Origin of the sequence: Variovorax sp. 160MFSha2.1, assembly GCF_048305075.1 — a bacterium.
Taxonomy (GTDB): domain Bacteria; phylum Pseudomonadota; class Gammaproteobacteria; order Burkholderiales; family Burkholderiaceae_C; genus Variovorax; species Variovorax guangxiensis.
On sequence record NZ_CP157624.1, the window covers coordinates 3,223,664 to 3,334,054 of the forward strand.

The 110,391-nt window shown below is 67.6% G+C and carries 107 protein-coding genes and 1 tRNA gene (2 of these 108 only partly in view); 61 read left to right on the top strand and 47 right to left on the bottom strand.

What is annotated here, in order from left to right:
• Positions 1-3,374, top strand: the 3' portion of a protein-coding gene (gene hrpA / locus ABL838_RS14575; RefSeq protein WP_418125733.1) for an ATP-dependent RNA helicase HrpA. Its footprint begins 484 nt before the window's first position; only the last 3,374 of its 3,858 coding nucleotides appear in the window; its start codon lies off the left edge, out of view; the stop codon is at positions 3,372-3,374.
• A gap of 74 nt (positions 3,375-3,448) precedes the next feature.
• Here hrpA and ABL838_RS14580 read toward each other — a convergent pair whose 3' ends face one another.
• The 7 genes from ABL838_RS14580 to lptF all read right to left on the bottom strand — a co-directional run bounded on the left by ABL838_RS14580 (position 3,449) and on the right by lptF (position 9,143).
• A complete protein-coding gene (locus tag ABL838_RS14580) occupies positions 3,449-3,607 on the bottom strand; it encodes a DUF3309 family protein (protein ID WP_126019481.1) in 159 nt (52 codons plus the stop codon).
• Between the two features lie 99 nt (positions 3,608-3,706).
• Complete coding sequence (locus ABL838_RS14585; RefSeq protein ID WP_418125734.1) at positions 3,707-4,162, bottom strand: DUF3592 domain-containing protein; 456 nt, start codon at positions 4,160-4,162, stop codon at positions 3,707-3,709.
• Between the two features lie 32 nt (positions 4,163-4,194).
• On the bottom strand, positions 4,195-5,361 hold the full coding sequence (locus ABL838_RS14590; protein WP_418125735.1) for a pyridoxal phosphate-dependent aminotransferase: 1,167 nt from the start codon (positions 5,359-5,361) through the stop codon (positions 4,195-4,197).
• A gap of 160 nt (positions 5,362-5,521) precedes the next feature.
• Positions 5,522-6,463 (bottom strand): CysB family HTH-type transcriptional regulator, encoded by a 942-nt coding sequence (locus tag ABL838_RS14595; protein ID WP_125950822.1) that lies wholly within the window; start codon positions 6,461-6,463, stop codon positions 5,522-5,524.
• Between the two features lie 63 nt (positions 6,464-6,526).
• Positions 6,527-6,907, bottom strand: a complete 381-nt coding sequence (locus tag ABL838_RS14600) for a sirohydrochlorin chelatase (RefSeq protein WP_418125736.1) — start codon at positions 6,905-6,907, stop codon at positions 6,527-6,529.
• Positions 6,904-8,016 (bottom strand): LPS export ABC transporter permease LptG, encoded by a 1,113-nt coding sequence (gene lptG / locus ABL838_RS14605; RefSeq protein WP_126019490.1) that lies wholly within the window; start codon positions 8,014-8,016, stop codon positions 6,904-6,906. The genes ABL838_RS14600 and lptG overlap by 4 nt, the downstream gene beginning before the upstream one ends.
• The gene (gene lptF / locus ABL838_RS14610; RefSeq protein WP_369658223.1) at positions 8,013-9,143 is read right to left on the bottom strand and encodes an LPS export ABC transporter permease LptF; all 1,131 of its coding nucleotides are present in this window, start codon (positions 9,141-9,143) and stop codon (positions 8,013-8,015) included. Before lptF ends, lptG begins: the two co-directional genes overlap by 4 nt.
• A gap of 21 nt (positions 9,144-9,164) precedes the next feature.
• Here lptF and ABL838_RS14615 point away from each other — a divergent pair, with 21 nt between their 5' ends.
• The 4 genes from ABL838_RS14615 to ABL838_RS14630 all read left to right on the top strand — a co-directional run bounded on the left by ABL838_RS14615 (position 9,165) and on the right by ABL838_RS14630 (position 12,895).
• A complete protein-coding gene (locus ABL838_RS14615; RefSeq protein WP_418125737.1) occupies positions 9,165-10,706 on the top strand; it encodes a leucyl aminopeptidase in 1,542 nt (513 codons plus the stop codon).
• Complete coding sequence (locus tag ABL838_RS14620; protein WP_184638130.1) at positions 10,703-11,143, top strand: DNA polymerase III subunit chi; 441 nt, start codon at positions 10,703-10,705, stop codon at positions 11,141-11,143. Before ABL838_RS14615 ends, ABL838_RS14620 begins: the two co-directional genes overlap by 4 nt.
• Position 11,144: 1 nt before the next feature.
• Entirely contained in the window at positions 11,145-11,540 is a 396-nt protein-coding gene (locus ABL838_RS14625; RefSeq protein ID WP_369658220.1) for a hypothetical protein, read from the top strand.
• A 137-nt stretch (positions 11,541-11,677) separates the two neighbouring features.
• Positions 11,678-12,895 carry a branched-chain amino acid ABC transporter substrate-binding protein gene (locus ABL838_RS14630; protein WP_126019500.1) on the top strand — a complete coding sequence of 406 codons (1,218 nt, stop codon included), beginning with the start codon at positions 11,678-11,680 and terminating at the stop codon, positions 12,893-12,895.
• 84 nt (positions 12,896-12,979) lie between these two features.
• Here ABL838_RS14630 and ABL838_RS14635 read toward each other — a convergent pair whose 3' ends face one another.
• The 5 genes from ABL838_RS14635 to ABL838_RS14655 form a co-directional block, all read right to left on the bottom strand.
• Entirely contained in the window at positions 12,980-13,369 is a 390-nt protein-coding gene (locus ABL838_RS14635; protein ID WP_126019503.1) for a response regulator, read from the bottom strand.
• A 90-nt stretch (positions 13,370-13,459) separates the two neighbouring features.
• On the bottom strand, positions 13,460-13,816 hold the full coding sequence (locus ABL838_RS14640) for a hypothetical protein (RefSeq protein WP_126019505.1): 357 nt from the start codon (positions 13,814-13,816) through the stop codon (positions 13,460-13,462).
• Between the two features lie 181 nt (positions 13,817-13,997).
• Positions 13,998-14,088, bottom strand: a tRNA-Ser gene (locus tag ABL838_RS14645).
• 25 nt (positions 14,089-14,113) lie between these two features.
• Entirely contained in the window at positions 14,114-15,058 is a 945-nt protein-coding gene (locus ABL838_RS14650; protein ID WP_126019508.1) for an SPFH domain-containing protein, read from the bottom strand.
• 48 nt (positions 15,059-15,106) lie between these two features.
• The gene (locus tag ABL838_RS14655) at positions 15,107-15,532 is read right to left on the bottom strand and encodes an NfeD family protein (RefSeq protein ID WP_126019510.1); all 426 of its coding nucleotides are present in this window, start codon (positions 15,530-15,532) and stop codon (positions 15,107-15,109) included.
• A 229-nt stretch (positions 15,533-15,761) separates the two neighbouring features.
• Between ABL838_RS14655 and ABL838_RS14660 the strand changes: the two genes are divergently transcribed.
• Positions 15,762-18,068 (top strand): arginine/lysine/ornithine decarboxylase, encoded by a 2,307-nt coding sequence (locus ABL838_RS14660; protein WP_126019512.1) that lies wholly within the window; start codon positions 15,762-15,764, stop codon positions 18,066-18,068.
• 50 nt (positions 18,069-18,118) lie between these two features.
• On the opposite strand, the gene ABL838_RS14665 is transcribed toward ABL838_RS14660, so the two are convergent.
• Positions 18,119-18,961: a DNA ligase gene (locus tag ABL838_RS14665; RefSeq protein ID WP_418125738.1), complete on the bottom strand. Its 843-nt coding sequence runs from the start codon at positions 18,959-18,961 to the stop codon at positions 18,119-18,121.
• A gap of 70 nt (positions 18,962-19,031) precedes the next feature.
• Entirely contained in the window at positions 19,032-19,814 is a 783-nt protein-coding gene (gene fabI, locus ABL838_RS14670) for an enoyl-ACP reductase FabI (protein WP_418125739.1), read from the bottom strand.
• Positions 19,815-19,875: 61 nt separating this feature from the next.
• Here fabI and ABL838_RS14675 point away from each other — a divergent pair, with 61 nt between their 5' ends.
• The 12 genes from ABL838_RS14675 to ABL838_RS14730 all read left to right on the top strand — a co-directional run bounded on the left by ABL838_RS14675 (position 19,876) and on the right by ABL838_RS14730 (position 36,274).
• The gene (locus tag ABL838_RS14675) at positions 19,876-21,684 is read left to right on the top strand and encodes an extracellular solute-binding protein (RefSeq protein WP_418125741.1); all 1,809 of its coding nucleotides are present in this window, start codon (positions 19,876-19,878) and stop codon (positions 21,682-21,684) included.
• Between the two features lie 57 nt (positions 21,685-21,741).
• Positions 21,742-22,755 carry a microcin C ABC transporter permease YejB gene (locus tag ABL838_RS14680; RefSeq protein WP_126019520.1) on the top strand — a complete coding sequence of 338 codons (1,014 nt, stop codon included), beginning with the start codon at positions 21,742-21,744 and terminating at the stop codon, positions 22,753-22,755.
• The gene (locus tag ABL838_RS14685; RefSeq protein ID WP_240650478.1) at positions 22,748-23,806 is read left to right on the top strand and encodes an ABC transporter permease; all 1,059 of its coding nucleotides are present in this window, start codon (positions 22,748-22,750) and stop codon (positions 23,804-23,806) included. The genes ABL838_RS14680 and ABL838_RS14685 overlap by 8 nt, the downstream gene beginning before the upstream one ends.
• The gene (locus ABL838_RS14690) at positions 23,806-25,467 is read left to right on the top strand and encodes an ABC transporter ATP-binding protein (RefSeq protein WP_418125742.1); all 1,662 of its coding nucleotides are present in this window, start codon (positions 23,806-23,808) and stop codon (positions 25,465-25,467) included. Before ABL838_RS14685 ends, ABL838_RS14690 begins: the two co-directional genes overlap by 1 nt.
• Positions 25,468-25,486: 19 nt before the next feature.
• Positions 25,487-26,695: a YbfB/YjiJ family MFS transporter gene (locus tag ABL838_RS14695; RefSeq protein ID WP_126019524.1), complete on the top strand. Its 1,209-nt coding sequence runs from the start codon at positions 25,487-25,489 to the stop codon at positions 26,693-26,695.
• Positions 26,696-26,884: 189 nt separating this feature from the next.
• Positions 26,885-27,529 (top strand): ribosome maturation factor RimP, encoded by a 645-nt coding sequence (gene rimP / locus ABL838_RS14700; RefSeq protein ID WP_418120472.1) that lies wholly within the window; start codon positions 26,885-26,887, stop codon positions 27,527-27,529.
• Positions 27,530-27,545: 16 nt separating this feature from the next.
• Entirely contained in the window at positions 27,546-29,039 is a 1,494-nt protein-coding gene (nusA, locus tag ABL838_RS14705) for a transcription termination factor NusA (RefSeq protein WP_184638110.1), read from the top strand.
• A gap of 24 nt (positions 29,040-29,063) precedes the next feature.
• Positions 29,064-32,027: a translation initiation factor IF-2 gene (gene infB / locus ABL838_RS14710; protein ID WP_184638108.1), complete on the top strand. Its 2,964-nt coding sequence runs from the start codon at positions 29,064-29,066 to the stop codon at positions 32,025-32,027.
• A 117-nt stretch (positions 32,028-32,144) separates the two neighbouring features.
• Entirely contained in the window at positions 32,145-32,516 is a 372-nt protein-coding gene (gene rbfA, locus ABL838_RS14715; protein WP_019652808.1) for a 30S ribosome-binding factor RbfA, read from the top strand.
• A 2-nt stretch (positions 32,517-32,518) separates the two neighbouring features.
• Complete coding sequence (truB, locus tag ABL838_RS14720; RefSeq protein WP_418125743.1) at positions 32,519-33,475, top strand: tRNA pseudouridine(55) synthase TruB; 957 nt, start codon at positions 32,519-32,521, stop codon at positions 33,473-33,475.
• Positions 33,472-35,310 carry a translational GTPase TypA gene (gene typA / locus ABL838_RS14725; protein WP_126019534.1) on the top strand — a complete coding sequence of 613 codons (1,839 nt, stop codon included), beginning with the start codon at positions 33,472-33,474 and terminating at the stop codon, positions 35,308-35,310. Before truB ends, typA begins: the two co-directional genes overlap by 4 nt.
• A gap of 46 nt (positions 35,311-35,356) precedes the next feature.
• Positions 35,357-36,274: a DMT family transporter gene (locus ABL838_RS14730; protein WP_418125744.1), complete on the top strand. Its 918-nt coding sequence runs from the start codon at positions 35,357-35,359 to the stop codon at positions 36,272-36,274.
• Positions 36,275-36,283: 9 nt separating this feature from the next.
• On the opposite strand, the gene ABL838_RS14735 is transcribed toward ABL838_RS14730, so the two are convergent.
• The 6 genes from ABL838_RS14735 to smpB all read right to left on the bottom strand — a co-directional run bounded on the left by ABL838_RS14735 (position 36,284) and on the right by smpB (position 40,615).
• Positions 36,284-37,708 carry a hypothetical protein gene (locus ABL838_RS14735; protein WP_418125745.1) on the bottom strand — a complete coding sequence of 475 codons (1,425 nt, stop codon included), beginning with the start codon at positions 37,706-37,708 and terminating at the stop codon, positions 36,284-36,286.
• A 99-nt stretch (positions 37,709-37,807) separates the two neighbouring features.
• Positions 37,808-38,203, bottom strand: coding sequence for an ATP-binding protein (locus ABL838_RS14740; RefSeq protein WP_126019540.1), 396 nt, complete (start codon positions 38,201-38,203; stop codon positions 37,808-37,810).
• A gap of 94 nt (positions 38,204-38,297) precedes the next feature.
• Positions 38,298-39,122 (bottom strand): anti-sigma factor family protein, encoded by an 825-nt coding sequence (locus ABL838_RS14745; protein ID WP_418125746.1) that lies wholly within the window; start codon positions 39,120-39,122, stop codon positions 38,298-38,300.
• Positions 39,123-39,144: 22 nt separating this feature from the next.
• A complete protein-coding gene (locus ABL838_RS14750; RefSeq protein ID WP_418125747.1) occupies positions 39,145-39,660 on the bottom strand; it encodes an RNA polymerase sigma factor in 516 nt (171 codons plus the stop codon).
• A gap of 15 nt (positions 39,661-39,675) precedes the next feature.
• Positions 39,676-40,044, bottom strand: coding sequence for a hypothetical protein (locus tag ABL838_RS14755; protein ID WP_418125748.1), 369 nt, complete (start codon positions 40,042-40,044; stop codon positions 39,676-39,678).
• A gap of 94 nt (positions 40,045-40,138) precedes the next feature.
• On the bottom strand, positions 40,139-40,615 hold the full coding sequence (smpB, locus tag ABL838_RS14760) for an SsrA-binding protein SmpB (protein ID WP_176663953.1): 477 nt from the start codon (positions 40,613-40,615) through the stop codon (positions 40,139-40,141).
• Positions 40,616-40,678: 63 nt separating this feature from the next.
• Between smpB and ABL838_RS14765 the strand changes: the two genes are divergently transcribed.
• Both ABL838_RS14765 and ABL838_RS14770 read left to right on the top strand, forming a co-directional pair.
• Positions 40,679-41,125 carry a type II toxin-antitoxin system RatA family toxin gene (locus tag ABL838_RS14765; protein ID WP_126019549.1) on the top strand — a complete coding sequence of 149 codons (447 nt, stop codon included), beginning with the start codon at positions 40,679-40,681 and terminating at the stop codon, positions 41,123-41,125.
• Positions 41,126-41,133: 8 nt separating this feature from the next.
• Positions 41,134-41,472: an RnfH family protein gene (locus ABL838_RS14770; RefSeq protein WP_126019551.1), complete on the top strand. Its 339-nt coding sequence runs from the start codon at positions 41,134-41,136 to the stop codon at positions 41,470-41,472.
• Between the two features lie 15 nt (positions 41,473-41,487).
• On the opposite strand, the gene ABL838_RS14775 is transcribed toward ABL838_RS14770, so the two are convergent.
• Positions 41,488-42,021: a DUF4124 domain-containing protein gene (locus tag ABL838_RS14775; RefSeq protein WP_126019553.1), complete on the bottom strand. Its 534-nt coding sequence runs from the start codon at positions 42,019-42,021 to the stop codon at positions 41,488-41,490.
• 128 nt (positions 42,022-42,149) lie between these two features.
• Here ABL838_RS14775 and guaB point away from each other — a divergent pair, with 128 nt between their 5' ends.
• The 4 genes from guaB (at position 42,150) to guaA (ending at position 46,007) form a co-directional block, all read left to right on the top strand.
• Positions 42,150-43,619, top strand: a complete 1,470-nt coding sequence (guaB, locus tag ABL838_RS14780) for an IMP dehydrogenase (RefSeq protein WP_126019555.1) — start codon at positions 42,150-42,152, stop codon at positions 43,617-43,619.
• A gap of 77 nt (positions 43,620-43,696) precedes the next feature.
• Complete coding sequence (locus ABL838_RS14785; RefSeq protein WP_093195299.1) at positions 43,697-43,945, top strand: type II toxin-antitoxin system Phd/YefM family antitoxin; 249 nt, start codon at positions 43,697-43,699, stop codon at positions 43,943-43,945.
• Positions 43,942-44,376 (top strand): type II toxin-antitoxin system VapC family toxin, encoded by a 435-nt coding sequence (locus tag ABL838_RS14790; protein ID WP_418125749.1) that lies wholly within the window; start codon positions 43,942-43,944, stop codon positions 44,374-44,376. The genes ABL838_RS14785 and ABL838_RS14790 overlap by 4 nt, the downstream gene beginning before the upstream one ends.
• Positions 44,377-44,387: 11 nt before the next feature.
• Positions 44,388-46,007, top strand: a complete 1,620-nt coding sequence (guaA, locus tag ABL838_RS14795; protein ID WP_418125750.1) for a glutamine-hydrolyzing GMP synthase — start codon at positions 44,388-44,390, stop codon at positions 46,005-46,007.
• Between the two features lie 65 nt (positions 46,008-46,072).
• Here the strand turns inward: guaA and ABL838_RS14800 are convergent, their stop codons facing one another.
• The gene (locus ABL838_RS14800; RefSeq protein ID WP_418125751.1) at positions 46,073-46,684 is read right to left on the bottom strand and encodes a porin family protein; all 612 of its coding nucleotides are present in this window, start codon (positions 46,682-46,684) and stop codon (positions 46,073-46,075) included.
• Between the two features lie 219 nt (positions 46,685-46,903).
• Here ABL838_RS14800 and ABL838_RS14805 point away from each other — a divergent pair, with 219 nt between their 5' ends.
• On the top strand, positions 46,904-47,479 hold the full coding sequence (locus tag ABL838_RS14805; RefSeq protein WP_418125752.1) for a 2'-5' RNA ligase family protein: 576 nt from the start codon (positions 46,904-46,906) through the stop codon (positions 47,477-47,479).
• Positions 47,480-47,584: 105 nt separating this feature from the next.
• The gene (locus ABL838_RS14810; RefSeq protein WP_418125753.1) at positions 47,585-48,079 is read left to right on the top strand and encodes a RidA family protein; all 495 of its coding nucleotides are present in this window, start codon (positions 47,585-47,587) and stop codon (positions 48,077-48,079) included.
• Here the strand turns inward: ABL838_RS14810 and ABL838_RS14815 are convergent.
• Positions 48,076-49,146 (bottom strand): DUF72 domain-containing protein, encoded by a 1,071-nt coding sequence (locus ABL838_RS14815; protein WP_418125754.1) that lies wholly within the window; start codon positions 49,144-49,146, stop codon positions 48,076-48,078. The genes ABL838_RS14810 and ABL838_RS14815 overlap by 4 nt on opposite strands.
• A 63-nt stretch (positions 49,147-49,209) precedes the next feature.
• Between ABL838_RS14815 and ABL838_RS14820 the strand changes: the two genes are divergently transcribed.
• The 8 genes from ABL838_RS14820 to ABL838_RS14855 all read left to right on the top strand — a co-directional run bounded on the left by ABL838_RS14820 (position 49,210) and on the right by ABL838_RS14855 (position 55,654).
• On the top strand, positions 49,210-50,697 hold the full coding sequence (locus ABL838_RS14820) for a sensor histidine kinase (protein WP_418125755.1): 1,488 nt from the start codon (positions 49,210-49,212) through the stop codon (positions 50,695-50,697).
• Entirely contained in the window at positions 50,694-51,338 is a 645-nt protein-coding gene (locus ABL838_RS14825; protein WP_301510812.1) for a response regulator transcription factor, read from the top strand. Before ABL838_RS14820 ends, ABL838_RS14825 begins: the two co-directional genes overlap by 4 nt.
• Positions 51,339-51,456: 118 nt before the next feature.
• Positions 51,457-51,969 (top strand): GlcG/HbpS family heme-binding protein, encoded by a 513-nt coding sequence (locus ABL838_RS14830; RefSeq protein ID WP_418125756.1) that lies wholly within the window; start codon positions 51,457-51,459, stop codon positions 51,967-51,969.
• Entirely contained in the window at positions 51,969-52,667 is a 699-nt protein-coding gene (locus ABL838_RS14835; RefSeq protein WP_418125757.1) for an ankyrin repeat domain-containing protein, read from the top strand. The genes ABL838_RS14830 and ABL838_RS14835 overlap by 1 nt, the downstream gene beginning before the upstream one ends.
• A gap of 52 nt (positions 52,668-52,719) precedes the next feature.
• Positions 52,720-53,364: an FMN-binding negative transcriptional regulator gene (locus ABL838_RS14840; RefSeq protein WP_418125758.1), complete on the top strand. Its 645-nt coding sequence runs from the start codon at positions 52,720-52,722 to the stop codon at positions 53,362-53,364.
• 1 nt (position 53,365) lies between these two features.
• Positions 53,366-53,590 carry a hypothetical protein gene (locus ABL838_RS14845; protein ID WP_126019577.1) on the top strand — a complete coding sequence of 75 codons (225 nt, stop codon included), beginning with the start codon at positions 53,366-53,368 and terminating at the stop codon, positions 53,588-53,590.
• A complete protein-coding gene (tadA, locus tag ABL838_RS14850) occupies positions 53,580-54,689 on the top strand; it encodes a tRNA adenosine(34) deaminase TadA (protein WP_369658203.1) in 1,110 nt (369 codons plus the stop codon). The genes ABL838_RS14845 and tadA overlap by 11 nt, the downstream gene beginning before the upstream one ends.
• A complete protein-coding gene (locus tag ABL838_RS14855) occupies positions 54,686-55,654 on the top strand; it encodes an LD-carboxypeptidase (RefSeq protein ID WP_184638069.1) in 969 nt (322 codons plus the stop codon). Before tadA ends, ABL838_RS14855 begins: the two co-directional genes overlap by 4 nt.
• A 61-nt stretch (positions 55,655-55,715) precedes the next feature.
• Here the strand turns inward: ABL838_RS14855 and ABL838_RS14860 are convergent, their stop codons facing one another.
• The gene (locus ABL838_RS14860; protein WP_126019584.1) at positions 55,716-56,051 is read right to left on the bottom strand and encodes a hypothetical protein; all 336 of its coding nucleotides are present in this window, start codon (positions 56,049-56,051) and stop codon (positions 55,716-55,718) included.
• Positions 56,052-56,402: 351 nt separating this feature from the next.
• Here ABL838_RS14860 and ABL838_RS14865 point away from each other — a divergent pair, with 351 nt between their 5' ends.
• From ABL838_RS14865 to ABL838_RS14885, 5 genes are all read left to right on the top strand, one after another.
• Positions 56,403-57,350 carry an adenylate/guanylate cyclase domain-containing protein gene (locus tag ABL838_RS14865; protein WP_126019586.1) on the top strand — a complete coding sequence of 316 codons (948 nt, stop codon included), beginning with the start codon at positions 56,403-56,405 and terminating at the stop codon, positions 57,348-57,350.
• Positions 57,351-57,478: 128 nt separating this feature from the next.
• Positions 57,479-57,832, top strand: coding sequence for a hypothetical protein (locus tag ABL838_RS14870; RefSeq protein ID WP_126019588.1), 354 nt, complete (start codon positions 57,479-57,481; stop codon positions 57,830-57,832).
• 204 nt (positions 57,833-58,036) lie between these two features.
• Positions 58,037-59,869 carry a DUF1800 domain-containing protein gene (locus ABL838_RS14875; RefSeq protein ID WP_418125759.1) on the top strand — a complete coding sequence of 611 codons (1,833 nt, stop codon included), beginning with the start codon at positions 58,037-58,039 and terminating at the stop codon, positions 59,867-59,869.
• Between the two features lie 28 nt (positions 59,870-59,897).
• Positions 59,898-61,355, top strand: a complete 1,458-nt coding sequence (locus ABL838_RS14880) for a DUF1501 domain-containing protein (RefSeq protein ID WP_418125760.1) — start codon at positions 59,898-59,900, stop codon at positions 61,353-61,355.
• Positions 61,356-61,363: 8 nt separating this feature from the next.
• Positions 61,364-61,759: a hypothetical protein gene (locus ABL838_RS14885; RefSeq protein ID WP_418120353.1), complete on the top strand. Its 396-nt coding sequence runs from the start codon at positions 61,364-61,366 to the stop codon at positions 61,757-61,759.
• On the opposite strand, the gene ABL838_RS14890 is transcribed toward ABL838_RS14885, so the two are convergent.
• The 5 genes from ABL838_RS14890 to ABL838_RS14910 all read right to left on the bottom strand — a co-directional run bounded on the left by ABL838_RS14890 (position 61,756) and on the right by ABL838_RS14910 (position 68,341).
• Entirely contained in the window at positions 61,756-62,115 is a 360-nt protein-coding gene (locus ABL838_RS14890) for a response regulator (RefSeq protein ID WP_126019594.1), read from the bottom strand. The genes ABL838_RS14885 and ABL838_RS14890 overlap by 4 nt on opposite strands.
• The gene (locus tag ABL838_RS14895; protein ID WP_418125761.1) at positions 62,112-63,359 is read right to left on the bottom strand and encodes a hybrid sensor histidine kinase/response regulator; all 1,248 of its coding nucleotides are present in this window, start codon (positions 63,357-63,359) and stop codon (positions 62,112-62,114) included. Before ABL838_RS14895 ends, ABL838_RS14890 begins: the two co-directional genes overlap by 4 nt.
• On the bottom strand, positions 63,349-63,966 hold the full coding sequence (locus tag ABL838_RS14900) for a chemotaxis protein CheB (RefSeq protein ID WP_418125762.1): 618 nt from the start codon (positions 63,964-63,966) through the stop codon (positions 63,349-63,351). The genes ABL838_RS14895 and ABL838_RS14900 overlap by 11 nt, the downstream gene beginning before the upstream one ends.
• Positions 63,963-64,748 (bottom strand): CheR family methyltransferase, encoded by a 786-nt coding sequence (locus ABL838_RS14905; protein ID WP_184638772.1) that lies wholly within the window; start codon positions 64,746-64,748, stop codon positions 63,963-63,965. The genes ABL838_RS14900 and ABL838_RS14905 overlap by 4 nt, the downstream gene beginning before the upstream one ends.
• An 86-nt stretch (positions 64,749-64,834) precedes the next feature.
• On the bottom strand, positions 64,835-68,341 hold the full coding sequence (locus tag ABL838_RS14910; protein WP_418125763.1) for a response regulator: 3,507 nt from the start codon (positions 68,339-68,341) through the stop codon (positions 64,835-64,837).
• A gap of 143 nt (positions 68,342-68,484) precedes the next feature.
• On the opposite strand from ABL838_RS14910, the gene ABL838_RS14915 reads away from it, so the two are divergent.
• The 3 genes from ABL838_RS14915 to ABL838_RS14925 all read left to right on the top strand — a co-directional run bounded on the left by ABL838_RS14915 (position 68,485) and on the right by ABL838_RS14925 (position 72,923).
• Positions 68,485-70,788, top strand: coding sequence for a helicase C-terminal domain-containing protein (locus ABL838_RS14915; RefSeq protein ID WP_418125765.1), 2,304 nt, complete (start codon positions 68,485-68,487; stop codon positions 70,786-70,788).
• A 181-nt stretch (positions 70,789-70,969) separates the two neighbouring features.
• Positions 70,970-72,229, top strand: a complete 1,260-nt coding sequence (locus ABL838_RS14920) for a family 16 glycosylhydrolase (protein ID WP_418125766.1) — start codon at positions 70,970-70,972, stop codon at positions 72,227-72,229.
• A gap of 1 nt (position 72,230) precedes the next feature.
• Positions 72,231-72,923, top strand: coding sequence for an alpha-ketoglutarate-dependent dioxygenase AlkB (locus tag ABL838_RS14925; RefSeq protein WP_240650481.1), 693 nt, complete (start codon positions 72,231-72,233; stop codon positions 72,921-72,923).
• Here ABL838_RS14925 and ABL838_RS14930 read toward each other — a convergent pair.
• Genes ABL838_RS14930 through ABL838_RS14940 form a run of 3 tightly spaced genes read right to left on the bottom strand, consistent with a single transcriptional unit; the run spans position 72,817 to position 74,074 of the window.
• On the bottom strand, positions 72,817-73,545 hold the full coding sequence (locus tag ABL838_RS14930; protein WP_418125767.1) for a UdgX family uracil-DNA binding protein: 729 nt from the start codon (positions 73,543-73,545) through the stop codon (positions 72,817-72,819). The genes ABL838_RS14925 and ABL838_RS14930 overlap by 107 nt on opposite strands.
• Positions 73,518-73,868, bottom strand: coding sequence for a four-helix bundle copper-binding protein (locus ABL838_RS14935; protein ID WP_418125768.1), 351 nt, complete (start codon positions 73,866-73,868; stop codon positions 73,518-73,520). Before ABL838_RS14935 ends, ABL838_RS14930 begins: the two co-directional genes overlap by 28 nt.
• On the bottom strand, positions 73,865-74,074 hold the full coding sequence (locus tag ABL838_RS14940; RefSeq protein ID WP_418125769.1) for a hypothetical protein: 210 nt from the start codon (positions 74,072-74,074) through the stop codon (positions 73,865-73,867). Before ABL838_RS14940 ends, ABL838_RS14935 begins: the two co-directional genes overlap by 4 nt.
• 257 nt (positions 74,075-74,331) lie before the next feature.
• Here ABL838_RS14940 and ABL838_RS14945 point away from each other — a divergent pair, with 257 nt between their 5' ends.
• From ABL838_RS14945 to bioD, 5 genes are all read left to right on the top strand, one after another.
• Positions 74,332-74,643 (top strand): plasmid stabilization protein, encoded by a 312-nt coding sequence (locus ABL838_RS14945; protein WP_126019609.1) that lies wholly within the window; start codon positions 74,332-74,334, stop codon positions 74,641-74,643.
• Positions 74,644-74,663: 20 nt separating this feature from the next.
• Positions 74,664-75,530: an NmrA family NAD(P)-binding protein gene (locus ABL838_RS14950; RefSeq protein ID WP_418125770.1), complete on the top strand. Its 867-nt coding sequence runs from the start codon at positions 74,664-74,666 to the stop codon at positions 75,528-75,530.
• A 262-nt stretch (positions 75,531-75,792) separates the two neighbouring features.
• Positions 75,793-77,226, top strand: coding sequence for an adenosylmethionine--8-amino-7-oxononanoate transaminase (bioA, locus tag ABL838_RS14955; protein ID WP_418125771.1), 1,434 nt, complete (start codon positions 75,793-75,795; stop codon positions 77,224-77,226).
• Positions 77,210-78,445: an 8-amino-7-oxononanoate synthase gene (locus tag ABL838_RS14960; RefSeq protein WP_418125773.1), complete on the top strand. Its 1,236-nt coding sequence runs from the start codon at positions 77,210-77,212 to the stop codon at positions 78,443-78,445. Before bioA ends, ABL838_RS14960 begins: the two co-directional genes overlap by 17 nt.
• Positions 78,442-79,188 carry a dethiobiotin synthase gene (gene bioD, locus ABL838_RS14965; protein WP_418125775.1) on the top strand — a complete coding sequence of 249 codons (747 nt, stop codon included), beginning with the start codon at positions 78,442-78,444 and terminating at the stop codon, positions 79,186-79,188. Before ABL838_RS14960 ends, bioD begins: the two co-directional genes overlap by 4 nt.
• Here bioD and ABL838_RS14970 read toward each other — a convergent pair.
• The gene (locus ABL838_RS14970) at positions 79,171-80,223 is read right to left on the bottom strand and encodes an aldo/keto reductase (RefSeq protein WP_418125776.1); all 1,053 of its coding nucleotides are present in this window, start codon (positions 80,221-80,223) and stop codon (positions 79,171-79,173) included. The genes bioD and ABL838_RS14970 overlap by 18 nt on opposite strands.
• Positions 80,224-80,467: 244 nt before the next feature.
• On the opposite strand from ABL838_RS14970, the gene ABL838_RS14975 reads away from it, so the two are divergent.
• The 7 genes from ABL838_RS14975 to ABL838_RS15005 all read left to right on the top strand — a co-directional run bounded on the left by ABL838_RS14975 (position 80,468) and on the right by ABL838_RS15005 (position 87,485).
• Entirely contained in the window at positions 80,468-81,460 is a 993-nt protein-coding gene (locus ABL838_RS14975; protein ID WP_184638033.1) for an AraC family transcriptional regulator, read from the top strand.
• A gap of 27 nt (positions 81,461-81,487) precedes the next feature.
• Entirely contained in the window at positions 81,488-82,417 is a 930-nt protein-coding gene (locus tag ABL838_RS14980; protein ID WP_418125778.1) for a cation diffusion facilitator family transporter, read from the top strand.
• 120 nt (positions 82,418-82,537) lie between these two features.
• Entirely contained in the window at positions 82,538-83,770 is a 1,233-nt protein-coding gene (locus ABL838_RS14985) for a class I SAM-dependent methyltransferase (RefSeq protein ID WP_418125779.1), read from the top strand.
• 84 nt (positions 83,771-83,854) lie between these two features.
• A complete protein-coding gene (locus ABL838_RS14990) occupies positions 83,855-85,348 on the top strand; it encodes an MFS transporter (protein ID WP_418125781.1) in 1,494 nt (497 codons plus the stop codon).
• A gap of 220 nt (positions 85,349-85,568) precedes the next feature.
• Positions 85,569-86,609 carry an L-glyceraldehyde 3-phosphate reductase gene (mgrA, locus tag ABL838_RS14995; RefSeq protein ID WP_126019635.1) on the top strand — a complete coding sequence of 347 codons (1,041 nt, stop codon included), beginning with the start codon at positions 85,569-85,571 and terminating at the stop codon, positions 86,607-86,609.
• Between the two features lie 131 nt (positions 86,610-86,740).
• Positions 86,741-86,938: a hypothetical protein gene (locus tag ABL838_RS15000; protein WP_184638025.1), complete on the top strand. Its 198-nt coding sequence runs from the start codon at positions 86,741-86,743 to the stop codon at positions 86,936-86,938.
• A 40-nt stretch (positions 86,939-86,978) separates the two neighbouring features.
• Complete coding sequence (locus ABL838_RS15005) at positions 86,979-87,485, top strand: AAA family ATPase (RefSeq protein ID WP_184638023.1); 507 nt, start codon at positions 86,979-86,981, stop codon at positions 87,483-87,485.
• A gap of 270 nt (positions 87,486-87,755) precedes the next feature.
• On the opposite strand, the gene ABL838_RS15010 is transcribed toward ABL838_RS15005, so the two are convergent.
• Positions 87,756-89,411: a hypothetical protein gene (locus tag ABL838_RS15010; RefSeq protein WP_418125782.1), complete on the bottom strand. Its 1,656-nt coding sequence runs from the start codon at positions 89,409-89,411 to the stop codon at positions 87,756-87,758.
• A gap of 259 nt (positions 89,412-89,670) precedes the next feature.
• Between ABL838_RS15010 and ABL838_RS15015 the strand changes: the two genes are divergently transcribed.
• Positions 89,671-90,480: a tetratricopeptide repeat protein gene (locus ABL838_RS15015; RefSeq protein ID WP_418125783.1), complete on the top strand. Its 810-nt coding sequence runs from the start codon at positions 89,671-89,673 to the stop codon at positions 90,478-90,480.
• A 19-nt stretch (positions 90,481-90,499) separates the two neighbouring features.
• On the opposite strand, the gene ABL838_RS15020 is transcribed toward ABL838_RS15015, so the two are convergent.
• The 3 genes from ABL838_RS15020 to ABL838_RS15030 are packed head-to-tail and all read right to left on the bottom strand — an operon-like array spanning position 90,500 to position 96,235.
• Positions 90,500-92,446, bottom strand: coding sequence for an esterase/lipase family protein (locus ABL838_RS15020; RefSeq protein WP_418125784.1), 1,947 nt, complete (start codon positions 92,444-92,446; stop codon positions 90,500-90,502).
• Positions 92,443-93,474 (bottom strand): DUF4105 domain-containing protein, encoded by a 1,032-nt coding sequence (locus tag ABL838_RS15025; protein ID WP_418120384.1) that lies wholly within the window; start codon positions 93,472-93,474, stop codon positions 92,443-92,445. Before ABL838_RS15025 ends, ABL838_RS15020 begins: the two co-directional genes overlap by 4 nt.
• A gap of 52 nt (positions 93,475-93,526) precedes the next feature.
• The gene (locus ABL838_RS15030) at positions 93,527-96,235 is read right to left on the bottom strand and encodes a GNAT family N-acetyltransferase (protein WP_418125785.1); all 2,709 of its coding nucleotides are present in this window, start codon (positions 96,233-96,235) and stop codon (positions 93,527-93,529) included.
• Positions 96,236-96,337: 102 nt separating this feature from the next.
• On the opposite strand from ABL838_RS15030, the gene ABL838_RS15035 reads away from it, so the two are divergent.
• Positions 96,338-96,832 carry a low molecular weight phosphatase family protein gene (locus tag ABL838_RS15035; RefSeq protein ID WP_418125786.1) on the top strand — a complete coding sequence of 165 codons (495 nt, stop codon included), beginning with the start codon at positions 96,338-96,340 and terminating at the stop codon, positions 96,830-96,832.
• A 24-nt stretch (positions 96,833-96,856) separates the two neighbouring features.
• Here the strand turns inward: ABL838_RS15035 and ABL838_RS15040 are convergent, their stop codons facing one another.
• The 5 genes from ABL838_RS15040 to ABL838_RS15060 all read right to left on the bottom strand — a co-directional run bounded on the left by ABL838_RS15040 (position 96,857) and on the right by ABL838_RS15060 (position 101,250).
• Positions 96,857-97,063: a dodecin gene (locus tag ABL838_RS15040; RefSeq protein WP_126019649.1), complete on the bottom strand. Its 207-nt coding sequence runs from the start codon at positions 97,061-97,063 to the stop codon at positions 96,857-96,859.
• 95 nt (positions 97,064-97,158) lie between these two features.
• A complete protein-coding gene (locus ABL838_RS15045) occupies positions 97,159-98,337 on the bottom strand; it encodes a c-type cytochrome (RefSeq protein ID WP_418125787.1) in 1,179 nt (392 codons plus the stop codon).
• Positions 98,338-98,346: 9 nt separating this feature from the next.
• Positions 98,347-99,162 (bottom strand): ABC transporter ATP-binding protein, encoded by an 816-nt coding sequence (locus tag ABL838_RS15050; protein WP_126019653.1) that lies wholly within the window; start codon positions 99,160-99,162, stop codon positions 98,347-98,349.
• Positions 99,156-100,226, bottom strand: coding sequence for an ABC transporter permease (locus ABL838_RS15055; RefSeq protein WP_418120389.1), 1,071 nt, complete (start codon positions 100,224-100,226; stop codon positions 99,156-99,158). Before ABL838_RS15055 ends, ABL838_RS15050 begins: the two co-directional genes overlap by 7 nt.
• A 94-nt stretch (positions 100,227-100,320) precedes the next feature.
• The gene (locus ABL838_RS15060; protein WP_418125788.1) at positions 100,321-101,250 is read right to left on the bottom strand and encodes a LysR family transcriptional regulator; all 930 of its coding nucleotides are present in this window, start codon (positions 101,248-101,250) and stop codon (positions 100,321-100,323) included.
• Positions 101,251-101,322: 72 nt separating this feature from the next.
• Between ABL838_RS15060 and ABL838_RS15065 the strand changes: the two genes are divergently transcribed.
• A complete protein-coding gene (locus ABL838_RS15065; RefSeq protein ID WP_184638002.1) occupies positions 101,323-101,970 on the top strand; it encodes an HAD family hydrolase in 648 nt (215 codons plus the stop codon).
• An 11-nt stretch (positions 101,971-101,981) separates the two neighbouring features.
• The gene (locus ABL838_RS15070) at positions 101,982-103,115 is read left to right on the top strand and encodes a DSD1 family PLP-dependent enzyme (protein WP_418125789.1); all 1,134 of its coding nucleotides are present in this window, start codon (positions 101,982-101,984) and stop codon (positions 103,113-103,115) included.
• Positions 103,116-103,143: 28 nt separating this feature from the next.
• Here the strand turns inward: ABL838_RS15070 and ABL838_RS15075 are convergent, their stop codons facing one another.
• Positions 103,144-103,497 (bottom strand): winged helix-turn-helix transcriptional regulator, encoded by a 354-nt coding sequence (locus ABL838_RS15075; RefSeq protein ID WP_240650529.1) that lies wholly within the window; start codon positions 103,495-103,497, stop codon positions 103,144-103,146.
• Between the two features lie 98 nt (positions 103,498-103,595).
• Between ABL838_RS15075 and ABL838_RS15080 the strand changes: the two genes are divergently transcribed.
• Both ABL838_RS15080 and ABL838_RS15085 read left to right on the top strand, forming a co-directional pair.
• On the top strand, positions 103,596-104,378 hold the full coding sequence (locus ABL838_RS15080) for an SDR family NAD(P)-dependent oxidoreductase (RefSeq protein WP_418125790.1): 783 nt from the start codon (positions 103,596-103,598) through the stop codon (positions 104,376-104,378).
• Complete coding sequence (locus ABL838_RS15085) at positions 104,375-105,043, top strand: DsbA family oxidoreductase (RefSeq protein ID WP_418125791.1); 669 nt, start codon at positions 104,375-104,377, stop codon at positions 105,041-105,043. The genes ABL838_RS15080 and ABL838_RS15085 overlap by 4 nt, the downstream gene beginning before the upstream one ends.
• An 8-nt stretch (positions 105,044-105,051) precedes the next feature.
• On the opposite strand, the gene ABL838_RS15090 is transcribed toward ABL838_RS15085, so the two are convergent.
• The gene (locus tag ABL838_RS15090; protein WP_418125792.1) at positions 105,052-106,386 is read right to left on the bottom strand and encodes a PLP-dependent aminotransferase family protein; all 1,335 of its coding nucleotides are present in this window, start codon (positions 106,384-106,386) and stop codon (positions 105,052-105,054) included.
• Between the two features lie 96 nt (positions 106,387-106,482).
• Here ABL838_RS15090 and ABL838_RS15095 point away from each other — a divergent pair, with 96 nt between their 5' ends.
• On the top strand, positions 106,483-107,085 hold the full coding sequence (locus ABL838_RS15095) for a DJ-1/PfpI family protein (protein ID WP_184637996.1): 603 nt from the start codon (positions 106,483-106,485) through the stop codon (positions 107,083-107,085).
• Here ABL838_RS15095 and ABL838_RS15100 read toward each other — a convergent pair.
• The 3 genes in view from ABL838_RS15100 to galE are tightly spaced (at most 59 nt apart) and all read right to left on the bottom strand, a layout consistent with a single transcriptional unit that may run on beyond the window.
• A complete protein-coding gene (locus ABL838_RS15100; protein WP_184637994.1) occupies positions 107,063-108,523 on the bottom strand; it encodes a mannose-1-phosphate guanylyltransferase/mannose-6-phosphate isomerase in 1,461 nt (486 codons plus the stop codon). The genes ABL838_RS15095 and ABL838_RS15100 overlap by 23 nt on opposite strands.
• A 59-nt stretch (positions 108,524-108,582) precedes the next feature.
• A complete protein-coding gene (locus ABL838_RS15105; protein ID WP_418125793.1) occupies positions 108,583-109,362 on the bottom strand; it encodes a LuxR C-terminal-related transcriptional regulator in 780 nt (259 codons plus the stop codon).
• A protein-coding gene (gene galE / locus ABL838_RS15110) for a UDP-glucose 4-epimerase GalE (RefSeq protein ID WP_418125794.1) crosses the window boundary here: on the bottom strand, positions 109,355-110,391 show its 3' portion. The gene runs 76 nt beyond the window's last position; only the last 1,037 of its 1,113 coding nucleotides appear in the window; its start codon lies beyond the right edge, outside the window — the gene reads right to left on this strand; the stop codon is at positions 109,355-109,357. The genes ABL838_RS15105 and galE overlap by 8 nt, the downstream gene beginning before the upstream one ends.

Consider the following 110,391-nt stretch of genomic DNA (forward strand, 5'->3'; position numbering starts at 1 on the left):
TGCCGCGCCGGCCCGACCTGAAGGTGATCGTCACCTCGGCCACCATCGATGCAGATCGCTTTGCCCAGCACTTCGCCTCGGCGAAGGGGCCGGCGCCCACCATCTTCGTCTCGGGCCGCACCTATCCGGTGGAGCAGCGCTACCGCCCCTTCGAGGAATCGCGCGAACACGACCTGAACGACGCCATCGCCGACGCGGTCGACGAACTCTGGCGCGATCCGCACAACGCGGGCGACATCCTCGTCTTCCTGCCCGGCGAGCGCGAGATCCGCGAGGCGGCCGACCACCTGCGCCGCCACCTGAGCCACCAGCCGCTGCTGCGCAGCGCCGAGGTGCTGCCGCTGTTCGCGCGGCTCTCGGGCCCCGAGCAGGACCGCATCTTCGACGGCCACACGGGCCGGCGCATCGTGCTGGCCACCAACGTGGCCGAGACTTCGCTCACCGTGCCGGGCATCCGCTACGTGATCGACACCGGCACCGCGCGCGTCAAGCGCTACAGCTTCCGCAGCAAGGTCGAGCAGTTGCTGGTCGAGCCGATCAGCCAGGCGGCGGCCAACCAGCGCGCGGGCCGCTGCGGCCGCGTGGCGAACGGCATCTGCATTCGCCTGTACGACGAGAAGGATTTCGAAGGCCGTCCGCGCTTCACCGACCCTGAAATCCTGCGCTCCTCGCTGGCAGGCGTGATCCTGAGGATGAAGTCGCTGCGCCTGGGCGACGTGGCGCGCTTTCCGTTCCTGGAGGCGCCGTCGCCGCGCGCCATTGCGGACGGCTACCAGCTGCTCAACGAGCTGGGCGCGGTCGACGACGCCAACGAACTCACGCACACCGGCGCCGAGCTGTCGAAGCTGCCGCTGGACCCGCGCGTGGGCCGCATGATCCTGGAGGCCCGCTCGCGTGGGGCGCTGGAAGAAGTGCTCGTCATCGCGTCGGCCCTGAGCGTGCAGGACGTGCGCGACCGCCCGATGGACGCGCAGCAGCAGGCCGACCAGGCACATGCGAAATTCGACGACGAGAAGAGCGAGTTCAGCGGCTACCTGCGGTTGTGGAAGTGGATCGCCGATGCTCGCGGGGGGCATGGAGACACCCACAAGCTCAGCAACCGGCAATACGAACAGCTGCTGCGCCAGAACTTCATCAACATCCGCCGCGTGCGCGAGTGGCGCGACATCCATTCGCAGCTGCTCACCGTGGTCACCGAGCACAAGTGGCGCATCAATGCGCAGCCGGCCGGCTACGAGGCGCTGCACATGTCGATGCTGTCGGGGCTGCTGGGCAACATCGGCTGGAAGCTGGAGGACGACGAGGCCTACCTCGGCGCGCGGGGCATCAAGTTCCACAAGCACCCCGGCGCTCACCTGAAGAAGAAGCCCGGGCGCTGGATCGTCGCGGCCGAACTGGTCGAGACCACGCGGCTCTTCGGCCGCGGCATCGCCAACATCGAGCCGCAGTGGCTCGAACAGGTGGCGGGGCACCTGCTGAAGAAGCAGCTGCTCGATCCGCACTGGGAGAAGAAGGGCGCGCAGGTGTCGGCGCTGGAGCGCGCGACGCTCTACGGCCTGGTGGTCTACAGCGGCCGGCGCGTCGACTTCACCCGGGTCGATCCGGTGGCGGCGCGCGAGATATTCATCCGCGAGGCGCTGGTGGGCGGCCAGTGGGAAACCAGGTTCCCGTTCCTGCAGGCCAACCGCAAGCTGGTGCGCGAGGTCGAGGGGCTGGAGCACAAGTCGCGCCGGCAGGACGTGCTGGTCGACGACGAGCTGATCTTCGCCTTCTACGACGCGCAGCTGCCCGCCGACGTGGCCGGTGGCACCAGCTTCGAGAACTGGTACCGCCAGGCTTCCAAGGACCAGCCGCGCCTGCTGTACCTGACGCGCGACGAGCTCATGCGCCACCAGGCGGCGGGTATCACCACGCAATCATTCCCGCCTACGCTGCGGCTGGGCGGCGTCGATTGCGCCGCGACTTATCTGCACGAGCCTGGCGACGCGAAGGACGGCCTCACCGTCAGCGTGCCGCTCTTCGTGCTCAACCAGGTGAGCGAGGAGCGTTGCGAGTGGCTGGTGACCGGCATGCTCAAGGACAAGATCCAGGCGCTGCTCAAGAGCCTGCCGCAGCGCCCGCGCTCGCGGCTGGTGCCGCTGCCCGAGTCGGCCTCGAAGCTGGCTGAAGAACTGTCGGCGCCCGAAGTGTTCGGCACCGGCTCGCTGACCGACGTGCTGCTCAAGCGCGTGCGCGACATGACCAGCATCGACGTCAAGCGCGCCGACTTCAAGCTCGACATGCTGGCGCCGCACCTGTTCATGAACCTGCGCGTGGTCGACGAGCACGGCCGGCAGCTGGGCATGGGGCGCAACCTCGGCGCGTTGAAGGCGGAGCTGGGCGCGCAGGCACGCGGTGCCTTCCAGGCGCTGGCGGGGTTGAACGTCAAGGCGTCGCCGCAGAAGAAGGCAGCCGCCGCCGCGCCGGACGACCGGTCGAAGACACCTCCCGCGAAGGCGGCCGAGGCGCCCGCCGCGCTGCCCGCCGGCCAGCGTTACACGGCCTGGACTTTCGGCGAGCTGCCTGAACTGATGGAAGTGCGCCGCGGCTCGCAGTCGCTGATCGGCTTCCCGGCGCTGCGCGACGAGGGCGACGCGGTGACCATCGAAGTGTTCGACGAACCGGCCGTGGCGGCCGCCAGGCATCGCGCCGGCCTGCGCCGCCTGTTCGCGCTGCAGCTCAAGGACGCGCTCAAGTACCTGGAAAAGAACATCCCCGACCTGCAGAAGATGTCGGTGGCCTACATGCCGCTGGGCACGTCGGAGGAACTGCGCGCGCAGATCATCGACGTGGCGATCGACCGCGCCTTCCTGCAGGAGCCGCTGCCGACCGACGAATTCGCGTTCAAGCGCCGGCTGGAGGAGGGCCGTGGCCGGCTCACGCTGATCGCCAACGAGGTCGCGCGGCTGGCCGGCACCGTCCTCGTCGAGTACGCGGCTGCCGTGCGCAAGATCAAGGACACGAAGATCCAGCCTGAAGCCGTGCAGGACGCCGCGCAGCAGCTGCAGCGCCTTGTCGGCAAGCGCTTCATCTCCGACGCGCCTTGGACGCAGCTGCAGCACTTCGCGCGCTACCTGAAGGCCATCGTGCTGCGGCTGGACAAGCTGCGCGCCGATCCCGCACGCGACGCGAGCAAGCTCGCCGAGCTGAAGCCGCAGGATCAGCGCTACTGGCGCCTGGTCGCAGAGCGCAAGGGGGTGGTGGACGAGCGCATGCTCGAATTCCGCTGGCTGCTGGAAGAGCTGCGCGTGAGCTTCTTCGCGCAGGAGCTGCGCACGCCGCAGCCGGTGAGCGTGAAGCGGCTGGACAAGGCCTGGGCGCAGCTGCAGGCCTGATGGCACGAAGAAAAGCCCGCTTGCGCGGGCTTTCCCTTGGTTCCCTCAGTAACGTGACGCGTTGGCCGCAAAGGCTATATGCGTCCCATGAGCACGAGGATCACCACGATCAGCACGACCAGGCCAAGGCCGCCGCTGGGTCCGTAGCCCCAGGAGCGGCTGTAGCCCCAGCTTGGCAGGGCGCCGATCAGCAGCAGGATCAGGATGATCAGCAGAATGAATGAGAGCGACATGTTTTCTCTCCAGGGCGTTGTTGCGATGAGTCTTCATGCTGGCCCCATCGAATCGCGCGGAGGGCCGGAGGGTAGCCCCTCCGGTGGTCAGGCAACGTCCTACCGGTGGCGTCGGCGCTTTGCCGGCGCGCTCGCAGGCATGAACAGAAGCCCAGCCGCCACCAGCAGGAAAACAAGGCCCAGGCCGCCCGTGATGGCCGCGCCGCCCCACAGCGAAAAGAAGCCGTCGAGCATGGCGTCCTGTGGGGCGTTCGGATCGAAGAAGACGTCGACCGTTTCGCCGACCTCGTAGGCCGGCGGGCTGCTGCTGCTCGACGGCGCGAACTCGATGATCTCGCCCGACGGCGCCTTGAAGCGCACCAGCGGCTTCCAGGTGCCCGACTCGTTGCGCTTCGAGCTTTCGACGTGGAGCAGCCGCATCACCTCGCCCTGCGTGCGGCCGGCCGAAGCGATGAAGGTTGCCGTGTTGTGGTGCAGCAGCCAGGCGACGGCGCACAGCACCAGGCCGACCGCACCGAAAACGAGCCTCAGGATCGCAACCGGGTTGTTCTTCATTCGGGCAGCGTCGGCCGGGCAACGTCGCCGCGTCAGAGGCGCGCGAGGCGCTCCAGCGCCGCGAGCAGCGTTTCGTCCTTCTTGGCGAAGCAGAAGCGCACCACGCGCTGGTCGAAGCCATTGCCGTAGAAGGCCGACAGCGGAATGGCGGCCACGCCGATCTCGCGCGTGAGCCACAGGCAGAACTCCGCCTCCGAGAGGTCGCTCACCGCCGAGATGTCCACGCACTGGAAGTAGCTGCCTTCGCTGCGCAGCAGCCTGAAGCGGGTCTTCTCGGCCAGGCCGGCGGCGAACAGGTCGCGCTTGCGCTGATAGAAGGCCGGCAGCTCCAGGTACGGCTTCGGCTCGGCCATGTACTGCGCGAGCGCGTGCTGCATCGGCGTGTTGACGGTGAACACGTTGAACTGGTGCACCTTGCGGAACTCGGCCATGAGCGGGGCGGGCGCGGCCACGTAGCCGACCTTCCAGCCCGTGACGTGATAGGTCTTGCCGAAGCTGCTGACGATGAAGCTGCGCGCGGCCAGCCCCGGAAAGCGCGCCACGCTCTCGTGGCGGGCACCGTCGAACACCATGTGCTCGTAGACCTCGTCGCTGATCACGAAAACGTCGGTGGGCGCGAGCAGCTCCTCGAGCTTGCGCATCTCGGCTTCGGTCCAGACCGTGGCGCTCGGGTTGTGCGGCGTGTTGATGATGATGGCCCGCGTGCGCGGCGTGAGCGCGGTGGCGATCCTGTCGAAGTCGGGGCGGAAGGTGCCTGGTACCAGCGGCACGCGCACCACGCTGCCGCCGGCGAGCTCGATGTTGGGCACGTAGCTGTCGTAGCAGGGCTCCAGCACGATCACCTCGTCGCCCGGGCGCACCACGGCGAGGATGGCCGTGATGATGGCCTGCGTGGCGCCAGCGGTGACGGTGATCTCGGTCGCCGCGCTGTAGCTGTGGCCGTACTGCGCCGCGATCTTGGCGGCGATGGCATCGCGCAGCGCCGGAATGCCTGGCATCGGAGGGTACTGGTTATGGCCCGCGGCCATGGCGGCCGTCACGTCTTCGAGCAGCTTCGGATCGCAGTGGAAGTCCGGGAAGCCCTGGCCCAGGTTGACCGCGTTCTTCTCCGCGGCCAGCGCCGACATCACGGTGAAGATGGTGGTGCCGACGGCCGGCAGCTTGGTGACGATGTCGGGCGTGCGTGGGGACGTGCTCATGATGTTCGTGATTTCTTCAACTGTTGTTCCACATGCCACTTGCTCGTCGCGACCCCTTCCAGGAACGCCGCGGAACCGGCTTTGCCGGGCCGCAGGTGTTGCCCCTGCAAGGGGGTTGGCGAAGCGACACGAAGTGCGCGAAGCCTGGGGGTGATCCTGTTTACAGTTCGTAGTCTTGTTGGTGGCCACTCAAGGCCTTCGCGATCAGGTTGCGGTCGAGCCGGTCGGAGAGCAGCTCGGCGAACTTGAACACGAAGTTGCGCAGGTAGGCGCTGCGCTTGAACGCGACCCGCGCGATATTCTGGCCGAACACATGGCCCATCGGGCGCACCACGAGGTCGGCGTTCGACTCGTCGCGCACCGCCATCTCGGCCACGATGCCCACGCCCAGCCCCAGGCGCACGTAGGTCTTGATCACGTCGGAGTCGATGGCCTCCAGTGCGATGCGCGGGGTGAGCTTCTTCTGCGCGAAGGCGTGGTCGATGCGCGTGCGGCCGGTGAACGAGGGGTGGTAGGTGATGATCGGCTCGCTCGCCAGGTCTTCGAGCGAGACGCGCTCCTTGGAGGCCAGCGGGTGGTCCTTGGGCAGCACCAGCACGTGCTGCCATTCGTAGCAGGGCAGGGTCACCAGCTCGGCGTAGCCGTCGAGCGACTCGGTGGCGATGCCGATCTCGGCGATTTCGTCGATCACCATGCGCGCCACCTGGTCGGGCGAGCCCTGGTGCAGGCTGACGTTGACCTTGGGGTAGGCCTCGCGCAGGTTGGCCACGGGCACCGGCAGCACGTAGCGCGCCTGGGTGTGGGTGGTGGCGATGGAAAGCGTGCCGCTGTCCTGTGCGCTGAACTGCTCGCCGATGCGCTTGAGGTTGCCCACCTCGCGCATGATCAGTTCGATGCTGGCGATGACGTGCTGGCCGGGTTCGGTGACGCGCTTCAGCCGCTTGCCGTGGCGCGCGAAGATCTCGACGCCCAGTTCTTCCTCGAGTTCGATGATGGCCTTGGAGACCCCGGGCTGCGAGGTGTGCAGTGCCTTGGCCGCCTCGGTGAGGTTCAGGTTGCGCCGCACGGCTTCCTGAACAAACTTGAACTGATGCAGATTCATATCAAATTCCGTCTTATTGCGGAATTCATTATGCCTTCGGAATCTATCGAAATTGCCGAATGTTCATGATTTGACCGCAATCCGGGCCAGGAGATCGACCAGTTCTGGCTCTTCGCCAACGATGCGAGCGAGCGAGAAGCCGATGGCGGGCCAGCGTTGGCGCAGCGCCTCGACCTGCAGCGGCAGGTCTTCGCGCGCGTGCTTGCCCATGCCGAGGAAGAGCGGAACCACCCGGATGGCGGTGGCGCCGCCGCCGATCAGCGTCTCGACTGCGGTGGGCAGGTCGGGCGTGGCCAGCTCCATGTAGGCGCAGGCCACGAGGGCGTCGGGATCGTCGGCGCGCACCCGCTGGGCGACGGCCTCGATGGGCTGGCGCCAGCGCTCGTCGCGCGAGCCATGCGCCAGCAGGACGATGCCCCGCCGGATGCCCTGGGCTGCGGTCATCGTCGCAGCACCAGCCAGCTGAAGGCCGTGAGCGACATCACCGAGTAGATCAGCCCCGGCGCCGCCGCAGTGAGCCATGGCGACCAGTTGCTGAGGTTGCCCAGGTAGCCGAACACGTTGTTCAGCAGGAAGAAGCTGATGCCGATCATCACGCCGCCGAACACGTAGGTCGTGATGCCCGACTGGCGGAAGTGCAGGTAGGCGAAGGGCAGGGCGAGCACCACCATCACCAGGCACGACAGCGGGTAGAACACCTTGCGCCAGAACTCGATCTCGTAGCGCTGCGCGGTCTGGCCGTTGGCGTCGAGATGGCGGATGTAGTCGAACAGGTCGATCGTGCTCATCCGGTCGGGCCGCAGCAGCGCCACCGACACCATCTCGCCGGTCAGCGAGGTCGGCCAGTTCAGCTGCGGGATCTTGGTGGTGACGATGTGCGCCTGCTCGGCCGAGCTGCGCGTGTCGTATTTCTGCTCTTCCACGCCGGTGAGCATCCAGTGGCCGTCGTTGCCGATGGCGGCCGAGGCCGCGGTGATCTGTGTCTTGATGTAGCCGTTCTCGTCGAACTCGAAGATGCGCGGGCTCTTCAGCGCGCCCTTGCGGTCGATGGCCAGCACGTTCACCGCGTAGGAGACGTTGTCGCGCTTCTCCTTGAGCCAGGCGCCGGTGTTGCCGGCCAGCGAGTAGGTGCCCTGGTACTTGGCCTTCAGCAGCTGGCCGGTGCGCTCGGACAGCGGCGCGACGTAGTCGCCGATGGCGAAAGTCAGCACCACGAAGCCGATGCCCATGAGCAGAAGCGTGCGCAGCGCGCGCCAGGGACCCAGTCCGCTGGTGCGCAGGATGGTGTATTCGGAGCTCTGCGCCAGCCGCGCCATCACGAAGATCGAGCCGATCAGCACCGTGATCGGCAGCAACTCGTAGAGATGGCTCGGGACCAGCAGGGCCACGTAGACGAGCGCCTGCGCGGGCCCGTAGTTCAGGCTGTCCGGCTTGCCGATGGACTGGAGTTCGTCGACGAAGTCGAAGAAGAAGAAGAGGCTCAGGAAGCCGAGCGTCACGAACGCGACGGCCTTCAGCACCTCGACGTAGATCAGGCGTCTTATCGTTTTCACGTGGGTTCGATCCTGGGAGCGGAAGGCGGCATGGCCGGGGTGGCGGACGGGCTCCTCCTGATCCGGCGTCCCCAGTTGTTCTGGCGGGCGCCGAGCCATGCCAGGTTGATCAGCAGCACGCCGCCGTGCAGCAGCAGCATGAAGCCGCCCATGCCGAACTTGCCCGAGCTGATCCAGCTCTGGCCCAGGTTGAGCATGTTGTAGTAGACGACGAAGGCGAAGAGGGCGAGCAGGAGGTTGCCGCTGCGGCCCACGCGTGGATTGCCGCTGGAGACGTTCAGCGCCAGCAGCACGAAGTTGATGGCCGCCAGCAGCATGCCGATGCGCCAGGCCAGCTCGCCGCGGCTCGCATCGCTCGCGTCGGTCAGCAGCGACAGCGTGGTGCGCGCGCGCGGAGGCGTCGCGTCGCCCGTGAGGCCGGAGCTTCCGCCGGCGCGCGTGCCGTATGTCTTGAATTCGCTGATCTTCAGGCCGGTGGCGGTCATCGGCTGCTCGAGCCGCTGGCCGTTGTTGAGCAGCAGGTAGCGCGAATCGCCGATGTTCTCGATGCTGCCGCTGCGCGCCGAGGTCGTGATCTGCATGTTGCGCTCGATCGACCAGATGAAGACGTTGGTGGCCCTGGAGTTGTCGGGCGTCTCCTTGTCGATGAAGAACACGCGCACCCGGCCGGCGGATTCGCGGAATTCACCTGGAGCCACGCGCTCGATGTCGCTGCGCTGCTCGTACTGCTTGCGCATGCCGATGGTCTGCGAATTGGCCCAGGGCCAGCCCACCAGCGCCATCACGGCGATCAGGATCAGCACCGGCCAGGCGAAGCGAAACAGCGGCTTGACGAAGTCGGCCATCCCCTGTCCGCTGGAGAGCCAGATGACCATTTCGCTGTCGCGGTACATGCGCGACAGGGTGCCGACGATGGCGATGAACAGGCTCAGGCTCAGGATGGTCGGCATGTAGCCGAGCACCGTGTAGGCCATCACCAGGAACACCTCCTGCGGATTCACACTGCCCTTGGACGCGAGCCCGAGGGTGCGGATGAGCATCATGGTCATCACGATGGTGACCAGTACCACGAGGGTCGCTCCGAAGCTGCGGGACAGCTCCTTGCGTAGGGAAGAATGGAATAACATCGTTCGAGGAAAAAAAGGATTATGGACTTTCAACTCAAGACCCTCACCGTCGCCCAGGCCGCAGCCGAGAAATCCGATGTCCTGATCGTGCTCGTCGGCAGCGCTCCCATCACTTCCAAAGACCCGCTTTCCGTGCTCGCCGCCAGCGCCCGCAAGGCCGGCGACCTGCCCGACAAGGCCGGCAAGCTGCTCGGCCTCTACCGTCCTGAAGACGTGGTCGCGGGCCGCGTGGTGCTCGCCGCCATCGGCGACGGCAAGCCCGCCTCGGTGCGCAGCGGGGTCGCAGCGGCGATCAGTGCCGCCAAGGCGCAGGCTCCCAAGCGCGTGACCCTGGCCTTCGCGCAGCCCGCCGATGGCGCGGCGGTGGCCGCTGCCGTCACCGCGGCGGCCGACGCCAGCTATGTCTACACCACCACCAAGTCGAAGGCCGAACCCCGCAGCATCCGCCAGCTGACCATCGGCGTGGCCGACGCCGGGGCGGTCTCCGCCGCCTTCGACGAAGCCCGCGCCACCGTCCGGGGCATCGAACTGGCCAAGGAATGGGGCAACCGCCCCGCCAACCACGCCACGCCCACGCTGCTGGGCGAGGCAGCAAAGGAGTTGGCGAAGCTGCCGAACATCAAGTGCGAGGTGCTGGGGCCGAAGGAAGTCGAGAAGCTCGGCATGGGCTCCTTCGCCGCCGTGGCGCAGGGCTCGGCGCAGCCGCTGCGCTTCATCGTGCTGCGCTACCACGGCGCTCCCAAGAGCCAGGCGCCCGTGGTACTGGTCGGCAAGGGCATCACCTTCGACACCGGCGGCGTCTCGCTCAAGCCGGCGGCCGAGATGGACGAGATGAAGTTCGACATGTGCGGCGCGGCCAGCGTGCTCGGCACCTTCCGCGCGCTGGGCGACATCCAGCCCGCCATCAACGTGGTCGGCCTCATTCCCTCGTGCGAGAACATGAACGACGGCCGTGCCGTGAAGCCGGGCGACGTGGTGACCAGCATGAGCGGCCAGACCATCGAAGTGCTCAACACCGACGCCGAGGGCCGGCTCATCCTGTGCGACGCGCTGACCTACGCCAAGCGCTTCGAGCCCGCCGCCGTGATCGACATTGCCACGCTGACGGGCGCCTGCGTGATCGCCCTGGGCGGCGTGCGCAGCGGCCTGTTCGCCAGCGACGACACGCTGGCAGCCGCGCTCGAAGCCGCCGGCGAAGCTTCGCAGGACCGCTGCTGGCGCATGCCGCTGGACGACGACTACGCCGAGGGCCTGAAGAGCAACTTCGCCGACGTGGCCAACATCGCCGGCCGTGCGGGCGGCGCCATCACCGCCGCAAAGTTCCTGCAGCGCTTCACGAGCGACTTCGCATGGGCGCACCTGGACATCGCCGGCACGGCCTGGAAGAGCGGGGCGGCCAAGGGCTCTACCGGCCGGCCCGTGGGGCTGCTGGTGTCCTACCTCATGGGCCGCGCGGGCAGCGCCGACACATCGGGCAAGGCCGACGGTGCCAAGGCGAAGACCGGCAAGAAGGCCAGCAAGGCCGCCGCGGCTCCCGCCGGAAAGACCCGGACTGAGAAGTGACCGAGATCGGCTTTCACTACAACGCGCGCGACAAGCTGAACTACGCCTGCCGGCTGGTTCGCAAGGCCGTGAACACGCGCGGCCTGCGCGTGGTGGTGGTGGGCGATGCGCGCTCGCTCGATGTGGTCGATGCGGCGCTCTGGCAGCTGTCGCCGGTGGACTTCGTCGCGCACTGCCGCGACGATGCGCCGGCCCACGTGGTCGCGCGCTCGGCCGTGGTGCTGTCGTCGCAAGGCGCCGACGCGGCCTCGCTGCCGCACCGCGAGATGCTGGTGAACCTGGGCCTCGAAGTGCCCGCGGGCTTCGAGCGCTACGAACGCATGATCGACATCGTGAGCGACGAGGCCAACGACCGGCAGGTCGGCCGGTCGCGCTGGCGCCACTATGCCGATCGTGGCTACACCATCCAGCCGCACGACTTCGCAAAGAGTTCCTGACATGGCCAGCACGCTGCGCACGCCGCCCCGGTTCGTTCCCACACTGACGACGGTACTCGACATTCCCGCGGAGCCCGCGAGTCCCGAGCCGCAGGCCGAGCCGGTGCCCCAGCCCGACCCCGCGAACTCGATGGCATTGCCGCCTGCGGCACAGCTATCGCAGGCGGAAATCGTCAGCCTCGAAGAGCAGTTGCTGCACCGCGTCCTGCAGCGCGTCGACCTGTCTCTGGAAGAGCGTTTGAGCGACACCGTGTCAGCTGCCGTTCAGCATCAACTCGATGCGATGGTGCCGCGTCTGCGCAATGAAATCGAGGCTGTTCTGCGTGCGCTCGTGATCGAGGCAATGGCCGCGGAACTCAGCGAAAACACCGGGTCTACGCCAGCTTCCGGGGCCTGAATACTGGGCTAAACTGCGCCGCAGGTCGGAAGGGCGTGAGGGTGCCGCTGGTCTGCGGCGCGAAACTTGCGAGGTCTGCGCGCCCGGATCACACGACCGGTGTTTTTATTCTTTTCATCCAAGTTCTGGAGGTTCCCATGCAATTGAAATGGACTGCGGTCGCACTGGCTGCAATCACGCTTGTGGCTTGCGGCAAGAAGGAAGAAGCCGCTGCCCCTGCGGCAGCGCCCGCGCCAACGGCCGCGGCCCCGGCTGCTGCGCCTGCACCCGCACCTGCCGGAGACACCCTGGTCGTCAAGATCGGTCACGTGGCACCTACCAGTGGTCCCATCGCCCACCTCGGCAAGGACAACGAGTTCGGCGCCAAGATGGCCATCGAAGACCTGAATGCAAAGGGCATCAAGATCGGCGACAAGGTCGCCAAGTTCGAACTGGTTCCCGAAGACGATGCTGGCGACCCGAAGCAGGGCACGGCCGTCGCCCAGAAGCTCGTGGACGAAAAGGTCAACGGCGTTGTCGGTCACCTGAACTCCGGCACCACCATCCCCGCCTCCAAGCTGTACAGCGACGCTGGCATTCCGCAGATCTCGCCTTCGGCAACCAACCCGAAGTACACCCGCCAGGGCTTCAAGACCACCTTCCGCGTCGTGGCTGACGACACGCAGCTCGGCGGCACGCTGGGCAAGTACGCCGTCGAAACGCTCAAGGGCAAGAACATCGCCGTGATCGACGACCGCACCGCCTACGGCCAGGGCGTCGCAGAAGAATTCGAGAAGTCGGCCAAGGCAGCTGGCGCCACCATCGTGGGCCACGAGTTCACCACCGACAAGTCGACCGACTTCAACGCCATCCTGACCAAGCTGAAGGCTGCCAAGCCCGACGTCCTGTTCTTCGGCGGCATGGACGCCGTGGGCGGCCCGATGCTCAAGCAGGTCAAGCAACTCGGCCTGAACGTCAAGTTCATGGGCGGCGACGGCCTGTGCACCGGCGAACTGCCGAAGCTGGCTGGCGATGCCATCGGCGAAGACATGGTGGTGTGCGCTGAAGCCGGCGGCGTCGACGGCGACTTCAAGCAGCCCCTGGAAGACTTCAAGGCCAAGTTCAAGACCAAGAACGGCGTGGACGTGCAGATCTATGCACCGTACGTGTACGACGCGGTCAACGTGCTGGCAGAAGCCATGGTGAAGGCCGGTTCGTCCGACCCCGCCAAGTACCTGCCCGAGGTCGGCAAGGTCCAGTACAAGGGCGTGACCGGCCCGATCGCCTTCGACGAGAAGGGCGACATCAAGAACGGCGCCCTGACGCTGTACACCTACAAGGGTGGTGCGCGTACCCAGATCGCCGTGGTGCGTTGATTCGCTCCAGCCGAAAAGAGAAAAGGGCCTTCGGGCCCTTTTTCATTCCCGCTCTGTTTGCGGGGGCTGTGGATCAGAGTGGTGTCAGAGCGGCGCCAGGCCAGACGGACGGTTGGCGTTGCAGTATTCGATGAAGGCGTCGAGGTCCCGCGACTTGTCGAACACCGCGTCGGCGCCCAAGGCGGTGCAGCGCGCCCGGATGTCGGCCGTCACGTAGTTGCTGAGGACCACGACCCGCTGGCTGGGCTTGCGCTCCTTGCAGCCGCCGAGTACGCCGAGGCCGGAGCCTTCCTTCAGGAACAGGTCGACGATGAGCAGTTGCCAGTCGTCGGGATGCGCAGCGAGCCAGGCGAGGGCGTCGCTCTCGGTCTCGGCGAAGCCGACCACACGGCCATTGACCAAATCCTCGAGTGCCGGGACCAGGTTGTCCCTGATGGTCTTGTTGTCCTCGACGAGGAACGTGATGAGGGCCATGCCGTGGTTTCGCTTTGAGAACGAATAGCGTAGCGTGCCTGACGCTGCCCACGCGTAGGAGAAAGGATATGGACGCGGTGCGCCGCCCCGTCAGTCCGAACCCTCGGCGCGGATCTTCGCCTTGAGCTTCTCGGCCAGCGCCTGGCTTTCGTCGCGCTCGGCCGTCACCTCGAGCCGTTTCTCGATTTCCTCGCTCAGGGCCGCATTCACCTCGGCGAGCTTCTCGGCGGACTGGGCCAGCTTTTCCTCCAGCTGGCTGGTGTGCTCGATGGCCTGCGCCACCTCGCCGACCTGCACTTCCTCGGGCAGCTCCTGCTCGAGCACCGTGTTCACCACGGCGAGGTTGTCCGATGCCCGCTGCACTTCGGCGGCCACCTGCTCGCTCTTCTCGAGGGTGTGGTCCAGCGTTGTGGTGCCGCGCGGCGGGTTTTTGGGTTTTCCGGCCATCGGAGTTCCTTAGGGGGGCTTGGAAGTAGAACCTTTGGATCGTACTGCCAGACGAGGGGCTCGGGAGGCCATGGCTGGTTGTTGCAAAGCAACGCATTGCCTTTCAAGCCGAGGGCGCGACCCGGATGGCAAAAACAAAAAAAGCCCAGGTGCTTTGGGCAACCTGGGCTTCTTGTTTCTCTGGCGGAGCAGGCGGGATTCGAACCCGCGGAGGGCTATTAACCCTCACACGCTTTCCAGGCGTGCGACTTAAACCGCTCATCCACCGCTCCGAAGCCCACGATTGTAGCAGTCAGATCAGCCCTGATTCGCCTGACCTTGCGCCGAAGACTTGCCGGCCTGCACCATCCGCATCGCCGAAGCGATGAGCGAGGCGGTCTCGGTCATGTTGCTCGGCACGATCAGCGTGGTCTTGGAGTCGGCCGCGACCTTGCCGTAGGCGTCGACAGCGCGCTCGGCCACCTTGAGCTGCACGGCCTGTTCGCCGCCCGGCTGGCGGATGGCGGCCGCCACCCGCTCGATGGCATCCGCCGTCGCCGTTGCCACCGCCGTGATGGCCGCTGCCTCACCCTGGGCGTTGTTGATCTGCGCCTGCTTCTCGCCCTCGGAACGGGCGATGAAGGCCTCGCGCTCGCCGGTGGCGATGTTGATCTGCTCCTGGCGGCGGCCTTCGGAAGCCGCGATCAGCGCGCGCTTCTCGCGCTCGGCGGTGATCTGGCGCTGCATCGCCTGCAGGATTTCCTTCGGTGGCGTCAGGTCCTTGATCTCGTAGCGCAGCACCTTCACACCCCAGTTCAGCGCCGCCTCGTCGATCGCCGCCACCACCTGGGCGTTGATGACGTCGCGTTCCTCGAAGGTCTTGTCGAGTTCCAGCTTGCCGATCACGCTGCGCAGCGAGGTCTGGGCGAGTTGGGTGACGGCCACGATGTAGTTCGACGAGCCGTAGCTGGCGCGCATCGGGTCGGTCACCTGGAAGTACAGGATGCCGTCGACCTGCAGCTGCGTGTTGTCGCGCGTGATGCAGATCTGGCTGGGCACGTCGAGCGGGATTTCCTTCAGGCTGTGCTTGTAGGCGACCCGGTCGATGAACGGGATCAGGAAGTTGGGGCCGGGCGTCATCGTGCCGTGGTACTTGCCCAGCCGCTCGCGGATCCAGGCGTTCTGCTGCGGCACGAACTTGACCGACTGGCTGATGAAGATGATCGCGATGACCAGGATGATGAGGGGTACCGAAAATTCCATGGTGCGCTTCCTTTTCTGAGTTCTACCTACGACAGACTGACTGACTAACTAAACCTTGTCGACCACCAGCCGGCTGCCGACCACTTCGACCACGCGATGCTCGCCGGTGGAGGGCGTGCGGCCGGCCCGCTGGACCACTGTCCACTGAGCGCCCCGGTAGCGCACGGTCGCCGTGCCGTCGGCGTTCCAGGCGTCGACCTGCACGCTCTCGCCGATGTCGAGGTTCACGTCGCGGTTGGCTTCGGTGGGAGGGGCAGGGGGACGCCTGCGCTGGATCGTGTACCAGACCAGCACAGCCCCCACGCCGATGACGGCCGCCACGATCAGCTGAGTGACGGTGCCGAAGCCCAGGTGCGCGGAGATCGCCGCAGCCGCGAAGCCCGCCGCCAGCAGCAGGAGATAGACGGTGCCCGAGAGCAGTTCGAGCACGATGGCCGCCCCCGCGATCAGCCACCAGACAGTGGAATTTGCCATGTCGACTCCTCGTTTTTGCTTGTTCGATGCGCGCCATTCTGAGGCATCCGATCCAAGCGCTTGTCCTACGTAGGGATACTGGGCAGGAAAGGGAAAAACCGGTCTTGTCCGACGGCACCGGATGTCTTGCGCGAAGCTGACCGGATCCGTCATCCGAATTCCGTACACTTCGCGCCTCGCTACATTGCCCTGTGTGTCCTTTCCAGCCTGACCGTCCGGAGCCCCGCTCATGAAATTCCGCTTTCCCATCGTCATCATCGACGAGGACTTCCGCTCCGAAAACACTTCGGGCCTCGGCATCCGCGCGCTTGCGCAGGCCATCGAGACGGAAGGTTTCGAGGTGCTGGGCGTCACCAGCTACGGCGACCTGAGCCAGTTCGCCCAGCAGCAAAGCCGCGCCAGCGCCTTCATCCTGTCGATCGACGACGAGGAGTTCACCATCGGCCCCGACCTCGACCCGGCCGTGCTGAACCTGCGCACCTTCATCGGCGAAGTGCGGCGCAAGAACGCCGACGTACCGATCTACATCTACGGCGAGACCAAGACTTCGCGGCACCTGCCCAACGACATCCTGCGCGAGCTGCATGGCTTCATCCACATGTTCGAGGACACCCCCGAGTTCGTGGCGCGTCACATCATCCGCGAGGCCAAGAGCTACCTCGAGAGCGTGCAGCCGCCGTTCTTCAAGGCGCTGATCGACTACGCGGAAGACGGCTCCTACTCGTGGCACTGCCCGGGCCACTCCGGCGGCGTGGCCTTCTTGAAAAGCCCCGTGGGCCAGATGTTCCACCAGTTCTTCGGCGAGAACATGCTGCGCGCCGACGTCTGCAACGCCGTGGAAGAGCTGGGCCAGCTGCTCGACCACACGGGCCCTGTGGCGGCCAGCGAGCGCAACGCGGCGCGCATCTTCAACGCCGACCACTGCTTCTTCGTGACCAACGGCACCAGCACCAGCAACAAGATGGTGTGGCACCACACGGTGGCGCCGGGCGATGTGGTGGTGGTCGACCGCAATTGCCACAAGTCGATCCTGCACGCGATCATCATGACTGGCGCGATTCCGGTGTTCATGAAGCCCACGCGCAACCACTTCGGCATCATCGGCCCCATTCCCAAGAGCGAGTTCGAGCAGAGCGCGATCAAGGCCAAGATCAAGGCCAACCCGCTCTTGGCCGACGTGGACGCCGACAAGGTCAAGCCGCGTGTGATGACGCTCACGCAGTCGACCTACGACGGCGTCATCTACAACACCGAGACCATCAAGAACATGCTCGACGGCTACGTCGACACGCTGCACTTCGACGAGGCATGGCTGCCGCACGCGGCCTTCCACCCGTTCTATGGCGCCTACCACGCGATGGGCAAGCGCCGGGTGCGTCCGAAGGAGTCGCTGGTGTTCGCCACGCAGTCCACCCACAAGCTGCTGGCCGGCATCAGCCAGGCCAGCCATGTGCTGGTGCAGGACTCGCAGAACCGCCAGCTCGACCGCGACCTCTTCAACGAGGCCTACCTGATGCACTCGTCGACCAGCCCGCAGTACGCGATCATCGCGAGCTGCGACGTGGCCGCCGCCATGATGGAGCCGCCCGGCGGTACCGCGCTGGTGGAAGAGAGCATCCTCGAGGCGCTGGACTTCCGCCGCGCCATGCGCAAGGTGGAAGAGGAGTTCGGCAAGGACGAGTGGTGGTTCAAGGTCTGGGGCCCCGAGAAGCTCGTCGAAGAGGGCATCGGCCGTGCCGAAGACTGGATCATGCATGGCGAGAAGAACGGCCAGCAGAAGACCGGCAAGGGCAAGAACTCGTCGCGCAACTGGCACGGCTTCGGCGAGCTGGCCGACGGCTTCAACATGCTCGACCCGATCAAGTCGACCATCGTCACGCCGGGCCTGGACCTCGAAGGCAACTTCGCCGAGACCGGCATCCCGGCCAGCGTAGTGACCAAGTTCCTTGCCGAGCACGGCGTGATCGTGGAGAAGACGGGCCTCTACAGCTTCTTCATCATGTTCACCATCGGCATCACCAAGGGCCGCTGGAACACGCTGCTGACTGCGCTGCAGCAGTTCAAGGACGACTATGCGCGCAACCAGCCGATGTGGCGCATCATGCCGGAGTTCTGCCAGCAGCACCCCGGCTACGAACGCCTGGGCCTGCGCGACCTGTGCCAGCACATCCACCAGCTGTACGCGCGCTACGACGTGGCCCGCCTCACGACCGAGATGTACCTGAGCGACCTGACGCCGGCCATGAAGCCCAGCGACGCCTTCGCCCACATCGCCCACCGCAAGACCGAGCGCGTGGAAATCGACGACCTCGAGGGCCGCATCACCACCAGCCTGATCACGCCGTACCCGCCGGGCATTCCGCTGCTGATCCCGGGCGAGGTGTTCAACAAGAAGATCGTCGACTACCTCAAGTTCTCGCGCGAGTTCAACACGCAGTGCCCGGGCTTCGAGACCGACATCCACGGCCTGGTGGCGCGCGTCGACGAGACGGGCAAGAAGCGCTACTACGCGGACTGCGTCAAGGAATCCAGGTAAGGGGCGAGAGGGCTGATCAGGGCTGATTGGCCAGCCCAGCAGCCGGCCAATCAGCCTTCGCGCACCCGCATGAAGCGTGCGAAGCGGGGCAGGCCCTTGGCGGTCAGGCCGTTGTAGCGGTAGGTCACCCAGGTGCCGATGGCGGGCGGATTCTCTCGCTCGGCATCGGTCAGGCCGGTGCCGAGCCTGAAGCGTTTGCCGTCGGGCGTCTCGACCACCAGCGCGCCCAGCCGGGTGCTGTGCCTGCCCTTGCCGGGCAGGTGCTCGATCACTCGGGCTTCGGCGTCGTCGTAGGGCTTGACCTTGAGCAGGTCGTTGCCACGTTCGCCCTTGTAGAGCGAAGCCCCGCGGTGGAGCATCAGGCCTTCGCCGCCCATCTTCACCGTCTTGTCGAGCAGCGCCTGCAGGGCTTCGTGCGTGGTGGCGCGCTCCTGTGGCACGGGCACGACCCACGGCGCGTCGGTGATGGGCAGCAGCCTGCGCAAGGCAGCCAGCCGCGTCGTGAAGTCGCCGGGCTGCGCAGGCAGGTCGAAGACCATGTAGCGCATCTCGTGCCAGGCGATGTCGTTGGGTGTCTGGTTGCGTGCGGTCGACACCGCGTGCGCGAACCGGCCCCGGCCGGCCCAGAGCTCGCCGTCGAGCGGCTGCTTCGGCAGCGGAGTGGTGAACCATGCCGGGGCGACGATGCGCTCGCCGCCGCGCGTCCAGAGCTGCCTGCCGTCCCAGAAAGCGCGCACGCCGTCGTACTTCTCGCTGACCCAGTAGTCCGCCAGCGACATGTCCCGGCGGTAGGTCTCGGCCAGCATCAGCGGCGGCGCGGGCTCGCGCGCGAGCGCGGCCGGCGCGATGGCCAGGCCGAAAGCGGCGAGCAGCAGGGAGCGGCGGTTCAACACGATGCTATGAAATAGAGAGCAAAAAAAGCAAGGCCGCTTGCGCGGCCCGTCTTGGTGGGCGTTGGGCGGGCTACTCGGCCATGCCTCCGACCACGTTGCTGAAGCCGCCGTCCACGTAGGTGATCTCGGCAGTCACGCCGCTGGCCAGGTCGCTCAGCAGGAAGGCGGCGACGTTGCCCACTTCCTCGATGGTCACGTTGCGCCGGATCGGCGATGCGTCGGCCACGGCCGCCAGCATCTTGCCGAAGCCCTTGATGCCGCTGGCCGCCAGCGTCTTGATCGGGCCCGCGCTGATGCCGTTGACGCGCATGCCCTTCGGGCCCAGCGAGGCGGCGGTGTAGCGCACCGAGGCTTCGAGCGAGGCCTTGGCCAGGCCCATGGTGTTGTAGTTGGGCAGCGCGCGCTCGGCGCCTAGGTAGGTCAGCGTGAGCAGGGCCGACTTGTCGTTGAGGTAGGGCAGGGCTGCCTTGGCCATGGCCGGGAAGCTGTATGCACTGATGTCGTGCGCGACCTTGAAGCCCTCGCGCGAGAGCCCGTCGAGGAAGTCCCCCGCGATGGATTCGCGCGGCGCGAAGCCGATGCTGTGCACGAAGCCGTCGAACTTGGGCCAGGCCAGGGAGAGGTCGGCGAAGAGCTTGTCGATCTGGGCATCGTCGCTCACGTCGCAGTCGAAAATGAGCTTCGAGCCGAAGTCTGCGGCATATTCGGTGATACGGTCCTTGAATCGCTCGCCGACGTAGCTGAAGGCGAGCTCCGCGCCCTGGTCGTGACAGGCCTTGGCAATGCCATAAGCAATGGAGCGATTGCTCAGTACACCGGTGATCAGCAGTTTCTTGCCCGAAAGAAAGCCCATGGGGTTGCCTTGTGAAAATCTTGGGCAGAATTCTCGCATGCGAGGTTGGCTGCTTCTGACGATGGCTCTCTTGGCGCCCACCTCGTGGGCGGCACACGGTCTGGGCATGGGCTACGAGCCCAAGTACCCGGCGTCCTTCAAGAATTTCGACTACGTGAACCCCGACGCCCCCAAGGGCGGCGACCTGGTCCTGTCGTCCAGCGGGAGCTTCGACAAGCTCAATCCGTTCACGCTCAGGGGTGTGCCGCCGGTGGGCATGGGCTACAGCTCCAACGGTTTCGTGTTTTCCGAGTACGGCCTGGTCTTCGACTCGCTGATGACGCCCAGCGAGGATGAACCCTTCTCCAACTACGGCCTGCTCGCCGAGGACGTTCAGCTGGCGCCGGACCGCCTGAGCGTCACCTTCCGCCTGAACCCGAAAGCGAAGTTCTCCGACGGTTCCCCTGTGCTCGCGAAGGACGTGAAGTACTCCTTCGACACCCTGATGAGCAAGCAGGCCGGCCCGACCTTCCGCTCCTACTGGGTGGACATCAAGGACGCCGTGGTGGTCGGGGAGCGCACGATCCGCTTCGATTTCAAGCGCCAGAACTCCGAGTTGCACATGATCATCGGCCAGTTGCCGGTGTTCTCCAGCGCCTGGGGCAAGGGCAAGCCCTTCGACCAGATCGTGAGCGAGCCGCCGATCGCCAGCGGGCCCTACGTGGTGGACAAGGTCGATTTCGGCAAGTACATCTCGTACCGCCGGCGGACGGACTACTGGGCCGCCGATCTGCCGGTGCGCAAGGGCATGTTCAATTTCGGCTCGGTGTCCTACCAGTACTTCAAGGACAAGCTCGGCGAGGAAGAGTCGCTCAAGGCCGGCTCGCTCGATGCGATGGAGGAGGGCTCGATCATCGCCTGGGTGCGTCGCTACAAGGGCCGCCGCTTCGACTCCGGCGAGCTGATCAAGGAAGAGATCTCGCACCGCCGCTTCACCGGCATGCAGGGCCTGGTGCCCAACCTGCGGCAGCCCCGCTTCCAGGACATGCGCGTGCGTCAGGCACTCGCGCTGGCCTTCGACTTCGACTGGCTCAACCAGCATCTGTTCTATGGGCGCCGGGCGCGCACCACGAGCTACTTCCAGAACAGCGACGACCTGATGGCGCAGCCCGAGGTCACTCCGGAAGAGCAGGCGCTCATGGATCACCTGAAAAACAGGCAGCGCTACATCGACAACACCAGGGGCGAGCTGCCGCGCCCGGCCGCAAGCGGAGACACGGCCGAGGGCCTGCGCCGCAACCTCGTGCGCGCGCAGGAACTGCTGCGGGAGGCGGGCTGGACCTACAGGAACGGCGCCCTGCGCGACAAGGACGGCACGCCCTTCGTCATCAACTTCGACATCGCGGATCGAAGCTCGGGCGTGGTGCTCGCGCCTTACGCGCGCAACCTCGCCAAGCTCGGGATCACGCTCGACTACCGCCTTCGCGATCCGAGCCTGCTGAAGAAGAAGCAGGACGACCTCGAGTTCGACATGGCCATCAACATCGCCGGTGGCTCGTCGAGCCCGGGCAACGAGCTTTTCGACGACTTCGGCTCCAAGTCGGCCAACGAGAAGGGCAGCCAAAACCTTGGCGGCATCAGCGATCCGGTGATCGATGAGATCCTGGAGGTGATCGTCAACTCCCCCGACCGCAAGTCGCTTGCCGCTGGCGCGCGCTTGCTGGACCGTTACTTGCTCCACCAGAACTACGTGATCCCGATGTACTACGGCAAGCAGTATTTCATTGCCCACAAGCGCAAGCTGCGCCGGCCGGAGGCCCCGCTGCCGCAGCGCCTGCTCGCCGGCTCGGCGATGCTGACGATGTGGTGGATCGACCCCGCCGCGAAGTAGCCGGGCGGACGGACCAGCAACCCATAAGCAAACCGAGACACGAGCAGACCAGACCGCATGGCCGCCTACCTCCTCAGACGCCTTCTGCTGATCATTCCCACGCTGTTCGGGGTGCTGCTGATCAATTTCATCATTGTCCAATTCGTTCCGGGCGGTCCCGCCGAGCAACTGCTGTCGCAGCTGACGAACAAGGAGAACCGCATCTCCGGCGGTCCCGCCGGGCGCGCCCTCGATGCCAGGCAGGTGGCGGAAATCAAGGCGCTCTATGGCTTCGACAAACCAGCGCCGGAGCGTTTCTGGCAGATGCTCAAGCAGTTCGCCAGCTTCGACCTGGGCAAGAGCTTCTTCCAGAGCAAGGACGTATGGCAGCTCATCAAGGAGAAGCTGCCAGTCTCCATCAGCCTCGGGCTCTGGACCTTCTTCATCAGCTACCTCATAGCGGTGCCGCTCGGCGTGGCAAAGGCGGTGCGCGCCGGTTCGCGCTTCGACTTCCTGACCACGCTTCTGGTGCTGGTCGGCTATGCCATTCCGGGCTTCGTGCTGGGCGTGGCGCTGCTGGTGATCTTCGGCGGCCAGCTCCAGTGGTTCCCGTTGCGCGGGCTGACCTCGCCGAACTGGGAGTCGCTGAGCTGGGGCGCGCGAATCGTCGATTACCTGTGGCATATCACCCTGCCGGTCACGGCGATGGTGCTCGGCAGCTTCGCGATCACCGCGATGCTCACCAAGAATTCCTTCCTGGAGGAAATCCGCAAGCAGTACGTGCTGACGGCGCGCGCAAAGGGGCTGGCCGAGCGCCAGGTCCTGTGGAAGCACGTGTTGCGCAATGCGCTGATTCCGATCATCACTGGCTTCCCGGCGGCGTTCATCGGCGCCTTCTTTGCGGGTGCGCTCCTGATCGAGACGCTGTTCTCGCTCGACGGCATGGGCCTTCTGAGCTACGAGAGCGTTCTGCGACGCGACTACCCGGTGTTCCTGGGCACGCTCTATCTGTTCACGCTGATCGGACTGGTGACCAAGCTCATCTCCGATCTCTGCTACGTCTGGGTCGATCCGAGGGTGAAGTTTGACTGACAAGAAGAACGAAGCACCCGCCGTGGTGTCGGTGAGCCCGGGGCGCCGCGCCTGGCGCCGCTTTCGCCGCAATCCGCTCGGGTTCTGGAGCCTGGTGATTTTCTCGGCGCTTGTGGTGCTGAGCCTTTTCGCCGACGTGCTGTCCACCGACAAGCCGCTCATCGTGCGCTACGAGGGTCAGACCTATTTCCCTGTACTGCGCGACTATTCCGAGAAAACCTTCGGCGGCGATTTCGAGACGCCGACCGACTACCTCGATCCATTCATCGAGCAGCGCATCACGCAGGGCGGCAACTGGGCGATCTACGCGCCCAACCGCTACGGTCCCAGCACGCTCAACTACTTCTCGAAACCGCCGAACCCCGCGGCGCCCTCGGGCGAAAACCTGCTCGGCACGGACGAGCGGGGGCGTGACCTGCTGGCGCAGCTGATCTACGGTTTCCGCGTGAGCGTGCTGTTCGCGCTGGCGCTCACGGTGATCGGCGTGGTGCTGGGCGTTGCGACCGGCGCGGTACAGGGCTTCTTCGGCGGCAAGACCGATTTGACCTTCCAGCGACTGATCGAGATATGGAGCGCGATGCCGGAGCTGTACCTGCTGATCATCTTCAGCGCCATCTTCACGCCCAGCGTGGCGCTGCTGCTGATTTTGCTGAGCCTGTTCGGCTGGATGGGGCTGTCCGACTACGTTCGTGCCGAGTTCCTGCGCAACCGGCAGATGGACTACGTGCGCGCGGCGAGGGCGCTCGGCGTGGGCAACCTGCAGATCATGTGGCGCCACATCCTTCCCAACAGCATGGTGCCGGTCGTTACTTTCCTGCCGTTTCGCATGAGCGCGGCGATCCTTGCGCTGACTTCGCTCGACTTCCTAGGGCTCGGCGTGCCGCCCGGTACGCCGTCGCTGGGCGAGTTGCTGAGCCAGGGCAAGGGCAACATCGATGCCTGGTGGATTTCGCTGTCGACCTTCGTTGTGCTGGTCGTCACGCTCATGCTGCTGACCTTCATGGGCGACGCCCTGCGCGACGCTCTCGATCCCCGGAAGGCCGACAAGTGATGAGCAGCGACGTACAACAAACCGCCGGCAATCGGCAGCCTCTTCTCGAAGTGGATGGCCTTCGCATCGCCTTCGGCGGCAAGGAGGTGGTGCACGGCATCGACTTCCGGATGGCCGCGGGCGAGAAGCTTGCGCTCGTCGGCGAATCGGGCTCGGGCAAGACCGTCACCGCACTGTCGCTGCTGCGGCTGGTGCAGAACGCCGAGCTTTCGGGCAGCGCCCGGCTCTTCGGCAACGGGCAGAAGGAGCAGAAACAGCAGGTGCCGCGCGACCTGTTGTCGATCCCTGAGCGTCAACTGCGCGGCATCCGCGGCAAGGAGATCGCCATGATCTTCCAGGAGCCGATGACCGCGCTGAACGCGCTCTACACCGTGGGCGACCAGATCGCCGAGGTGCTCGAGCTGCACGAGGGCCTCTCGAAACGGGAGGCGCAGGCGGCGGCGGTCCAGCTGCTGGCCGATACGGGCATTCCCGAGCCGGCGCGGCGGGCCAGGGCGTTCCCGCACCAGCTCTCGGGAGGCCAGCGCCAGCGCGCGATGATCGCCATGGCGCTCGCCTGCAAGCCGCGCCTGCTGCTGGCCGACGAGCCGACCACCGCACTCGACGTGACCGTGCGCGCGCAGATCCTCGACCTGCTCGCCGACCTCCAGCGCAAGCACGGCATGGCGGTGCTGCTCATCACGCACGACCTGAACCTGGTGCGCCGCTTCGCCGATCGCGTGGTGGTCATGGAAGGCGGTCAGATCGTCGAGCATGGCCGGGTGGCCTCGGTGTTCGAGGCGCCGCAGCATCCCTACACGCGCAAGCTGATCGACAGCCATCCCGAGCGTGACGTGGCAGCCGTGGCCGTGAACGCCGGCACGTCGCCGCTGATCGAGGCGAAGGCGCTGCGCGTGAGCTATCCGGTGCCGAAACCGGGTTTTGCCGGCTGGTTCGGCAAGGGCGAATTCGTGGCGGTGCAGGGCGCCGATTTCCGCATCGCGCCCGGCGAGACGCTGGGCGTGGTCGGCGAGTCGGGCTCGGGCAAATCGACACTGGCGCTGGCAGCGCTGGGATTGCTGAAGCACAAGGGCGCGCTCACGGTCGCCGGCAAGGGCTGGGCGGTGGACCGGGCCTCCGACCTGGCGCTGCGCCGGGTGATGCAGGTGGTGTTCCAGGATCCGTTCTCCTCGCTTTCTCCGCGCATGACGGTGGAGCAGATCGTGGGCGAAGGGCTGCGGGTGCATGCGCCGGAGCTGGGTGTCGAGGCGCGCCGCGCGCGTGCGCTGGCCGCGCTGGCCGACGTCGGCCTGACAGAGGCGCAGTTTCCGGCGCTGCTTGATCGCTATCCGCACGAGTTCTCGGGCGGGCAGCGGCAGCGGCTGGCGATCGCCCGGGCGCTGATCGTCGATCCGCAACTCCTGGTGCTCGACGAGCCCACGAGCGCGCTCGACGTCACGATCCAGAAGCAGGTGCTGGGCCTGCTGCAGCGGCTGCAGCGTGAGCGGGGGTTGAGCTACCTGCTGATCACGCACGACGTGGAGGTGATCCGTGCGATGGCGCACAACGTCATCGTGATGAAGGACGGCGCCATCCTCGAAACCGGGCGGGTCGAACAGGTGCTGGACGCGCCCGAGCACCCCTATACGAAGAAGCTGGTGGCCGCCGCGCTGCTGGAATAAGACGGAGACTGCAAGAAGAATGTCGGAAATCGGACGCGACCGGCGCGGTGCATGGCGCGCGGCGCTTGCCTGCATGGTCACCCTCGCGGTGGCGATGGGCCTGGGGCGCTTCGCCTTCACGCCCATGCTGCCCATCATGCTGCACGAAGGAAAGCTCGAGTTGGCTGCCGGCGGGGTGCTGGCGTCGCTCAACTACCTGGGCTACTTCCTCGGCGCCGTGAGCTGCGCGGCGATCGGCATCAAGGCATCGAGCATGGTGCGCGGCGGCCTGCTGGCCACGGCCGCGCTGCTGGTGGGCATGGGGCTGCTGCACAGCTTCGCGAGCTGGGGCGTGCTGCGCACGGCGGCGGGCGTGATGAGCGCCTGGGTCTTCGTCTTCGCCTCGGGCTGGGGGCTGCGCCGGCTGGCGGAGACGAATGCGCCGACGCTGGCCGGAGTGATCTATACGGGGCCGGGGATAGGCATCGCCATGACCGGGCTGCTGGGCGGTGCGCTGGGGCGGTGGGGCTCGGACGCGGGCTGGATAGGGCTGGGCATCCTCGCGGTGGTGCTGATCGCCCTGATCTGGCGGGTGTTCGACGACGGCGAAATTGCGCCGGCCGGCGGTGCGGCGGCTCCGGCGCCGGCTGCGGCGGCCCGCATTGCCGGGCCGGACGACCGCAGCGACGCGATCTGGCTGGTCGTGCTCTACGGACTGGCGGGCTTCGGCTACATCATCACGGCCACTTTCCTGCCGGTGATCGCCCGGCAAGCGCTGCCGGGGTCGTCCTGGCCGGATTTCTTCTGGCCGCTGTTCGGGGCGGCCATCATTCCGGGGGCGCTGATCGGTGCCCGTGCGCCGACGCACTGGGACAACCGGCTGCTGCTGGCCGTGGCCTATGCGCTGCAGGCGCTGGGCGTGGTGCTTTCGGTGGCGTGGCCCAGCATTCCCGGGTTCGCGCTGGGCAGCCTGCTGCTGGGCATGCCGTTCACCGCCATCACTCTTTTTGCGATGCGGGATGCGCGCCGGCTGCGCGGCAACGCGGCGGCGGGGCTGATCGGCTATGCGACGGCCTCGTACGGGGTGGGGCAGATCGTCGGGCCGCTGTTCGCCGCGCCGCTGGCGCAGCGGACCGGGTCGTTCCAATTGCCCTTGCTGGTTGCGGCGGCTGCGTTGGCGCTCGGGGCGGTGCTGTTCGCCTTCGTCTGGTTCAAATCGCGCCGCGCGGCCGTGGGGACCCCGCAATAGCGGGTCAGGGCGTTTGGGAGCCCTTCATTAATTGCGCAAATAGCATATAATTCGAGGCTCACGACCAAACGGGCGGGTACCAACCGCCCGTTTTTTTTGGTCCATCCATTCCAGGCTTTCATTCATGGCTATCTGGCATCCGTGGCGGGCGGATGGCAGGGCCGGGCATTTAAAGGCGCTTTCGAACACGTGGCATTGCAGCAAATAGTGGAACAAACCGTAGCCGGTCTCGGCTACGACCTGGTCGAGATCGAGCGTTCGGCCGGGGGATTGCTGCGCGTGACGATTGATTTGCCCTGGAAAGGCCCCAACTCCGAAGCTGCGGCCGCTGGCCTGCCGGAACCTTTCGTCACCGTCGAGGACTGCGAGAAGGTCACTCGCCAGCTGCAATTCGCGCTCGAGGTCGACGGCGTCGATTACAAGCGGCTCGAGGTGTCCTCGCCGGGTATTGACCGGCCGCTGCGCAATGAGCAGGATTTCGAGCGTTTCGTGGGCGAGGTGATCGACATCACGCTCAAGGCGCCGATGGGTGCCGCCGCGGCCGGCCAGGTGGCGGCCAACCGCAAGAAGTTTCGCGGCACGCTGGAGCGGGCCGCACAGGTAGAGGGCGCCGGCGCCCCGGGCTGGCAGATCGTCTGGAGCGATGCGCCCGAGCCCAAGCCGGGTCAAAAAGTGAGCAAGAAGCGCGCGCCCGCAACGCTGCAGGCGCTCGGCTTCGCGCTGGACGAACTGCGCGAGGCGCGGCTCGCGCCAATTGTGGATTTCAAGGGCCGCAAGGCCAGAACCCAGCCGGGTTTTTCGGATATTGACGACGGAACGCAGGTTCCGGACTGACCAGAGGAGTGGTGGCATGAATCGCGAAATGTTGATGTTGGTGGATGCGATCTCGCGCGAGAAGAACGTCGAGCGTGACGTCGTCTTCGGCGCGGTCGAGTCCGCGCTGGCGCAGGCCACCAAGAAGCTCCATCAGGGCGATGTGGACATCCGCGTCTCGGTCGATCGCGACAGCGGCGACTACGAAACCTTCCGCCGCTGGCACGTCGTGCCCGACGAGGCCGGCCTGCAGCTGCCCGACCAGGAAATCCTGCTGTTCGAAGCCAAAGAAGAAATGCCCGACATCGAGGTCGGCGAGTACATCGAGGAGGCCGTCGACTCGGTGCCCATCGGCCGCATCGGCGCCATGGCCGCCAAGCAGGTCATCCTGCAGAAGATCCGTGACGCCGAGCGCGAAATGCTGCTCAACGACTTCATGTCGCGCGGCGACAAGATCTTCGTCGGCACCGTCAAGCGCCTGGACAAGGGCGACATCATCGTCGAGGCCGGCCGCGTCGAAGGCCGTCTGCGCCGCAGCGAAATGATCGCCAAGGAGAACCTGCGCAACGGCGACCGCGTGCGCGCCATGATCATGGAGGTCGACCTGACGCTGCGCGGCGCGCCGATCATCCTGTCGCGCTCGGCGCCCGAGTTCATGATCGAGCTGTTCCGCCAGGAAGTGCCCGAGATCGAGCAGGGCCTGCTCGAAATCAAGAGCTGCGCCCGCGACCCGGGCTCGCGCGCCAAGATCGCCGTGCTCTCGCACGACAAGCGCGTCGACCCGATCGGCACCTGCGTCGGCGTGCGCGGCACCCGCGTCAACGCCGTGACCAACGAGCTCGCCGGCGAGCGCGTGGACATCGTCCTGTGGAGCGAAGACCCGGCCCAGTTCGTGATCGGTGCGCTGGCTCCGGCCAACGTGTCGTCGATCGTGGTCGACGAGGAAAAGCACGCCATGGACGTGGTGGTCGACGAGGAGAACCTCGCCATCGCCATCGGCCGCGGCGGCCAGAACGTGCGCCTGGCTTCCGACCTCACCGGCTGGAAGATCAACATCATGGACGCCAACGAGTCGGCCCAGAAGCAGGCGAGCGAAACCGACGCCAGCCGCAAGCTCTTCATGGAGAAGCTCGACGTCGACGAGGAGATCGCCGACATCCTCATCTCGGAAGGCTTCAACAGCCTCGAGGAAGTGGCCTATGTGCCGATCTCCGAGATGCTGGAGATCGAGGCCTTCGACGAAGACACCATCAACGAGCTGCGCGCGCGTGCCAAGGATGCGCTGCTGACCATGGAGATCGCCAAGGAAGAGGGCGTCGAGTCGCAGTCCGCGGTGTCGCAGGACCTGCGCGACCTCGAAGGCCTGAACCCCGAGCTGATTCCCAAGCTGCACGAAGCGGGCGTGAACACCCGTGACGACCTTGCCGACCTCGCGGTCGATGAACTCACCGAGATCACCGGCCAGAGCGCCGATGACGCCAAAGCCCTCATCTTGAAGGCCCGCGAACACTGGTTCGCCGGCCAAGAGTGACGGTCATGGAGGCACGAAACCAATATGTCCAGTACCACTGTCGCCGAGTTCGCGAACGAGCTCAAGAAGACTCCCGAAACCTTGCTTGACCAGCTCAAGAGCGCAGGCGTGCCCAAGGCTTCCGCCGCCGACGCCCTCACCGAGGCCGACAAGCAGCGCCTGCTCGGCCACCTGAAGGCCAGCCACGGCACTGTCGAGCCCGAGCGCAAGAAGATCACGCTGACCAAGAAGTCGACCAGCGAGATCAAGCAGGCCGACTCCACCGGCCGCGCCCGCACCATCCAGGTCGAGGTGCGCAAGAAGCGCACCTTCATCCAGCGCGACGACGGCCACCTGGCCGCCGCCTCCGAGACGACGCCTGCCGCCGTCGAGGCGCCCGCTGCGGCTCCCGCGGCCCCTCGCATCGACGAGGCCGAACTGGCCCGCCGCGAGGAAGAGGCACGCCGCCAGGCCGAACTGATCCGCCGCCAGGAAGAAGAGCTGGCCGAGAAGCGCCGCCAGCGCGAGGAGGCCGAGGCACGCGAACGCGAGCAGGCCGAGAAGGCTGAAAAAGCCGAGCAGGAAGCTGCGCGCGCCGCCGCCGAAGCAGCCGAGAAGAAGGCTGCCGCTGCGGCCGCGGCTGCTGCTGCCGCCGCCAAACCGGTCGCTGCCCCTGCGCCTGCGGCTGCCGCGGTCAATGCTGCCGCCGATGCTGCTGCTGCCGAAAAGGCAGCAGCCGAGCAGAAGGCCGCCCAGGCCAAGGAAGACGCGAAGGCCAAGGCCGCCGCCGAATCCAAGGCCCGCGCCGAGGAAGAAGCCGCGCGCGCCCGCGATCTGGACGAGCGCCGCCGCAAGGCCCTGGCTGAGGCCGAGGCCATCCGCGCCATGATGAACGCGCCCGCCCGCGTGCTGGTGCCGCACAAGGCGCCCGAGAAGCCGCAGGCCGAGAAGGCTGGTGGCGTCAAGGGCACGCTGCACAAGCCGACCGCTCCGGCAGCGCGCGCGGGTGCGCCCGCGGCTCCCGGCGCTGCAGCGGCTCCCGCCGCGCCCGGCAGCGGCAAGGAAGTCAAGTCCGCGAAGCTCTCGTCGAGCTGGGCTGGCGATCCGGCCAAGAAGAAGGAAATCAAGACCCGCGGCGACGCCAGCGGCGGCGTGGGCCGCAGCAACTGGCGCGGTGGCCCGCGCGGTCGCCGTGGCAACGACCGCGGAGGCCATGAAGAGCAGCACGTGCCGGCCGCACCGGTCGAGGCACGCGTGCTCGAAGTGCACGTGCCCGAAACCATCACCGTGGCCGAACTGGCGCACAAGATGGCCGTCAAGGCGCAGGAAGTCATCAAGCAGCTGATGAAGCTGGGCCAGATGGCGACCATCAACCAGTCGCTCGACCAGGACACCGCCATGATCCTGGTGGAGGAAATGGGCCACAACGCGGTGGTCGCCGCGCTGGACGACCCCGAAGCCTTCACCGACGAGGACGTGTCGGCGCAGATCGCCGAGCCGCTGCCGCGCGCTCCGGTCGTGACCGTCATGGGTCACGTCGACCACGGCAAGACCTCGCTGCTGGACTACATCCGCCGCGCCAAGGTCGCCGCGGGCGAAGCCGGCGGCATCACGCAGCACATCGGCGCCTACCACGTGGAAACCGAGCGTGGCATGGTGTCGTTCCTGGACACCCCGGGTCACGAGGCCTTCACGGCCATGCGTGCCCGCGGCGCGCAGGCCACCGACATCGTGATCCTGGTGGTGGCGGCCGACGACGGCGTCATGCCCCAGACCAAGGAAGCCATCAAGCACGCAAAGGCTGCTGGTGTGCCGATCGTGGTCGCGATCAACAAGATCGACAAGCCCGATGCCAACCTGGACCGCGTGAAGCAGGAACTGGTGGCCGAGGAAGTCGTGCCCGAGGAGTACGGCGGCGACGTTCCGTTCGTCGGCGTGTCGGCCAAGACCGGCCAGGGCATCGACGACCTGCTCGAGCAGGTCCTGCTGCAGGCCGAAGTGCTGGAACTCAAGGCGCCGGTGGATGCCGCCGCCAAGGGCCTGGTCATCGAAGCGCAGCTCGACAAGGGCCGCGGCCCGGTCGCCACCGTGCTGGTGCAGTCCGGCACGCTGAAGACCGGCGACGTGGTGCTGGCCGGCTCGACCTACGGCCGCGTGCGCGCCATGCTGGACGAGGATGGCAAGCCGACCAAGTCCGCGGGCCCGTCGATCCCGGTCGAGATCCAGGGCCTGACCGAAGTGCCGCAGGCCGGTGACGAGTTCATGGTGATGGGCGACGAGCGCCGTGCGCGCGAAATCGCCACCTACCGTGCCGGCAAGTTCCGCAACACCAAGCTGGCGAAGGCCCAGGCCGCGAACCTGCAGAACATGTTCACCGACCTGTCGGCGGGCGAAGTGCAGACGCTGCGCATCATCATCAAGGCCGACGTGCAGGGCTCGCAGGAAGCGCTGTCGCAGTCGCTGCTCAAGCTGGCGACGGACGAGGTCAAGGTGCAGGTCGTCTACGCCGGCGTTGGCGGCATCAGCGAAAGCGACATCAACCTCGCCATCGCCTCGAAGGCGGTCGTGATCGGCTTCAACGTGCGCGCCGACGCCGGTGCGCGCAAGCTGGCCGAGAGCAACGGCGTGCAGCTGAACTACTACAGCATCATTTACGACGCCGTGGACGAGATCAAGGTCGCGATGTCGGGCATGCTGGCGCCGGAGCGCCGCGAGGAAATCATCGGCTCGGCCGAAATCCGCACGGTGTTCGTTGCCTCGAAGATCGGTACGGTCGCGGGTTCGTACATCACCTCGGGTTCTGTCAACCGCAGTGCGCATTTCCGCCTGCTGCGCGACAACGTGGTGATCTACACCGGCGAGATCGACTCGCTCAAGCGCATGAAGGACGACGTGCGCGAAGTCCGCGAAGGCTTCGAGTGCGGTATCAAGCTCAAGAACTTCAACGACATCAAAGAGGGCGATCAGCTCGAATTCTTCGAGATCAAGGAGATCGCTCGCACGCTGTAAAGCGCGCCGCGATATCGGGCTCATTGCCGCGTTGCAGCCGTCTTGCCGTACTGAAGTACTGTCTGCGACGGCGCGCCTTGCACTGAGCCCGATCTCGCGACGCTAGTGATTTATCGAATGCCTAAGAAAAAAGCAGCCGCTCCCAACCGCGCCTTCAAGGTCGCCGATCAGATCCAGCGCGATCTGACGGAGTTGATCGCGCGCGAGTTGAAGGACCCGCGCGTGGGCATGGTCACGCTCCAGGCCGTCGAGGTCACGCCCGACTACGCGCACGCGAAGGTCTTCTTCAGCCTGCTCACGGGCGACGTGGCCGAAACGACCGAGGCACTGAACCAGGCCGCGGGCTTCCTGCGCAACGGCTTGTTCAAGCGCCTGCATATCCACACCGTGCCGACGCTGCACTTCGTGTTCGACCGCACCACCGAGCGTGCGGCCGACATGAACGCGCTCATCGCACAAGCCGTCGCTTCGCGCTCGAAAGACGACTAGCCATGAACGCGCCACGCACAAGGGTGCAGCGGCGCCCTGTGCATGGGGTGTTGCTGCTCGACAAGCCGCTGGGTTTCTCCAGCAACCAGGCCTTGCAGAAAGCCAAGTGGCTGCTGCGCGCCGAGAAGGCGGGCCACACGGGCACGCTCGACCCGCTGGCCACCGGCGTGCTGCCGCTGTGCTTCGGCGCCGCCACCAAGTTCAGCCAGCTGCACCTGGACGCCGACAAGACCTACGTGGCCACGGCCCGCCTTGGCGTGAAGACGTCCACCGGCGATGCCGAGGGCGAGGTTGTTTCCCGGCGTCCCGTCCATGTCACCCCTGAGGACCTGGCTCGCGTCGAGGCGCAGTTCACCGGTCCGATCCGCCAGGTGCCGCCGATGCACAGCGCGCTCAAGAAAGACGGCAAGGCGCTGTACGAGTACGCCCGCGAAGGGGTGGAGGTCGAGCGGGCGCCGCGCGACGTCGTCATCCACAAGCTCGAACTCCGGGCGATCGACGGCGACACCATCCGCATCCTCGCCTCCGTCAGCAAGGGCACCTACATCCGCACCCTCGGCGAAGACATCGGCGAGGCGCTCGGCTGCGGCGCGCACCTGAGCTCGCTGCGGCGCGTCGCGACCGGCGGCTTCGCCGAGGCCCAGTGCGTCACCATCGAGGTGCTGGAGGCCATGGACGAAGAGGAGCGTCTCGCGCAGCTCCTGCCGGCCGAATCGCTCGTGGGCGGCCACAGCCGCGTCACGCTGGGCACGGAAGATGCGGCACGCTTTCTTTCGGGCCTGCGCCGCCGCGGGGCCTGGGCCGATGCTGACGAGGTGGCCGTCTTCGGCGCCCAGCCGCCGGCTTTCCTCGGCACGGCCCACGTCAAGGCCGGCGAACTGATTCCGGGGCGCTTGCTGAACCCCATCGAAATCCAGCAAATTCTTTTGAACGCACAACAGACCGAAGCGACACCATGAGTACCAAGCAAATCCGCAATATCGCCATCATTGCCCACGTTGACCATGGCAAGACCACGATGGTCGACCAGTTGCTGCGCCAGTCGGGCACCTTCGCCGAGCACGAAAAAGTGGTCGACACCGTGATGGACAACAACGCGATCGAAAAGGAACGCGGCATCACCATCCTGGCCAAGAACTGCGCCGTGAGCTGGAAGGGCACCCACATCAACATCGTCGACACCCCCGGCCACGCGGACTTCGGCGGCGAGGTGGAGCGCGCTCTCTCGATGGTCGACGGCGTGCTGCTGCTCATCGACGCCCAGGAAGGCCCGATGCCGCAGACCCGCTTCGTGACCAAGAAGGCGCTGGCGCTGGGCCTGAAGCCCATCGTGGTGGTGAACAAGGTCGACAAGCCGGGCGCCAACCCCGACAAGGTGGTCAACGCCGCCTTCGATCTGTTCGACAAGCTCGGCGCGACCGACGAGCAGCTCGACTTCCCGGTGGTGTACGCCTCGGGCATCAACGGCTGGTCGTCGCTGGAAGAAGGCGCGCAGGGCGAGCAGTGGGGCCCCGACATGTCGGCCCTGTTCGACACCATCCTGAAGCACGTGCCCTCGCAGAAGGGCGACCCGGCCGCGCCGCTGCAGCTGCAGATTTCCGCGCTCGACTTCTCGACCTTCGTCGGCCGCATCGGCGTGGGCCGCATCAGCCAGGGCACGCTCAAGCCCATGATGGACGTGCTGGTCATGGAAGGCCCCGATGGCAAGACCATCAAGGGCCGCGTGAACCAGGTGCTGACCTTCCAGGGCCTGGACCGCGTGCAGGCCACCGAAGCCGGCCCGGGCGAGATCGTGCTGATCAACGGCATTGCCGACATCGGCATCGGCGTGACCGTCACCGACCCGGCCAACCCGGCTCCTCTGCCGATGCTGAAGGTCGACGAGCCGACGCTGACGATGAACTTCTGCGTCAACACCAGCCCGCTGGCCGGCCGCGAAGGCAAGTACGTCACCAGCCGCCAGATCTGGGACCGCCTGCAGAAGGAACTGCAGCACAACGTCGCTCTGCGCGTGAACGAGACCAGCGAAGAGGGCGTGTTCGAAGTGATGGGCCGCGGCGAACTGCACCTGACCATCCTGCTGGAGAACATGCGCCGCGAAGGCTACGAAATGGCCGTGTCCAAGCCGCGCGTGGTGTTCCGCGAAATCGACGGCGAGCGCCATGAGCCGATCGAGCTGGTGACGGCCGACATCGAGGAAGGCCACCAGGGCGGCGTGATGCAGGCACTGGGCGAGCGAAAGGGCGAACTGGTCAACATGGAACCGGACGGCCGCGGCCGCGTGCGCCTCGAATACCGCATTCCGGCGCGCGGCCTGATCGGCTTCACGAACGAGTTCCTGAACCTCACGCGCGGCTCGGGCCTCATCAGCAACATCTTCGACAGCTACGAGCCGCACAAGGGCGACATCGGCGGCCGCAAGAACGGCGTGCTGATCTCGATGGACGACGGTGAAATCTTCACCTACGCGCTGGGCAAGCTGGACGACCGCGGCCGCATGTTCGTGAAGGCGAACGACCCGGTGTACGAAGGCATGATCGTCGGCATCCACAGCCGCGACAACGACCTGGTGGTGAACGCCACGCGCACCAAGCAGCTGACGAACTTCCGCGTCTCGGGCAAGGAAGACGCGGTCAAGATCACGCCCCCGATCGAACTCACGCTCGAATACGGCGTGGAGTTCATCGAGGACGACGAGCTGGTCGAGATCACGCCCAAGAGCGTGCGCCTGCGCAAGCGCTTCCTGAAGGAGCACGAGCGCAAGCGCGCCAGCCGCGACCTGATGCAGGGCTGAGATCGAACGGCCGCTCGCAAGGCACCGTTCTTTTTCTTCTCTCTCCATGCGCCTGACGCACGGCGGCGCCGTCTGGCTGATGGTCGTCGTGACCCTGATGTGGGGCACGGCGGGCGTCGTCACGCGGCATCTGACGCAGGCGCACAGCTTCGAGATCACCTTCTGGCGCAGCCTCTTCACGACGCTGGCGCTGCTGGTGATCCTGCCGCTTTGGCGCGGACGCGCCGTGTTCTCCCAATTGCGCCGCGGCGGGCGCGAGATCTGGATCTCCGGCGTGTGCTGGGCCGTGATGTTCACGGCCTTCATGGTCGCGCTCACGCTGGCTTCGACGGCCAGCGTGCTGGTCACCATGTCGCTCGGGCCGCTGTTCACGGCGCTGGCGGCGCGATTCTTCATTGGGCACCGGCTGCCGGCGCGTACCTGGCTGGCCATCGTGGTCGCGGGGGCGGGCATCGGCTGGATGTATGGCACGCAGCTGATGGCAGGCGGTGGCGGGTCGCTGGCTGGCACGCTGCTCGCGCTGTGCGTACCGCTGGCGGGCGCGGCGAACTGGACCGTGGTTCAGCACGCTCAGGCCAAGGGCCACAAGATCGACCTGGTGCCGGCGGTGCTCACCGGCGCGGTGATCACGGCGCTCTTCACGCTCCCGTTGGCGTGGCCGTTCCGGGCCGGCGCGCATGATCTCGGGCTGCTGGCTTTCCTGGGCGTGTTCCAGCTCGCCATTCCGTGCGTGCTCTCGGTGCTGTGCGCCCAGGTGCTGAAGGCGCCCGAGGTCGCGCTGCTGGCCTTGCTGGAAGTGATCTTCGGCATCGCGCTGGCCTGGATCGGTGCAGGCGAACAACCCGCGCCAAGCGTGCTGGCCGGGGGCGCGCTGGTGATCGGCGCCCTTGTGTTCAACGAGCTGCTGGCGTTGCGCGGACGGCGCACCGCCGTTGCCGACACCGCGGTGCCGGGCGCGCACTGACTTTTTTCGCTACTGCGGCAGGCTTGGATTCGGCACGCCGATGCTGCCCATGCGCGCCTCGAGCACCTTGCGCATGAAGGTCTGGGCGAAATCGTCGCCCACGCGCCAGCCGCCGTTGTCGTCTTCCACGAAGGTGAATTCACCCTTGACCGGCAGCGAGCTGTCGCTGCCGGAAAGAGCGCTCATCAGGCTGTCGTTGTATTCGACGACCAGCGGGCAGGCGTGGCCCGTGCCGTCCCCCAGCTTTCGGCAGGGGCCGGTGGGCTCGATCTCGGCAATTGCCCGCGAACGGTTGGGGTCCTTGCGCACGAGGCCGGAGTCGGTGCGCGGGCGCATGCGCGCGGCCGAGGCCGTCCGCGCGGAGCCGAGCGGCGCCGCGCCTTCGCGGAAAGCCTTCTCCATCGCCTCGCGGCCGATGGGCTCGGCGTTGTAGAGCGGCCGGCCGTCGGCGTCGAGATTCCCGAAGCGGGCCTCGACGATGGCCACATCCGCGCCTCGCACCACCATGTCGTCGCCCTTCGGTTCGGTGGGGCCGATGGTGTAGGCCATCGGCTCCCTGCTGTCGCCCTGGGTCATGACCGCGGTGCAGCCGCGGATGCGCTCCGGCTTGCGGTAGCCGACTTCGCGCATGCCGCCGACGGTGGGCGTTTCGATCACGGCTCCCGCGTCGGGATCGAGGCGGCGCATGCGCGCGTCCATGCTCACGCGGCGCATGAGGCTGTCGAGCGTCTTCCGGGTGGACGCGGCATCGCAGGCGGGCACGCTGGCCGGAGCGAAGGCATACCAGCCGATCCCGCCGCCGATCACCGCCACCGCCACGGCGAACTTCAGCGCGCCGATGCGGCTGGTGCGTTTCTGGCGCGCCTGCCATGCCTTCACGGCCTGCTCGTCCGCCTCGATGAGTGCTTGCGCGCCGGCCACGATGCGCACGCGCTCGACGGCCGTGGCAAAGGCCGGCTCGGCTGCGACCTGGGCACGCAGGGCGTCGAAGCGCTCTCTTTCGAGCGGACCTTCCGTGGCCAGCCAGGCCAGCGTGGCGATGGGGGAGGCGGGCACGGCGCCCACGACGGGTGTTTCGATCAGCGCCATGTCGCGCGTCTCGGCGTCGATCAGGGAGTCCTTGCAGAGCGATTCGACGGCTTCGTGCGTGATTCCCTGTTCCGCTAGTTCGAAGAGGTCGTCGGCGTCGATGGCTGTGTCCGTGGCGTCGTCCCAGTGCGGGGCGTCCTCGTCGATACGGTCGACCGCGGCGTGCTGTTCTGCCTCGGTGACGAGGCCGCGCACGCGCATCCATGCCAGTGCATGGGCCGGGCTCGGCAGCGGAGGGAGTGCTGCGGTCTCGGGGTGGGCGAGCACGGCGCCGTGCTGCGCATCGCTGATCAGGCCCTGGTTCAGCAGGGCGCGGAACGCGTCCGGATTGGCGTCGGGAGTCATGCGGGGATTCTGCCGTGTGCGGCGCCGGCCCCGTACCGGGGGAACCGGCAAGAAAAACGCCGGCGGGAGCCGGCGTTTGCAAGTCGAGCCTGATGTCGATCAGGGACGGGCGATCTTCCAGGCGCCGTTCGCGAAGCCGTCGCCGGTCTTGTCGCCTGGCTTGGCGTCCTTGGCCCAGTAGTACAGCGGCCAGCCCTTGTAGGCCCACTGGCGCTTGCCGTCTTCGCGAATGATGATGGTGTAGCCACCGATGGGCTTTGCGGTGTCGGCCACGCCCAGCGGAGGCCAGTTGGCGGCGCATTGGCCGTTGCAGGCGGAGGTGCCGGCACCGGCGGTGTCCTTGGTGAAGGTGTACAGCGTCATTCCGTTCGGCCCGACCAGCACGCCGTCGGCGGTGCGGGTGGGCGTGTCGGGTGCGCTTGCGGTCTTGTTGGACATGCTGCCGCAGCCGGCAAGCAGGGCCGCCGCGAGGATCGAGGCGCTGAGCAATTTCATGCAGTTTCTCCTTCGGTTGAAAAATCGCGAAAACCAGGGCCGGTGGCGAAGCACCGGACGAGGGGGATGCGCGACCCGGCAGTTTATGCGGTCGTCAAGACAAATCGCGGTAGGCGAGGGTCGCAAGTTTGAGCAAAAGGTCGCGCGGCAGCTTGCCGGCGATGGCATAACCGAAGCCTTGGTCCACCCAGTAGAAGCTCGGCACGGGGCCTTCGGAGGCGAAGCGGAAGGCGGTCTCGTTCGTCGAAGGGGCTGTCGGCGAGGCACTGGCAGTGCGTGCGTCCAGGGTGCCGACGTAGAGCGTCACGCGTTCGCCAGTGGCATCCTCGAACATGAACTGGGCGCGCGCGCCGGTCTCGCCGGGCAGCAGGCGGCCGCCGACCAGCGTGTAGCCCTGGCTGGAGAGGTCGGGCACCTTCAGCGGGCGGTCGAGGCGTCTGGAGAGCCACTGGACCAGATGCTGCTGCTCGGATGCAGCGACCTCGACCGGGTGCCGTTTCTCGGGCGCGTAGACGGCATGGGCCACCGAGGCGTCGTGCACGAATTCGCGCAGGGCGGGTGCGCGGGCCAGCTGCGCGCCGGCGCGCGGTACAGACCACTGGGCCCATTGCGCATTCCCGATCCAGCCCGCGGCGAATGCGACCAGCAGGCCGGCAGCCAGCCCGCCCCAGCGCATCCAGGAGCCGCCTTGGCTGCGATCGAGCGCGCCCATCAGCGGCGCAGGGATCGGCGCATCGAGCAGTTCGCCGTGCAGCCGGCGCAGTGCATCGCGCTGCGAATGCCATGCCGCGACCTTGGCGGCCACAGCAGGATCGCGCGCGATCGCAGCCTCGACCGCATCGCGGCAGTCCGGGGCCAGCTGGCCGTCGACCCAGGCGTGCAGCTCGTCGTCGGTAGGGGGCGGGGCGGGGCGGTTCATGATCTTGCGGCGGCGGGTTGGTTCACTTGAGACGGCGCAGGCCGGGGCGTGCCGGAACCGACGCGCCGTCCATCAGCTCCTGCAGCCGGACGCGGGCGCGCGAGAGGCGCGACATCACCGTGCCGACCGGAACGCCGAGTACCTTGGCGACTTCGGCGTACGACAGGTCTTCGAGCGTCACCAGCAGCAGCACGGCGCGCTGCTCCTCGGGCAGCTGCATCAGGCAGCGTTGAAGGTCGAGGCCCGTGCCCTGATCGCGGCCCGGGTCGGCAAGGCCCTGCACCTCGTGCGCTACGTCGTCGAGCGGCACCACGGCGTGGGGCGGCGGCGTGCGGCGTACCTGGCTCGCGAAGATGTTGTGCATGACGGTGAAGAGCCAGGCGCGCAGGTCGCTGCCCACCACCCACAGTCGCCATTTGCCGCAGGCGCGCTCCAGCGTGTCCTGCACCAGGTCGTCGGCCGCCCAGGCATTGCCCGTGAGCGCCCGCGCGTAGCGGCGCAGGCTCGGGATGTGCTCGACGAGCAGGCGGGCGTCCATGGGGTGGCTGGCTGGTCAGGGCTTGGCGGTCTTCCAGGTGCCGTTGACGCCGTCGCCGGTCTTGTCGCCGGGCTTCGTGTCCTTGGCCCAGTAGTACAGCGGCCAGCCCTTGGCGGCCCACTGCTTCTTGCCGTCGTCGCGGGTGACGATGGTGAAGTCGCCGCTGGGCTTGTCGCCATCGGCGGCCATGAAGGGCGGCCAGTTGGTGGCGCAGCCGCCGTTGCACACCGACTTGCCGTTGCCGGCCGTGTCCTTGTCGAAGGTGTAGAGCGTCATGCCGTTCGGGCCGACGAGCGCACCGTCGGCGGGCTTGGGCTGGGCGAAGGCGGGGAGCGCGAGAACGGCGCTGAGCAGAACGGCGGAAGATGCACGGAAAGGCGACATGGAGAACTCCTTGTGTTGGCGACACCGGCGTTCCGGTGACAACCGCACAAACGCCCGCAGCCTGGCTTTTATTCCGTCGCCCCGCAAAAAAAGTTCAGCGGTTGCGGCTCTTCATCGCGCGCTCGACCTCGCGCTTGCCTTCGCGGTCCTTGATGGTGTCGCGCTTGTCGTGCTCGGCCTTGCCCTTGGCCAGCGCGATCTCGCACTTCACCTTGCCGGCCTTCCAGTGCAGGTTGAGCGGCACCAGCGTGTAGCCCTTTTGCTCGACCTTGCCGATCAGGCGGCGGATCTCGTCTTTTTTCAGCAGCAGCTTCTTGGTGCGCACCGAATCCGGGTTGACGTGGGTGGAGGCGCTCTTGAGCGGGTTGATCTGGCAGCCCAGCACGAAGAGTTCGCCGTTGCGGATCACGACGTAGCCGTCGGTGAGTTGCACCTTGCCTTCGCGCAGGGACTTGACTTCCCAGCCTTCCAGGACCATGCCGGCCTCGAAGCGCTCTTCGAAGAAATAGTTGTACGCGGCCTTCTTGTTGTCGGCGATGCGGGAGGAGGTATCTTGTTTTTTGGTGGCCATGACTCGGGAATATGGGGGCTGCATGGCTTCAATACAATCCGTCGCGCACGCTGTGCCGATTCTATGAAAACAGTCAACAAGTCCGTCCTCATCTGGTACAGCGCCGAAGAGATGTATGCGCTCGTCACCGATGTGGCCAAGTATCCGCAGTTTCTTCCGTGGTGCGACAAGTCGCGCGTCATCGAGGAAGACGAGGCCGGCATGACGGCCGAAGTCGGTCTCGCATTCGCCGGCCTGCACCAGAGCTTCACCACCCGCAACACCCATGTTCCGGGGCGTGAGGTGCAGCTGAAGCTGGTCGACGGCCCGTTCTCCAACCTCGACGGCAAATGGAAGTTCACGCCCGTGGGCGAGCAGGGCGAGCGGGCCTGCCGCGTCGAGCTGCATCTGAGCTACGGCTTCAGCAACTTCGCCCTGCAGGCGCTCGTGGGCCCCGTGTTCGACACCATCGCGTCCAGCCTGGTCGAGGCCTTCGTCAAGCGCGCCGAGCAGGTCTACGGCTCGTCCTGAGCGCGACAATGACCATCGAGGTCACACTGAGCTGCTCCCCCGCGCCCCGCGAGGTGTTCGAGCAGGTGCTGCATCTTCCTTCCGAGGCGACACTGGCCGATGCCGCGAAGGCCAGCGACCTCTCGCAGCGCTTTCCGGATCTCGATTGGCGCCACGCCATGACGCCCGGTATCTGGGGCAAGGCCGTGGACTGGGACCAGACGCTCAAGGACGGCGATCGCGTCGAGCTGTGCCGGCCGCTCACGGTCGATCCGAAAGTGGCGCGCCGGGAGCGCTTCCAGCGCCAGGGTGCGCGGGGCACCGGCCTGTTCGCGAATCGCCGCAAGGGCGGCAAGGCCGGTTATTGATCGTGTGACCGCGGCTTACTTGCAGTCGCTGTTGATCACGTCCTGGATGCGCTTCTGCTCGGCGGCGCGGGCGTTGTCATCCATGATCTCGCGCTCGCCCTTGGCGTTGACCCGCGCGAGGCGGATGCCGCTGTCGACCGTGGCCTTGCTCTGGCGGGCGAGGGCGCAGTTGTCGGCCTTGGCCTTGGCCACCTTGGCTTCTTCGGCGGCCTGCTTGGCCTTCTGCTCGGCTTCGGCTTTCTTGGTCTTTTCCTCGAGTTCCTTGTCCACGCCGGTGGGCTTCGGCGCTGCGGCGGCCTTCGGCGCGGCAGCGGGGGCCTCGGCGGTGCCTTCCGCGGCCGGTGGCGCGTCGACGTTCGGGTTGGCGGTGGAGCGCGCCGCGGGCGGCGGGCCCACGCGGCGCAGGATGTTTTTCTCGGGGACGTCGGGCGGCGGGGCCTGGTCGCTGAAGACCTTCTTGCCGTTCTTGTCGAGCCATTGCCATTGGGCGCTTGCCGACATCGGCAGCGCAACGACACATCCCAGTACCAGCCAGTGCACGAATTTCATCCCTGAAGTTTAGCCGGGCCTTACTTTTTGCAACATCCGGATAGGGTGGTTTTGCAACGTTCGTCAATCGCCCGCACCGGCAAACCCATTGGCGGCCTCGTTACAATCCTTCTTTTGGAGCCTCACCCATGCGCCTTCTCGGCAAAGCGCTGACCTTCGACGACGTGTTGTTGGTGCCAGCCTTCTCCCAGGTCCTGCCCAAGGACACCTCCCTCGCCACCAAGTTCTCCCGCAACATCACGTTGAACCTGCCGCTCGTTTCCGCGGCCATGGACACCGTGACCGAAGCCCGCCTCGCGATCGCCATCGCGCAGGAAGGCGGCATCGGGATCGTGCACAAGAACCTCACCGCGCAGCAGCAGGCCGCAGAAGTGGCCCGGGTGAAGCGCTACGAGTCGGGCGTGCTGCGCGATCCGGTCGTGATCACGCCGACGCACTCGGTGCGCCAGGTGATGGCGCTTTCGGACCAGCTCGGCATCTCGGGCTTCCCGGTGGTCGACGCCGGCAAGGTGGTCGGCATCGTCACTGGCCGCGACCTTCGCTTCGAGAGCCGTTACGACGTGCCCGTCAGCGAAATCATGACGCGCCGCGAGAAGCTCATCACCGTGCCCGACGGCACCACGCTGGCCGAGGCCAAGGCGCTGCTGAACAAGCACAAGCTCGAGCGCCTGCTCGTCATCAACGGCGACTGGGAGCTCAAGGGCCTCATCACCGTCAAGGACATCACCAAGCAGACCAGCTTCCCCAACGCCGCACGCGACGCCAACGGCCGCCTGCGCGTGGGCGCCGCGGTGGGCGTGGGTGACGGCACCGAGGAACGCGTCGAGGCACTGGTGAAGGCCGGCGTCGACGCCATCGTGGTCGACACCGCCCACGGCCACAGCGCCGGCGTGATCGAGCGCGTGCGCTGGGTCAAGAAGAACTATCCGCAGGTCGACGTGATCGGCGGCAACATCGCCACCGGCGACGCCGCCCGCGCGCTGGCCGATGCCGGCGCCGACGCGGTCAAGGTCGGCATCGGCCCCGGCTCCATCTGCACCACCCGCATCGTGGCCGGCGTGGGCGTGCCGCAGATCATGGCGGTCGACAGCGTCGCCACCGCGCTGCAGGGCACGGGCATTCCGCTGATCTCCGACGGCGGCGTGCGCTACTCGGGCGACATCGCCAAGGCCATCGCAGCCGGCGCCAGCACCGTCATGATGGGCAGCATGTTCGCCGGCACCGAAGAGGCTCCGGGCGAAATCGTGCTGTACCAGGGCCGCAGCTACAAGAGCTACCGCGGCATGGGCTCCATCGGTGCAATGCAGCAGGGCAGTGCCGACCGGTACTTCCAGGAATCGACCACCGGCAACCCCAACACCGACAAGCTGGTGCCCGAAGGCATCGAAGGCCGCGTGCCCTACAAGGGCTCGATCGTCTCGATCGTCTACCAGATGGCCGGCGGCGTGCGCGCCAGCATGGGCTACTGTGGCTGCGCGACCATCGAGGACATGCAGAACAAGGCCGAGTTCGTCGAAATTACCACGGCCGGCATTCGTGAGAGCCACGTTCACGACGTGCAGATCACGAAGGAAGCGCCGAACTACCGCGCTGATTGACCACAATCTGGCCAGACCTTGAAAGTCAGGCCAGACTGGGTTTAAAATTTGGGCCAGATTCAAATTTTCTGGCCCAAATGCAATCCATCGGCATCGCCGAAGCCAAGAACAACTTCTCCGCCCTGATCGACTCCGTCGAAAAGGGCGAGGAGGTTCGCATCACCCGCCACGGCAAGGAAGTCGTGCGCATGCTGCCGGTGCGCCGCAAGCCGGTCATCACCGACGAGCAGATCGAGCGCGAACTGGGCCAGATCGACGCGCTCCACGCCACCATCCAGCCCGGGCCGCAGCCGCGTGCCCTGCTCGACGAAGGGCGCCAGCAATGACGGCCTTCGTCATGGACGCCTCGGTCACCGCCGCCTGGCTGCTTCCCGACATGGCCAGCGAACATACCCGCAGGCTCTACGCCGCCATCCGCCGCGACGAGGTGGAGCCGCAGGCGCCCAACGTCTGGCAATGGGAGTGCGCCAACATCCTCGCCAACGGCGTGCGCAGCGGCCGCATTCCTTCGTACGCCGTCGAAGGGCTGTGGAGCGTGCTCGATGCCATCCGCCACCGCGTCGAGCTGCACGAACTCGCGCCGGCCCAGCACAAGGCCGTGCTCGCCGTGGCCATCGACGCCGGCATCTCTCTCTACGACGCGGGCTATCTCTGGCTCGCCAAGTCGCTCAATCTCCCGCTCGCCACTTTCGACGAGCAACTCATCAAGGCTGCACCCCGGGCGGGTGTGAAGCTGTTCGACATTTCAACGCTCTGAGTCCTTTCGCCATGCAACACGACAAGATCCTCATCCTCGACTTCGGCTCGCAGGTCACGCAGCTCATCGCACGTCGCGTGCGCGAAGCGCACGTGCTGAGCGAAGTGCATCCCTGCGACGTCACCGACGAATGGGTGCGTGCATACGCGGCCGACGGCCACCTCAAGGGCGTGATCCTCTCGGGCAGCCACGCCAGCGTTTACGAGGAAACCACCGACAAGGCCCCGCAGGCCGTGTTCGACCTCGGCGTGCCCGTGCTCGGCATCTGCTACGGCATGCAGACCATGGCGCACCAGCTCGGCGGCAAGGTCGAAGGCGGCCACAAGCGCGAGTTCGGCTTCGCGGCCGTGCGCGCCCACGGCCACACCGCGCTGCTGAAGGACATCGCCGACTTCACCACGCCTGAAGGCCACGGCATGCTCAACGTGTGGATGAGCCACGGCGACAAGGTCACCGAACTGCCGCCGGGCTTCAAGCTCATGGCCAGCACCGACAGCTGCCCCATCGCCGGCATGGCCGACGAGGCGCGCCGCTACTACGCGGTGCAGTTCCACCCCGAAGTCACGCACACCATGCAGGGCAAGGCGATCCTCGAGCGCTTCGTGCTCGGCATCTGCGGCGCGAAGCCCGACTGGGTCATGCGCGACCACATCGCCGAAGCCGTCGAGAAGATCCGCGAGCAGGTGGGTGACGAGGAAGTCATCCTCGGTCTCTCGGGTGGCGTCGATTCGAGCGTGGCAGCCGCGCTCATCCATCGCGCCATTGGCGACCAGCTGACCTGCGTGTTCGTCGACCACGGCCTGCTGCGCCTGAACGAGGGCGACATGGTCATGGAGATGTTCGAAGGCAAGCTGCACGCGAAGGTGATCCGCGTCGACGCCAGCGATCTCTTCCTCGGCAAGCTGGCCGGCGTGAGCGACCCCGAAGCCAAGCGCAAGATCATCGGCGGCGAGTTCGTCACCGTGTTCAAGCAGGAAGCCGCGAAGCTCAAGGCCGGCGACGGAGGCCACAAGGGCGCGACCTTCCTGGCGCAGGGCACCATCTACCCCGACGTCATCGAGTCGGGCGGCGCCAAGAGCAAGAAGGCCGTCACCATCAAGAGCCACCACAACGTGGGCGGCCTGCCCGAACAGCTGGGCCTCAAGCTGCTCGAGCCGCTGCGCGACCTGTTCAAGGACGAAGTGCGCGAACTCGGCGTAGCCCTCGGCCTGCCGCCCGAGATGGTGTATCGCCACCCGTTCCCCGGCCCCGGCCTGGGCGTGCGCATCCTCGGCGAAGTGAAGAAGGAATACGCCGACCTGCTGCGCCGCGCCGACGCGATCTTCATCGAGGAACTGCGCAACTTCACCGACGAGGCCACCGGCAAGACCTGGTACGACCTCACCAGCCAGGCCTTCACCGTGTTCCTGCCCGTGAAGAGCGTTGGCGTGATGGGCGATGGCCGCACCTACGACTACGTGGTCGCACTGCGCGCCGTGCAGACCAGCGACTTCATGACCGCCGACTGGGCCGAGCTGCCGTACGCGCTGCTGAAGAAGGTGTCGGGCCGCATCATCAACGAGGTGCGCGGCATCAATCGCGTGACCTACGACGTGTCGAGCAAGCCGCCGGCGACGATCGAGTGGGAGTGATGAACGGCGCGACGCGGCCCCGCTGATGCGAGGCCGCGTCGATCAAGTGCAGAAAGAGGCGGTGCTCAGAAGCTCGCCTTCAAACCCACCGTCACCATCCCGCCCTTCGCCTGCTTCGACAGCTTGCCGAAGTAGTCGTAGTCCGCGGTGACAGACAGGTTCTGCGTCATGCGGTACTCGGCGCCAAAGCCGGCCATCATGCCGGTCGAGCTGCCCGAGATGCGCTGACCGGGCAGCACCCAGTTGTTGTCGCCGGAGATGCGTCCGCGCGCGATGCCGAGGCGGCCGTTGAGCGCGAAGGATTCGCCCAGTGGCAGGCGGGCGGTAGCGGCCGCGTAGAAGACCTGGCCGGTGCCGGACTGCAGGCGGGAGTAGGCGCCGTTCGAGCTCCACTGGCTCACGCGGCCGAGGCGCGCATAGCCGGCTTCGACGCCGAAGGTTTCGGTGAAGCGATAGCCGCCATATAGCTTGTAGGCCGTGCCGCTCTTGCTGCTCTTCTCGCCGCCCCACGGCACGGGCACGCGGTTGGAAGACGAGAGGCTGTAGCTCGAACGGCCGATGGCGCCGCCCACATAGATTCCGCTGTCCTGGTTGGGGCCGGCGGCGCTCGCGGCCATCGAGGCGGTGCCGAGCAGAAGGGCTGTTGCGAGGACGGTGCAGGCTTGCGTTTTCGTCAAGATGAAGTTCCTGGTTGGATGGTTGATTGAGATCGATCGACAGGTGGCTTCCGTGCATTGACTGCTGCAGTGCCACCAGCGTGAGACGATTCTCGAAACGCAGCCTGAAGGAGTGCTTGGCGCTTGCTGAAGAGCTGATGAAGGGCGCATGCCATGGGCGATGATCGAGGCATGTCAGATCAGCTTCTTCTTCCCGGTATCGAGCCTCCGCCCAAACCCTTGCCACGCCCTCGGGGCAAGGCGCGCAGCAGCAAGGCTCCGGCGCCGGAGCACTCTCTCTTCTTCGCAATTCTTCCGGGCCCGCAGGATGCCGCTTCGATCGCCGCGCTGGGCGAACGCATGAACTCGCAGCACGCACTGAAAGGAACATTGGTCGCGGCGCATCGCCTGCACGTCACGCTCTTCGATCTGGGCGAGTACGCGGAGGTGCCGGCCGACAAGGTCGCATTGGTCATGAAGGCAGCCGCCTCGGTGCCGCCTCCCGCGTTCGACATCGTCTTCGAGAAGGCGATGAGCTTCGCCAAGGGCGCGCTCGCGCTGTGCTCCGATGACGAGGTGGGCATCTCCGCACTCAAGGCCTTCAGGCAGCGCCTGGGCGAGGCACTCGCCGATGCGGGCCTGAAGCCCGCGCGCTCCTTCACGCCGCACATGACGCTGGCCTACGCGCGGCGCAAGCTCGAAAGGCATGCGCTCGAAGCGCCGGTTCGGTGGTCGGCTGGCTCTTTGGTGCTGATCGACAGCCATGTGGGCGAGGGCGTGCACGAAGTGCTGGGCCGCTGGCCAGATGCGGCCTGAAAAGATGGCGCCCCCGTCTTCTGTTCTGCCTCGCATCGGCGGCTTCTGTATCTGTTTCATCGCTCAGGCGCTGACGACAATGGCATTCCCTTTCACGGAATCGACATGACAGCAGAAATGACCCGGGACCAGATCGCCGACCAGATTGCCGCCGAGCTGGGGCACAGCTTCGAGGGCGAGATCATTGCCGGCGGTCACTACGTGCCGCTGGTGCGCGACGGCCGCACGATCTATCTCAGCGGCCAGGTGCCGCGCGTGGGCACCACGGTGGTGGTCACGGGCCGTGTAGGCGATGCGGTGTCGCTGGACAAGGCGCGCGAGGGCGCGCAGATCTGCGCATTGCGCAGCCTCGCGCTGCTGCGGCGCGCGCTCGGTTCGCTCGATGCGGTGGAAAAGGTTTTGCGCGTCGGCGTGTTCGTGCAGTGCACGGCCGATTTCACGCAACAAAGCGAAGTGGCCGACGCCGCCTCCGACCTGCTGCACCGCGTGTTCGGCGAGGTCGGCGTGCACGTGCGCACGGCGGTCGGCGTCTACGCGCTGCCGAAGAACGCGACCGTCGAAGTCGAGATGACGGTCGCCGCGAAGCAGAACATCGGCTAGCGCGGCGCCAGGGCCAGGATGTCGCGCGCCAGCTGCGCGATCGTCAGCGGCGCGCAGCCTTCGGCGTTGTTGCTCACGGTGACGAAGGCGTTCTGGCCCGCGCGGGTGGTGCCCGCGATCACCTTGGCGAGCGCGGCGCGCGTCTCCGGATCGGGGTCGACGATCTTGTCGAAGGGGCCGTAGAGCTTTTCCGCGTCTTCGTACCCGAAACGGCCATGGCGCCGGTGCAGGTTCCAGCGGCACACCAGCGGGCCGGGCCACATGGCGCGCAGCATCGGCAACTGTTCTTCGATGGGCGGCATCTTGGCGTGCAGGCCCATGCAGAAGGTGGCGCCCACGCTGCGCAGCATTTCGGCAAAGGCGGGGTTCAGCAGCTGCGGATCGCGCACCTCGACGGCGATCGCCGCGTCGGGCGCGGTCGATGAGATGTCGGGCAGCGATTCGAGCATCGCCGCGATGCGCGCCAGCAGTGCGGGCTGGTCGGCCAGGATGTGCCCCGGAATAGGGCTCAGCTGGAACACCAGCACGCCGATGCGATGGCCCAGGCCCTCGAGCGCGGGCTGCACGAATTCCTGCCGCGCGATCTCGCTGCTGAGGAACACCGGGTTGGCCTGCATGCCGCGGCCGCTTTCGTCGCGCACTGTCGCATCGGTCACGAGGCTGGGCGCCTTCACCATGAAGCGGAAGTCGTCCGGCACCATGGCCGCGTAGCGTGCGTACTGGCTGGCGGTGAGGGCGCGATAGAAGTTGCGGTCCACGCTCACGGTGCGGAACAGCGGATGCTTGGCAAGCGCAGAGAGACCGTTCTTCGAGAGCACCGTCTCGGCGTATTCGCCATCCCAGACAAGATTGGCCCAGCCGGGGTAGCTCCATGACGAGGTTCCGAGCCGCAGAGCAGGCGGCAACGCGGCGGCCAGCTCGACGAGTTCGGGATCGGTGGGCGCGGGCTCGACCGTGGCGGCGCGCGGCTTCTTCTTCGCGGTCGGCTCGGCAGGCGGCGGCGCGGCCGAAGGAGCGCCTTCGGGGCGCGGAAGATCGGGAAAGAGGGAATCCTGTACGTCGGCCATGGCTGGTGCCGCATTTTCGGCCAAGAGCAAAGCCGCCTTGCCGCACCGGGCACAATCCGCGCCATGAAACAGTGGTTGCGCGCGCAAGGTGGTTGGTGGCTGGCATGGCTGGCCCTCACCGCCGTGGGCGCTGTATGGATCGCGCGCGCCGAGCTCGCGCAGATGCAGCAGTACTTCGAGACCGACGTGCGCATCGCGCACCGCCTCATGAGCCAGCAGATGGTGCAGTACGACGCCGTGCTGGCCACGCTCGCGCTGCTGGAGCCGAGCACCGGAGCGGACCATCCCGAGCAGCGCCTGCCTTCCGTGTACTCGTCGATCCTGCGCGTGCAGCGGCGCGACCGGGACCAGCCCTGGCCAGACAGCGCGCGCGCTGGCGCACTGGACGCGGCCGAGGCGCGCTCGCGCAGCCTTCAGCGCGCCGAGCTGGCCACGCTCGATCTGGCACATGGCCGCTACACGCTGGTCATCGGCGCCAACCCGTTCAGCTATGCGCTCGATATCGATCTTGCCGGCTCAGTGCCCTGGCGCGATTGGCCGATGAACCCGCAGCGCAGCCCGGTGCGGCTGAGCCTGCAGCGCGACGGCCAGCAGCTGGTGCTGCAGCCTGGTGTGCAATCCGCGAGCCCGGAGAGAGGATGGCGTTTCGGCCTGAGCAAGGCACTGGCCTCGCCGAGCCAGCCCTTCGATCTGGTGGCCGAGCGGCAGGTGGGCTGGGGCGAGCTGCCGTGGCGCGCGATCGCCGGTTGGGCCCTGGCGATGGCGATGTTGCTGGCAGGCCTGTGGGCCGCGCAGCGCCAGCGCGTCGAGCGGAGGCGCGCCGAAGAGTTGCTGCGCCTCGGACAGGTCGCGCGCCTCAACGCGCTGGGCGAACTGTCGGCCGGCCTTGCGCACGAGCTCAACCAGCCGCTGACGGCAGTGCTCGCCAATGCGCAGGCCGCGCGCCGCCTGCTCGACGACGAGCCGCCCGACCTGGCGACCGCGCGCGACGCGATGGGGCAGGCGGTCGAGCAGGCCCGCCGCGCGGCCGGCGTGGTGGGGCGGCTGCGACGCGTCATCGAACGGCCCGAAGCTGGCGGTGACACCAAGCCGCTGGTGCTGCAGGAGGTGGTGCGCAGCGCCATGCACCTGCTGGCGCCCGAGTTCGCGAAGCACGACGTCGCCGCGCAGTTCGATGCCAGCGCGCAAGCGCCGGTGCGCGTGCAAGCCGAGGCAGTGGCGCTGGAGCAGATCGTGCACAACCTGCTGATGAACGCCCTGCAGGCTCTGGAGCTGGTGCCGGCCGCAGAGCGGCGGCTCGTGGTGTCCGTCGGCCGCAACGGGCAGGAGGGCGTGCTGACCGTGACCGACAACGGACGCGGCATAGCCCGCGAAGCCCTGCCGCGCCTCTTCGAACCCTTCTTCAGCACACGCGAGGGCGGGCTGGGCCTCGGCCTGAGCCTCAGCGAGACGCTGGCCGGCGGCATGGGCGGCAGCCTGGGCGCGGGTAATGTCCAGCCGCGCGGCGCGCGCTTCACGCTGCTGCTGCCACTCGTCGCGCCATCGCCATGAATACCTCGAACACCCATCCGCCGCAGTCCCCGCTGGTCCACCTGATCGACGACGACCAGGCGGTGCGCGACGGCCTCTCGCTGCTGATCGGCACGGTCGGGCTGCGCGTGCAGGCCTGGGCCGATCCGCAGGCTTTCATCGACGGGTTCGACCGCGCGAGCGTCGGCGCCATCGTGCTGGACGTGCGCATGCCCGGCATCAGCGGGCTCACCGTGCTCGACCGGCTGGTGGCGCAGGGCGTGGACCAGCCGGTGATCATGCTGACCGGCCACGGCACGGTCGAGATGTGCCGCCGTGCCTTCAAGGCCGGCGCGGCCGAGTTCCTCGAGAAGCCGGTGGACGACGAGCAGCTGCTCGAGGCGCTGCAGCAGGCGGTGCGCCAGCATGTGCGCTCCCGCGAGCGTTCGCAGGCCGACAATGCCGCGCGCGAGCGGGTGGCGCAGCTGTCGGAGCGCGAGCGCGAGGTGCTGGCCTTCATCGTGCAGGGGCTCACCAACAAGGAGATCGCGCGCACGCTGGCGCTGTCGCCGCGCACGGTCGAGACGCATCGCGCGAACCTGTTCGCCAAGCTCGACTGCGATTCGCTCGCGCAGCTGATCCGGCGCTATGCGGTGCTGGTGGACGGGGAGGGCGCTCCGTAGAACTACGGAGCGCCGCGCGTAGCCGTACGAATGGCCCGCGCGGGCGGCGTTTTCTACAGTGGCGCAGCCGTCGGCAACAGCCGGCGCAACAACCCGAATCCACTGGAGATCACGAACAATGCAATCCATCATCCGCCTCGGCGGCGTCGCCGTCCTGCTCGCAGCTTCCGTCGCCCAGGCACAAGCTCAAGCCCAGGCGCCCGCGCCGGCCGTGCGCACCGAAAAGAACATCTCGCTGGCCCTGGCCAACCAGATCGCCGCCGAAGCCGTGGCCGCCTGCGCCGCCAATGGCTACAACGTGGCCGCCACCGTGGTCGACCGCGCCGGGACCGTGCGTGCCGTGCAGCGCGCCGACAACGCCGGCCCGCACACGCTGGCTTCGAGCGAGCGCAAGGCCTGGACCTCGGCTTCGGCCAAGAGTCCCACGCAGGCCATGATGGAAGGCGCGCAGAAGAACCCCGGCGCCGCCAACCTGGTGTACCTGCCGGGCTTCCTGCTGCTGGGCGGCGGCGTGCCGGTCAAGTCGGGCAATGAAGTGATCGGCGCGGTCGGCGTCGGCGGCGCGCCCGGCGGCCATCTCGACGACCAGTGCGCCAACGCGGCGCTCGAGAAGGTCAAGGGTTCCCTCTGATGATGGCGCGCGGTATCTGGCCGGGCCTGCTGGCGGTCGCGCTCGGGCTGGGCGTGCCGGCCGGTGCGTCCGCCCAGGTGCCGCCGCTGGCGGCCGAGGTGCTGGCCTTCGACGGGCTGCACCAGGCCGCCTGGCATGGCGATGCGCAGAAGCTGAAGGCGCTGATCGCCTCGGGGGCGAATCTCAATGCACGCGACACGCGCGGGCGCACGCCGCTGCACGTTGCCACCTTCGCCCGCCAGCGCGAGGCGATCAAGCTGCTGGCCAAGGCCGGCGCCGACCTCGACCTGCTCGAAGACGACCGCTACGACGCCGTCACCATCGCCGCGGTGGCCGACGATGCCGCGACGCTCTCGGTGCTGCTCTCGCTCGGTGCCAAGGCCGGGCAGACCACGAGCCGGTACGACGGCACGGCGCTCATCGCGGCCGCGCATCTCGGGCACGATGAGGTGGTGCGCAGGCTTATTGCAGCCGGCGCGCCGCTGGACCATGTCAACAACCTGCACTGGACGGCGGTGATCGAATCCATCGTGCTCGGCGACGGCGGCCCGCGCCACCAGCGGACGCTGGCTGCGCTGGTCGACGCCGGCGCCGACATCAGGCTGACGGACCGCCAGGGCAACACGCCGCTGCAGCTGGCGAAGGCGCGCGGCTACACCGCGATGGCGAAGCTGCTGGAGACACCGCGCGCAAAGTAGGCGGCTCGGGGAGAATGGGGCCTCGCCACGAGGCGCCACGAGGAAACCGCCCATGTACATGCCCCCGCAGTTCAATGCGAAGGACCCGGCCATCGCGCTGGAGCTGATGCGCTCGCATCCCTTCGCGAGCCTGATCTCGAACGACGACGACGGGCTGCCGTACGTCACGCACCTGCCGCTGGTCGCCGAGCAGCGCGCGGGCGACGAACTGGTGCTGTGGGGCCATTGCGCCAAGCCGAATCCGCACTGGCGCTACCTGCAGACCAGGCCCCGGGCGGTGGCCACCTTTCTCGGGCCGCATTCGTACCTCTCTCCCTCCGTCTACCCCGACCTGGCCCGCGTGCCGACCTGGAACTACCTGGCGGTGCATTGCACCGTCGAGGCACGGCTGATCGAGGAGCCCGCCGACAAGGACGCGCTGCTCAAGAAGCTCATTCACGACCACGAGCCCGCCTACGCGCAGCAGTGGCGCGACCTGGGCGAGGAGTTCCAGCTCAAGATGCTGGCCGGCATCGTGGGCTTCGAGCTGCGCGTGACTGCCCTGCAATGCAAGATCAAGCTCAACCAGCATCGCCGCGAATCGCATGCCGCGATGCACGCGGTCTACAGCGCTGGCACGCCGGACGAGCGGGCGCTCGCCGTGTGGATGGGCCGCCTGGGCATGGCCGCCGAGGCTCCCGTGGCGGAGGGCGGCTGAGATGCGCGGACTGGGTCTGATCGGCCTTGTGCTCGTGCTGGCGATCGTCGGGCTGGTCGCGAAGAAGCAGATGAGCAGCATGGCCTCTTCCGCACAACCGTCCGTGCCTGGCGTTGCAGCACCCGCCGCGGGCGATGCGCGAATGAATCCGCAGCAGGTGCAGCAGCAGGTCAAGGAAGCGCTGGACGCCGCGGTCAAGACACGCCAGATGCCCGATGACAACTGAGGCGACTCCATTGCCGGACGTGCACGACGACACGCACTGGATGGCGCTCGCGCTCGCCGAGGCGCGGCTTGCCGCCGAAGCGGGCGAGGTGCCGGTGGGCGCGGTGCTGGTGAAGGACGGCCGCCTGGTCGCGACGGGGCGCAACACGCCGGTCGCGCAGAACGATCCGAGTGCGCATGCCGAGATCAACGCGCTGCGTGCGGGAGCCCTCGCGCTCGGCAACTACCGGCTCGACGGCTGCGAGCTGTTCGTCACGCTCGAACCGTGCGCGATGTGTTCAGGGGCGATGCTGCATTCGCGCCTCGCTCGCGTGGTGTACGGCGCGGCCGATCCGAAGACTGGCGCGGCCGGCTCGGTGCTCGATCTCTTCGCGGAGCCACGGCTGAACCATCGCACGGTGGTGCAGGGCGGGGTGCTGGCGCAGGAGTGCAGCGCGGTCTTGCAGGCTTTTTTCCAGCAGCGCCGGAACGCTGCGCGCGCGACTGCCGAGCCCTTGCGCGACGACGCACTGCGCACGTCGCCCGAGCGCTTCGAGGCCTTGGCCGGCTATGACTTCGCGCCGCATTACGTGCAGGACCTGCCGAGCTTGCAGGGCTGGCGCATGCACTACGTCGATGAAGGTGCGGAGGATGCGGCCTGTTGCCTTTGCCTGCACGGTCCCGGCGAATGGGGCTACTTCTTCAGGCATCTCGTGGGCCTGCCGGGGCTGCGCACGCTGGTACCCGACCTGATCGGCTTCGGCAGGAGCGACAAGCCCAAGCGCGAGGCGGCGCATAGCCTGCAATGGCATCGCCACGTGCTGCTCGAATGGATGGCGCGGGTGGGAGTCGAGTCGGTGGCGCTCGTGCATAGCGAGGCCGCTTCCGAACTCGCCGTGCTGCTGCAGGCGGCAGCGCCCGGTCGGTTCGCGGCGGCACTGGTCGCGCCGGAGGGGCACGAGCACATCAAGGACGCATGGCGCGCGCCTTTTCCCGACCGGGGATACGAAGCAGCGCTGCGCGCACTGGGGCCTCTTGCCACTTCCTCGGGGCCGACGCCGGAGCAGGCCCGAACGGTCGTTCTGCAAGTGCGAAACGCAATGGGATACTCGAACGCGTGACCAAACACATCTATATCTACTCTCCCTCCAGCGCGGTCCGGGACAAGGCCGCTTTCCGGCGCGGCGTGAAGCGGCTCAGAGCGCTGGGTCATGAAGTCGAAGTCGACGACGCGGCGCTGTCGGTGCACCAGCGCTTCGCGGGCGACGATGCCACGCGGCTCGCCGCGATCTCGCGTGCCGCGGCCAGCGGCGCGGACGTGGCGCTCATAGCACGCGGCGGCTACGGGCTCACGCGCATCCTCGATGCCGTTCCGTACAAGGCGCTCACGAAGGCGATCGAGAAGGGCACGGAGTTCGTCGGCTGCAGCGACTTCACCGCGCTGCAGAACGCGCTGCTGGCCAAGACCGGCGCGGTGACCTGGTCGGGCCCCGCCGTCGGCGAGGACTTCGGTGCAGAGGCCGGTCCCGACGACATCATGGAAGCCTGCTTCGACGACCTGCTCACAGGGCAGGGCGAAGGCACGGGCTGGCGCATGCCGGCGCGCGATGTCGATCTGAAGTTCAAGCCCGTGCAGGACGCCACGTTGTGGGGCGGCAATCTGTGCGTGCTGACCAGCCTGCTCGGCACGCCGTACTTCCCGATGGTGGAGAAGGGCGTGCTCTTCATCGAAGACGTGAACGAGCACCCGTACCGCGTCGAACGCATGCTCGATCAGTTGAAGATGGCCGGTGTGCTGGCGCGCCAGCGTGCCATCGTGTTCGGGCAGTTCACCGGCATCCGGCTGGTGCCGGGCTACGACCGCGGATTCGGCCTCAACACCGTGATCGACCGGCTGCGCGCAACGCTCAAGGTGCCCGTGCTCGCGGGCCTGCCGTTCGGGCACGTGCAGACGAAGGTGTTATTGCCCGTGGGTGCGAAGGTGTCGATGGCTGCGGAAGGGCGTGATATTTTTCTCGTTTGGGGCCACAGGCATGCACATGGTCATGACGACCACCATGGACATGACCATCATCACGCCCATTGATCCGGACACAAAGAGAATAGAACGTTAAAAATCAGAACGGCCCCGAGGGGCCGTTGCAGTTTCAGTTGTTTTTGGTGAAGCGTTGATGCGCGCGCGGCCCCATCGAGCCGGGCAATCCGCCCTTGAACATGCTGTTGATGGCTTTCATCTGGCGGCGCGCGGCGGTTTCTCCGTCGATGGCGCTCAGCGCGATCATCACGTCCTGCCGCAGGTACCAGAGAGCTTCGACGTCGGCGGCAAAGCGCACGCGCTGGCTGACGCGCTGCACGGAATGACCGCCATGGCCCTGGAGCGCCGACAGCATCGCGGTACGGATGCGCCCCAACTGGTTCTCCGTCGCTTGACGGGATCCGGAGCCGGGTACGTTCAGCAGACGGAGAAGACGGCGAAAGAGCATGGGACGGGAAGTGTGTTGCCGGAACCGAGAACGGCCGCTACCTTAAGCCTGAGTTAACCATTCCACAAGATCTGAAACGTTGTTTCTTGTTTGCAAACAACACGCTTTACTTATCGTTTTCACTAGTCATTGAATTTTGTTTTCCAAAGTACTACAAGCCGATGAATGACTCTGTCTGCATTCGCCCTGTCGGCAGCGGCGTATACCCGGGAAGACAACAAAAGGGGCACGCAAGCTGCATATTCCGTGTGTGAGCGGGCGCGCGTACGCAGCGCCGGCCGCATGGACATGGAAGCGCGAAGGGCCCCGGGCAATTACAACCATCGGTAGAAATCGAGAAGAGCAAAAAGTATGGGTGTCAATTCCACAGTCGTATTCGCGGACTTGACGGGGAGCACGAGGGTCTTCGAGGCCATGGGAAATGCGCGGGCCACGGAGACAGTGACCCGTCTGACGCAATGGATCGGCGGCGTGTGCCAGGCGCACGGCGGCCGCGTGGTGAAGTCGCTCGGCGACGGCGTGTTCGCCATCTTCACCAGCGGTGCCGCGGCCACGCATGCGGTCATCGAGTTGCAGCGCTATCACCAGAAGCGGCTGCTCGCGTGGCCCGCGCCCCTGCGCATGGCGTTGCAGATCGGCGTGGCCAGCGGTGAGGTGGTGGAAGTCGAGGGCGACTGCTACGGCGATGCCGTCAACCTCGCCTCGCGTCTGAGCGACCTGGCCGGCCCGGGCCAGATCTGGGTGACTGCCGCGGTCATCTCCCAGTTGCGCGAAGGTTCGGTGCAGCACCGCGACCTCGGCCTCATCAACATCCGCGGGCGCAGCGAGATGTCGGTCGTCCACCGGATCGACTGGCAGGAGGACGTGACCTCGTTCCTCACCGTGCCCGCAGCGCTGGCCCCGCTGCGCATGCCCGATTCCTCGTTCGGCCAGATCGAACTCGCGTGGCTCGACGTGCGCTCGATGTTCCGCACAGAGGAGCTGCCGATCCACCTCGGCCGCGTCGACGACGCCCAGTTCGTCGTCAACGACCCGCGCGTCTCGCGCCTGCATGCGCGCATCGAGTTGCGCCAGGGCAGCTGCGTGCTGATCGACGTCAGCACCTACGGCACCTGGGTGCGTTTCCACGGCAACGACGGCCCCAGCACCGAGATCGCCTTGCGGCGCGAGGAGTGCGTCCTGCACGGCCGTGGAGAGATCGGCCTGGGCGCGCCGCTCAGCGATTTCAGTGCGCCGACCATCGCCTTCAATACGAGCAGCGGCGACGTGATGCTGTCGCGGCGCGAAATCGCGCGCTGATGCGGCCGCGCACCGCCCGAAGCGGTGACGTTTGGCTACCATGCCCGCATGCAATCGGGTGCACCGCGAGCACGCGTCGGGCGTTGCGTATCCACTCGGGCATTGTCCGCCCCAGGCCTGGAGCCACTGTGAACTTCAAATCTCGATCTTCTGTTTTCAAGCTGGCGGCCATCGGTGCCGTCATCGCCGGCGCGCTGCTGGCGGCGGGAGCCGCGAACGCGCGCGGAAGCTGGTCGGTGCAGATCGGCACCCCCGGCTACGTGGCCGGCGGCTACCCGGCGCCGTACTACGCGCCGCCACCGGTCTACAGCTATCCGGCACCCATCTACTACGCGCCGCCGCCGCCGGTCTACTACCGGCCGCCGCCCCCTCCGGTGTACTACCGCCCGGCACCCATCTACACGCCGCCGCCCGGCCGCATCTACTACGGGCCCGGCTATCCCTACCGCCCGCCGAACGACTGGGACGACGAGCGCGACTGACACTGTCACCTGAATGTTTTCTGAAGCATTGGCATGCCCTCTGGCATGCCAATTTTGTTTCAAGGAGTGACTAAAAAGTCACATTGGCACACATTTTTGTGGTGACTTGGCCCGTCTTGGACACTTGCCTTGCTGTTTTTTGGAGGGCATGCCGCTTGCCTTTAACGCTCCAACAGGCGTCGATACGCCGCAGGAGCGAGGATCATGTTGGAACAGCTGGAGGCCGAGCACACAAGACCGGCCGACGAGGTGGTGTACGTCGCGGAGACGGCGGCCACCCATGAAAACGAGGCGGCGCCCGACGGCTCCCGCTCGCTGAAGGCGGCAGCCGCGTTTTCCATTTCGGCGGCGCTGGCCGCATGCGGCGGCGGAGGAGGGGGTGGGAGCGGCGCCGGGGGCCTTGGCTTCCCCATCGGCGGCGGCACGCCCGGCGCCAACCCGGGCACCACGCCCGACACCGGTCCGTATCACTACCCCCAGGCGCAGAACGACGCCGAAGCCGCGCGCTTCCTGCTGCAGGCCCAGTTCTCGGCCTCCGACGACGAGATCGCCGCCGTGCGCGCCAAAGGCTACCTGCCGTGGCTCAGCGAGCAGCTCGGCGCGGCGCGACAGCCTTCGGCCTGGGAGTGGGTCAACAGCAAGGAGTACGCAGACGTCGAGACCGACGCCATGATCTGGCGCCAGCTCATGACGGCCGCCGACCCGGTGCGCAAGCGCATGGCACTGGCGCTCAGCGAGATCTTCGTGGTCTCGGGCACGGAGATCGGCTCGAGCTGGCCCACGGCCATGATGGCCCAGTACTGGGACATGCTCGCCAACGGCGTCACGGGCAACTTCCGCCAGCTGCTGGAAGACGTGACGCTCAACCCCGCGATGGGCTTCTATCTCAACACCCGCGGCAACAGGAAGGAAGACAACTCCGGCCGCCAGCCCGACGAGAACTACGCGCGCGAGGTCATGCAGCTCATGACCATCGGCCTCTACCAGCTCGAGGGCGACGGCACGGTGAGGACCGGCGCCGACGGCCAGCCCATCGAGACCTACGTGCAGAACGACGTGACCAATCTGGCGCGCGTCTTCACCGGCTACGACCTCGACATCCGCTCGTCCGAGCGCAACGCCTTCACTCCGCCCGGAGCCAGCTACACCATCGAGACCAACGCGTGGACCACGCGTCCCATGGCCTACAAGGCCTCCAACCACTCGATGCTGGAGGCGCGCTTCCTGGGCGCCACGGTGCCCGCGGGCACGGACGGTCCGGCGGCGCTGAAGATCGCGCTCGACACGCTCTTCAACCATCCGAACGTCGGGCCTTTCATCGGCCGGCAGCTGATCCAGCGGCTGGTCACGAGCAACCCGAGCCCCGCCTACGTGAAGCGCGTGGCCGACATCTTCGCCAACAACGGCGCGGGCGTGCGCGGCGACATGAAGAGCGTGTTCGCCGCAGTGCTGCTCGACGACGAGGCGCGCGGTCCCGCGGGCCTTTCCGATCCGAACTTCGGCCACCTGCGCGAGCCCATGCTGCGGTTCGTGCAATGGGGCCGTACCTTTGGCATCGGCTGCACATCGGACAACTGGAACATCGGCAACACCTCCGACCCCAGTTCGAGCCTGGGCCAGTGCCCGCTGCGCTCGCCCTCGGTGTTCAATTTCTTCCGGCCCGGCTACGTGCCGCCCTCGACCGCCATCGCCAGCAACAAGATGGTCGCGCCCGAGTTCCAGCTGGTCAACGAGACCAGCGTGGGCGGCTATCTCAACTTCCTGCAAGGCAGGCTGCAGAACGGCTTCGACAACAAGGACGTGATCGCCACCTATACGGCCGAGAAAGCGCTGGTGAACGACCCCGCCGCGCTGGTGCGCCGGCTCAACCTGCTGCTCACCGGCAACCAACTCTCGGCCGCCACGGTCGCGCTGATCACCGACGCCCTGAGCAAGGCGCCGCTGGCGAACCCCTCCACCGACGCCCGAAGGCTCGACCTCATCTGCGCCGGCGTGCTGCTGGTGATGGGCTCGCCCGAATACCTCGTGCAGAAATGAAGAAGAAAGAAGCCGGAGCGAACCGAACATGCACCTGATCGATCCTGCCCGCCACACGCGCCGCGCCTTCCTGCGCCGCTCGGGCCAACTCGCGATGGCCGGCACCGCGCTGCCGTTCGCGCTCAACCTCGCCGCCATGGGCGAAGCGGCCGCCCAGGCCGCGCCGGGCGACGACTACAAGGCGCTGGTCTGCGTCTTCCTCTTCGGCGGCAACGACTACGCCAACACACTCGTCAACTTCGACACCGACAGCTACAACAAGTACAGCACCATCCGCGGCGGCATCGCGCTGCCGTACGCGGGCCTCGCAGCCACCGAACTCAAACCCAACGTGGCGCTCGCCAACGGCCGAAAGTACGCGCTGAACCCGGCCATGGGCGGCCTCGCCACGCTCTTCGAGCAGGGCAAGATGGCCGTGCAGCTCAACGTCGGCCCGCTCATCAAGCCGCTCACGCGCGCGCAGTTCAACAGCACGAACCGCCGGGATTTCCCGATCCCCCCCAAGCTCTTCTCGCACAACGACCAGCAGTCGATCTGGCAGTCGTCGTCGCCCGAGGGCTCGACCATCGGCTGGGGCGGCAACCTCGGCGACCTGATGCTCGGCGGACAGCGCAATGCGTCGCTGTTCACCTGCATCTCGGTGGCGGGCAACGCGGTGTTCCTCTCGGGCGACGAGGCGCTCCAATACCAGGTCGGCACCGGCGGCGCGGTGCGCATCAACAGCGTGAGCCCGGCCACCGGCAGCGTCTACGGCTCATCGGCGGTCAAGGCCGCCATGCAGCAGATCGCGCAGCAGGCGCGCGGCCATACGCTGGAGAACGAATACAACAAGGTCACGCTGCGCGCCGTCGAGGCCGAAGGCAAGATCACCGCCGCCATTCAGGCCAACGACCTGAACGGCAACTTCCCCACCGGCAACAATCTGGCCGACCAGCTCAAGATGGTGGCGCGCCTGATCCGTGGGCGCACCTCGCTGGGCGTGAAACGCCAGGTGTTCTTCGTCTCCATGGGTGGCTACGACCTGCACGACGACCTCGACACCAAGCAGGGGCCGTTGATGCAGCGTCTGTCCGAGGCCATGACCGCCTTCCAGCGGCAGATGGAAACTCTCGGCGTCTCCGACAAGGTGACCGCCTTCACCGCCTCCGACTTCGGCCGCACGCTCTCGAGCAACGGCAACGGTTCCGACCACGGCTGGGGCAGCCATCACTTCGTGGTGGGCGGCGCGGTGAAAGGCAAGGCCTTCTACGGCACGCCGCCGCCGGTGAGCGTGGGCAACACCTCGGCCGACGACGACCAGTGGCACGTCGGCCAGGGCCGGCTGCTGCCCACCACTTCGGTCGACCAGTACGCGGCGACGCTGGCCAAGTGGTTCGGCGTGCCTGATCAAGACCTCAACGGCATCCTGCCGAACCTGAAGAATTTCAACAACATCACCGCGCCGAGCGGCATCAGCTACCCGCGCGACATGGGGTTCATGACATGAACACAGCAATGAGCAGCATGGCCAGCATGAGCGCCATCGGCGGCCTCAACGGCATGGAGGGCGGCGCCAGCGTCAACTTCAGCGCCGACCCGCCTGAGCAGGCACACGCCCCCGCGCGCAACAAGGGCGTGACCCACGTGCGCCCCTTCACCAGCGTCGATGCCGCCGTCGCGGCGGTGGAGTCGCTGGACCGCGATCTCAAGAAGTTCGAGCTCGCGGTGGCCGACAGCCTGCAGGACTACCTCGGCGTGCAGATGGCGCAGATCACCGACTGTGCATTGGCGCGCGGCTGGGAGCCGGTCAGCTTCATGCAGCGCGACGGCTTCCGCGTGTATCGCTACGAAGCCATGCGCAGCCCCCGCAAGAGCAAGAAAGGCGCAGCGGGGAAGACCGATCGCGCCTAGCCAGCCGATGCGAGGATTTGCCCCAGCTTCTCGATGTCGACCGGCTTCTGCAGGTGATGGTCGAAGAGCCCCTCGGCCGAGCGGCCGCCCGCGTCCTGCGCGGAGAAGCCCGAGATGGCGACCAGCAGCTTCGGCGTGCCTTCGCCGGTGCTCTCGCGCAGCCGCCGCGCCACCTCGGCGCCGGGCAGGTCGGGCAGGCTGAGGTCGATCAGCGCCGCGTCGAAGCTCCCGGCGGCGGCCGCGTCCAGCGCCTGGCGTGCCGTGTAGGTGCATTGCGCGGTGTGGTCGTGCAGGCTCAGCAGCTCCTGCAGCAGGTCGGCCGAGGCCTGGTTGTCATCGACGATCAGCACGTTCACTGGGGGCTCTTCTTTCCGTCAGGTTGGGCGTCAGATTGATTGGGAAGTATGGCGGGCGCCTGCAGCGGCAGCTCGACCGTGAAACGCGACCCTTCGCCCGGCGCGCTTTCCACGCCGATGCGCCCGCCGTGCAGGTCCACGATCTTGCGGGTGATGAAGAGCCCGAGGCCCAGTCCGGCCGCGTGCTTGCGGCTGTCCTCGGTGCGCTCGAATTGCTCGAAGATGCGGGCCTGGTCCTCGGGCGCGATGCCGATGCCCTGGTCGCGCACGCTCACCTGGGCCGTGTTGCCCAGCTGCTGAACGACCATCTCGACCGGCTTGCCGCCGCCGTAGCGCAGCGCGTTGGTCAGCAGGTTGGTCAGTACCTGCTCGATGCGGAACTCGTCCCATGCGCCGCGCAGTTCGGCAGGCGCCGAGAGCGTGATGGCCGCGCCTGCGGCTTCGGCCTGCTGGCGCAGGTTTTCCACCACCGCGTGCGCAAGCGCCGCCAGATCGGTCGGCTGGGGCTTGATGGACAGCGCGTCGCGCCGCATGCGCGTGACGTCGAGCATGTCGTCGATCAGCCGCACCATGTTGCGGATCTGCCGCTGGTCGCGCTCGATCATCGCGGGCAGGCGCTCGGGCGAGAAACTGGCGAGATTGCCCTTCGCCAGATGCAGCTGCCGCAGCTGCGCCTCGAGGTAGAGGGTGTTCAGCGGCGTGCGCAACTCGTGCGACACCATCGACATGAAATCGTCGCGCATGCGCACCGCGCGCTCCAGGTCGTGCTGCGTCTGCTGCAGCTGCTGCACCAGTTCTTCCTGCTTCTTGTGGGCGGCGGCGAGCGAATCCATTTCGTGGCGCAGCGCCTTGCGGTGCTGGTAGAGGTCGACGAACACGTTCACCTTGCTGACCACCGCGTGCGGGTCCAGCGGCTTGTGCAGGAAGTCGACCGCGCCGCTCTCGTAGCCCTGGAAGGCGTAGTTCAGCTCGCGACCCGCGGCGCTCACGAAGATGATGGGGATGTGCCGCGTGCGCTCGGTGCCGCGCATCAGCTCGGCCAGCTCGAAGCCGTTCATGCCGGGCATCTGCACGTCGACGATGGCGAGCGCGAATTCGTGCTCCAGCAGCAGCGCCAGCGCGGCGTCGGCCGAACCGGCGCGGTAGGCGATGCGGCCGGGCGCGCGGATCAGCGCCTCCAGCGCCAGCAGGTTTTCGGGCAGGTCGTCCACGAGCAGCAGCTTGCTTTCGATGTCAATGTTCATGGACGGCTTCCAGTTGGAGCAGCAGGTTGCGCAGTTCGCGCAGGGGCAGCACGTAGTCGGGGATATGGCGCGCGATGGCGGCCTGGGGCATGGTGGGAATCTGGGCTTCCCCGGGTTCCTGCACGGCGGTGAGCCCGCCGGCCAGGTGGATGCGGTGCAGGCCTTGCGCGCCGTCGTCGTTCGCGCCGGTCAGGAGGAAGCCGGCGAGGGCGGGGCCGTAGGCATCGGCGGCCGAGCCCATCAGCAGGTCGATGGACGGGCGCGAGAACAGCACCGGCGGCTCGCAGCTCAGCGAGAAGGTGCGCTCGCGCTCGATCGACAGGTGATAGCCCGGGGGCGCGAAGTACAGGCTGCCGGCCGAAACCGGCATCTTGTCGTTGGCCTCGTGCACGGGAATAGGCAGGCGCTGCGCGAAGATCTCGGCCAGGCGGCTCTCGTGCTCCTCGGGCAGGTGCAGCACCACCGCCATCGGCAGGCGCCAGACGGCCGGCAGGTCTTCGAGCAGGACGCACAGCGCGTCGATGCCGCCGGCCGAGGCGCCAAGCACCACGGCGTCCACGCGCTTGCGGATGGGGAAGCGCAGCTGGCGTTTCATCTGGCCCGTCATGCGGCTTTCTTGCGGTAGATGCGCTCGGCGCGCGCATGCGCGTCGAAGCGGTCGGCGTAGCCCGAGAAGTCGATGCTCTCCTTCGAGCCCAGTCCCAGAAAGCCGCGGTGCGACAGCGACTCGTGGAACAGGCCCAGCGCCCGGTCCTGCAACTCGCGGTTGAAGTAGATCAGCACGTTGCGGCACGACACCAGCTGCGTCTCGGCGAACACGCTGTCGGTCGCCAGGCTGTGGTCGGCGAAGATCACGTCGGCGCACAGCGAGGGGTCGAAGCGCGCGGCCTCGTAGGCGGCGGTGTAGTAGTCGGAGAACTCGCTGCGTCCGCCCGCGCGCTGGTAGTTGGTGGTGTAGCCCCGGATGGCTTCCAGCGGGAAGATGCCCTGCCTGGCCTTCTCCAGCGAAGCCGGGTTGATGTCGGTGGCGTAGATCTGCGTGCGCGCGAGCAGGCCTTCCTCGCGCAGCAGGATGGCCAGCGAGAACACTTCCTCGCCCGTGCTGCAGCCCGCCACCCATACCTTGACGGAAGGGTAGGTGTGCAGGATAGGCACCACGTGCTGGCGCAGGGCCAGGAAGTACGACGGGTCGCGGAACATCTCGCTGACCGGGATCGTCAGGAACTGCAGCAGCCGGCCGAAGAGGGCCGCATCGCGCAGCACCCGCTCCTGCAGCGCCGAGATGCTCGGCAGCCCGAGCTGGTCGAGCGCGTGCAACACGCGGCGCTTCTGCGAGGCCACCGTGTAGTTGCGGAAGTCGTAGCTGTACTTGAGGTAGATCGCCTCCATCAGCAGCCGCAGCTCGATCTCGGTGTCGCTCAGCGGCGGCAGCGGCGCCACGCCGTTGCCGTTCTTCGGATTGCGCGGGCTCGTGGTCACAGCCGCTCCATCTTCGGCAGCCAGACGCGCAGCAGCGAGAACAGGCGCTCCAGGTCCACCGGCTTGGCGAGGTAGTCGTTGGCGCCGGCGGCCAGGCATTGCTCGCGGTCGTCCTTGGTGGCCTTGGCGGTGATGGCGATCACCGGCATATGGGCGAAGCGCGGGTCGCCGCGCAGGCGCCGGGTGGCTTCCAGGCCATCCATCTCCGGCATCATCACGTCCATCAGCACCAGGTCGATCTCGCTGACCTGGTCGAGCTTTTCGAGCGCCTCGCGGCCGTTGCGGCCGATCTCGACGATGGCGCCGCGCTGCTCCAGCGCGCTGGTCAGCGCGAAGATGTTGCGCACGTCGTCGTCCACCAGCAGGAGGGTGCGGCCCTCGAAGATGCGGTCGCGCCCGCGTGCCGTCTTCAGCATGCCCTGGCGCTCGCTCGAAAGCTCGGCCTCCACCTTGTGCAGGAAGAGCGTCACCTCGTCGAGCAGGCGTTCCGGCGAGCGGGCGCCCTTGATGATGATCGAGCGCGAGTAGCGCTGCAGCTCGGTCTCTTCGTCGCGCGTGAGGTTGCGCCCGGTGTAGACGATGACGGGCGGGAACGACACGATCTCCTCCGCCGCCATGGCCTTGAGCAGCTCGCTGCCCTGCATGTCGGGCAGCTTCAGGTCGGTGATCATGCAGTCGAACACGCGGGTGCGCAGCAGCTCCAGCGCCTCCTCGCCGGAGCCGACGGCGACGATCTCGATGTCGTCGTCGCCGATCAGCCTGATGACGCTCTCGCGCTGGAGTTCGTCGTCTTCCACCAGCAGCACGACCTTGACCTTCTGCGTGAGCTTTTCTTCCAGCCGGCCGAACACCTTCATCAGCTCGTCGCGGGTGGCCGGCTTCAGCGCGTAGCCGACGGCGCCCATCTGCAGCGCCGCGCCCTGCGCGCTCTCGGCGGCCGAGACCACGTGGATCGGGATGTGCCGGGTGTGCGGCGAATCCTTCAGCCGCTGCAGCAGGTCGAGGCCGGTGCTGTCGGGCAGGCGCATGTCCAGCAGGATCGCGTCGGGCAGGAACTGCGAGGCCAGCTCGAAACCGTCGGCCGCGCCATGCGCCACCAGGCAGCGGTAGCCCAGCTCGTGCGCCAGGTCGTAGAGGATGTGCGCGAACTGCGGCTCGTCCTCGATCACCAGCACGCGGCGCACCTGGTCGCGCGGCAGGCTGCGGTCGTCGGCGAACTGCGGCGCAGGCACCGGCGCGGGAGGGTTGGGCGCCAGCGTGGGCTGCACGTGGACGGCAGGCGAGTGCGCGGAGCGGGGCGTGTAGACGGCCGGCGGCTTCTGCTGCTGCTGCTGCTGCTGATAGTCCGGCGAAGCCTGCGGCGCCCTGGCCGGCAGTTCGAGCACGAAGGTGCTGCCCTGGCCCGGCGTGCTGTCGACGGTGAGCGTGCCGCCCAGCAGCTGCGTGAGGTCGCGCGAGATCGACAGGCCCAGCCCGGTGCCGCCGTAGCGCCGGCTGGTGGTGCCGTCGGCCTGGCGGAACGCTTCGAAGATCAGCTCGTGCTGCTGCGGATCGATGCCGATGCCCGAGTCGGATACCGCGAAGGCCGCGCCGCCGCCCGCCGCCGGCGAGATCACCAGCTTCACCTCGCCGCTGTCGGTGAACTTGATCGCGTTCGACAGCAGGTTCTTCAGGATCTGCTCCACCCGCTGCCGGTCGGTGAGCAGCGAGACCGGTGCATCGGGCTGCAGTTCGAGCCTGAATTTCAGGTTCTTCTGCATGGCCAGCGGGCCGAAGGTGCTCTCCAGGCTGTGGGCCAGCCGGGCCAGGGGCACGTCCTCGGTCACCACCTCGAGCTTGCCGGCCTCGACCTTCGCGATGTCGAGGATGTCGTTGATCAGCACCAGCAGGTCGTTGCCCGACGAATAGATCGACTCCGCGAACTTCACCTGCTCGCTGGTCAGGTTGCCCTGCGGGTTGTCGCCCAGCAGCTTGGCGAGGATGAGCGCGCTGTTGAGCGGCGTGCGCAGCTCGTGGGACATGTTGGCGAGGAATTCCGACTTGTAGCGGCTGGCGCGCTGCAGTTCGTCGGCGCGGTCTTCCAGGTCGCGCTGCACGCGGCGCAGCGCGGTGTTGCGCTGGTCGAGCGCCTCGGTGCGCTCGGAAAGCTGGCTGTTGGTCTGCTCCAGCTCGGCCTGCTGGTTCTCCAGCATGGCCTGGGAGGCGCGCAGCGCGCGCGACTGTTCCTCCAGTTCCTCGTTGGCGGTGCGCAGCTCTTCCTGCTGCACCTGCAGCTCCTCGTTGAGCTGCTGGGTTTCGGCGAGCACCTCCTGCAGCTGCTCGCGGTAGCGCGCGGCCGCCAGCGAGGTGCCGATGTCGTCCGCCACCATCTCGACCAGCTGGCTGCCGCGCTCGTCCAGCGTGCCGGGCAGGCCGAGCTCGACCACGCCGTTGACCATGCCGCCGCTGCCCACCGGCACCAGCAGCACCGCCTTCGGCGCCATCTCGCCCAGGCCGGAGTTGACTCTCAGGTATTCGGCGTCGATCGGGTCGATCAGCATGCGCCGGTTCTCGGCCGCGGCCTGGCCGACCAGGCTTTCTGTGGGCGAGAAGACCTGCGGCATGGCCTCTGCGGCGCTGGAGAAACCGTAGCTCGCCGCCCGGCGCAGCGGGCCATGGCGCTCGCGCACGTAGATGGCGCCCACCGAGGCGCCCAGGTGGCGCGAGAAGAAGGACAGGATCTTGCGGCCCATGTCCGGCGCGCTGAGCTCGCCCACCAGGTCGCCCACCAGTTCGGTCTGCGCGCCGCGCAGCCAGGCCTCGTGCGCCAGCCGGTCGTTATGGCCCGCCTGTTCCTGCAGCACCACGTCGTAGCTGTCCGACAGCCGCACCAGCTGCCTGCGTCCGAAGTAGGCCACCAGCCCCGTGAAGCCCAGCGTGAACAGCAGGAACAGGCCGACCACCCACCAGGCGGTGCGGTTTGCCTCGTTGTTGCGCTGGAAGCGCAGGGCCTGCTCGGTTTCCATGAACGCGGTGAACTCGGCGCGCATGCTGTCGGTCAGCCGCTTGCCCCGGCCCAGGCGCACCTGCATCTGGGTGTCCTGGCCGTTGCGGTGCGCCGAGATCAGGTCGGCGGCGTAGTCGTTCCAGCTGGCCTGGATGGCTGCGATGCGGTCGACGCGCTCCACCTGCTGGCGGTTGTCCGCCACGAGCTCGCGAAGCATCGCCGTATCGGCTTTCACGCGGGGCAGGGCGTTCTGGTAGGGCTCCAGGAAGCTCTCGTCGTTGGTGATCAGGAAGCCGCGCATGCCGGTTTCCATGTCGATGCTCTGGCGCTGCAGTTCGCTGGCGGCGCGGGTGACGCGGTCGGTGTGCTCGACCCAGCCGATGGTGGACAGCAGGAACAGGATCAGCCCGACGAACACCACGGCGCCGAACACACCGCCGATCAGGGGGAGCTTGATGTTGCGGCTCAGCAGTCGCTCGAAATCGTCGGGGTCGATCGCGGTGGGGGTTTTCGTCATCGGTGCTATTTGTAAGCAAAACTTGTGAAGTCTGGCCGATAAAAGCGCGTGACCCTGTCGGAAAACATCCCGACAGGGCACCAAGGCGGGGCGTGCAGGGTGGAGTGCCTCGTTATACTGTTATTTCATACAGTAAACGCCAGATGGGCTCCGAACCCTTCAAGCCGCAAGACGCGGCTCCCGCCATTGCCAGGCACGTAGTGTCGGTCAAGGCCCTGTGCGCCTTCGGCGCGAAGGCAGGCGACCTCGACCTGCGCTTCGTGCCCGCGCCCAGCGCGCTCGAAGGCATGGCCGGGCATGCGCTGGTTCAGCACCGGCGCGGCGGCGAATACGAGTGCGAGGTCGCGCTCGAAGCCACCTGCGGTGCGGTTCACGTGCGCGGTCGTGCCGACGGCTACGAATTCCACCGGGCCAGGGTCGAGGAAATCAAGACCTTTCGGGGCGACTTCGACGCCATCCGCGGCAACCACCGCGCGCTGCACTGGGCGCAGGCCCGCACCTACGGCTGGATGCTGTGCGAGCGCGACGGCCACGACGAGATGGTGGTGGCGCTGGTCTACCTCGACCTCGCCACGGGCGACGAGACCGTGCTGGAGGAGCAGCACACCCGAGAGGCCCTGCGCGAGCATTTCGAGCTGCTGTGCGGCCGCTACGCCGCCTGGGCCGCGAGCGAGGCGGCTCACCGTGCCGCGCTCGACGGCACGCTGGCTGGGCTGGAATTCCCGTACGGCAGCTTCCGCGCCGGGCAGCGCGAACTTGCGGAGGCCGTCTACCGCGCCGGTGCGGGCGGGCGCTGTCTCATGGCGCAGGCGCCCACCGGCATCGGCAAGACGCTGGCCACCATCTTCCCGTTGCTGAAGGCCCGTGCGGCCCGCAGGATCGACAAGCTGTTCTTCCTCACGGCCAAGACCTCGGGCAGGCCCGTGGCGCTCGATGCGCTGCGCGTGCTTGACAAGGGCCGGGGGCAGGGCAGGCTGCGCGTGCTCGAGCTCGCGGCGCGCGAGAAGGTCTGCGAGTACCCCGACCGCGCCTGCCACGGCGACGCATGCCCGCTCGCCCGGGGCTTCTACGACCGCCTGCCCGCCGCGCGCGAGCAGGCCGCGCAGATGGCGTGGCTGGACCGCGAGGCGCTGCGCGACATCGGCCTCGCGCACGAGGTCTGCCCCTATTTCCTGGCCCAGGAGATGGCGCACTGGGCCGATGCCGTCGTCGGCGACTACAACTACTACTTCGACAGCAGCGCCTTTCTCTACGCCACCATGCGCGAAGACGACTGGCGTGCCGCGGTGCTGGTCGACGAAGCCCACAACCTGCTCGAACGCGCGCGCGGCATGTACACGGCCGAGCTCGATGGCGGCGCGCTCGAGGAGGCCCACCGCGCAGCCCCCGCCGTGCTGCGCGGCCCGCTCGCGCGGGTGTTCCGCGAGTGGGACACGGTGCAGCAGTCGCAGCAGGCCGGCTACGAAACCGCCGACGAGATTCCCGAGCGCTTCCTGCGTACCCTGCAGGCCGCCAACACCGCCATGGCCGAGCACTTCGCGGCCACGCCCGAGGCGTCGCAGGGGCCGCTGCAGCGCTTCTTCTTCGACGCGCTGCACTTCGCGCGGCTGGCCGAAGCCTTCGGCGACCACTCGGTGTTCGAGCGCACGCTGGGGGCCACGCAGCAGGCGCGCCGCCTGGCCATCCGCAACCTGGTGCCGGCGCCTTTCCTGCAGAACCGCTTCGCGGAAGCGGCTTCGGTCACCTGCTTCTCGGGCACGCTGTCGCCCTTCGGGTTCTACCGCGACGCCCTCGGCATGCCCGAGGACGCCGCGCTGCTGGACGTGGCCTCGCCATTCCACAGCACGCAGCTGCGCGTCGAGGTGGCGATGCACGTGTCGACGCGCTTTCGAGACCGTGCGGGCTCGCTGCGCAACGTGGCCGACATCATCGGCGCGCAGTTCGAGCGCCTGCCGGGCAACTACCTGGCCTTCTTCAGCAGCTTCGACTACCTGGAGAAGGCCTGCGCCGCCTTCTCGCTGCGGCACCCCGGCGTTCCCGTGTGGACCCAGACGCGCGGCATGCGGGAAGCCGAGCGCCAGGGCTTCGTGGCGCGATTCGAAGAGGGTGGGCAGGGCGTCGGCTTCGCGGTGCTGGGCGGCGCTTTCGGCGAGGGCATCGACCTGCCGGGCAGCCGCCTGATCGGCGCCTTCGTGGCCAGCCTTGGCTTGCCCCAATACAACGAACTCAACGAGATCACCCGCGAGCGCATGCAGGCGCGCTTCGGCAAGGGCTACGAGTACACGTACCTCTACCCCGGCCTACAGAAAGTGGTGCAGGCCGCCGGCCGCGTCATTCGTACCGAGGAAGACCAGGGCGTGTTGCACCTGCTGGACGACCGCTTCGCACGCGCCGAGATCCGTGAGCTGCTGCCGCGCTGGTGGGACGTGCGAATGGTGAAGGACTGATGCGATGGGTGCCGGCCGGCGGAATCCGCCTTCGGGCGGGTGCAATTGCAAACTATTGGGGCCTGGCGCGCTCTCAATTGGAAAACATCTCAGAGGAGAACTCAATTCAATTGCTGGACTGAATTGTAAACTTTTGGGCGAATCTAGAATTAAAAACCGAATTCAATGAGGAGGAAATTCCATGCAATCAGATCGCCCGATCGAACAATCAGCCATTCCTGAAAAATCGCGCAGGCAATTCCTGCAAAAGGGTGCGCAGGCAGCCACGGCGCTCCTGGGCACCTCGGTCATGGGCGCTTGCGGCGGCGGTGGTGATGGAGGCAGTGGAGCGGCCAGCACCTCCAATCTCTCAGCCCTGCTGCCTGCCTCGGCAAATCCTGCGGGTCCGATTTCACCCGAGTCTTCCGCCGCACCGCCAGCGGCCGCAATGCCGGCCCTGGTAAAAAGCCCGGTCATCCATTCCTTTTCTCCGAGCCTGGAAAAGCGAGGCAAGGTAATTGTCATCAGCGGCGCCGAATTCGACTCGAGTGCCTCGGTTTGTTTTGGCGAGGTCGTTGCGACCAGGTTCAGCGTCGATTCCCCGAACCAGATTTCGGTTTTCGTGCCCGATTCGGCAAAGGACGCGGAAATCATCGTCCGTACCGCCGGCGGCGAAGCCAGATCGAGCCGCAAATTCGAAGTCGCGCTGGTGCCGGAGTCGGCCAGGGACTATCGGCTCGCGTGGCACGACGAGTTCGAAGGCAGCGCGCTCGACCCCGCCAAATGGGCCGCGGTCACCGGCGTGCGCGCCAACGCGGTCCAGACGCCCGAAGCCGCCACGGTGGCGGACAGCGTCCTGAAGATCTCGACCTACACCGACCCTTCGGCCGGCACCCATCACACCGGTTTCCTGCGCACGGCCCGGCTCTACGAATTCCGCTTCGGCTACATCGAGGCACGCGTGCGCTTCGCATCGAAGCCGGGGCAGTGGAGCGCGTTCTGGCTGATGTCCAATGCGAACAAGGCGGCCACGCCGCCCGATCCCGCCGCCGGCGTGGAGGTGGACATCATCGAGCACCGGGAGTTCTCGAAGAATGACGCGGAGAAGATCAACAACCAGTTCTCGAGCGCAGTGCACTGGAACGGCTACGAGACAGGCAAGACCATCAGCCGCAACACCGGCCAGCAGCAGCTGCCGGCAGGCCAGTCGTTTTCCGAATGGCACACCGTGGGCCTGCTGTGGACCCCGGAGGGATACGAGTTCTACCTCGACGGCGCGGCGACACCCTACGCCACCATCAAGGAGGGGGTGTCGCTGAGCAACCAATACATCAAGCTCACCTGCGAGATCAAGGACAACGGCTGGGCAGGCAATATTCCTTCCAGCGGCTACGGCCCCCTGGGCGCCGGCACGAACGCGACCATGGAAGTCGACTGGGTCCGCGTCTGGCAGGCCGCCTGACATGACGCGCGCCGCCCGACGCCTCGAACACGCCGGACAGCCCGACCTGTTCGGCGAGGCGCCGGTGGCTGCCATCGAAGGGCTTCGCTACGAGAACGGATTCCTGTCGCGCGAGGAGGAGGCCGGCCTGCTGGCCATCGTGCAGGCCTTTCCGCTCAAGGAGATGCGCTACAAGGAATACACCGCCCGCCGCAGGGGCACGAGCTTCGGCGGCAGCTACGACTTCGACACCAACCGCCTGAAGCCCGGCGCACCGCTGCCTCCGGAGTTGCATCCACTTCGCGACAAGGCCGCGGCCTGGGCCGGCATCGCGCCCGAAGAGCTCACGCACATGCTGATCGCCGAATACCGCCCCGGCACGCCGTTGGGCTGGCATCGCGACGTGCCCGATTTCGAGGACATCGTCGGCATTTCGCTGAACAACGACGCCGTGATGCAGTTCAGGCCCTACGTGCCGGGCGCGGCGGCGTCGGGGCCGGCCACGCTCGAATTCCTGATCGAGCCGCGCTCCGTGTACCTGCTGCGCGGGCCGGCGCGATGGGCATGGCAGCACGCGATCGCGCCGACCGAGGCGCTGCGCTACTCCATCACCCTGCGTACGCGGGCTCATCGTGTCCGGACTTCTCCCGCGCCTTCTCCTTCTTCTCGTTCTTCCGCGGCGCGAACAGCGGGGCTGCCGCCGACAGGTCGCTGATCCACGCTTCCCACGCCGATTCGCGCTGCGCACGGTTGCCACGCAGCAGCGCCGAGGGATGCAGCGTGACCAGCACGCGCCGGCCCGCCGGGTCTTCAAGCCACTGGCCGCGCAACCTGGTCACGGCCACCGGACGCCCGAGCAGCGATCGCGCCGCCACGGCGCCCAGCGCCACGATGGCGTGGGGCCGCACCAGCTCCAGTTCGCTTTCCAGCCAGTGATGGCAGGCCTCGGCTTCGCGCTGCCCCGGCGTCTTGTGCATTCGCCGTTTGCCGCGCCACTCGTACTTGAAGTGCTTGACGGCGTTGGTCACGTACAGCTTCTCGCGCGACCAGCCGAGTTGCGCCACCGCCCGGTCGAAGAGCCTGCCGGCCGGGCCGACAAAGGGGCGGCCGGCAAGGTCTTCCTTGTCGCCGGGCTGCTCGCCGACCACCATCAGCACCGGCCGCACCGGGCCTTCGCCGAACACCGACTGCGTCGCGTACTGCCCGATGGGGCATTCGCGGCACGCGTCGGTCGCTCTGGAGAGCGTGCGCAGCCCGGCTTGCGCGTCGCGCACGGAAATCCGTCGGCCGCGCATGCCGCCCTGGCTGCTCAGGCGGCCGCCGCCATGCTCCGGCATTCGGTCTCGCACTGCCGGCAGGCTTCGGCGCAGCGCTGGCAGTGGTCCATGTCATGGCTGCCGCATTCGGCGGCACAGCGCTGGCAGATCTCGGCGCACATGCCGCATGTGACAACGATGTTCTCGCCGCCGCGCGCCATCACGGCAGCGGCGAAGGCGCAAGCCGCGGCGCAGTCGATGTCCAGCGCGATGCAACGCGCCATGCCGCTCCTGCCTTCAGCCAGGCAGGCGGCCGCGCAGCGATTGCACGCCAGCGCGCAGTCATTGCACGCCGCGATGCAGCGATCCATGGCTTCGCTCGTGTTCAGTGCCGCGGTGGTCATTGCGCACCTCCACGGCGGGCCTGTAGCTGATTGCTGCCGCCCACGTGGCTCTCGCGGTCGCTGCGGCTTTCGGGCGTGCGCCGCGGCTCGTTCTTCGGGGTGGCCGGCTGGTTGCCGGCCTTGTTGTGCTGCGTGGGCAAGCTGTCGTGCTCGTCGGTGGTGACGGCGTCGGGATTCTGGTGCGGGGTCTGCCTGGGGGATGTCATGGGGACGGAACTCCTTCGAAAGAACGGGTTGAAAAACTGCTCGTCATGGTCTTTCTGCTGCGTCCCGCGAGGCATGCATGTGGGAATGGGCCGACCCCGTGCGTCGTCCCCGGAGGGCAAGCCGGCTTCCTGGTCAGGCCCGAGTGGGCAATCAGCAACGCCGGACAACGCCGACGCCCGGCATGACCGTCTTCTTACCCATGGCGCACATGCCGCGCCCAGCATGAAAGCTCCTCAACCAACTGCAGGAGCACCACATGCCAAGAGGCGACAAGTCGTCCTACACGGACAAGCAGAAGCGGCAGGCCGAGCACATAGAGAAGGGCTACGAGCATCGCGGCGTCGGCAAGGGCGAGGCTGAGCGCCGCGCGTGGGCCACGGTGAACGCCGAGACCGGCGGTGGCAAGAAGAGCGGTGGTGGCCGCGGCAAGGCCGAGAACCACGGGCCTTCGCGCAAGGGCGGAAAGCTGGGCGGTGCGGCCGCGGCGCACCGCACCGCGGCCGAGCGATCGGCCTCCGCGAAGAAGGCCGCCGCCACGCGCAAGCGCAACGCCGAGAAGCGCGGCTGAACGGAACGCGGAGGCTGACGATGCACATCATCCTGGGAGCGACCGGCCACGTCGGCTCGGCGCTGGCGCAAGCCTTGCTCGAACGCAGCGAGCCGGTCACGGTAGTCACGCGCGACGCGCACAAGGCCGAGGCGCTTCGTACCAAGGGCGCGCACGTGGCGCAGGTCGACGTGTTCGACACGCACGCGCTGCACCAAGTGTTCAAGAGCGGAAAGCGCGCGTTCGTGCTGAATCCGCCGGCGCCGCCGTCTTCGGACACGGTGGCCGAGGAGCACAGGAGTGTGCGCGCCATCGTTTCGGCGCTCGAAGGCTGCAAGCTCGAGAAGATCGTCGCCGAATCGGCCTACGGCGCGCAGCCGGGCGAAGGCATCGGCGACCTCAGCGTGCTGTACGACCTGGAACAGGCGCTCGCCGCGGGCCCGGTGCCGTTCAGCGCGCTGCGCGCCGCGTACTACATGAGCAACTGGGACACCGCGCTGGAAACCGCGCGCAAGGAAGGCAAGGTCCACAGCATGTTCCCCGCCGACTTCACGCTGCCCATGGTGGCGCCGCACGACCTCGGCCAGTACGCCGCGAAGCTGATGCTGGGCCCCGCCGAATCGTCGGGGCCGCACCACGTCGAAGGGCCCGAGCGCTATTCGCCAGGCGACGTGGCACGGGCTTTCTCCGAGGCGCTCGGAAAGCCGGTCGAAGTGGTGGAGACGCCGCGCGAACAGCTGGAGCAGGCCTTCGGGAAGCTGGGCTTCTCGGACGCCGCTGCGAAGTCTTATGCCGCAATGACGCGCGCCACGATGGACCAGCATTACGAACCGGCCAGCAAGCCGGTGCGCGGGACGATCTCGCTGCGCGATTACGTCGGCAGGCTGGTGAACAAGAGTTCGGGCTGAGTCAGGCGGTCCGCGAGGCCTGCTGAAACCGGCCACGATGGATGTCCGAAACTCGCGCCCTTCGCCGCCGCGTCCCGAGAACCGGACATTCGTGACCTGTTTCTGGCGTCAGCCGGACAACTTGCGCTTTCCGGCCATGCGGCCGGGAAGGCAAGAAGCCGGCTTGTTTCACGACGTTGCTCCGAACGCGCGCGCTACGCCGGGCAACATCGCTGAACTGGCCTTCATTTCACACGCTTGAGAGCGGTTTGCCGCCCCCTGAATGCGTCGATACGATCCCGCGCCTTGCCCTCACGAAAGGACCGCGCGGGTGCCTCCGACAACTGCTTTTTCCTCATCTTCCAACGCCGACCTGCAACAGCGCAGCCGGCGACATGTGTGGCATCCGTGCACGCAGAGCATCCGGCTCGAAGCGGTGCCGCCGCTGCCCATCGCCCGCGGCGAGGGCGTGTGGCTCATCGACCAGGAAGGCCGGCGCTACATGGACGCCACCAGTTCGTGGTGGGTCAACCTGTTCGGGCACGCGCATCCGGCGATCAACGCCGCGCTGAAGCAGCAACTCGACACGCTTTCGCACGTGATGCTCGCAGGCTGCACCCATGCGCCGGCGGTGGAGTTGGCGCAGCGGCTCTCCGCGCTCACGGGTGGCGCGCTCGGGCATTGCTTCTACGCGTCCGACGGCGCCTCGGCAGTGGAGATCGCGCTGAAGATGAGCTTCCATTTCTGGCGCAATGCCGGCCGCGGCGACAAGCGGCGCTTCGTCGCGCTGAAGCACGGCTACCACGGCGAAACGCTGGGCGCGCTGCATGTGACCGACGTGCCGGTGTTCCGCGACGCCTATGCGCCATTGCTCGCGAACGCGCATCTGGTGGCCTCGCCCGACGCGCGCAATGCCTCTGCGGGCGAGAGCGCGGCCGATGTCGCCAGCCGCGCCGCCGCCGAACTCGAAGCGCTGCTGGCCGAACAGCACGACACCATCGCCGCCGTGATCGTCGAGCCGCTGGTGCAGTGCGCCACCGGCATGGCGATGCACGACCCCGAATACCTGCGCCGCGTGCGCGCGCTTTGCGACCGGCATGGCGTGCACCTCATCGCCGACGAGATCGCGGTGGGCTGCGGGCGCACCGGCAGCTTCTTCGCCTGCGAGCAGGCCGGCATCTGGCCCGACTTTCTCTGCCTCTCGAAGGGCATCAGCGGCGGCTACCTGCCGCTGGCGCTGGTGATGGCGCGCGACGCCATCCACGACGCCTTCATCGACGACGACGCGGCGCGCAGCTTCCTGCATTCGCATTCCTACACCGGCAATGCGCTGGCCTGCCGCGCGGCGCTGGCGACGCTGGACCTGTTCGAGGCCGAGGAGGCCTTGCGGCGCAACCGGGGCAGGGCGCAGCGCCTGCTGCAGCGGTTGAGCGGCGGACTCGAAGGCCGCGCGGTCGACCATCTGCGGCAGCGCGGGATGATCACCGCCTTCGACGTGCGCGAACCCGGTGCCCGCTTCGCGGAGCGTTTCCACCTCGCGGCGCGCGCGCAGGGGCTGCTGATGCGGCCCATCGGCAACACCGTGTACCTGATGCCGCCGTACGCCATCGGCGACGGCGAGATCGACCTGCTGGTCGACGGCACGCTCGCCACGCTGGATGCCGTGCTGGCCACGAACCCGAGGCAGGAAGGAGCCCGCGATGTCGCGCTTGCTTGACCGCCTGCAGGACGAGATCGACGCACTCGACACCCAGTCGCTGCGCCGCCGCAGGCAGATCGCCGAGACCGCCTGCGCGCCGCTGCAGACGCTGACGCTGGCCGGCAGCAGCGCAGCGTGCACCATGCTCTGCTTCAGCAGCAACGACTACCTCGGGCTCGCGGCCCATCCCGCGCTGGCGAAGGCATGGGCCGAAGGCGCCGCGCTGTACGGCACGGGCAGCGGCGGCTCGCACCTGATCCTCGGGCACTCGCGCGCGCACGCCCAGCTCGAGGAAACACTCGCCGGCTGGATGTCGCCCTTCATCCCGGAGGCGCGCAGCCTGTTCTTCTGCACCGGCTACATGGCCAACCTAGCAGTGCTGTCGGCGCTTGGAGGGGCTGACGCGGTCATCTTCTCGGAGTCGCTCAACCACGCCTCGCTGATCGACGGGGCGCGGCTGGCCAAGGCGCGCGCGGAGCGCTACGCGCACTGCGACGTGGCGGCGCTCGACGCGCAGCTCGCCGCCTGCGACGCGCCGGTGAAGCTCATCGTGAGCGACGCGGTGTTCAGCATGGACGGCAACATCGCGCCGGTGGCCGCGCTGCTCGCGCTGGCCGAGAAGCACGATGCCTGGCTGGTGATCGACGACGCGCACGGCTTCGGCGTGCTCGGCGATACCGGGCGCGGCGTGCCCGAGGCACTGGACCTGCATTCGCAGCGGCTGGTGCTGGTCGGCACGCTGGGCAAGGCGGCGGGCGTGTCGGGGGCCTTCGTGGCGGCGCATCGCACGGTCATCGACTACCTGGTGCAGCGCGCGCGGCCGTACATCTTCACCACGGCGGCGCCGCCGGCCGTCGCGCACGCGCTGCTTGCGAGCCTGGCGCTGATCGGGGGCGAGGAGGGCGCGCAGCGCCGCGCGCAACTGAAGGAGCGCATCGCCCAGCTTCGCCTGGGGCTGGAGGCTGTGCTGCCGGCGGACGGCAGTGCGTGGCTGCCCGATTCGCCAACCGCGATCCAGCCGCTGATCGTGGGCGACAACGCGCGCGCGATGCTGACCATGGCGCAACTCGATGCGCGCGGCCTGCGCGTCGGGGCGATCCGCCCGCCGACGGTGCCGGCCGGCACGGCGCGGCTGCGTATTGCGCTGTCGGCCAGCCACACGGAGGCCGATGTCGCGCGGCTGGTCGATGCGCTGGGCGAGGCCCTCGCCAGCCAGCAGTTGACGGAGGCGGCATGACGCAGCAGCGCCGCTGGTTCGTCACCGGCACCGACACCGGCATCGGCAAGACGCTCGTCAGCAGCGCCATGCTGAGCCTGCTGGCCGGATCGGGCCTGCGCGCGGTCGGCATGAAGCCGGTGGCGGCTGGCCTCGAAGAGGTCGACGGCGCCTGGCGCAACGAGGACGTGGAGCAGTTGCATGCCGCCGGCAACGTCGATGCACCGCTGGAGCTGCGCTGCCCCTATCTGCTGCGCGCACCGATGTCGCCGCATCTCGCGGCAAGGCAGGAGGGCGTGAGCATCACGCTGCAGCCGCTTCTGTCGGCCTTCGAAGAGCTCTCGGCCCGCGCCGACGCGGTGGTGGTCGAGGGCGTGGGCGGCTTCTGCGTGCCCTTCGGCGACGACCTCGACAGCGCCGACCTGGCCGTGGCTCTGAAACTGCCTGTGATCCTGGTGGTGGGGCTGCGGCTGGGCTGCCTCAACCACGCGCTGCTGAGCGCCGAGGCGATCCGCGCGCGCGGGCTGGTGCTGGCGGGCTGGGTGGCGAGCATGGTCGATCCGTCGATGCTCGCGCCGCAGGCCAATCTGCAGACGCTGCGCGCGCGGCTTGGCGCGCCCTTGCTCGGCATCGTGCCGCACCTGGAGAAGCCCGACGCATCCAGCGCGGCCCGCCACATCGACCTGCGCGCGCTGAGGGCGACGGCGGCACATGCCGCGCGCCGAGCCGCATCGCCCGAGGAGACCTCAGCCGCGCAGGCCTGATTCCGCAAGCCGCTTGCCGCGCACGCCGCCCTGGCGCTCCAGCATCCAGCCGGGGTACTCTGCTGGCAGCGCGCTCACCTTGTCCAGTGTGGCAAGTTCGTCGGCCGTGAGCTTGATGGCGGTGGCGGCGATGTTGTCGTCCAGTTGCTCGACGCGCTTGGCGCCGATGATCACGCTGGTCACCACCTGCTGGTGCAGCAGCCACGCCAGCGCGATCTGCGCCACCGACACGCCGCGCGACTCGGCCAGCCCGCGCATCACGTCGATGCAGTCGTAGGCACGTTCGACGTTCACCGGCGGAAAGTCGAAGCTGGTGCGGCGGCTGCCTTTCTCGGCCTCTGTGTTGCGGCCGTACTTGCCGCTGAGCAGGCCGCCCGCGAGCGGGCTCCACACCATCAGGCCGACGTTCTCGCTGCGCAGCAGCGGCACCAGCTCGCGCTCCAGGTCGCGCCCGGCGATGGTGTAGTAGGCCTGCAGCGATTCGAAGCGTGCCAGCCGGTCGCGCTCGGCGATGCCCAGGGCCTTGGCGATCTGCCAGGCGGCCCAGTTCGACACGCCCACGTAGCGCACGTGGCCCTGGCGCACCAGGTTGTCGAGCGCGTGCACGGTCTCCTCGATGGGCGTGACCGGGTCGAAGCCGTGGATCTGGTAGAGGTCGATGTGGTCGAGCTGCAGGCGCCGCAGGCTGGCCTTCACGCCATCCATGATGTGGAAGCGCGAGGCGCCGGCCGAGTTGACGCCCTTGCTGCCGGTCTCGCCCAGCACCTTGGTGGCCAGCACGAAGCTGTCGCGCGGCACCTTGAGGTTCTTCAGCGCCTGGCCGGTGATGACTTCCGACTGGCCTTCGGAGTACACGTCGGCCGTGTCGATGAAGTTGATGCCGGCGTCCAGCGAGCGGCCGATCAGCCCTTCGGCCTCGGACTGCTGCAGGTTGCCGATCTGGCCCCAGATGCCGGAGGAGCCGCCGAAGGTCATGGTGCCCAGGCACAACTCGGAAACGAAAAGGCCGGTGCGGCCGAATTTGCGGTATTGCATGGAGAGGTTCCTTTGCAGGCAGAAGGGGAATGCGGGAGAGGGGAACGGGATCCGCCGGAAAAAGTATCCTGCCGCCTTCTGCCCCGCAGCGAGCGCGTTCCTGCAAAGTATTTGCCTGATTCTCCAGACCTCCCGCGCGGGGCGTGCGAAGCGGTGGGAGGAGCGCTAAGCTTCCGCTCGCTCATTCCTCCAGGGGCCGTCCGGTCGTTCCCGCGGCTCCCCATCGCGACAAGGCTCCAGAAACATGTCCGACGAAACACCCGAAATCGCCGCCGCCATCGCCCAGCCGATGCCGCTCGAACCCGAACTCGAAGAAGCCCGCAAGCAACTCGTGGCGCTCATCGAGCACATCACGCAGGGGCAGGAAGGCACCGTCGTCACCGCCGTCCCCGGCCTGCAGGTGTTCTGCATCCGCAAGCCCGAAGGGCCCAAGCACGGCTTCGCGTCCCCCGCGCTGGGGCTGATCGCGCAGGGCTCCAAGCGCATCATCGTGGGCGACGACATCTACGTGTACGACCCGATGCACTACCTCGTGACCTCCGTCGACCTGCCCGTGTGCGGCCAGGTGTGCGTGAAGAGCGAGGACGAGCCCTACCTGGGCGTGCGGCTCGAACTGGCCATCGACGAGATCGGCGACCTCATCGGCGACGAGAAACTGCCGGCCAAGGCCAATGCGCCGGCTTCGCGCGGCATGTACGTCAACCGCATCGCCATGCCGGTGCTGGAGCCGGTGCTGCGCCTGCTGCGGCTGCTCGACACGCCGGAAGACGTGCCCATCGTGGCGCCGCTGATCAAGCGCGAGATCATGTACCGCCTGCTGGTCAACGGCGAGGGCGCCCGGCTGCGGCAGATCGCCCTGCAGGACAGCCACACGCAGCGCATCACCAAGGCCATCAGCGCGCTGCGCATGAACTACGCCCAGTCGCTGCGGGTGGAAGACATGGCTCGCGCGGTGCACATGAGCGTGTCGTCGTTCCACCACCACTTCAAGGCGGTGACCGCGATGAGCCCGCTGCAGTACCAGAAGCAGTTGCGGCTGCAGGAGGCGCGCCGGCAGATGCTGATCGCGGGCGCCGACGTGGCGAGCGCAGCGCACAGCGTGGGCTACGAGAGCACCTCGCAGTTCGCGCGCGAGTACGGGCGCATGTTCGGCGCGCCGCCGTTGCGCGACAAGCGCCGCTGGCTGGGCGAGGCGGGCAACGACGCGATGGGCGCCGCTTCCATGGAGGCTGCGTGAACCTGCCGGCACGCGGAGCTGCGCCGCGTGGCTGAATCGAAGATCGCCATCTACGGCGCCATCGGCGCCAACGTGGCGATCGCGGCCACCAAGTTCATCGTCGCGGGCATCACCGGCAGCTCGGCGATGCTGTCGGAGGGCGTGCACTCGGCGGTCGACACCTTCAACGGCGTGCTGCTGCTGGTGGGCCTGCACCTGAGCAAGCGGCCCGCGACGCCCGAGCATCCGTTCGGGCACGGCAAGGAGCTCTACTTCTGGAGCCTGATCGTCGCGGTGCTGATCTTCGGCCTGGGTGGCGGCGTGTCGTTCTACGAGGGCGTGCAGCACATCCGGCAGCCTGAGCCGATGCGCGATCCCACCTGGAACTACGTCGTGCTCGCCGCGGCGGCGCTCTTCGAGGGCACGAGCTTCCTCATCGCGCTCAGGCAGTTCCGCGCGCAGGCACGCGGATTGCCCTTCTGGCAGGCGCTGGACCGCAGCAAGGACCCGACCACCTACACCGTGCTCGCGGAAGATTCCGCCGCGCTGGTGGGCCTGGCGGTGGCCGCGCTCGGCATCTACCTGAGCCATGCGCTGAACATGCCCGAGCTCGACGGCGTGGCCTCGGTGATCATCGGCTTGCTGCTGGCGGGCGTGGCGGTGGTGCTGGTCGCGCAGGCGCGCGGGCTGCTGATCGGGGAGGGCATCCGCCCCGAGACCGCCCGCGCCATCCGCGCGATGGCCATGGAGCAGGAATGCGTGGAGGAGGTGGGGCACATCCTCTCGATGTACATCGGCCCCGACGAGGTGCTCGTGATCGTCGATGTCAACTTCAAGGACGACACGCCCACCGGCGAAGCGGCCGATGCCATCGCGGCCATCGAGAAGCAGGCGCGTGCGCGGTTCCCGATGATCAGGCGAATCTTCATCGAGGCGAGCGAGGCGCCCGTTCCCGCCAGGACCAGCGGCGCCTTGTAGCACTTGCCGCGATTTCTTGCGTCGTCGCGGCCATGCAGGCTTCGCCGAACTTCGCTATCTTCTGGCGCGCTGCAGCGACGACCCGCCCGGGCGGGAGAACTCAACAACACGGAGAAATGCATGCTTTGGGAAAAGAAGCTGGCGCAGTGGAGCGCCGCGGTCCGCGAGCGCGCCAACCTGCCGGCGCGGCTCACCCTGTGGGATGGCCAGTCCTTCGACTTCGGCACCTTCAGCGGACCCGCCGTCACGCTGCACGTGAAGTCGCCGGCCGCGCTGTCGCTGATGCTGCAGCCCACCCTCGACAACCTGGGCGAGGCCTACGTCAAGAGCAAGATCGACATCGAGGGCAAGCTCAGCGACGTGATCGACATCGCCTACGGCCTCGCCCGGACCTCGGCCGACAAGCCCGGCGGCGCGCTGCAGAACATGGCGCGCTACTTCACGCACACCAAGTCCTCGGACAAGAAGTCCGTTCAATACCACTACGACGTCTCGAACGAGTTCTACAAGCTCTGGCTCGATCCGAACTTGGTGTATTCGTGTGCCTACTTCGAGAACGGCGACGAAGACCTCGCCACCGCGCAGCTCAAGAAGATCGACCACATCCTCACCAAGATCGAGCTCAAGCCGGGCCAGACCCTGCTGGACATCGGCTGCGGCTGGGGCGCACTGGTGATTCGCGCGGCGCAGAAGTTCGGCGCGCGCTGCGTGGGCGTGACGCTGTCGCAGAACCAGTTCGACCTCGCGACCGAGCGCGTGAAGGCCGCGGGCCTGGAAGACCGCATCGAGATCCGCCTGCAGGACTACCGCGACGTGACCGGCCAGTTCGACCGCATCACCAGCGTCGGCATGTTCGAGCACGTGGGCCGCAAGAACCTGCCCGAATACTTCAGGCGCGTGCAGCAGCTGCTGGCCGACGACGGCGTGGTGATGAACCACGGCATCACCTCGTCCGACCCGGAAGGCGGCGGCGTGTCATATGGTGGCGGCGACTTCATCGACCGCTACGTATTCCCCAACGGCGAGCTGCCGCACATCAGCCTCGCGCTGCAGGCCATGCAGCAGGGGGGGCTCGAAGCCTTCGACGTGGAGAACCTGCGCCGCCACTACGCGCAGACACTGCGCTGCTGGAGCGACGCCTACGAGGCGAACAGCGAGCAGGCGCACGCGCTGGTCGACGAGGAGAAGTTCCGCATCTGGCGCGTGTACCTCGCGGGCTGCGCCTATGCCTTCGAGAACGACGACGTGGCGATCTACCAGATCGTGGGGCGCAAGGCCGGCCGGCCGGCGAAGACGCTGCCCTGGTCGCGCCGCTACATCTACGACGGCACTTCGGCGCTGAACGCGGGTTGAGCGCGGGTTGAGCGCGCACGGCGCGGGCGCCCGAGAGCCCGAGCCAGCGACAGGGGCTCATGCCGTCTATAGCATGCACGGCTCATGACCTCCACGACCCACAGAACAACAAGCCGCCCACTGGTCATCGCCTCCATCATGGCCTCCATGGCGATGGTGGCCATCGAAGCCACCATCGTCTCCACCGTGATGCCGCAGATCGCCTCCGAGCTGGGCGGGCTGCATCTCTACAGTTGGGTGTTCGCCTCCTTCCTGCTGGCGCAGACCGCGATGACGGTGGTGTTCGGCAAGCTCTCCGACCTCTACGGCCGCAAGCCGATCATGTTCGTCGGCATCGCCGTCTTCGTCATCGGTTCGGTGCTGGCGGGCTTCTCGTGGTCGATGCCGGCCATGATCTGCTTCCGGCTCATACAGGGCATCGGCGCGGGCGCGATCCAGCCGGTGGCGCTCACGATCGTCGGCGATCTCTATCCGGTGCGCGAGCGCGGCAAGGTACAGGGCTGGCTCGCGAGTGTGTGGGCGGTGTCGGCGGTGGTCGGACCGATGATCGGCGCGCTCATCGTGCAGAAGCTCTCGTGGGCGTGGATCTTCTGGGTCAACGTGCCCATCGGCCTGGCGGCTGCCGCCGGTTTCTGGTTTTTCCTGCACGAGGCGCCCACGGTGCGGCGCTCGTCCATCGACATCGTGGGCGCGGTGCTCTTCACCGTCGGCATCGCGGCGCTGATGATCGCGCTCACCGAATTCGGCGTGGGCAACTCGGGCGTGGCGCTCGCGTGGGCCGGGCTCTTCGTGGTCACGCTGGTGCTCTTCATCGCGCAGGAACGCCGCGCATCCGACCCGATGGTGTCGCTTCGCCTGTGGGGCGGCCGGATGATCGCCACAGTGAACGGCGCGGCGATGCTCGCCGGCATGGTGCTGATCGGCATCACCACGTTCCTGCCGATGTACGTGCAGGTGGTGCTGGAGCGCTCCTCCGTCACCGCCGGCCTCGCACTCACCATGGTGATGCTCGGCTGGCCCATCGGCGCGACCCTGACCTCGCGCACCTTCCATCGCATCGGCCTGTGGCGCATGGTGGTGACCGGCGCGGCGCTGATTCCGGTGGGCGCCTCGACATTCGTGCTGCTGGGTGCCGGCAGTTCGCCTGTGCTTCCCGCGGTCGGCTCTTTCATCATCGGCCTCGGCATGGGCGTGATGAGCCTGAGCTCGCTCATCCTCATCCAGGAGGGCGTCGATCTCGCGCAGCGCGGCGTCGCCACCGCATCGAACGTGTTCTCGCGCAACCTCGGCAGCGCGCTGGGCGCGGCCTTCTTCGGCGCAGTCTTCAACTTCGGGCTCACGCACGGCGACGGCCGGCCGATGTTCTCCGACGAGCAGCTGCGCATGCTGCTGCAGGGCATGCACGGCTCCGTCGCGGGCGATTCGGCCATCCGCCTCGCGCTGGGCGGATCGCTGCACTTGACCTTCGTGATGATGCTGGTCGTAAGCCTGGGCGTGATCGCGCTGGCCTTGCTGCTGCCCCGGGAAGGGCTGGTGGAGAACCGGGCGGTGGCGGCCGGCGAGGCTGCTCCGAAGTAGAGCGCGGTCTGAGCTCAGGCAGCGATCGCTGCCTGAGCTCCCGATGGGAGAGACCGAGTTCGCACTCTCCGGCCAACGAAGAAAGCCGCGCATGCAGCTGCGGCGAGGAATAAGTGCGACAACCGCGTGGAAATTCTTGCCGCGCGATGCATGTGGGGTGCATCCTTGAAGGCTCTTCCTCCCCGTTTTCCTTGTTTCTCCACTATCAGGATAAAACCCCATGACCTACCACGCCGACCCCAAGCGCTACGACGCCATTCCCTACCGCCGCGTCGGCCGCAGCGGGCTCGTGCTGCCGGCCATCTCGCTCGGGCTCTGGCACAACTTCGGGGACACCACCTCCATCGCCACCCAGCGCCAGCTGCTGCGCACCGCCTTCGACCTGGGCATCAACCACTTCGACCTCGCCAACAACTACGGCCCGCCCTACGGCAGCGCCGAGACCAACTTCGGCCGCCTGCTGCGCGAAGACTTCAAGCCCTACCGCGACGAGCTCATCATCTCCAGCAAGGCCGGCTGGGACATGTGGCCCGGTCCCTACGGCAAGGGCGGCGGCTCGCGCAAATACGTGCTCGCGAGCCTCGACCAGAGCCTGCAGCGCCTGGGCCTGGACTACGTCGACATCTTCTATTCACACCGCTTCGACCCCGAGACGCCGCTCGAGGAAACGGCCTCCGCGCTGGCCCAGGCCGTGCAGCAGGGCAAGGCGCTGTATATCGGCATTTCTTCTTACTCCGCCGGCAAGACGCGCGAGATCGCGGCGCTGCTGCGCGAGTGGAAGGTGCCGCTGCTGATCCACCAGCCGGCCTACAACCTGTTCAACCGCTGGATCGAGAAAGACCTCTTGAACGCCACCGACGAACTCGGCGCGGGCGTCATCGCCTTCACGCCGCTGGCGCAGGGCCTCCTGACCGACAAGTACTTGAGCGGCATTCCGGCCGACTCCCGCATCAACCGGCCTGGCGGCGGCTCGCTGAAGCAGGAGCACCTGTCGGACGCCAACATCGAGCGTGCCCGCGAGCTCAACAAGATCGCGCGCCGCCGCGGCCAGTCGCTGGCCCAGCTTGCACTGACCTGGACGCTGCGCGATCCGCGCGTGAGCTCGGCGCTGATCGGTGCGAGCCGGCCGGAGCAGATCGTCGACAACGTGGCGGCGCTGTCGCACGCGCCGCTGAGCGCGGAGGAGCTGGCCGAGATCGACAAGTACGCGGTGGAAGGCGGCGTCAATCTGTGGGAGAAGCCTTCGACCGACTTCGCTTGAACCCGCCTGAGCGTGTCTGAAAGCCGGCATCGCGATCCACGAACCGCATCAGGTAACTTGGAATCCGTCTTTGGCAGGAACGCTGGTGCCCAGCAGAATCGGCGCAAGAGAGCATTTCGCGACTAACTGCCATGCAACTGCGCACCCACCATGTTTCCCCGGCCGCCCGGGCTCGCCATGTGATCGACCTGACGGCGAAGTCATGGCGCATACCCCCGAGTTCACCGCACGCGCTGGCGCGACGCGCACCTTATGGCCATGTGCCGCTGAGGGCGCTGCGCCGGCTTGGCGCGGCCGCGATGCCGACGCTGCTGCCGCATTCGTGGTGAACTCCGAGCCGGGCCGCGGGGCCCTGATGGAGGCGACGCCATGCTGATCGTCCTGGGTGGCTTGCCGGGCACAGGCAAGACCACCATCGCGCGGGAAATCGTCGCGCTCATTCCTTGTGCTTACCTGCGCATCGACACCATCGAGCAGGCGCTGCGTTCTTCGGGCGCGCTTGCGGGTGAGGTTGGGCCCGCGGGCTACGTCGTGGCCTATGCGCTGGCCCGCTCCAATCTCTCGCTCGGGCAGACGATACTGGCCGATTGCGTCAATCCGCTCCCAGTAACCCGCGAGGCATGGCGCGCGGTCGCGGCTGATGCCGCTTCTCGCATCGTCGAGGTCGAGATCGTGTGTTCCGACTCCGCCGAGCACCGCCGCCGCGTCGAGCAGCGCAGCATCGACGTGCCGGGCCTGGTGCCGCCGACCTGGGAGGCCGTGCAGCGGCACAACTACGCGACGTGGAGCACGCCGCATCTCGTCGTCGACAGCGCAGTCCTTGGTGCGCGCGAGGCCGCGAAGTTGATTCTTTCGCATGCTCGCGGCCGGGATTGAGCGCGAGAGCCATTGAGCGACTGAGCATTCAGCAGATATCGATATAGAAATTCGGCGCAAACGATGCGCGCGATGCCTTGGAGAATTCGATGCAGCTCATTCAAGAGCGTGTCCCGCCGCCTGCTCGCTGTCGGCCGGCCGGTGAGAAGGCGAATGAAGTGAGAGGACGAAGGAGCATGTAGTTGAGTTCGAGGTGAGTCGGGGTCGGGTCGCGTGCTTCTCACGACCCGATAGACGGCTTTTGGCGGGCCCCCTGAGGCCCGCTTTTTTTCAGTTCCGCGTGGAGGAGGCGCCGAGCAGGTAGTCCGTCACCTCATCCGAGAACACGTATCGCCGTCCGCCGACGAGTACCCAGTCGGAACTCCTGGGGTCGGGCCTTGCACCTGGCATGCCATGGGCGACGAGCGCCTCGGCGCAGCCGAGCCAGTCGCCTTCGCCGTCCGGCGGCTCGTTGCACGAAGCCCACGAGAGCCCGCCGCAGGCGTTGTCGCCGAAGCCGTGCTTCTCTTGCCAGCTTGCGCCGTGCTCCAGCAGGAACCGGACGAGTCCGGCGTCGCCGCGGAACACGGCCTTGTTCAGCGCCGAGGCATCCCAGTCACCACCGCGGACGGCGATGGGCCAGCCGAGCTCCACCATCAGCTTCACGGCGTCGGCGCAGCCCTGGGCCGCGAGCTCGGGCAACTGGCGCAGCTGCGCCTCGGAGAGCGTCTTGACGATGCGGGGGTGAGCCGCCTGGATGCGGTGGGCGGTGGCCTTGTCGCCCTGCGCGCAGGCTGCGACGAAGGCTTCGTCCACGGGAAGCGCGGCGCTGCCATCGGCCTGCTGGAGGAGTCGCGCGACTTCCGGCAGCCCGAAGCGCAGGGCTGCGGTATGGGCGCTGGTGCCGTCGCTCGTCGTGGCCGAAGCATCCGCGCCGGCAGCCAGCAATGCCTCGATGTGCGCGGGGGACCTCCGCCGCCGGATCGCCCACAGCAGCAGCGAGCCCCAGTCGGAAGTGGGCGGGCCCATGGGCGGTTCGTTCGCGTTACCGGCGTGCGAAAGCAGCAGCCGCAAGGTTTCGACGTCGTCTAGATCGAGCACGCGATAGAGCGCGTTCGTGCTTTCGATGCGCGCGCCAGCCTCGAGCAGAAGCTTCGTGCAGGCCGGGTTCTCCAGCGAGTGGTAGAGCGATTCGCCGTCGTTGGGGTCGGCGCCCGCATCCAGCAGCAGTTTGGTGAGAGCGACATCGCGGTTCTGCCCGGCGGCGCCGTAGAGCGCGGAGAGCCGCTCGTTTTCGGCAGGAGCCTCCACGGACGCCGGAGGCCAGCGGTTGCCGACCGATTGGTTCGGGTCCGCACCAGCCTCGAGCAGCAGCCTTGCGCAGGCGAGCAGGCGTTCGCGAAATGCGGGCAGCCGCATCAGTCCCGAATGGGCCACGGCAACGAGCGGAGGCAGGGCCAGCGGGCCGCCTGGCCGGTTCACCCAGGCGGGATCATGTGCGATGGCGCGGCGCAGCGATGCTTCGTCGCCCGTCGCGCAGGCAAGGATCGGGGCGTCGCCCAGCAGGCCTGGGCTTTCCTCGAGCAGGCGCAACGCCGCTGCGGGCCGCGCGCGATTGTTGCCGCCGGCGATGTCGCCCGCGTAGGCGAGGCGCAGCCAGTAGAGCACGGCCCTTGCCGGGTCTTCGGCCTGCGACCGCCGCGCGAGAACGAAGCCCTGCAGGTCGGCCCAGGATGCGAAGCCGTACTCGCGCGCGACGCACGACTGGGCGTCGTGCAGGCGCAATCCGAGCGCCGCGATCTCCGCATCGGTCTTGTCGGCAGCGGCCGGAAGGGCGTCGCGAAAGCGGGCGGTGGCGGCGGGATCGTTGCTTCGATGGAGAGCAAGCAGTTCCTTGGCTTGCTTCTTCAGATGGCCCAGGTCGGGCCGGGCGGGCATGCGCTTCATGTGTACCTCCGTGCATCAGACGCCGATGACCCGCAAATCCGGCTGCACAAAAGGCGTGTGGATCGTCAAATGAAGGCAAGTGGGTTCAACCCTTCCCGCGGGTCCGGGCGCGGCTTGCAACCGCGGCGGCGATGTTAGGCCACGTCGAGCGCGAAGGTCAATGCGCGCGACCAGTTGGTGGAAGCAGCTAAAGTGGCACGCGCTGTCCGTCAGCGTCTCGCACATCCTGTATCCCATATCCGTACGAATATCCTACGCCATGCTGCCCAGATTCCTTCAGCGTCTCGCTGCACGCCTCACGGGCTCGGCGCCTCCACCCGAACCGCCGGCGAAGGGCGCCGCAGCGACATCGACATCGACATTGAAGAAGGGCGACGTACTCGCCTACAGGAACGCAAACGCCTGGCGGGCCGTCTGGGTTCTCGAAGTCGATCCGTGGCCCGACGGAACATCGGTGGCCCACTGCCTGAGCTACCAGCAGCTGGACGAGAAGCCCACCCTGGAATCGCTGAAGCACGCCGAGGTGCTGATATGGCATTCGCCCATCGACGCCGACGGCGTGAGCCAGGGCAGCGAGCTCATCGGCAACCGGCAGCCCGCCGAGGACGATCTGGTCGGCTTCGCCGAGTACCTGAAGCTCACCGACTTCCCGAGGTATCTGGCGCTGATGGGCCAGGACGGCCAGGAGATCGTGCGCCAGGCCAACGCGCACTACCTGCGCGGGAACGAGCTCTGCGAGCAGGGTCGCAAGGAGGAGGGCATTGCAGAGTACGACGCGGCCGTGGAACTCTTTCCGCTCTTCTTCGAGGCCATCGACAACCGGGCCTTCACACGCATGGAGCTCGGCAATTTCCAGGAGGCGCTCGACGACTTCGAGCAGTCGCTGCAGGTGAACCCCGACGGAGAGGCCGCCTTCTTCTCGAAGGGCGAATGCCTCATGCGGCTGGGCGAGCTGGCAGCGGCGGAGGCCATCTTCGCCGAGGGCATGGAGCGCTTTCCGGGTAAGAAGGCGCTCTTCGGCGAGTTCCTCGGGCGCGTGCGGGCGCAGCAGCGCTCGGGAAACAAGTAGCTGGCAACAAGGCAGTCGCCTAGCGCGCAGCCTCGGGCCGCAGCTGCTCCCTGAGGATGCGCCGTATCTCCAGGATCGCCAGCGGGTTCTCCTGCACGCTGTGCGCCGACGGAATCACCAGCTCGGAGGCCGCGCCGTCGAGGTGCGCGCTGGCGTAGGGCACGATGCCGTCGCTGGAGAGCGCCTGCGCCACGCCGGGCGTGTCGTTGCCGATGATCGAGTGGAAGCGCACGCGCGGGTTCATCGGCAAGCCCGACGACAGCCGCACGAAGGGATCGCGGTCGCTGAGGTTGTCGATGCTGTTGGGAATGCGCAGCGTGCCCTGGTCCTGCCGCGCGGGCGCGATGCGGATCAGCTCGCGCGAGATGTCGCCCAGCTGCCCGAGCATGGCCACCGGCAGGGTGATGAGGTTGGCCACCCAGCGCGAGATGCGGTTGTTGGCGAAGTCGGTGCCGCGGTGCGGCGAGGCGATGAAGATCGCGTCGCTCACCTGCGGCAGCGGCTCGAAGCGCAGGTAGGGCGCGAGCTTTTCCTCCATGCGTTGCTGCTGCGCGCCCTGCATCGGATAGCTCGCGAGCAGCGCCTCCCAGAGCTTGTCTTCCGACGAGGACACCATGAGACGCGACAGCACGCCGCCCATGCTGTGGCCGATCAGCGTGATGTTGTTCGAGGCCACGGCCTTGCCCGTCGGGTCGAAGTGCGCGAGCGTCTGCGTGACGGCTTCGCGGATCGCGAAGTTGTTGATCGGCAGCGGCGCGTTGGTCGGGTAGTAGACCTGCCAGATCTGGTAGCGGCGGCGCAATGTCTCGTCACCCAGCACCTCGTTGGCCACGTTGATCCACGCCTCGGGGCTGCTCGCCAGCCCGTGCAGCATGATGACCGTGCGGCGGTTCGGGTCGTAGGGCTGCATCAGGTAGATGCGTGGCTGCGTGAGGCCTTCGCGGCCGCCGAAGAGGCTGCGCAGGGCCTGCAGCGCGAAGTCGGAGCGCGCGAGCCACAGGCCGTAGCCGGAGGTGAAGTTGGCGGCCAGCGGCACTTCCTGACCGGCGAGCCGCACGTTGGCGGTGCGGTACGGGTCGTAGGCGGCGATGCGCAGCGTGCGCGTGCCCAGAACCTCGCCGAGGCTGGCGCCGTCGAAGAGCAGCAGCGCGGTGACGGCGGGGAAGGGCATCTCGCGGTAGGGCGGACGCGGCTTCTGCTTCTCCACGGGATCGGCTTGCTGCCTTGGCGCTTCGTCGTCCGTGCGCTTGTTGCTCGCGGCTACCAGCTCCGCCCCGAAGCCGTCGCGCCGGTAGGTATTGCGCAGGCCCGAGAAGGTCAGCGAGGCGGCGGGAATCAGCTCGTCGGGCAGTGGCGTGTCGGAGGGCAGGCGCAGGCCCGAGACGTCGGTCTCGATGCGCCAGTCGCCCACCTTCGGCATCTCGGGCTGCGCGCCGCTGCGCGAGCCCGTTCGCTGGATGTCCCGGTACAGGCCGGTGATGGCCTGCTGCACCGCGTAGTTGTAGTAGTCGCGCACCTGCGTCTGCCGGTCCTCGAAGGCGCGGTCGCGCGGCTTGCGGGCAGTGAAGAACAGGTAGGCGTAGGCGTGGCGCGCGGTTTCGAACCAGGCCTCGATGGCAGTGGCATCGGCGGCGCCGCCGCCTTTCTCCGCCGCGAGCGCTACCTGCAGCCAGACTTCGGACAGCGCGGAAAGGCGCTGTTCATCGCTCAGCCCCGAGGAGTCGGCCAGTGCGTTGCGGCATGCCTGGCCGTCCTTGCGGCAGATGTCCGCGTCGGAGCCGATCACCCGAAGCACTTCCTGCGCGGAGGTGCTGAGCCTGCCGGTGGTGAGCACGTCGCCCCTGCGCTGGGCGAGGTATTCGGCCGGGGAGATCGAGCCGACCGTCACGCCCGCGCAGCCGGCCAGCAGCGCGGCGGCGCACGCGAGCGCGGGCAGGGAGGCGACAAGGCGGAATGCGCCTTTCATTGCGCCGCTCCCGCATTGGCCGTCGTGCCCGGCAGCCCTTGCCGGATCGCCTGCGAGAAATTCGCGGCCGGCGTCTTGTCCGCGGCGAGGGCGCGGTCGGTAATGCGGCCCGCCGCGCGCAGCGCTTCCATGCTGTAGCCGGGCGCGAGGCCGCCCACGTCGAAGAGGTAGTCGGGCAGGTAGCCCGAGGCCAGCAGCCGCCAGTCCATCGGCAGGCCGGGCACGATGCGCCTGGCCAGCGCGTAAACGATGGTCGTGCAGTTCGCGGTGAGCGTGTTGTAGAAGCTGGGCTCGCGCGCCAGCGCGGCGCTTTCGCCGAGGTAGGCGAGGAAGAGCGAGCGCATCTCGGCCCGGGGCAGGCTCACGCGGTACATGTAGACGTCCTCGCCGCGCACGTTGGTGCGCACGCGCAGGATGTCGTGCTCGTCGGCCGCGATCAGGCTGTTCTCGAACTGCCTGAAGAAGCCGCCGATGGACGAGAAGGCCTCGCCGCGCTCCTTGCGTATCTCGATGGAGAAGGTGAGGAACCGGCCATCGTCGAAGCCGAAGGACACCAGCGTGTGCGCGATGGCGGGGCCGCTCCAATAGGAGAGCGACACGTCGACCGTGCGCAGCCGGTCGAGGTCGTACTCGCGCGTTTCCCAGCGCTGGGTGTAGTCGGTGTCGCTGCGCCACTCGAAGTTGCGCACGTTGTCCAGCGTGACCACGCTGCCGTCGATGTGCGAGCGCAGCTGGCGCGACACATCGTCGGCCCACACGCGGTTCTGCGACGGCAGGATGGTGCTCCACCAGACCAGCAGCAGCGCGAAGCCGGTCGCATAGGAGAGCAGGGCGCGCGCAGCCCGCCTGCGCCACGTCAGCGCGATGGCCGCGAGGCCGAAGGCGGCCCAGAGCACGCCCGCGCCGATCTTCACCGCGGCCGGCCCGGGGAACTGGTACCAGAGCGCGAGGCAGGCCCAGAGGCAGGTCGAAAGCACGATGAGCGACAGCAGAATGCGGCCGACGTGACGCAGGAGCGTTCGGATCATGAAAGGCAAAACCAGGAATGCGACCCGCCGAGCTTACGACGGGCGTCCATGGCTACAGCATGTAGGTCACGAGCTTGAAGTCCGGGTCTTCCGGAAAGGGCTTCACCGTGAAGCCCAGCCGGCGCACCAGCTTCAGCATGTCGGGGTTGTTGGCCAGCACCAGCCCGTCCATCTCGGCGAGGCCCTTGTCTCGGGCCACGTCGATGATGCTTTCCATCAGCCGCGAGCCGATGCCCTTGCCGCTGAACTCGTCGGCCACCACCAGCGAGAACTCGCAGCTGGTCTGGTCGGGGTTGGTCACGTAGCGCGAGACGCCCACGATGCGCTCGCTCTCGAGCACCGTGCCTTCGGGCGACACGCTGCGCTCCATGATCACTGCCACCAGCGCCATCTCGCGGTCGTAGTCGATCAGCGTGAACCGCGAGAGCATGGTCGGCGGCAGCTCGTGGAAGCGCGAGACGAAGCGGAACCAGCGGCTCTCGGGCGACAGGCCCTGCACCAGCGCCTGCAGCATCTGCGCGTCGTTGGGATGCACCGGCCGCACGATGTAGGTGCCGCCGCCCGTGCCCGCCAGCGGCCATTCGCGCCGATAGCGCGCGGGGTACGGCATGATGGCCAGGTGCTGGTAGCCGTTGACCGCGTTGCCCACGTGGGCAGCCACCGCCTGCGAGCTGCTGCCCACCACGATGCGCGCGTCGACCGAGATGGCGCCGTTCTCGTCCACGATGATCGGGTTGATGTCCATCTCGCGCAGCTCGGGCAGCTCGCACACCATTTCCGACACGCGCAGCAGCAGGTCTTCGAGCGCTTCCATGTCCACCGAATGGGCGCCGCGCCATTCGCCCAGCGTCTCGGCCACGCGCGAGCGCTCGATGAGGCGGCGCGCTAGGAACTGGTTGAGCGGCGGCAGCTCCATCGCGCGGTCGTTCAGCAGCTCGATCATGGTGCCGCCCGCGCCGAACACGATGACGGGGCCGAAGGGCTCGTCGGTGACCATGCCCACGTAGATCTCGCGCCCGCGCCGCGCGCGCACCATCTTCTGCACCGTCACGCCGTTGATGCGCGCCTCGGGCGCGAGGCGGGCCACGCGCTCCATCATCTCGACGTAGGTGTCGCGCGCGCCGGTGCCGTTGAGCACGTTGAGCGCCACGCCTTCCACGTCGGACTTGTGCGGGATGTCGGGCGAATCGATCTTCAGCGCCACCGGAAAGCCCAGTTGCGTCGCGATCATCATCGCCTCGCTGGGGCTGCGCGCGAGCAGCGTGCGCGTGATCGGGATGTGGAAGGACGACAGCAGCGACTTCGACTCCATCTCCGTGAGCACATGGCGCCGCTCGGCCAGCACGCTCTCGATGAGCAGCCGCGCGCCCTCGATGTCGGGCTTGGCCAGTGCCGACAGTGGCGGCGGCGTCTGCTGCAGCAGCTGCTGGTTCTGGTAGAAGGCCGCGATGTTGCCGAAGGCGCCCACGGCAGCCTCGGGCGTGCGAAAGCTCGGGATGGTCGCCTCGGCCAGCACCGAGCGCGCCTTTCCCACGGAGGAGTCGCCCATCCAGCAGGCCAGCAGCGGCTTGTTCATCGGCCGCGGAATGTCGGCCAGCGCCTTTGCCGTTGCAGCCGCGTCGATGCCGGCCTTGGGCGAGAAGATGGCGAGCACGCCGTCGACCTGGCTGTCGGACGAGGCCGCGTCGATGGCGGCGCGATAGTGCGCCGGCTGAGCTTCTTCCGACAGGTCGATCAGGTCGGCCAGCGAGGCGAGCGGGGGCAAGGTGGGCTGCAGCACCTTCTGCGCGGGTGCGGAGAGCTTGCCGAGGTCTAGCCCGATCTCGTTGATCCAGTCGGCCGCCAGCACGCCGGGCCCGCCGCCGTTGGTGACCACGGCCAGCCGCTTGCCGACGGGGCGGTAGCGCGAGGCCAGGCACTTAGCGGCCGAGAACAGCTCGACGAAGGAGCGCACGCGCACCGCGCCGGCGCGGCGCAGCGCGGCATCGAACACGTCGTCGCTGCCCACGATGGCCGCGCTGTGCGTCTGCGCGGCCTCGTTGCCGGCAGGCTTGCGCCCGGCCTTGAGCACCACCACCGGCTTGGCATGCGAGGCCGAGCGCAGCGCGCTCATGAAGCGTCGCGCGTCGGCAATGCCTTCGAGGTAGATGATGATGCTGTGCGTGGCCTGGTCGTTGGCGAGGAAGTCGAGCACCTGCGGAATGTCGACCGAGGTGTGCGGGCCCAGCGACACCACGCTGGAAAAGCCCACGCCGTTCTGTCGCGCCCAGTCGAGCATCGAGGCCGTCAGCGCACCCGATTGCGCCACCAGCGCGAGCGGCCCGCTGCCGGCCAGCGGACCGGCCACGCTGGCGTTCAGGTGCAGCAGCGGCCGCTGGAAGCCCAGCGAGTTCGGCCCCAGCAGGTGCACGCCCTCGCGGCGCGCGATCTTGCGCCACTGCGACGCCTGCTCGGCGCCGATGCCGCTCGAGAGAACCACCGCCGCCTTGCAGCCGATGCGCCCCGCGATCTCCAGCGCGGCCGCCACGTCACCAGGTGCCAGCGCGATCAGCGCGAGGTCGGCATGGGTCTGCGCCAGTTCTTCGAGCGTGCCCTTGGTGCGCACGTCCAGGAAGCGCAGCGTTCCGTCGAAGCGCTGCGCGCGGAAGGCCTCGCGCAGCGTGTGGCCGGCCGGCGTCTGTCCGCCGGGGCCGTCGGCATTGCCGACGAAGGCGACGATGGAAGCGGGCGCGAAAAGCGGTGTCAGGAAATGCTTGTCCATGCCCCCGAGTCTGCACCGTTCGGACGCTGCTGTGCAGCATGGCGGCACTGCTCGGCGAATGGTCAGGACGGGTCAAGAACGCAGGGCTATAGTCAGGGTTCCATGCAAAAACGTATCGGCGTGATCTTCGTCTCGCGACGAAATTCATTGCGCAGCATCCTGGCAGAAGTGTGCCTCACGCACCTGGACCCGAAGCGGTTCTCGGTATCTTCCTGCGGTCAGCCCGGGCAGGTCGCCCGCGAATTCCATCCCGCCGCCATCGCCGCGCTCAAGAGCGCGAGCATTCCCTTGCCGAACCGGCAACCGCGCGGCTGGGACGAGCTCGCGCGCGCCAATGCCCACGCCGCGGACTTCGTCATCACGCTCGACGAGTCCACCGAGCCGCGCCAGCCCTCATGGCCCGGCCAGCCCGATGCGGCGCTGTGGGCCTACCCCGACGTGCTCGACGGCCGCGACCCCGACAGGGTCGCGCACGACGCGGTGCAGATGCTGTTCTCGCTGCGCCGCCGGCTCGAACTGCTGGTGAGCCTGCCGATGCAGGGGGCGGACCGGTCGGCCGTGCGGTCCGACGTGCGCGACCTGGGGTACATGCGCTAGCCGCTCCCGCCGGCCGGAGCGGGCTCACTCCAGCGTGAACCCGATCTTCAACGTCACCTGCCAGTGCGCCACCTTTCCGTCGACCACATGACCGCGCGTCTCGGTGACGTTGAACCACTGGATGTTGCGCACCGTCTCGTGCGCCTTCGCTATGGCGGTCCGCACCGCATCTTCGATGCCGGTGGGCGAGGAACCGGTGAGTTCTAGCGTTTTGTAGACGTGGCTGGACATGGGCTGTCTCCTTCGGGGTTGAGGGGATGGACTGATCGATCGATTGATAGCAAGGGGCCCGGAAGAACATCGTAGTCCCGTTGCGGACACAGGTGTCAGTGGACGTACCCGCCCTTGACGAAGCGCACGGGCTCGGCGTCCATGCGCGCGATGAGGGCGCCGAGGCCGTCGGGCGGCAGCGGGCCCTCTCCGGGCTTCGCGGAGGGCTGTTGTTCGGTGCGGCAAAGAAGATCGTCGTCGCTCCACGCGCTCTTGCCGGGTTCGCCGCGTGCGCGCAGCCAGCCGTCGCGGTCCACGATGAACTGCGTGCCCGCCAGTTGCGTTGTCGCGGCGACGAGCGAGAAGGCCGCCCACGCGGCGGGCGAGGTGGCGATGCAGTCGGCCGACTGCGGCGCCACCTCCGTGGACTGAGGCGCGAGCAGTACGGTCACGAGGCGCGGATCGTCGGGTAGCGGCGATGCCTCGCGGCCAGGCTCCGACGCGATGATGCGCAGGCGCTGGCCGCGCCAGCTCGAAAGGCTGCGCGGTGGCTTGTCGCCGCATTGCACCGTCACATCCGGCGGCGCTATGGGCTGGGCCCAGAGACCGGCCGCGCGCAGGCTCTCGCCGGCGCCCTGGGCTTTCATGAAATCGATCAGCGCCCATGCGTCCGCGTCGCTCAGCGCGGTGCCGAAGCCGGGCATGGTCTGCGCACCAAGGCGGTCGCGCATGCCGTTCATCACATGCCACAGCAGGTCGCCATCGGCGCGCCGCCACAGCAGCGGACCGCCCAGGTCTGGAGGCCACACAGCCTGCGCCGAGGCCAGCGGCCCGTGGCCCCGGCCATTGGTTCCGTGGCAGGCGGCGCACTGTGCCGCGTACAGCGTGCGGCCGCGCTCGATGCTGCCGGCGGTGAAGCCGCTGGGCGATGCGTGGAAGCTGGTTGGGTACGCAGGTACAAGCACCACGCTGGCCTCCGGCCACGGTGCCAATGCCGCCAGCAGCGCGGCTCCGGTGGCAAGCCATATGCGGCGCCGGCGCCAGAGCAGCGCGACCAGAAGGACAAGCAGCGCCACGGCAAGCACCACCAGCGTGAGGCCGAGCCGCCGGGCCTGTCCGAGGTCGATCAGCAGGTTTTCGCCGGATAGCCGTTGCGCCCACGGCCATGCCGGCTGCCCGTGCGATTGCCCGGACAGCCCCAGTGCATCGAGCACGCGAAGAAGCCAGAGCTGCGCGCCCTGCAGCAGGCCGATCAGCAGATTGAGCCAGCCGGCCTCGGGAGGCGGACCGCTCATCTTCTCGACTCACCAGGTCGCATCGAGCCCCAGGTGCCTGAGCGCCTCGTGTCGCAACTCGGCCAGCTTCGGATCGCCGCGATGGCGCGGGTAGGGCAGCTCGACCACCAACTCCGCCGCGATGCGCGCGGGCCGGTCGCTCAGCACGATCACGCGGTTGGCGAGGAACAGCGCCTCTTCCACGTCGTGCGTCACCAGCAGCGCCGAGAAGCCGGCCCGCTGCCAGAGATTGACCAGCTCGCTCTGCATCGCGATGCGCGTGAGCGAGTCGAGCTTGCCCAGCGGTTCGTCGAGCACCAGCAGTTGGGGATCGTTGACGAGCGCACGCGCCAGCGCCACGCGCTGCGCCATGCCGCCGGAAAGATGGTGCGGAAAGGCTTTCGCGAATTCGGTCAGGCCCACGAGCTTGAGCGCCTCGTCGACCCGGGCGCGCTGCTCCTTCAGCACGCCGCGTGCCTGCAGGCCCAGCGCCACGTTGTCCCACACGCTGCGCCAGGGGTAGAGCGTCGGGTCCTGGAAGACGACGATGCGCGACGGATCGGGCCGCGAGATCGGCTCGCCGTTCTGCGTGATGGCGCCGGTGGTCGCGGGCTCCAGCCCGGCCACCAGCCGCAGCAGCGTCGACTTGCCGCAGCCGCTGGGCCCCAGCAGCGCGACGAACTCGCCGGGGCGCACCTGCAGGTCGATGCCGTCGAGCACCTGCAGCACGCCGCCGGACACTTCGAACCAGTGGCTGACGCCGCGTATGCCGATATGGGCCCCGGCGCCCGTGGTTGGTGCGGGGGCGGGCGGAAGCACCGCGTTCGGGGTCGTCTCGGTCACCATTTCACGGTTCCCTTCTGCCACGACAGCACGCGGTCGCGAACCTTGAACAGCAGCGTGATGAGGCCCGAGCACAGCGCCGCCATCACCAGCAGCGCCGCGTACATGTTGGCGTAGGCGGCCCAGCCCTGGGCCCATTGCAGATACCAGCCCAGCCCGGCCTTCACGCCCATCATCTCGGCGGTGATGAGCACCGAGAACGACGCTCCCAGACCCATGAAGAGGCCCACGAACACCTGCGGCAGCGCCGCCGGGATCGCCACGCGCAGCACCAGGAAACGTTCAGAAGCACCCAGCGTGCGCGCCACGTCGTAATAGCTCTTGTGCACCGAGGCCACGCCCGACCAGGTGAGCACCGCCACCGGGAAGAAGGTGGCCAGGCCCACGAGGAAAACCGCCGCCGAATAGCTCGAAGGCGCGAAGAAGAAGGCCAGCGGCAGCAGCGCCGACGCGGGCACCGGCCCGAGGAAGCGCAGCAGCGGATGCACCCAGTACCCCGCGATGCGCGACCAGCCCACGGCCACCCCGGTGCCGAAGCCCACCAGCGCGCCCAGCACGAAACCGTTGGCCAGCAACCGCAGCGAATGCACGGTCGACAGGCCCAGGCGCTGCCAGTCCTCGTGCACCACGTCGATCAGGCTCTGCGGCGGCGCGAAGAAAGGCGAGGGCAGCACGCCGAGCTTGGCGGTGGACACCTCCCACAGCGCGAGGCCCACGGCCAGCGCGACAAGCCATTGCCCGGCGGGCCGCAGCGTGCGGATCAGCCGCCCGGTGCGGCCGCCCAGCAGCGCGATCGCCAGCAAAAGCACGGCGACCACCAGCGTCGCGATGCCGAACTCCTGCGTGAAGGCCCAGTCGCTGAAGCCGGCTTCCTTGTTCGGCCACAGCAGCGTGAGCAGGCCCAGCGCGACCCATGCGGCAGAGGCGAGCAGGCCCGTGCTCCAGATGCCTGCGGGGGCGGCCGGACGCCGCGGCTGTGCCTGCGATTGCTCTTTGGCGGGCCGTGCGGCGCCTCCTTGCAGCACGCTGCGGCGCGAGGGGGGCAAATGATCGAGAGCAAGGGTCATTGCAGGCTTCTTCTCCGGAAATACGAAGCTGCGAGTGTTGGCGGACCATGGCGGCGCGGCCAACGAAGGAATGCGGCTATGGATATGCGCGCAGCTACTTTCCCTTGGCGGCGCTGCTGCCGAAGCTCTCGGCGAGGAACTCGACGACGGCCTGCACCCGGGCCGTGCGCCCCTTGCGCGTCGGCACCAGCAGCGTGACCGGCGCGCTGTCGAACTGCCAGTCGTCCAGCACGCGCACCAACGTGCCGCGCGCCACGGCATCGGCCGCGTCCCATTCGGAGCGCAGCACCAGGCCCAGCCCCTGTTCGGCCCACTGGCGCGCCACGCCGCCGTCGTTGGTGAGGTAGGCGGGGGAAATGCGCAGGGTCTCGCGCCTGCCCTTGGCGGCCGCCGCCCGGCCCGCGGGGCGCAGGTGCCACAGTGTCACGTCCTCGTCGTTCTCGCGGATGCAGATGCAGTCATGTGCAGGAATGTCGCGCGGCACGCGGGGCACGCCGCGCTGGCGCAGGTAGGCGGGGCTGGCGCACAGCCAGCGCTCGTTGGCGCTCAGCGTGCGCGCTACCCACGACGAATCGCGCACCGTGCCGATGTGGATCACCGCGTCGGCGTCGTGCCGGTCGGGCCACGGGGTCTCGCGCAGGTCGAGCTGCACGCCCAGCCCCGGGTGCAGCCTGGCGAAGCGCGCGAGCATGGGCGCGATGTATTGGCGGCCGTAGCCGAAGGGCGCGGCGATGCGCAGCGTGCCGGTGAGGCGTCGGTCGTCGCGCTGCATCGATTCGCGCAGCCCCTCGATCTGCCCGAGCAGCGCGGCCGCCTCGCGCGCGAAGCGCTCGCCCTCGGGCGTGAGGCTCAGCTTGCGCGCGGTGCGGGTGGCCAGCGACAGTCCCAGCGCGGCCTCCAGCTTGCGCAGCCGCATCGAAAGGGCCGGCGGCGTAACGTCCAGCGCCCGCGCCGCCGCGCTCAGAGACGGCTCGCGCAGCAGGGCGGCGGCGAGCTGCATGTCCTCGATCTGGATCGTCGTCATTAACTTGTGCTTAACGATTGATGACTCCGCATTGAAGCACAGGCATGGCCTCGAAACGTACAGTCGCAGTCCATGCAATCCTCCAACGCCTATCCGCGCGCAGCGCTCTTCGACCTGCTCACCGCGCTGCTCGATTCCTGGACCGTCTGGAACGCCGCCGCCGGCTCCGAGGAGAAAGGCCGCACCTGGCGCGCCGAGTACCTGCGGCTCACCTACGGCTGCGGCGCCTACGTGCCCTACGAACAGCTCGTGAAGGAGGCTGCCCGCAACACCGGCATGCCCGGCTCCGCCACCGATGCGCTCGAAGCGCAATGGGACACGCTGCCCGTGTGGAGCGGCGCGCGCGAGTTGCTGCTGGCGCTCAAGCCGCACTGCCGCCTCGCCGTGGTCACCAACTGCTCCAGGCGCCTGGGCCACCGCGCGGCGGCGCGGCTGGGCATCGATTGGGACGCGGTCGTCACCTCGGAGGAAGCCGGGTTCTACAAGCCCGATCCGCGCCCGTACCGCGTGGCGCTCGAACGGCTTGGGGTGGAGGCGCATGACGCGGCCTTCGTCGCCGGCTCGGGCTACGACATGTTCGGCACTTCGGTAGTGGGCCTGCGCACTTACTGGCACAACCGCGTAGGCCTTGCACTGCCGCAAGGAGCGCCGTCCCCCGAGCTTCAGGCGCCGACGCTCGCACCGGCGCTGCCCTGGCTGCAATCCTTCGAAAAGAAATGACGAGTTCCAGAATGAACACCCTCGCCACCATCGACACGCCCGCGGCCCTCATCGAACGCACGCGCATGCGGCGCAACATCGAACGCATGCAGCAGCACATGAACGAACTTGGCGTGCGCTTCCGACCGCATGTGAAGACCAGCAAGTGCATCGAGGTCGCCAAAGCCCAGCGCGAGGCGGGAGCGCAGGGCATCACCGTCTCCACGCTGAAGGAGGCCGAACAGTTCTTCGCCGCAGGCTTCACCGACATCCTTTATGCCGTCGGCATGGCGCCGCACCGGCTGCCGCATGCGCTGGAACTGCGCCGGCGCGGCTGCGCGCTGGGCATCCTCACCGACAGCGTGGCCTCGGCCAGGGCGATTGCCGAGTTCGGCCGCGCGAACGGCGAGGCCTTCGATGTGCTGGTCGAAGTCGATACCGACGGCCACCGCAGTGGCATCAAGCCGGAGGAAGACGCGCTGCTCGAAGTCGGCCGCGTGCTGCACGAAGGTGGCATGCGCCTCGGCGGTGTGCTGACCCACGCGGGCTCCAGCTACGAGTTGGATACGCCCGAAGCCCTGAAGGCGATGGCCGAGCAGGAACGCTCAGGCTGCGTGCGCGCCGCGCAGCGGCTGCGCGACGCGGGCCTGCCGTGCCCGGTGGTCAGCGTGGGTTCCACGCCCACCGCCCTGGCTGCGGATGCGCTGGACGGCGTGACCGAAGTGCGGGCCGGCGTGTACGTGTTCTTCGATCTCGTGATGTGCAACATCGGCGTGTGCACCGAGGACGACATCGCCCTGAGCGTGCTCACCACCGTGATCGGCCACCAGGCCGACAAGGGCTGGGCCATCGTCGACGCAGGCTGGATGGCGATGAGCCGCGACCGGGGGACGCAGAAGCAGAAGCGGGACTTCGGGTACGGGCAGGTGTGCGATGCGCAGGGACGGGTGCTCGATGGCTATGTGCTCATTGGTGCGAACCAGGAGCACGGCATTCTTTCGCGGGAGGGCGAGGCGGATGCGGACATCGCGGTGCGCTTTCCTGTAGGGACGCGGCTGCGCATCCTGCCGAATCATGCCTGTGCGACGGGGGCGCAGTTTCCGGAATATCAGGCGTTGTCGGAAGACGGAACGCTGCGGGCATGGGGGCGCTTTCACGGCTGGTGAGGCGTGGCGCTGCGGGCTTTTGCGGCATCTAACGCCGGCGATACACGGTGGAGTTCGACGCCGCAGGCATTGCCCGCTCGTCGTGCGAGGCCCGGTGCAATTCGATCTGGCCCAGATGGTCCAGCACCCATGTGGCCAGGTTCATGAGAGGCGACGCGAGCGAGTGACCCAGTTCGGTCAGCGCGTATTCGACCTGGGGAGGCACGGTGGGATGAACCGTTCGCGTCACCATGCCGTCGCGCTCCAGGGCCTTGAGCGTTCGCGTCAGCATCTGCTGCGATATCCCGCCGATCAGCCGCTTGAGTTCATTGAACCGACGCGGCTTCTGTTCGAGCATCGTGATCGCGAGGATGGTCCACTTGTCGCCCATTCGGCCGAGCATCTGGTTCACCTTCCGGCAGTGCTCGTTCGTACCGGGCTCGTCGGGTGGGGCAGGCATATGCATGTGACTAGGCCTCAAACATCTGCGTTCTTGTCATTGTGACGGTCAATCTCAATCATCTGGTCATCGAAACATACCACCTGAAGGAATACCAGATGACTGCAAAGAAAACCCTCGCAATCTTCGGCGCAGGCTCCGGCCTCGGCACCTCCCTGGCCAAGCGTTTCGGTCGCGAAGGTTATCGGATCGCCCTCGTCGCGCGGCGCGCCGAGCCGCTGGAGGCATTCGTCGCCGAACTCGCCCGGGCAGATATCGAGGCCGCAGCGTTTCCGGCCGACCTCACGAAGATCGACGGAATTCCCGCGCTGGTCCGATCCATCGAGGAGCGGTTCTCGAGCGTGGACGTCGCCGTCTACGCTCCCGCGCCTTCCGACGCCAACTTCGTACCCGCGGTCGAACTCGATGCGGCGAAGCTGCAGGCCATGGCCTCGATCTTCATGCTCTCGCCCATCGAGGTATCGCACGCCGTACTGCCGGGCATGCTGGCCCGGGGAGACGGCGCGATGATCGTCGTCGGAGGCCTGGCCGGTGTGGTTGCCATTCCCGGCATGAGCGGCGTCGGCCCCGCGATGGCTGCCGCGCGCAACTACGTCCTCACCCTCAATGCGGAATTGGTCCCGAAGGGCGTCTACGCGGGTACGGTGAGCATCGGCGCGGTCATCGATCGTTCGACGGGGCTGCGTGCGATGACCGCCTCGGGAGCGAAGCTCGATCCAAGGTTGCCGGTGCTCGATCCCGACGACATCGCAGAGGATATCTGGAGCCTCGCCACGAAACGCGACCGCCCCGAATCGATCCTGCCGCCACTTCAGCCGGCATGAACGAGGAAGGCCAGACGCACATGCTGCGAATAGACCTCTATACCGAGATCACCTGCCCCTGGTGCATCGTCGGCCAGTACCGGCTCGACAAGGTACTTGCACAGGGCTTTGCCGGCCTTGCGGCGGACATCCGCCACCATCCGGTGCTGCTGATGCCCGATGCGCCTGCGTCAGGAACCTACATTCCCGATCTGCTGCGCTCGCGCCACGGCATCACCGATCCGGCAATTGCGTTTTCACGTGTCGAGTCCGAAGCGCGATCCTCGGGACTCGAGCTCGACCTGCGTCGCCAGCCCTGGGCCTTTCCCACGCAGGCAGCCCATGCGTTGATCCTTGCCGCCGGGGAGCGAGGCTTGCCCCAGCATCGGTTGGCAGTCGCCATCACGCAGGCGTACTTTCTCGGCGCAAAGAACATCGGCAATGCCGATGTGCTTGCGGCCATCGCCGTGGATCACGGATTCGATCGGATGGAGGCAAGGGCGATCGCTGTCGACCGCGCCTGGCACGGGCGAGTCGAAGAGGCGGCGAGGAGAGCTGCCGTGGCGGGTGTCCGGTCGGTTCCCCATTTCGCCTTCGGTCCGGGCATCGTGTTGCGGGGTGGACGAAGCGAACAAGAGATCGCCTCATGCATCCGGGAGGCACTGGGCGGCGTCGCCGTTTCCTGAGCGCTCGTTCAGTACGACTGCTCCTCGACCACCCGCCGCACAGTCCGCAAGGCACTTCGCAAACCCTCCAGCCCGACCGACCCCAACGCCAGCCGCAGTGCATGCGGCACATGCTTCGACGTAGCGAATGGCTCGGCCGTGGACACCGAAACGCCTTCACGCATCAGCGCCGCGGCAACGAGGTCGGCCCGCGTCTCCTCCGGCAGCGGCAGCCACGCGAAGTACGACGACGGATGCCGCATGCATCCCATCCCGGCAAGCACTTCGCCGACGATGGCTTGCCGCGCAGACGCGTCCTGCCGCTTCTGCGATTCGAGCCGCTCGACCGTGCCGTCTTCCAGCCATGAGCACGCGATGGCGGTGGTCACGCCCGGTGTACACCACGTCGTGGCCCGGATCGCACGTTCGAGCTTCGGCACCCACGCATCGGGCGCGGCGACGAAACCCACGCGCAGCCCGGTCGCGACGTTCTTGGAGAGACCCGAGACATACACCGTCGTCTCGGGCGCCAGCGCAGCCAGTGGCGCGGGCGGATCGTCGGCCAGGAAGGCATAGGCCGCGTCCTCGATGACGAGCAGCCCGTGCCGCCGCACGATGGCCACGAGGCGCTTGCGGCGGCTCGTGCCCATCACCCAGCCCAGCGGGTTGTGCATGGTCGGCATGGCGTAGATGGCCCGCACACGGCGCCGCGCGCACAGGCGCTCCAGCACGTCGAGGTCGGGCCCCTGACCGGCAGCGGGCAGGGGCGCCAGTTCCAGTTTGTGCGCCTCGGCCAATACCTTGAAGCCGGGGTAGGTGAGGGCGTCCACCGCGACCACGTCGCCGGGTTGCTGCAGGGCCATTGCGGTCACGGCCAGTCCATGCTGGGCGCCGTCGACGATCAGCACGTTAGATGGCTCCGCTGTCAGCCCTCGCGAGGCGAGGTGCCGGGCGAAGCAGGCGCGCTCGTGCATCCGTCCGCCGTGGGGTGCGTAGCGCAACATGGCCTCGAGTTCGCCGCCGGCCGCGAGCTGGCGCAGTGCGCCGCGCAGCAGTTCGGCCTGTCCGGGCAGGGCGGGGTAGTTGAAGTTCAGGTCGACCAGGTCCGCCGGCAGCGCCCGCTGCTCGGCGCCGGGGCCCATGCGCAGCGACGCTTCGCGCACGAAGGTGCCTCGGCCGACCTCGCCGCTGACGAGGCCCATGGCTTCCAGCTCGGCGTAGACGCGCGACGCGGTGACCAGCGCCAGCCCGTGGCGTTCGGCCAGCTTGCGGTGCGTGGGCAGGCGGGTGCCGGGTGGCAGGCGGCCGTCGCGGATTTCGGCGGCAAGTTCGTCGACCAGTTGCTTGTAGCGGGCTTCGGCCATCGCGAGCTCGATGTATCCATGACAATTCTTTGATTGTATTGATCGCCTCTCCTACGATGGCTCCATCCGCCCACGATCACACCAATACAGGACGCCATGCACATCGCCATCCTCACCTTCGACGGCTTCAACGAACTCGACTCGCTCATCGCGCTGGGCGTGCTCAACCGCATCAAGAAGCCGGACTGGCGCGTGAGCATCTGCTGCCCGACGCCGGAGGTCACGTCGATGAATGGCGTGACCATCCGCGCGCAGTCGCTGCTGGAAGATGCGCGCTCCGCCGACGCGGTGGTCGTCGGCAGCGGTGTGAAGACGCGCGAGGTGGTCGCCAGCCCGGAGCTGATGGGGCGCCTGTCGCTCGATCCGCAGCGGCAACTGATCGCGGCGCAATGCTCGGGCACGCTCGTCCTGGCCAAGCTCGGCCTTGTCGAAGGCGTTCCGGCCTGCACCGACCTGACGACCAAGCCCTGGGTGCAGGAAGCCGGCGTGGAAGTGCTGAACCAGCCCTTCTTCGCGCGCGGCAACGTCGCCACCGCGGGCGGCTGCTTCGCTTCGCCTTACCTGGCCGGCTGGGTCATCGCGCGCACCGAGGGCATCGAGGCCGCCGAGGCGGCGCTGCACTACGTGGCGCCAGTGGGCGAGAAGGAGGCCTACGTGGCCAACGCGCTGAGGAACATCACGCCGTATCTGCCGCGATGAGGTCCGTTGTCGCCGTGGTCGCCTGCGCCGCGCAGCGCCCGTAGGTGTCGTCGAAACGCACGATGTCGTCTTCGCCCAGGTAGCCGCCGGTCTGCACCTCGATCACTTCGAGCACCGTCTTGCCGGGGTTCTCCAGCCGGTGGACCGCGCCGGAGGGCAGGTAGATCGACTCGTTCTCGTGCACCAGGCTGACCTTGCCGTCGCAGGTGGCGCGCGCCGTGCCCTTCACCACCACCCAGTGCTCGGAGCGGTGGTGGTGCATCTGCAGCGAGAGCCTGGCGCCGGGCTTGACCGTGAGGCGCTTGACCTGGAAGCGCTCGCCCAGGTCGATGCTGTCGTAGGCGCCCCATGGCCGCACCACGCGGCGGTGCTCGGTGGCTTCGGCGCAGCCTTCCAGCGAGAGCTTGCGCACCACCTCCGCCACCTGCTCGGCGCAGCCCGCGCCGGCTACGAGCACGGCGTCGGGCGTATCCACGATGATCAGGTCCTGCGTGCCCAGCGCCACCACCGGCCGGTGCGGCGCATGCACGAAGGTGTTGCGCGAGTTCAGCGCGCTGGCCTTGCCGCTGAGCCGGTTGCCGGCATCGTCGGCCGGGTGCAGGCTGGCGACCGCGTTCCAGCTGCCCACGTCGCTCCACAGCCCCTCGAACTTCACGACCGCGATCTGGCGATGCTTCTCGAGCACCGCGTAGTCGATGCTGTCGGCGCGGCATTGCTCGAAGGCGGCGCGGTCCAGCCGCACGAAGCTGCCGTCGCGGGTCGCGTTGGCCGCGGCGCTCTCGCAGGCCTGCAGGATGTCGCCCGCGTGCTCGCGCAGCGCGGCGATCAGCGTGCGCGCCTGCACGAGGAAGATGCCCGCGTTCCAGCTGTAGCCGCCGTTCAGGATCAGCATTTCGGCCACCGCTGCCGTCGGTTTCTCGACGAAGCGCGCCACCGCCTGGCTGTGCCCGCCGGCCAGCGCCTCGCCGGCCTCGATGTAGCCGTAGGCCGTGCTCGGGAAACTGGGCACTACGCCGAAGGTGACGATCCGGCCCGCCAGCGCCGCATCGACGCCGGCATGCACGGTGCGGGCGAAGAGGGCGGCGTCGGGGATGTGATGGTCCGAAGGCGCGAACAGCAGCAGGTCGTCAGGCTCGGCCATCAGCGCGGCCGATGCCATCGCTGCAGCGGTGTTGCGCGCCACCGGTTCCAGGATCTGCCGGCCCGTGACACCGGCGTTCTCCACCGTTTCCTTCACCAGGAAGCGGTGGTCTTCCGAGGTCACGCAGGTGATGTCGGCGTTCAGCAGAGCCAGCCGCTCCAGCGTGAGCTGCAGCAGGCTCTTGCCGCCGACCAGCGGCGCGAACTGCTTGGGCAGGGCCTTGCGCGACAGCGGCCACAGCCGCGTGCCGCTGCCGCCGCACAGGACCACGGGATGGATGGAGGGAGCGGTTTTCATGATCGGTCGCCAGCGTTGGGTTGCGTGCAGGTTGATGAAGAAGAGAGGAAAGGGCCGCTTCAGATCAGCCCGGAATACGCGGCATAGCTCACGGCCTGCGCGCGCGAATGGACGTGCAATTTCTTGTAGATGTTCTTGATGTGGGCGTTGACGGTCTGCCCCGAGATGCCCAGCCTGTTTCCGATCTCCTCCGTGACGTGCCCGCGCGCGACGAAGCGCAAAACCTCGCACTCGCGCGCCGTCAGCGTCGTCTCGCGCGGCAGGGGTTGCGCAGCCGGTGGCAGCGCGCCCATCGGCCGGTGGCTCAGCCGGGAGAGCAACCGGCGTGCCAGCCGCGGCGTGATGGCCGCGCCGCCGTTGACCACCTGCAGCACCGCCTGGGCGAAGCTCTGCAGCCATGCGTCCTTCAGCAGGTAGCCGGTGGCGCCCAGTTCCAGCGCGTGCAGCACGTGCGCCTCGTCCTCCAGCACGGTGATGACGATGATCTCGGCCGAGCGGCGGTGCTCGCGCGCTTCCTGGATCAGGTCGAAGCCGGAGCCGTCGCCCAGCCGCAGGTCGACCATCAGCACGTCGAACTCGTGCGTGGCCACCAGCCGCCGGCCGTCGCGCAGGCTGCCGGCCTGGCCTTCGAGCTGTATGCGCAGGTCCGACAGCAGCTCCTGCGCGATCACGCGGCGCATGAACTCGTCGTCGTCCACGAGCAGCACGCGCACCGGCGCGTCTTCCTGCCCGGTCAGGAAACCGGGCCACAGCGGCGTGGCCGGCGCGCAGACCCCTGGCGGATAGCCCGATTGGCCGGCGCCCAGCTCGATGGCTGGGGGTGTAGCTTGTTCAGACATGGGTGTGCCCCCGGTTGGAGTGGATGTTGATGGCTCTGTCTTTGTTCTGGAACAGCACGGCACCGGGCACCAGGGTGGGCACCGGGTCGTCGAATCCGCGCGGGCTGGCGCACTGCCAGCGCCAGCTGTCGGCGCACATCTGGTCGAGGTCGCGGCGCGCCCGCCAGCCGAGCGTGCGCCACGCGCTGCGCACATCGGCCCAGTAGGCGGGTGCGTCGCCCGGGCGGCGCGGCCCGATGCGCAGCGCGATGCGCCGGCCGCTCGCGCGCTCGAAGGCCGAGACCACCTCCAGCACCGACGCGCCGTGGCCGGTGCCCAGGTTGGCCATGAGGATGCCGGGTCGTCGCGCCGCGCGGTGCAGCGCCGCCACGTGGCCCTCGGCCACGTCCATCACGTGCACGTAGTCGCGCACGCCGGTGCCGTCGGCGGTGTCGTAGTCGGCGCCGTGCACCACCAGGCACTCGCGCTCGCCGGCCGCGACCTGCGAGATGTAGGGCATCAGGTTGTTGGGCGGGCCGTTGGGCAGTTCGCCGAGCAGGCCGCTCTCGTGCGCGCCCACCGGGTTGAAATAGCGCAGGCAGGCGATGCCCCAGCGCGCATCGGCGTGCGAGAGGTCGGCCAGCATGCTCTCCACCATCGACTTGGTGCGGCCGTAGGGGTTGACCGGCCCATGCGGCGCGGCCTCGGCGATGGGCGAGGGCTGCGAGTCGCCATACACCGTGGCCGACGACGAGAACACCAGCGTGCGCACGCCCGCACGGTCCATGGCCCGCGCCAGCACCAGGCTGCCGGCCAGGTTGACGTCGTAGTAGCCCAGCGGATCGGCCACCGATTCGCCGACTGCCTTCAGTCCCGCAAGGTGCACCACCGCCTGCACGCCGTGCGCGGCGAAGGTGCGGTCGAGCGCGGCGCCGTCGCGCACGTCGGCGCGCACCAGCACGGGCTCGACGCCGGTGATGCACGCCACCCGCTTCAGCGAGCGCGCGTCGCTGTTGACCAGCGTGTCGAGCACCACCGGCTGGTAGCCCG

Excerpts from the sequence above, each read along its gene's own strand:
- ABL838_RS14585 (WP_418125734.1), bottom strand. The coding sequence starts at position 4,162 with ATGAAGAACAACCCGGTTGCGATCCTGAGGCTCGTTTTCGGTGCGGTC.
- ABL838_RS14775 (WP_126019553.1), bottom strand. The coding sequence starts at position 42,021 with ATGAAATTCGTGCACTGGCTGGTACTGGGATGTGTCGTTGCGCTGCCG.
- ABL838_RS14930 (WP_418125767.1), bottom strand. The coding sequence starts at position 73,545 with ATGCCGGAGCATGGCGGCGGCCGCCTGAGCAGCCAGGGCGGCATGCGC.
- ABL838_RS14865 (WP_126019586.1), top strand. The coding sequence starts at position 56,403 with ATGGGTGTCAATTCCACAGTCGTATTCGCGGACTTGACGGGGAGCACG.
- ABL838_RS14770 (WP_126019551.1), top strand. The coding sequence starts at position 41,134 with ATGACCATCGAGGTCACACTGAGCTGCTCCCCCGCGCCCCGCGAGGTG.
- ABL838_RS14920 (WP_418125766.1), top strand. The coding sequence starts at position 70,970 with ATGCAATCAGATCGCCCGATCGAACAATCAGCCATTCCTGAAAAATCG.
- ABL838_RS14905 (WP_184638772.1), bottom strand. The coding sequence starts at position 64,748 with ATGGAGGCGATCTACCTCAAGTACAGCTACGACTTCCGCAACTACACG.
- ABL838_RS14875 (WP_418125759.1), top strand. The coding sequence starts at position 58,037 with ATGTTGGAACAGCTGGAGGCCGAGCACACAAGACCGGCCGACGAGGTG.
- tadA (WP_369658203.1), top strand. The coding sequence starts at position 53,580 with ATGACAACTGAGGCGACTCCATTGCCGGACGTGCACGACGACACGCAC.
- ABL838_RS14595 (WP_125950822.1), bottom strand. The coding sequence starts at position 6,463 with ATGAATCTGCATCAGTTCAAGTTTGTTCAGGAAGCCGTGCGGCGCAAC.
- ABL838_RS15050 (WP_126019653.1), bottom strand. The coding sequence starts at position 99,162 with ATGGTGACCGAGACGACCCCGAACGCGGTGCTTCCGCCCGCCCCCGCA.
- ABL838_RS14650 (WP_126019508.1), bottom strand. The coding sequence starts at position 15,058 with ATGGAATTTTCGGTACCCCTCATCATCCTGGTCATCGCGATCATCTTC.
- truB (WP_418125743.1), top strand. The coding sequence starts at position 32,519 with ATGAACGCGCCACGCACAAGGGTGCAGCGGCGCCCTGTGCATGGGGTG.
- ABL838_RS14825 (WP_301510812.1), top strand. The coding sequence starts at position 50,694 with ATGAATACCTCGAACACCCATCCGCCGCAGTCCCCGCTGGTCCACCTG.
- ABL838_RS15025 (WP_418120384.1), bottom strand. The coding sequence starts at position 93,474 with ATGATCCGAACGCTCCTGCGTCACGTCGGCCGCATTCTGCTGTCGCTC.
- mgrA (WP_126019635.1), top strand. The coding sequence starts at position 85,569 with ATGACCTACCACGCCGACCCCAAGCGCTACGACGCCATTCCCTACCGC.
- ABL838_RS15035 (WP_418125786.1), top strand. The coding sequence starts at position 96,338 with ATGCAAAAACGTATCGGCGTGATCTTCGTCTCGCGACGAAATTCATTG.
- guaB (WP_126019555.1), top strand. The coding sequence starts at position 42,150 with ATGCGCCTTCTCGGCAAAGCGCTGACCTTCGACGACGTGTTGTTGGTG.
- ABL838_RS14845 (WP_126019577.1), top strand. The coding sequence starts at position 53,366 with ATGCGCGGACTGGGTCTGATCGGCCTTGTGCTCGTGCTGGCGATCGTC.
- ABL838_RS14735 (WP_418125745.1), bottom strand. The coding sequence starts at position 37,708 with ATGACTCCCGACGCCAATCCGGACGCGTTCCGCGCCCTGCTGAACCAG.
- ABL838_RS15005 (WP_184638023.1), top strand. The coding sequence starts at position 86,979 with ATGCTGATCGTCCTGGGTGGCTTGCCGGGCACAGGCAAGACCACCATC.
- ABL838_RS14625 (WP_369658220.1), top strand. The coding sequence starts at position 11,145 with ATGGCCAGCACGCTGCGCACGCCGCCCCGGTTCGTTCCCACACTGACG.
- ABL838_RS14895 (WP_418125761.1), bottom strand. The coding sequence starts at position 63,359 with ATGAACATTGACATCGAAAGCAAGCTGCTGCTCGTGGACGACCTGCCC.
- ABL838_RS14690 (WP_418125742.1), top strand. The coding sequence starts at position 23,806 with ATGAGCAGCGACGTACAACAAACCGCCGGCAATCGGCAGCCTCTTCTC.
- ABL838_RS15055 (WP_418120389.1), bottom strand. The coding sequence starts at position 100,226 with ATGACCCTTGCTCTCGATCATTTGCCCCCCTCGCGCCGCAGCGTGCTG.
- ABL838_RS15085 (WP_418125791.1), top strand. The coding sequence starts at position 104,375 with ATGAACGAGGAAGGCCAGACGCACATGCTGCGAATAGACCTCTATACC.
- ABL838_RS15075 (WP_240650529.1), bottom strand. The coding sequence starts at position 103,497 with ATGCTCGGCCGAATGGGCGACAAGTGGACCATCCTCGCGATCACGATG.
- ABL838_RS14940 (WP_418125769.1), bottom strand. The coding sequence starts at position 74,074 with ATGACATCCCCCAGGCAGACCCCGCACCAGAATCCCGACGCCGTCACC.
- ABL838_RS14970 (WP_418125776.1), bottom strand. The coding sequence starts at position 80,223 with ATGCAATACCGCAAATTCGGCCGCACCGGCCTTTTCGTTTCCGAGTTG.
- ABL838_RS14655 (WP_126019510.1), bottom strand. The coding sequence starts at position 15,532 with ATGGCAAATTCCACTGTCTGGTGGCTGATCGCGGGGGCGGCCATCGTG.
- ABL838_RS14840 (WP_418125758.1), top strand. The coding sequence starts at position 52,720 with ATGTACATGCCCCCGCAGTTCAATGCGAAGGACCCGGCCATCGCGCTG.
- ABL838_RS15065 (WP_184638002.1), top strand. The coding sequence starts at position 101,323 with ATGCAATCCTCCAACGCCTATCCGCGCGCAGCGCTCTTCGACCTGCTC.
- nusA (WP_184638110.1), top strand. The coding sequence starts at position 27,546 with ATGAATCGCGAAATGTTGATGTTGGTGGATGCGATCTCGCGCGAGAAG.
- ABL838_RS14990 (WP_418125781.1), top strand. The coding sequence starts at position 83,855 with ATGACCTCCACGACCCACAGAACAACAAGCCGCCCACTGGTCATCGCC.
- ABL838_RS14750 (WP_418125747.1), bottom strand. The coding sequence starts at position 39,660 with ATGGACGCCCGCCTGCTCGTCGAGCACATCCCGAGCCTGCGCCGCTAC.
- ABL838_RS15020 (WP_418125784.1), bottom strand. The coding sequence starts at position 92,446 with ATGAAAGGCGCATTCCGCCTTGTCGCCTCCCTGCCCGCGCTCGCGTGC.
- ABL838_RS14910 (WP_418125763.1), bottom strand. The coding sequence starts at position 68,341 with ATGACGAAAACCCCCACCGCGATCGACCCCGACGATTTCGAGCGACTG.
- ABL838_RS14730 (WP_418125744.1), top strand. The coding sequence starts at position 35,357 with ATGCGCCTGACGCACGGCGGCGCCGTCTGGCTGATGGTCGTCGTGACC.
- ABL838_RS15060 (WP_418125788.1), bottom strand. The coding sequence starts at position 101,250 with ATGACGACGATCCAGATCGAGGACATGCAGCTCGCCGCCGCCCTGCTG.
- ABL838_RS14960 (WP_418125773.1), top strand. The coding sequence starts at position 77,210 with ATGTCGCGCTTGCTTGACCGCCTGCAGGACGAGATCGACGCACTCGAC.
- fabI (WP_418125739.1), bottom strand. The coding sequence starts at position 19,814 with ATGGGCTTTCTTTCGGGCAAGAAACTGCTGATCACCGGTGTACTGAGC.
- ABL838_RS14590 (WP_418125735.1), bottom strand. The coding sequence starts at position 5,361 with ATGAGCACGTCCCCACGCACGCCCGACATCGTCACCAAGCTGCCGGCC.
- ABL838_RS15000 (WP_184638025.1), top strand. The coding sequence starts at position 86,741 with ATGCAACTGCGCACCCACCATGTTTCCCCGGCCGCCCGGGCTCGCCAT.
- typA (WP_126019534.1), top strand. The coding sequence starts at position 33,472 with ATGAGTACCAAGCAAATCCGCAATATCGCCATCATTGCCCACGTTGAC.
- ABL838_RS15015 (WP_418125783.1), top strand. The coding sequence starts at position 89,671 with ATGCTGCCCAGATTCCTTCAGCGTCTCGCTGCACGCCTCACGGGCTCG.
- ABL838_RS14695 (WP_126019524.1), top strand. The coding sequence starts at position 25,487 with ATGTCGGAAATCGGACGCGACCGGCGCGGTGCATGGCGCGCGGCGCTT.
- ABL838_RS14810 (WP_418125753.1), top strand. The coding sequence starts at position 47,585 with ATGACAGCAGAAATGACCCGGGACCAGATCGCCGACCAGATTGCCGCC.
- ABL838_RS15040 (WP_126019649.1), bottom strand. The coding sequence starts at position 97,063 with ATGTCCAGCCACGTCTACAAAACGCTAGAACTCACCGGTTCCTCGCCC.
- ABL838_RS14815 (WP_418125754.1), bottom strand. The coding sequence starts at position 49,146 with ATGGCCGACGTACAGGATTCCCTCTTTCCCGATCTTCCGCGCCCCGAA.
- ABL838_RS14830 (WP_418125756.1), top strand. The coding sequence starts at position 51,457 with ATGCAATCCATCATCCGCCTCGGCGGCGTCGCCGTCCTGCTCGCAGCT.
- ABL838_RS15010 (WP_418125782.1), bottom strand. The coding sequence starts at position 89,411 with ATGAAGCGCATGCCCGCCCGGCCCGACCTGGGCCATCTGAAGAAGCAA.
- lptF (WP_369658223.1), bottom strand. The coding sequence starts at position 9,143 with ATGTTATTCCATTCTTCCCTACGCAAGGAGCTGTCCCGCAGCTTCGGA.
- infB (WP_184638108.1), top strand. The coding sequence starts at position 29,064 with ATGTCCAGTACCACTGTCGCCGAGTTCGCGAACGAGCTCAAGAAGACT.
- ABL838_RS14985 (WP_418125779.1), top strand. The coding sequence starts at position 82,538 with ATGCTTTGGGAAAAGAAGCTGGCGCAGTGGAGCGCCGCGGTCCGCGAG.
- ABL838_RS15105 (WP_418125793.1), bottom strand. The coding sequence starts at position 109,362 with ATGTCTGAACAAGCTACACCCCCAGCCATCGAGCTGGGCGCCGGCCAA.
- ABL838_RS15090 (WP_418125792.1), bottom strand. The coding sequence starts at position 106,386 with ATGGCCGAAGCCCGCTACAAGCAACTGGTCGACGAACTTGCCGCCGAA.
- ABL838_RS14635 (WP_126019503.1), bottom strand. The coding sequence starts at position 13,369 with ATGGCCCTCATCACGTTCCTCGTCGAGGACAACAAGACCATCAGGGAC.
- ABL838_RS15095 (WP_184637996.1), top strand. The coding sequence starts at position 106,483 with ATGCACATCGCCATCCTCACCTTCGACGGCTTCAACGAACTCGACTCG.
- bioA (WP_418125771.1), top strand. The coding sequence starts at position 75,793 with ATGCGTCGATACGATCCCGCGCCTTGCCCTCACGAAAGGACCGCGCGG.
- guaA (WP_418125750.1), top strand. The coding sequence starts at position 44,388 with ATGCAACACGACAAGATCCTCATCCTCGACTTCGGCTCGCAGGTCACG.
- ABL838_RS15100 (WP_184637994.1), bottom strand. The coding sequence starts at position 108,523 with ATGAAAACCGCTCCCTCCATCCATCCCGTGGTCCTGTGCGGCGGCAGC.
- ABL838_RS14975 (WP_184638033.1), top strand. The coding sequence starts at position 80,468 with ATGTCCGACGAAACACCCGAAATCGCCGCCGCCATCGCCCAGCCGATG.
- ABL838_RS14835 (WP_418125757.1), top strand. The coding sequence starts at position 51,969 with ATGATGGCGCGCGGTATCTGGCCGGGCCTGCTGGCGGTCGCGCTCGGG.
- ABL838_RS14675 (WP_418125741.1), top strand. The coding sequence starts at position 19,876 with ATGGCTCTCTTGGCGCCCACCTCGTGGGCGGCACACGGTCTGGGCATG.
- ABL838_RS14745 (WP_418125746.1), bottom strand. The coding sequence starts at position 39,122 with ATGAACCGCCCCGCCCCGCCCCCTACCGACGACGAGCTGCACGCCTGG.
- ABL838_RS14740 (WP_126019540.1), bottom strand. The coding sequence starts at position 38,203 with ATGAAATTGCTCAGCGCCTCGATCCTCGCGGCGGCCCTGCTTGCCGGC.
- ABL838_RS14860 (WP_126019584.1), bottom strand. The coding sequence starts at position 56,051 with ATGCTCTTTCGCCGTCTTCTCCGTCTGCTGAACGTACCCGGCTCCGGA.
- ABL838_RS14755 (WP_418125748.1), bottom strand. The coding sequence starts at position 40,044 with ATGTCGCCTTTCCGTGCATCTTCCGCCGTTCTGCTCAGCGCCGTTCTC.
- ABL838_RS14785 (WP_093195299.1), top strand. The coding sequence starts at position 43,697 with ATGCAATCCATCGGCATCGCCGAAGCCAAGAACAACTTCTCCGCCCTG.
- ABL838_RS14680 (WP_126019520.1), top strand. The coding sequence starts at position 21,742 with ATGGCCGCCTACCTCCTCAGACGCCTTCTGCTGATCATTCCCACGCTG.
- ABL838_RS15030 (WP_418125785.1), bottom strand. The coding sequence starts at position 96,235 with ATGGACAAGCATTTCCTGACACCGCTTTTCGCGCCCGCTTCCATCGTC.
- ABL838_RS14935 (WP_418125768.1), bottom strand. The coding sequence starts at position 73,868 with ATGACCACCGCGGCACTGAACACGAGCGAAGCCATGGATCGCTGCATC.
- ABL838_RS14765 (WP_126019549.1), top strand. The coding sequence starts at position 40,679 with ATGAAAACAGTCAACAAGTCCGTCCTCATCTGGTACAGCGCCGAAGAG.
- ABL838_RS14820 (WP_418125755.1), top strand. The coding sequence starts at position 49,210 with ATGAAACAGTGGTTGCGCGCGCAAGGTGGTTGGTGGCTGGCATGGCTG.
- bioD (WP_418125775.1), top strand. The coding sequence starts at position 78,442 with ATGACGCAGCAGCGCCGCTGGTTCGTCACCGGCACCGACACCGGCATC.
- rbfA (WP_019652808.1), top strand. The coding sequence starts at position 32,145 with ATGCCTAAGAAAAAAGCAGCCGCTCCCAACCGCGCCTTCAAGGTCGCC.
- ABL838_RS14950 (WP_418125770.1), top strand. The coding sequence starts at position 74,664 with ATGCACATCATCCTGGGAGCGACCGGCCACGTCGGCTCGGCGCTGGCG.
- ABL838_RS14600 (WP_418125736.1), bottom strand. The coding sequence starts at position 6,907 with ATGACCGCAGCCCAGGGCATCCGGCGGGGCATCGTCCTGCTGGCGCAT.
- ABL838_RS14660 (WP_126019512.1), top strand. The coding sequence starts at position 15,762 with ATGAAATTCCGCTTTCCCATCGTCATCATCGACGAGGACTTCCGCTCC.
- ABL838_RS14640 (WP_126019505.1), bottom strand. The coding sequence starts at position 13,816 with ATGGCCGGAAAACCCAAAAACCCGCCGCGCGGCACCACAACGCTGGAC.
- ABL838_RS14880 (WP_418125760.1), top strand. The coding sequence starts at position 59,898 with ATGCACCTGATCGATCCTGCCCGCCACACGCGCCGCGCCTTCCTGCGC.
- ABL838_RS15070 (WP_418125789.1), top strand. The coding sequence starts at position 101,982 with ATGAACACCCTCGCCACCATCGACACGCCCGCGGCCCTCATCGAACGC.
- ABL838_RS14915 (WP_418125765.1), top strand. The coding sequence starts at position 68,485 with ATGGGCTCCGAACCCTTCAAGCCGCAAGACGCGGCTCCCGCCATTGCC.
- ABL838_RS14900 (WP_418125762.1), bottom strand. The coding sequence starts at position 63,966 with ATGACGGGCCAGATGAAACGCCAGCTGCGCTTCCCCATCCGCAAGCGC.
- ABL838_RS14790 (WP_418125749.1), top strand. The coding sequence starts at position 43,942 with ATGACGGCCTTCGTCATGGACGCCTCGGTCACCGCCGCCTGGCTGCTT.
- ABL838_RS14885 (WP_418120353.1), top strand. The coding sequence starts at position 61,364 with ATGAGCAGCATGGCCAGCATGAGCGCCATCGGCGGCCTCAACGGCATG.
- ABL838_RS14925 (WP_240650481.1), top strand. The coding sequence starts at position 72,231 with ATGACGCGCGCCGCCCGACGCCTCGAACACGCCGGACAGCCCGACCTG.
- ABL838_RS14945 (WP_126019609.1), top strand. The coding sequence starts at position 74,332 with ATGCCAAGAGGCGACAAGTCGTCCTACACGGACAAGCAGAAGCGGCAG.
- ABL838_RS14615 (WP_418125737.1), top strand. The coding sequence starts at position 9,165 with ATGGACTTTCAACTCAAGACCCTCACCGTCGCCCAGGCCGCAGCCGAG.
- ABL838_RS15045 (WP_418125787.1), bottom strand. The coding sequence starts at position 98,337 with ATGAGCGGTCCGCCTCCCGAGGCCGGCTGGCTCAATCTGCTGATCGGC.
- ABL838_RS14580 (WP_126019481.1), bottom strand. The coding sequence starts at position 3,607 with ATGTCGCTCTCATTCATTCTGCTGATCATCCTGATCCTGCTGCTGATC.
- ABL838_RS14630 (WP_126019500.1), top strand. The coding sequence starts at position 11,678 with ATGCAATTGAAATGGACTGCGGTCGCACTGGCTGCAATCACGCTTGTG.
- smpB (WP_176663953.1), bottom strand. The coding sequence starts at position 40,615 with ATGGCCACCAAAAAACAAGATACCTCCTCCCGCATCGCCGACAACAAG.